We start from the raw sequence: 114364 nt of genomic DNA, 5'->3' as shown, positions 1-114364 counted from the left end.
GCTGGACGCCTGCCCGTCGAACCAACCGCCATTCCCGTCGTTCGGGTAGACGTACAGGTTGGGGCTGCCGGATTGATGGGCGAAGAGGTCGTCGACCGTCTTGCGGCCGAGGCTGCCGCGGTGACTGATCTGAATGCCGTTCCAGTTGCCGGAATTTCCGACCGCGGTGACCATCTTGGCGCGCGGCGCGCCGTACGGGTCTTCACCGCCGCCGATCTTGCGCAGGTCGCCCGCCGTGTCGGGCAGCAGGATGTCGGGCTTGTTGTCGCCGGTGATGTCACCGAAGACGGCCGTACCCGCGTCCGGGTTGGAGGGGGCGTAGTAGCTGTAGACGAAGGGCTGGGACATGTTGCCCGCGTTGTCCTGGGTCTGCAGGTACACGAAGTTGGTGCCCCAGTGCGGCGCCTGGATGCTGACGTTGGCCTTGCCGCCGGTCAGCTTGACGATGCCCGGCCCGGAGTCGGTGCACTTCCAGCCGGTGGCGGCGGCCTTGACGGGGTCGGTGGTCCACCGGGCGCAGGCGAGGCCGGAGCTGCGGCCGCCGCCCACGGGGGCGGGGTCGGCACCTGTGAGGGTGAAGGTGCCTAGTTCGCCGGCGTACTTGGGGTGGGCCCCGAGGGTGCCGGAGGCGGGGAAGTCGGTGGAGGTGACGGTGGCGGTCGGCGGGGTGCGGTCGACGCGGAAGAAGCACATCTCGGTGGGGCTGCTGGTGAGCGTGCCGTCGGTGGCGCGGGCCTGCCAGCCGTACTGGTGGCCGTCGGTGAGGCCGCCGATGTCGACGGTGACGGCGCCGTAGCTGCTGTTCCAGCCGGCGTCGGCGTACATGGTCTTGCCGCCGTCGTCATCGTCCCAGTACTGGAACCCCGTGTAGAGCTGCTGGCCGGTGGCCGAGTAGGTGGAGGTGGTGAGGGTGATGTTGTTGTTGGCGCCGACCCAGCCGGGGTTGTCCCAGGGGTTGGCGGTGCCGGGGGTGCGGCATTCGGCGTAGGAGGCCGTGTCGGCGAAGCCGGGGGTGGGGCTGGTGCGGGGCCACCAGACGGTGGGGGTGATGTCGTACTCGACGACGATGTGCGGGGTGTTGTTGAAGCGCTGGCGGTAGAGCTTCTCGTACTCGTTGTCCGGGGCCAGGCCGAGGGTGATGGTGGGCCACTTGTTGGCGACCGCGGTCTTCACCAGGTTCTTGACGTCGAACTGGATGTCGCCGGATCCGGACATGTTGGTGCCGGCGACCTTGCTGCAGCTGGCGCCCATGTGTGCGTTGTTGGCACAGGGCTGCTGGCGCCAGCTGGTCGGGTTGCCGATGTAGCCGGTGGAGTACAGGCCCATCGGGGTGACGGTGCTCGGGCTGGAGGACGAGACGACGGTCGCGTGAAACGTCGCGTTGATGACCTCGGCCTCGTGGAGCCGGGAGTCGAGGCCGATCTGGAAGTAGGCGCGGGTACGGCCGACGCCTTCGCAGGGCGGATTGCCGAACTTGTATCCGCAGTAGCCGGTGGCCGGCTTGTCCTGCCCGTACTGCGTTCCGTTGTACCCGTTGGTGTCCTCGTAGGCCTCCTGGACCTGGGCCCAGGCCTGGTTGGCGTTGTCGATGGTCGGGTTCCAGCCCGGATCGATGTACCAAGGTCCTGTGCCCTGCCCCAGCAGAGCGGCGTCGGGGACGATCTGGATGCCCTGGGCGTCGACGGTTGTGCCGATCTTCTTCACCACGGCGTCGCTGCCGGGGCCGTCGGTGCTCGAGGGGATGGAGATGTCCGTGGCCTCAGCCGACTGCTTGGCGAGGGCGCCTGCGAACTTCGAGGGGGCGGGGGGCGTAGCAGTGCCCGAGTCCCACATGAGTGGGGTCGGGGCGGAGAAGCGGGTCTTGCCCTGGCCGTCGGCGGCCTTGAGGTTGCCGGCGCTGTCTGCGCTGACGGTGAGTCCGTCGGTCTCGACGGTGAGTTGGAGCTTCTTGAGAGCGGGGTTGGCCGCGGCTTCGGCTGTTCGCACGATGAGCACCTGGCGCCAGCCGCCGAGCGTGTTGGCGCTGAGCTCGAGGTCCACGCCGGGCAGGACGGAGGAGTACAGGGCGCTGTCGCCGTTGAGCGCGGGCTTGGGGAGCGGGAAGGGCGCTTTGAGAGCCAGCTTCTTGCCGTCGGCGGTGGTCATGGTGGCCATCGGGCCGGTACCGCCGCCGGAGAGGGTGAGCTTCGAGGGGACCGCCGCCGGGCTCACGGTGCCGTCGGCGTTGGTGCGGAGCGCCGCATCGACCGCCTGCCAGGTTCCGGAGGAGTTCTTGACCCGCTCCGGCACCGGGGTGCTGTCCGTGGAGAGCGTGCCGCGCGGAGTGGCGAAGGTCTGCGAGGTGGCGGTCGTCAGGTGGTTGATGACGACCGGCTTGCCGCTGCTCTTGGCATGGGCCTTCGCAGTGTCGATCGCGGCGGACTCAGGAGAGGGCGGCCGGGGAGTGGGGGCCGGCCAGGTGTTGTTGGCCGGGCCGTGGCCGCGGGAGTCCTCGGCGGAGGCGGGCGGCGCGACGATCAGGCCGGCACCGAGCGAGAGAGCAGCCGCACCGGCGATCGGGAGCAGAGCGATGCCCGATGACCGAGGCCTGCGGCCACTCGATCTCGGTTTCCGCGCGGGAAGGAAAGGCAGTCTCACGTTAGGTGTCCCCCCTGAGCTGCGAGACGGACAGAAGTCAGCCGCACAATTCCTTCACGCCTGCAATCCTGTCAACAGTTTGTTGGGCGTCGACGCCCGTTTTGAAGGGTGATCACCCAACCCGCACCGTAGGTGATGTGAGTCACTGGAGCGGAATCTGAGGCTCCGATGAAAAATCGAACGAACTGTACGTAGGGTGCGCTTGACCTGGGCCGTCTTCGCCTGGTCTTCGTGTGTACGTGTCCTGTGGGGGGATCCGGTTGTCTCGTCGAAGTCGCGTTTTCGTGCGCTCGCGCACTGTGCGTTCGCGTGTCGCGATCGTCTCGGTGCTTGCGGTGCTCTTCTCCGGACTGGGGGTACCCCTGGTCACGGCGGCCGATAAACCGCCCAAGGTGTGGGCGCCACCCAATACTTCGCTTCCGGGCGCCAAGGCGGTCAAGGGCTCGGATGCCAAGCCCGCGAAGGGCCAGGCATCGAAGGGCGACAAGTGGACTCCCGAATCGAACGGGAAGCTCCCCTCGGGCGCGGCGAACGTTGCAGTGGGTGATGCGAGCGCGGCGCGAACTGACACTGGCGCAGCGTCAGTTCAGGCCGGTGCGCTGCCTGTCTGGATCGCGCCTGCGAATGGCGCAAAGTCGTCGGTCGCGGGTGTCGAGCCCGGCAGCCTCAAGGTCGAGGTGAAGGACAAGGCCAAGACCCAGGCCGCCGGGGTGAACGGTGCACTCATCGCTCTCACCGGAGCAGCGGGGGCTGCGGCTGCCGGCAAGGTCCAGGTCGGTCTCGACGTTTCGGCATGGGCCAAGAACGGCAGCGCGAACTGGGCGGCCCGCGCCCGGCTGGTACAGCTGCCCACGTGCGCCCTGACCACTCCGGGCGCGCCCGGCTGCACCAGCCGCACACCGGTCGCCTCACACCGCGATGCCTCCGGCCGCCTGGTGGCAGAGGTAGAGGTGTCGAAGAAGGCAGCAGCCGCGGCTTCCGTACTGATGCCGAAGCCCGACGCGCAGACCGCTGCCGAGCAGACCCCGCAGGTGCTGGCCGCGGACGGCATCGCACTGGGAGTGGAGCCGGGCCCGTCCAGCAACCTGGGCGACTACTCCGCCACGCCCCTGCTGCCATCCGCCTCCTGGCAGGCCGGGGCGAACGCGGCGAACTTCACGTACGGCTACACGGCCGAGGTGCCCTCGGCCATCGCCGGGGCGGCGCCGAGCGTCGTACTCGGCTACGACTCCGCCTCCATCGACGGCCGTACCGCGTCCACGAACGCCCAGTCCGGACTCATTGGCGAAGGATGGGACTGGCATCCGGGCTCGATCTCCCGCTCGTACAAGGGCTGCAAGGACGCGGGTATCGCGGAGTCGGGTGACGAGTGCTGGGCGGGGGACATCCTGTCCCTGTCCCTGGCCGGCCACGCCGGGCAGATCGTCCGCGACGACGCCACCTGCGTGTACCGCCTGCAGGGCGATGACGGTACGAAGATCGAGCGCCTGACCGGCCAGCGGAACGCGGCCTGGAAGGGCGAGGGGTTCAAGGTCACCACGACCGACGGTACGCAGTACTACTTCGGCTCCAACCGCCTGCCCGGCGGCGACGGCACCGACCCCGAGGCCAAGTCCGTCTCCACCGTCCCGGTGTACTTCAACAGCGGCCAGGACAAGTGCCTGGGCGCGGACACCCCCGCCAACGGCACCTGGCAGCAGCTGGGCTGGCAGTGGAACCTCGACTACGTCGTCGACCCGCACCAGAACCTGATCTCCTACCGCTACGAGCAGGAGGACAACTACTACGGGCGCGGAGGCGGCCAGAACAACGGCAACGGCTCCCCGACGCTCTACCAGCGCGCCTCCTACCCGACCTGGATCGGCTACGGCCAGCGCCTGCCCGACCAGATCACCGCCAAGGGCAAGGCCAACACCGCCGCCCAGATCTGGCTGCGCACGGCCGACCGCTGCTTCGAGACGGGCGCGTCCTGTGACGCGACCAAGCGCAAGTCCAACCCCACCGCCTGGGGCGACACCCCGGTCGACCAGGAGTGCGCGGCCACCGGGCAGTGCCTGAACCTGTCGCCCACCTACTTCTCCACCAAGCGCATGACGGCCATCGACACCGAGGTCCTGGGCACCGGCGGCTACCGCAACATCGACTCCTACGCGCTCAAGCAGCGTTTCGAGCCCTCGGGTGACGGCACCGCGCCGACCATGTGGCTCGAGTCCATCCAGCGCACCGCACTCAACGCCCGGACCAAGCAGACCGTCCCGGCGGTCTCCTTCACGCCCCTGCAGATCCCCAACCGGGTCGACGGCGTGGTCAAGCGTCCCAACGGCACCGACGCGGGAGCGTCGCGGTTCAACCGGCCGCGCATCCAGACGATCAACACCGAGACCGGTGGCCAGATCAACGTCGTCTACAAGGCGCCTGAGTGCTCGCGTGTCAAGGGCACCATGCCCGCGGCCGCGGACAGCAACACGATGGCCTGCATGCCGGTCAAGTGGTACCTGCCGGGCCAGTCCTTCCCGGACCCGGTCGACGACTGGTTCCACAAGATCGTCGTCCAGTCCGTCACCCAGCAGGACAAGGTCGGCGGCCAGGTCAGCGTCGTCACGGACTACGAGTACGGCGGCGGCATCGCCTGGCACCGCAACGACTCCGAGTTCACCGACCCCAAGACCCGCACCTGGGACCAGTTCCGCGGCTACGCCACCGTCACCACCCGCACCGGAAACGGCAACAGCGCCGAAGCCCCGCGCACCAAATCGGTCACCACTTTCCTCCGCGGCATGGACGGCGACGTCCTCGCCAACGGCAGCAAGCGCACCGTGAACGTCCCCGACGCGCACGGCGGCACCATCAAGGACCAGGAACAGTTCTCCGGTTTCGTCCGCCAGACCCAGACCTTCGACCGAGACGGCGGCACCGTCATCGCCGACGAGGTCTCCAACCCCCTCCTCGGCGAGAAGGCCACTGCCACCCGCGCCCAGTCCGGCGGCATGCCCGCCATCACCGCCTGGGTGATGAACACGGACAAGGTCACCAGCCGCGCCAAGCTCGCCGACGGCACCTGGCGCACCAGCGAGCGCACCTCCACCTACGACAAGACCCCCTTCTCCCGGCCGCTCCAGGTCGACGACAAGAGTGAACTGTCCCGTCCCGACCAGCGTCTGTGCACCACCTTCACCTACGCCGACGGCCCCGGCGGAGCGCTCACCCAGCTGGCCTCCCGCACCCTGGTCCTCAAGGGAACGGGGGGCTGCGCCCAGACGCCGAACGCGGCGAACACGGTCGGCGACACCCGCGCCTACTTCGACGGCAAGCCCCTGGGCCAGGCCGGCACCACCGCGGACCAGACCGGCACCGAGGTCCTGGAGAAGTACGACGGAGCGGGCAACCCGGTCTACCGCCTCAACGTCACCTCCACCTACGACGTCCACGGCCGCGTCAGCACCACCACCAACAAGGTCCGCAAGGACGCCGCCCACCCGGACGGCGCGGTCACCAAGACCGAGTACAAGGCCCTGCCCAACGCCCTGCCCTACGAGGTCATCCACACCAACCCGCTGGGCTGGAAGACCACCACCATCCTCGACACCGGCCGCGCGATGCCGCTGAAGACGGTCGACGAGAACGGCCACGTCGCCGAACAGACCTACGACGCCCTCGGCCGCGTCACCGCCGTCTGGCAGCCCGGCCAGAACAAGGCCGCCAACGACCTGCCGGTCCGCAAGTTCTCGTACAGCATGAACGGCGCCAACGCGCCGACGACCGTTCTGAGCCAGACGCTGATGAACGACGACTCGTACATCTCCAGCTACACCATCTACGACGGCCTGGGCCGTATCCGCCAGACGCAGGCCCACACGCCGTCCGGCGCCTACGGCCGCATGGTCACCGACGCGCTCTTCGACTCGCACGGCTGGCAGGTCAAGACCAGCGCCCCGTACTACAACGACCAGGCCGCCCCCGGCGGCGCCCTGTTCCTGCCCAACGGCGGAGTCACCCCCGACAACCACATCCCCGCGCAGACCGTCTCGGTCTTCGACGGCCTCGGCCGCCCCACCGCCTCCGTCTTCCAGTCCTTCGGCATCGAGCAGTGGCGTTCCAAGACCGAATACCCGGGCGCCGACGAGGTCCGCACCACCCCGCCGGCCGGCGGCTACGCCACGGCCACCGTCACCAACGGCACCACCTCCCTCCTGCGCCAGTACAAGACCAACACCCCCACCGGCACCGACTACGACGAGACGACGTACGAGTCGAACACGCAGGGCCAGGAGCTGCGCCGCAAGGACTCCGCGGGCAACGAGTGGACCTTCGCCTACGACCTCCTCGGCCGCACGGTCAAGACCACCGACCCGGACTCGGGCACCGCCACGACGGTCTACGACGACAGCAAGAACCTCGTCACCGCCACCGACGCCCGAGGCAAGAGCGCCACCACCGTCACCGACCTCCTCGGCCGCACCACCGGCACCTACGAGGGCACGGCCGTCGACCCGGCCAAGCAGGTCGGAGCCTTCACCTACGACACCAAGCCCGGTGCCCTCGGCAAGCCGGCCACCACCACCCGCTTCACCGGCGGCGCCTCCGGCAACGCCTACGTCTCCGAGATCACCGGCTACGACAACGGCTACCGCCCCCTGGGCACCAAGGTCACCATCCCCGCCTCCGAGAAGCAGCTCGCCGGCACCTACGAAACCAAGAACACCTACGACAAGTACGGCCAGCTGAAGACCACCGAGCTGCCGGCCATCACGGCCGCCGGACTCGCCGCGGAGACGCTCACCTACGGCAGCAACATCGCCGGCAGCTTCACCTCCCTCGACAGCACCATCAACTCGCAGATCACCCCGTACGTCGTCGACATGCGCTACGACCCGTACGGCCGGGCCATCCGCACCACCATCGGCGACACCGGCAAGCAGATCGTCTCCACGGTCGACTACGACCTGGCGACCGGCCGGCCCGTCCGTTCCACCCTGGACAAGCAGACCGCGACGCGGGCCAGCGTCGATGTCGTCGACTACACCTACAACCGTGCCGGCCAGCTGACCTCGATCAGCAACACGCAGGACGGCACCGCCCGCGACCTGCAGTGCTTCACCAGTGACTACCTGGGCCGCCTCACCCAGGCCTGGACCGACACCGGCGCCACCACCACGGCCGCGCAGCCCAGCGTCCGGGGCATCGGCGGCTGCGCCAACGCCACCGGCCCCGCGGTCGACGGCACCGGCAAGCCGAGCGTGGGCGGGTCGGCCCCGTACTGGCAGCAGTACGAGTACGACAAGATCGGCAACCGCACCAAGCTGGTCAAGAAGGACGTCACCGGCAACACCGCCAAGGACACGACGGTCACCCAGACCTTCGCCGCCGGCCCCAACACCGGCACCGGAACGGGCGGCCCGCACGCCCTGATGAAGTCCACCGAAACCACCGGTGGCACCAGCCCCAAGGTGACCTCGTACACCTACGACGCCACCGGCAACACCACCTCCATCACCAGCACCCCCGGCACCAAGACCCTCACCTGGAACGACCAGGGCAAGCTCGACAAGGTGATCGGCACCGGCGAGAGCGCCGGCACCAGCTACCTCTACGGCACCGGCGGCAACCAGCTCATCCGCCGCGACCCCGGCAAGACCACGCTGAACCTCGGCACCGACCAGATCACCCTGGACGCCGCCACCGGCAAGGTCTCCAACGTCCGCACCTACGGCGCCCCCGGCGGCCTGTCCATCACCCGCACCACCACCGCCGGCGCCTCCAACCTCGCCTACCAGTCCTCGGACCACCACGGCACCAACGGCGTCCAGTTCAACGCCACCGACCTGGCCCAGGTCCGCCGCCCCGCCGACCCGTTCGGCAACGAACGCGGCACCCAGCCCGCACCGGGCACCTGGGCCGGTGACAAGGGCTTCGTCGGCGGCACCAAGGAACAAGCCACGGGCTTCACCCTCCTCGGCGCCCGCGAATACGACCCCACCACGGGCCGCTTCATCAGCCCCGACCCCATCATCGACGCGGGCGACCCGCAGCAGTGGAACGCGTACGCCTACTCCAACAACGACCCGTTCAACAAGTCGGACCCCAGCGGGCTGGCGTACAAGTGCGAGCAGGGCGAATGCGGCGGCTCTTCCTACGTCAAGACCCAGACCATGCCGAGCCACAAGGAGACCAGCACCCCGTCTCCCGGGGATGAGCTGAACAGCGCCAACAACGAGGTCACCAAGCTCAAGAAGAAGCGCGACGAGCTGAAGCACGCGGTTGTCGACCTGGTCATGGACCTGATCGGCTACAACGACGCCCGTGACTGCTTCACCAAGGGCGACGTGATGGCCTGCATCAACACGGCCCTCAACTCCGTCCCCTGGGGCAAGCTCTTCAAGGCCATCAAGATCGGCATCAAGGCCTTCAAGATCTACAAAGAGATCAACAAGACTACGACGCCCTCAACGCCGCCGAACGCAGAGCCTCCCAGGCGATGGAGGCCTTCACCAAGGCCAAGAAGGCAGACTCCGAAGCAGCCGAAGCGGCATCGAAGGCGTCCAAGTCAGGCGACGCGAAAGCGTCAAAGGAGTCAGCCAGCGACAGCGCCGGCACAGAGTCCAAAGCAGGCAAGGGCGACGCCGACGCGGAAGCGAAGGGCAGCGGCTCCGACTCCAGGAGCAGCAGCTCCGGAAGCTGCGACGTAAAGACCAACAGCTTCCCCACGGGCACCAAGGTCCAGATGGCCGACGGCAGCACCAAGGCCATCGAGGACGTCCAGGGCGGCGACACCGTGATGGCCACCGACCCACAGACCGGCGATACCCGCCCGAAGCAGGTCACCGCCACCATCACCACCCCCGACGACAAGGAATTCACCGACCTCACCCTCACCGACGACGCGAGCCCCCGCGGCCCGCCCGTAGCGATCACCTCCACCTCCCACCACCCCTACTGGAGCGAGACCCGCCACCAGTGGATCGACGCCGGCGACCTCACGATCGGCGAACAACTCCGCCAGCCGAACGGCACCACCCTCACCGTCCAGACCACGCGCAACTACCCGTACGCGGTCACCACGCACAACCTCACCGTCGACGACTTCCACACGTACTATGTGCTGGCGGGGGCCACCCCAGTACTCGTTCACAATTGCAACGAATCTATGGACTTCGTGCATGGGACGAGCTCAACTCATGCCGATAACATCGAGGCCAATGGATTGAGCGGCGATGCGGCCCGTGGGAATTCCCGCGGTGGGGGTGTGGGGCAGCCCGGCAACCTGTTCACTTATCGGGTGAGCCCTGGCGACTCGGATACCCTGAGCGCCGCTGCCACGTTTGGCGGTAGCCGTACGGCTACCGGTGATCGCCCGGCGATTCTCATCTTCCGTATGTGTAAATGCACGTACGATCGATTGACCGCAGAGGGGCATATAACGACCCGGGTCACCGATGAGGTGAGCGGGAGGCTTGAGCACATCTTCGGCCCAGAAGCGATGTCACACTTGCAGCAGGTCTATCGCAGGAACCTATAGTCGTAGTGGATGGCCGCGAGAATGATTGGCGGTGACGTGCGAGTGGTGGACCCCGCAGAGTACGACAAGGACATTCCGATCGTTCAAGAGCACTTGAAGAAATTTGAACGCGCTGTTGCGAATGTCCGTCGGACCCATGGTGGACGCTCGATGGAAGAGATTCGGAAGGCACTCTTGGAGGAATTTGATTCCATGGGCTTGGTGGTGTGGAGTGAAGTCGCGGATGACACGGCTCGTCGCATTGCTGACGGGTTGATGGGCGACGCGTAGGGCTGACACCTAGCGGCTCCACTTGGTTATGACAGCAAATCTGAAGCCCCATCGGTGTGACTGATGGGGCTTCAGTGGTGTCTGACGGCAGTAGTTGACGGCAACGGCGGCGAACACCATTGGGTGTTCGCCGTCGTTGCCGTGCCGTGTGTCAGGGGTGGTCGAGGGCGCGGCCGAGGAGGTCGATTGCATCGTGCTGGAGGCGGAGCCGGACGTGGGCGTAGACGGTGGCGGTGACGCCGATGTGGGCGTGGCCGAGGAGTTCCTTGATCACGATGAGTTCGACCCCCTGCTCCAGGAGCAGAGTGGCGGTCGAATGGCGGAGGTCGTGGAAGCGGATGCGGCGGAGGCCGGCCTTGCGGAGGAGCGTGGTGAAGGTGCGGGTGAGGTTGGTGGGGTCGATCGTTCTGCCTTGCGCGGTGGTGAATACGTGCCCGTTGTGCTGCCACGTGGTGCCTGCTACCTCGCGCTCGCGCTGCTGCTGTTCGTGGTGGAGTTTCAGCGACTGGACGCAGCGGGCGGGAAGGGCGATTCGGCGCTCGGAGGCCCGCGTCTTGGTGGGTAGCGTGGTGAGCCCGCCTGCGTTGGTGCGTTGCAAGGTTCGGCGGATTGCGGCGGTGCCCGCGTCGAGGTCGAGGTCTTCCCAGCGAAGTCCGAGGAGTTCGCCCTTGCGGAGTCCGGTGTGGAGGGCGAGCTCGAACAGGGTGTGCAGCCGGTGCCCCTGTGCGGCGGTGAGGAGCTGGCGGGCTTCGGTGGCGGTGAGGGGTTCGAAGCGTCGGGGTCAGGGTGCGCCGGTGCGGACGTTGCGGGCGACGTTGCGCGGGATCTCCTCCTCTCGCACGGCGTGCTCCAGGGCGGACTTGAGGACGGAGTGGATGTAGGTCAGCGTCAGCGGAGACAGCCGCTTGGAGCAGCACGCTCGGACGGCGCAGCATCGGGCCTCATCACGGCCCGCATCGATGCCGCGCGTGCAGCACTGGCAGGTAGTGCGGAGCTGGTTGAGCCAGGTGCGGACGTCCTTGGCAGACAGCTTGGCGAGCTTCTTCTTGCCCAGGCCGGGAACAAGGTACTGGTCGACGCAGGCGGTGTAGCGGGTGTGGGTGTTCTCGCGCAGGTGGTGGACGGCGACGTTCTCCAGCCAGTACGTCAGGTACGCAGCCAGACTGTCCTGAGCAGAGGGCACGGGGAGGCCGCGGTTGCTGGCGGCGATCTTCTCGGTGAGCTTGGTGAGGGCTTCCTTGCGGGTGGTGCCGTAGACACGGATGCGCTTGCGGGTGTTGCCGGGGGCGAGGACGTAGCCGGCGGCTTCCCAGCGTCCGTCTTTGCGCTGGTAGACGGTGCCGTCGCCGTTGGCGCGGATGCGGCGGGAGGGGCTGGGGTCGCGGGGCGTGGTCATCAGGCGGCTTCCTGGTCGAGGCGGGTGCGGATGAAGTCGGTGAGCGCGCGGGTGGGGATGCGGCGGGCGCGGCCGAGTGTGATCGAGGCGAGCTGCCGTGTCCGGAGCAGGTCGTAGACGGCGGAACGTCCGAGCTGGAGACGCGCCATGACCTGGGGGACCGTCAGCAGCTCCTGCGACGTAATCGGCCCCTGATGGGACGCGGAGGGCTGGTACGACGTCATCAACAGCCCCCTTCCGCTACGAACTGCCATTCCAGTTGCCTGCGGTGCCAGACAGTGGCAGCGAGGAGTCCGGCGCCGGGGCTGTAGCCCGAGCCCTGGTAGGCCCAGTGGCCGACGACGAGGGTTGTCCCCGGGTCAGGCTCGGGCAGCCCGGCTTGGGCGCGGGCCTGGTCGGTGCGCCAGGCGCGGCGGGCGTCGCGCAGCGCGCCGAGGGTGACGGAGTAGCAGCGGGACTTGGTGGAGAAGTGGCCGCGGAAGCCGAGCATGTGCGCCCACTTCCAGAGCTTCAGGTGTGCGAACTCCGCCAGCTTGCCCAGCTCCCAACACGTGCGGATCATCTGCCGTACGTGACGGGCGACCGCGAGCCGGGGCATGGGCCGGGCCTGTCCGGTGCCGCCGCAGGCAGTGCATGGGAGCGGGGTCCCGTGGGGCAGGAGGGTTGCGCCGCGTCCCTGGCAGGGGCGGCAGAACAGGGCGCGGTCGAGAGTGCCAGAGGCGTCGGCGGACTTGGTGGCGTACTTGGCCACGTAGGCAGCCACGGCCTGGTCGGTGAATTCGGCGTCGGTGCCGAAGGCTGCGATCTCGCGTACGTCGAGCTGTTCGCCCCAGACGAGTTCACGTTCCCCGACCGCGTCCGACTCGATCGTGACCCGGGCCCGTGAGGCGGCGGCCCGGATGGCGTCGGCGAGCACGGCGACGGTGGCGTACGAGGGTGGGGGCTGGGTATTGCCGTCGGGGCCGTCGGGGCCGTCGAGCCGGATGACGGCGTGGAAGTGGACCAGGCCGCGCTTCTGGTACTCGGCGACCTTGGCGAAGGAGACGCGCAGGACGGCGCGGGCGGCTTTCTGGGTCATGCCGAGTCGGGCGGCGATCTCACGGCGCAGGTAGGTGGTGAAGCGGGCCCACAGTGCGGAGGCGTGGGCGTTGAACAGGACCGCGCCCGCGTAGTCGTACGTCACCGGGTTCAGCGGCGTTCCCAGGAGGGTGTCCGTGGGTTCGTGGAACTTGCGGCAGCGGCAGGGCCGGACATCGCCGCCCGGGGTGGTGGGGCGGTTGTGGACGGGGCCGAAGGAGGGGGCTGTGAGGGTGGCGAAGACGCGGGGGTGGGTGCGGACGGTGTCGGGGACGGTCTTGCCGCCGGTCAGGCCGGCGCGGATGAGGTGGTAGGTGTCGGCGGCATAGATGCGGGAGCAGGCCGGGCAGCGCGAGGAGCGCCGGTTGCCACACGCGGTGTGCATGCTGCCCGTCGGCTCGTCGGTCGTGGTGTAGGAGCGCAGCACCTCACCAGTCGTGGTGTCGACGGAGGTGGTGTTACCGGTCAGGCGTACGGGTTCGGTGCAGCCGCCGAGGCGTTCGATCTGCTGGTGTGCGCGCTCGAAGTCGGGGTGGTTGACGAGGTGGAGCAGGTCCCGCACGGCGGGGCTTGCCACGTGGCGATCCCCACCCCGCAAGAGAACCCCGGCTCCTGACGGCAGTAGCGACGGCAACGACCACGGATCCAGGCGCACAACCACGGACTCCGGCGGACCGCCAAACCCGTTCCCACATGCATAAACGCAGCTAGAGGAGGGGCTGCCAGCACACGTACTATGTGCTGGCGGGGGCCACGCCGGTCCTGGTTCACAACTGTGGCGGCGCCAGGTTCGAAGTGGATTCCAGCGGGGTTGCGAGTGACCTAGAGAACCCGGTCACGGCCACAGCGCCCTACAGTCGCGCTACGCACTATGGCGGCTCTCAGACAAATGGCCCTGGCGGACGTGCGGCGCGAGCGGCGGGTGAGGGGCAACCGACGCCCCAGTTCCCGAGCACGACCCGCCGCTGGTTCTTCACTACTACTACCGTGGTGGAGGGTCAGAAATGACGAACGCGGAGCGAAGAGCCTACGCAAAGAATGACGGCATCAACGGGGCTGTATGTGAGGTTTGCCAGCGATCGCAGGGGGCCGAAATGGCGAAGGTCTCCAAGGCAATCAAAAGGAATCTGGGGCTATGGCCGAAGAAGGCGAACGATTGTCGGCTCTTGAGCGGCACGTTCGGAGATTCTGGGATGGCCATATTGTGGAATCCGCCCCCTGGGATCGCGGGCCGATCCTGGAGCGAGTTCCGCATTTCGCCACCTACCGGGTCTACCCCCAGCGTGATGGTGAGGCCTGGGTTTATGTGACAGTGGGGTCCTCTGTACACGGATCCGCAGGCAGTGGAATTGAGTTCTTCGTCATGTCCCCCGTGGCCGCTGGCATTCACTCAGAAACGCTGGCGATGGTGAGTCACTATCACTCGTTTGAGGCTCATCGGCTGGATGTGGGATCGGTGATCAATATTGGCCGCCCCTGGATGCCAGATTCGCGCACGGATCATCTCTTGGTGAGCCTGCCCTACCCCTACGGTCCTGAACTTGAATGGGCTCCGAAAGAGGCGGGGGATGCGCGATTCTTGTGGCTGCTTCCGATCCACAAGAGTGAGGCCGATTTCGTCAAGCGTGAGACCCTTGACGAATTTGAATCCATGCTGGATGCGGAAAGCGTGAACGTGCTGGACCCCAACAGAAATCCGATTGCCTGAGAAAGGATTTGTCGCTTTACGGCTCGCATTGAGAGCCGTAAAGCGATGGGTTCCTCCCGGACTGCCGCTAACCGAATACCGCGCGCTGCTGAAAACAGGTGTAGGGCCCCACCAGACGATGTTCTGGTGGGGCCCTACACCGGTCTGCGGAGGCGGGGCTCGGAGGCCAGGTGTCAGGGGAGTTGCGGGCCTGATAATTTCGTCTCGGGTGTTCGGTATGATCCTGCTGGCTCTTGGATGTGGGGGGGGAAAGTGAGGGCGTCCATTATCGAGCTGGAGCGTCACGACTGGGCTTCACTTGGGTGCGGCTGTGGAAATTCGGGCGCTTAATCCCTAAGGGTTGTCCCGTAAATGATCTCCAGATCGCCCTGGGCAGGGCTGGCCGCCGTATGAGCCGCTGATCTATCCGGCGAGGGCGAGGTTGTGCATCCGGGCGATGCCGAGGATGGCGTGGTGGACGCCGTCGCCTTTCAGGCGGCAGTCGCGGAGGATCTTCCAGGTCTTCATCCGGGCGAAGACGTGCTCGACGCGGGCGCGGACCTGCTTGTGAGACTTGTTGTGTTCCTCTTTCCAGTCCGGGAGCTCGGTCTGGCCGCGCTCCCGGCGGTGCGGGATGACGAGGCCGGTGCCCGGGTAGCCGCCGTCGGCGATCGTGAGGGTCTTGCCGACGGCGGCCTTGGCTCCGGACTCCTCCCATGCCTTGCAGTCGTTGCGGTTGCCGGCGAGCGGTCGGCCGACCACGACGACGAGTCGGGTGTCGGCGTCGATGACGACCTGGTGGTTGGTTGAGTAGCGGTAGTTCTTCGACTTCTCGGCGACGGAGTGGTCGCGGGTGGGGACCAGGGTGCCGTCCACGATGAGCACGGTGTCCTTGGTGAACCGCTTGCGCGGCTGAAGCGCGAGCATTGGTCCGAGGTGGTCGATGATGCGGTCCGCCGCCGACTTGGACACCCCGAACAGCGGAGCGAGCTGTCGCATCGTCAGGTTCGTGCGCCAGTACGCTGCCACCAGCAGCGCCCGGTCTTCCAGCGGAAGGCTCCACGGTCGGCCCTTGCGGACCGCGTCCGCGCCCTCGCGCCGTAGGACGGTCACGAGCTTGCCGAAGTTGCGCGGGTTCAGCCCGGCGAACGGAAGTATCCAGGACGGCTCCGACGCCGTGATCACACCAGCCACAGACGGATCATCTCAGTTGCAGACGTCGCTGGTGCCGACCGATCCTTTGCCTATTCGACGATCCGAGGGAGGGAGAACGACGTGGGGCTCACCCTGTTCCCAGGAGACGGAGACACCAGCAGTCCCGACGTCGGCTGGTCCTACAGCGGCTTCGCTGCGTTCCGGCGGCAGCTGGCGCGAGCCGAAGGGTTCGATCTCGACGGGATGTGGGGCTTCGGCGGGGAACGCCCCTGGAGTGATGTCTCCACCTCGCTCGAACCCCTCCTCGATCGCCCCGACGACGGTGGAGGCGAGCTCTCGCCCGCTGAATGTGCTGCGCTCCTGCCCCGGCTTGAGGCGATCGTCGACCAGTGGCGAAATGAGGTCGGCGTCCCTCGGACACACATCGACGCGGCCCAACAGCTGACGGTTGTTCTGCGGCTCTGCGTCGCGAAAGACGTCGAGCTTCTCTTCCTCTGATGTCCGCGAAGCCGGGCTGGCCCTCACGCTCCCGCAGTTACGGGACAGCCCTTAGTCCGAGGATCTGGTCCAGCCGGTGGCTTCGAGACGGGCGGCGTCTGCGGGGCGGTCCTCGGTGAAGAGGAGGCGGGCCGGTTCCGCGACCCGGACGAGGTCCACGTAGACCCCGCGCCCCACGTACCGCCCGGTCGCGGTGTGACGGAAGCGGAGCCGGACCTCGCGGCCGGCCCAGGCTGCCGTGAGGGGGGCCTCCAGCCGGTGCCAGATCCGCCCGGACCAGCCGCCCACCGAGCCCCGGGGCCGGTTTTCGGGGGTGCCGCCGGTGGACCGCAGGGTGCTGAACGGCAGCGGCTCCCAGTGCTCCCCGTCGGGCGAGGCCTCCAGGTGCAAGGCGCCCTCGCCGGGCACGGTGTCCCACCAGACGGCGCAGCGCAGCCGGGCGTTGGCCGTCGCCGGGGTGAGCGGCGGCAGGGTCAGGGTGCCCGATGCGCCGGGAGTGGTCCCGGAGAACCAGGCCGGGCCGCCGTGCCTGGTGCGGACCGGGACGGCGCGGGCGAAGCGGTTGCCGACGGCGACCCGGGGCGCACTCCCGGCCCGCCAGGTGCGGACGGGGTGCACCGAGTTGCCGAGCAGGATCAGGAAGGAGTCGGTGGAGGGGTCGAGGACGAGGGAGGTGCCGGTGAAACCGGTGTGGCCGGCCGAGTGCGGTGTCGCCATCGCCCCCATGTACCAGTGCTGGTAGAGCTCGAAGCCCAGACCGTGGTCGTCGCCGGGGAAGGAGGTGTTGTAGTCGGTGAAGAGCAGTTCGACGGAGGCGGCGCGCAGGATCCGCCGGCCCGCGTACACCCCGCCGTCGAGGAGGGCCCGGGCGAGCACGGCCAGGTCGAAGGCCGTGCCGAAGACCCCCGCGTGACCCGCGACCCCGCCCAGCGCGTGCGCGTTCTCGTCGTGCACCTCGCCCCACACCAGCCCGCGGTCCAGCCCGGACCAGGGCGGGCGCTGCACCTCGGTGGCGGCCGTGACCCGGCGCCAGGAGCGCGGCGGGTTGTACCGGGTGCGCTGCATCCCGAGCGGAGCGGTGATCTCGTCGTGGAGCAGCACGTCCAGAGAGCGGCCGGTGATCCGTTCCAGGAGCAGCTGGAGGGTGATCAGGTTGAGGTCGGAGTACCGGTAGACGGTCCCCGGGGTCTCCTGCGGCTGCACCGACCACAGCAGCCGCAGCCGTCCCTCGTGCGTGGACTCCCGGTAGAAGGGCGCCCACGAGCGCAGCCCCGAGGTGTGCGTGAGCAGCTGGCGGACCGTGATCGCCTCCTTGCCGCCCCCGGTGAAGAGCGGCAGGTACCGGCGCACCGGAGCCTCAAGCTCCAGCCGTCCCCGCTCCATCTGCTGCACGGCCAGGATGGAGGTGAACAGCTTCGTGAGGGAGGCCAGGTCGAAGACGGTGTCCTCGGCCATCGCGATCCGCTCGGCCGCCGGGAACTCGCGCACCCGGTCGGTGCGCCCGTCGTAGTCCGCGTACCGCACGGCGTCGCCCATGGCGCGGTGCAGGGCGATGGTCCGGCCCCGGCCCGCCAGGACCACCGCTCCGGCGTAGTAGGGATGTTCGGGGGAGGGGCCCAGGAACCGGCGCGCCTCGTCCGCCACCCCTTCCAGGTGCCGGTCCAGCAGCCCGGCCTGGCGCGCGGAGCCGTACCGCAGGCGCAGGCCCTGGAGCGCGCGGCGCTCGGCCGGACCGCCGGCCGCCGAGCCCGCGCTGCCGGGCAGCGCCGCGTGCAGGACGAGCACCCCGCCGAGCGCGAGCAGCCGCGCGCCGAGCCGCCGCCGGCTCAGGCCGGGCGCCGCCCCGGACGAGTGACCCCGCCCGCCCGTGGTCCGCTCCGCTTCGTCCGTCGCCCGGTCGGCCCCCGTACCTGCCGCCATGCCCGGCCCTCCTGTCCGCTGTTCGAGTCCGCCTGCCGCGCCGCTCCGCGGGGATCCGCCCCGGACACCCGCGCCCCGGACACCCGCGCCCCGGACACCCGCGCCCCGGACACCCGCGCCCGAACTCCCGGGCCGCCACCGGGAGGCGGGCGTCGCTCCCGCCGCGCCGCACGTTAGTGGGTATCTGCCCGCCCGGTGGCCACCCTCCGCACCGACCGGCCCGTAAAGAATCTGACACTGCATCAGAAAATCTCTTCCCTCGACTGCCGGGCTGCGGCATCCTGCGGCCCATGGAGACGGAGCTGAGCAAGAAACTGGGAGTCGAGCACGCCATCTTCGGCTTCACGCCCTTCCCGGCGGTCGCCGCCGCCATCACCCGGGCGGGCGGGTTCGGCGTACTCGGCGCGGTCCGCTACACCGCGCCCGACGACCTCAAACGCGACCTCGACTGGATGCAGGCGCACACCGACGGCAAGCCCTACGGCCTCGACGTCGTCATGCCCGCCAAGAAGGCCGTCGACGGCGTCAGCGAAGCCGACATCGAGGCGATGATCCCGGCCGGACACCGCCAGTTCGTCCGCGACACCCTCGCCAAGCACCACGTGCCCGAGCTCGCCGAGGGCGAGGCCTCCGGCTGGCGGATCACCGGCTGGATGGAGCAGGTCGCCCGCAACCAGCTCGACGTCGCCTTCGACTACCCCATCAAACTCCTGGCGAACGCCCTGGGTTCCCCGCCCGCCGACGTCATCGCGCGCGCCCACGACCACGGCGTGCTCGTCGCCGCCCTCGCCGGCAGCGCCAAACACGCCCGCCGCCACGCCGAAGCCGGCATCGACATCGTGGTCGCCCAGGGCTACGAGGCCGGCGGCCACACCGGGGACATCGCCACCATGGTCCTGGTCCCCGAGATCGCCGAGGCCGTCGCCCCGCTCCCGGTCCTCGCCGCGGGCGGCATCGGCAGCGGAGAGCAGATCGCCGCCGGGCTCGCGCTCGGCGCCCAGGGCGCCTGGCTCGGCTCCCTCTGGCTCACCACCACCGAGGCCGACCTCCACTCCCGCGCCCTCACCGAGAAGCTGCTCGCCGCGGGCTCCGGCGACACCGTCCGCTCCCGCGCCCTCACCGGCAAACCCGCCCGCCAGCTGCGCACCGAGTGGACCGACGCCTGGGACGACCCGGAGGGCCCTGGCGCGCTCCCCATGCCCCTGCAGGGCCTGCTCGTCGCCGAGGCCGTCTCCCGGATCCAGAAGTACGAGGTCCAGCCGCTGCTCGGCACCCCCGTCGGCCAGATCGTCGGCCGGATGAACGAAGAGCGCAGCGTCCAGGCCGTCTTCGACGACCTGACGGCGGGCTTCGAGCGAGCCATCGACCGTGTCAACCGCATCGCCGGCCGAGTCCGAGAGGCGTGATCAGTGTGACCGACCAGCCCCCCAACGGCTTCTGGGCGCAGGCCGCCGCCGACCCGGAGCGGACCGTCCTCGTCACCCCCGAAGGCGAGGAATGGACCGCCGGCCGGCTGCACGCCGACGTCAACCGGCTCGTCCACGGCCTGCGCGCCGCCGGCCTGGAGAAGGGGGACGTCTTCGCCGTCGTCCTCCCCAACGGCGTCGAGTTCCTCACCGCCTACCTGGCCGCCTCCCAGGCCGGGTTCTACCTCGTCCCCGTCAACCACCACCTAGTCGGCCCCGAGATCGCCTGGATCGTCTCCGACTCGGGCGCCAAGGTCCTCATCGCCCACGAGCGCTTCGCCGACGCCGCCACCGACGCGGCCGACGAGGCCGCCCTGCCCGCGAGCCACCGCTACGCCGTCGGCACGGTCCCCGGCTTCCGCCCGTACGGGGAACTCCTGGACGGACGGCCCGGGACGGTGCCCGGGGAGCGCACCCTCGGCTGGGTCATGAACTACACCTCCGGCACCACCGGCCGCCCACGCGGGATCCGCCGCCCGCTGCCGGGCAAGCTGCCGGAGGAGACGTACCTCGGAGGCTTCCTCGGCATCTTCGGCATCCGGCCCTTCGACGGCAACGTCCACCTGGTCTGCTCGCCGCTCTACCACACGGCCGTCCTGCAGTTCGCGGGCGCGGCCCTGCACATCGGGCACCCGCTGGTGCTCATGGACAAGTGGACCCCGCGGGAGATGCTGCGCCTGATCGACCGGCACGCCTGCACCCACACCCACATGGTCCCGACCCAGTTCCACCGGCTGCTCGCCCTCCCGCAGGAGACCAAGGACGCGTACGACGTCTCCTCCATGCGGCACGCCATCCACGGCGCCGCCCCCTGCCCCGACCACGTCAAGCGGGCGATGATCGACTGGTGGGGCCGGTGCGTGGAGGAGTACTACGCGGCGAGCGAGGGCGGCGGCGCCTTCGCGACCGCCGAGGACTGGCTGAAGAAGCCGGGAACCGTCGGCAAGGCCTGGCCGATCAGCGAGCTCGCCGTCTTCGACGACGACGGCAACCGGCTGCCCCCCGGTGAACTCGGCACCGTCTACATCAAGATGAACACCGGCGGCTTCAGCTACCACAAGGACGAGGGCAAGACGAAGAAGAACCGCATCGGCGACTTCTTCACCGTCGGCGACCTGGGGCTGCTGGACGAGGAGGGCTACCTCTTCCTCCGCGACCGCAAGATCGACATGATCATCTCGGGCGGGGTGAACATCTACCCGGCCGAGATCGAGTCGGCCCTGCTCACCCACCCGGCGGTCGCCGACGCCGCCGCCTTCGGCATCCCGCACGCGGACTGGGGCGAGGAGGTCAAGGCGGTCATCGAACCGGCCGAGGGGTTCGTGGCGGGCGACGCCCTGGCCGCCGAGATCCTGCACCACTGCGAACGGCAGCTCGCCGGGTACAAGCGGCCCAAGACGGTCGACTTCATCGAGACGATGCCGCGCGACCCGAACGGCAAGCTGTACAAGCGCCGGCTGCGCGACCCGTACTGGGAGGGCCACGAGCGCGCGATGTGACGGGACGGATCGGATCCGGGCCCGGGCGTACGGCACCGCCCGGGCCGTGCCGTACGTCCGGCCCGCACCGGGTCAGCCCGTGAAGATCCAGCCCAGCTGGCCTCCGGAGGCCTGGCCCTCGCAGTTCGTGGTGTTCGACTCGAAGAACTCGCGGTGCTTGCCGACCATGCAGCGCATCAGCGGCAGCGTCCCCACGTCCGCGGGCTGGCCCGGGTGGAACCAGCCGAGCCGGGAGACGTAGGTCTGGCCCTCGCAGTTGACGTCGCCCGAGAGGAAGTTGTCCTTGCGGACGACGCAGTGGTACAGCGGGACCGTGCCCTCGCGCGGGCTCGTGTAGAGCTGGCCGAGGCTGCCCTCGACCGTGTAGCCCGGCGGCACGTTCCAGACGGTGCTGATGTGCTCGCCGTTCGGGCCGATCAAGCGGTTGAGGCTGCGCGTCGGCGCGCTCACCGCGGGCTCGCCGCTACAGGTGGCCTTGATCATGGCCTGCCAGTAGACCGCCGTGACCTGCTGGTAGACGGGGCCGTTGGTGACCCGGCACTGCGAGCCGGAGAAGCCGAACTCGGCGGCCTGCCGGCTCAGCGAGTCGTAGGCGGCGGCGGCCGCGATGTTCTGCGGGCCACCGCCGATACCGGTCAGGTGGACGTTCACCGGTCCGACGGCGGCCGCCGCGGCGGGGGCGGCGCCAGGGGCGGCCGAACCGGTGGCGGGCACGGCTCCGGCCGGTGCGGCGGCGGTCGCGGCCGCGGCCAGCGCGGCGGTCAGGGCGAGGAGGGCGGTGCGTAAGCGGGATGTGCGGCGCAAAGCGGATCTCCTGGTCGTCGGCCCCGGCATCGGTGGACGCCGAGGGGTGAGGCGACAGCGCATACCGCCCGATCGGCGGCATCGACGGCATTCCATCTGCTACCGGTCCTCAGGGGCCAGCCGCTCTTCGGCCGATCTCAGGTCGGACCTCGGCCGCCGCCGTCCGCCGACGGGGTCTCCGGGCCGCCGCCGGTCCCGGAGAGCTCGTGAGAAAGGCCACGTCAGAGCCTGCGGGGCGCGCGTTACGACGCACTGAAGGGATAGATCTGGCAAGTTGGCTGATATGAGTACGGCAACGCGCAGATCACCCCTGACCGACTGGACCGTCGTGGTCCCCGTGGTGGCGCTCGTCGCGCTCGTCTTCAGCTGGGGACGCGACCTGCCCGGATTCGCGGTCGTCCTGGTCTCCCTCTGCCTCGCGGGGGCGGTGCTGGCGGCCGTGCACCACGCCGAGGTCGTCGCCCACCGCGTCGGCGAACCCTTCGGCTCCCTCGTCCTCGCCGTGGCCGTCACCGTCATCGAAGTGGCGCTCATCGTCACCCTGATGGCCGATGGCGGCGACAAGACCTCCTCGCTGGCCCGGGACACGGTCTTCGCCGCCGTCATGATCACCTGCAACGGCATCGTGGGCCTGTCCCTGTTCGTCGGCGCCCTGCGCAACCGCGTCGCCGTCTTCAACGCCGAGGGCTCCGGGGCCGCGCTGGCCACCGTCGCGACCCTGGCCGTCCTCAGCCTGGTCCTGCCGACCTTCACCACCAGCAAGCCCGGTCCCGAGTTCTCCACCGCCCAGCTGACCTTCGCGGCCGTCGCCTCGCTCGCGCTCTACGGGCTGTTCGTCGCCGTCCAGACGGTCCGGCACCGGGACTACTTCCTGCCCGTGGACACCGCGCACGGCCGGGGCGGCCACCACGCCCACGGCCACCACGCCCACGGCCACCACGCCCACGACCACCATGCCGACGGCGTCGCCGGGCCGGCGGTGCCCCCGGGGGAGGCGGCGCCGGCCGCGTCCCCGGGGGAGGCCGCGCCGGCCGGATCGGTCGCGTCCGCCACGCCCTCGGAGGACGCCGAGCACGCCGAACCGCCCACCGCCCGCGCTGCCCTGATCAGCCTCGGCCTGCTGCTCGTCGCGCTCATCGCCGTCGTCGGCGACGCCAAGGCCGTCTCCCCGACCATCGAGCAGGGCGTCGCGAAGGCCGGTCTGCCGAACGCCGTCGTCGGTGTGATCATCGCGCTGCTCGTCCTGGCGCCCGAGACGCTGGCCGCCGTCCGCGCGGCACGCCGCGACCGCGTCCAGACCAGCCTCAACCTGGGCTACGGCTCCGCCATCGCCAGCATCGGCCTGACCATCCCGGCCATCGCGCTGGCCTCGGTCTGGCTCTCCGGCCCGCTCATGCTGGGCCTCGGCCCCATCCACATGGTGCTCCTCGCCCTGACCGTCGTGGTCAGCGCCCTCACCATCGCGCCCGGCCGCGCGACCCTGCTCCAGGGCGGGGTCCACCTGGTCCTGCTGGCCGCGTACCTCTTCCTGGCCGTCAGCCCGTGAGGGCCGCGGCCAGGAAGGGGCCGTCCGGGCTCACCTCCGCTCGCGCGGCCACACCACCTTCAGCTTCGGCGAGGTGAGGATGTCCCGCTCGCAGAACCGGGAGGTCACCCAGCGCTCCTGCGAGAACATCCGGGTCTGGTCGGCGTAGTACGGCGAGTTCGGGTTCGCCGACTGGCTGTACGTCAGCAGGGTGCGCGCCACCGGGCAGTGGCCGCCGTTCCAGCCGACCGCCTGGACGTGGCTGGAGCCGTGCAGCACCTCCGGATAGCCGCCGGCCGCCGCGTTCCATGGCGCCTCGATCTTGTTCCAGACGCCGAGCGCCTCCGTGCCTCCCCCCACCGGCAGCCTCGTGCCGCCGCGGACCACGAACTGGTGCTCGCCCAGCGGAGCGTCCAGCGCGCTCCCCGCCGCCTTCAGATCCGCCACGGCGTCCGCGAGCGCCCGCCCGATGCCGGGAGCCGCCTGGTTGAGCGTACGGGGGGTGCGGACCGGATCGGTCGCCGAGAACGGCACCAGCCACAGGTCCTTGGCCGGGGTCGTCGCCGTCAGCCTGCGCCAGAACCGGTCGAAGAGCAGCGCGCCGCGGCTGCCGCTGTCCGCCGTACGGTCCCAGCCCGCCAGCACCGCGCAGGCCGCGGACACGTCCACGGTCGCGCCGTCGCTCGCCGTCGCCTTACCGCCGGGCAGCGCGGCGCAGGCCTTCGCGGCGTCGGCCGCCGCCAGGTCACCGGCCGGCGCCCGGTTGGCGAACTGCTGCTTCTGCAGGTCGGCCACGGTCAGCCGGCCCTTCGCCGCCATCCCCGCGACGTCCTCGATCGCGCCGCGGGTGCGCAGCGAGCGCGGAGTGGCCACGTTGCCCCAGATCCGCTCGTAGCCGGTCAGCGGGCGCTCGGCGTTGGCCAGCCAGGCGCTGTCGTTGGAGTTCTCGGCGTACGGGGCGTCGCGCAGCGTCGGCGCCTTCCCCGGCCCGAACACCCCGGGCTGTACGGCGTCCGGGTCCGAGCCGAGCGCGCAGTCGCCGCGCGCCCCGTCGAGGACCGCCAGCCCGGAGGCCGGGTAGGTGGCCCGGCCCAGCGGGGTGGAGCAGCGGGCCGCGAGCTCGTCGGTGATCCGGGGGAGGACCTGGGACTGGGTGAACAGGGTGCCGCCCGCCGAGTCGGCCGCGACGGTGTTGACCCAGGGCAGGCCCTGGGTGCGCCGCAGGGCGTCCTGGATCCCGCCCACCGAGCGGGCCTTGCCCATGGCGAGCGCGGTGTCGGAGCCCCGCAGGTTCGCCGCGTTGGGGTCGTTCAGCGCGTACGCCGTACCGGCCGTCCAGGGCAGCGGCAGGCCCGGGCCGAGGTTCGAGACGACCGGTCCGTAGCGGGTCCACCACTGGGTGCGGGTCACCGGATCGCCGCCCGCCACCGGGACGGTGACGGTCCGCCCGGTCATCTTCTCCGGCACCCCGTCCACCAGGTAGGCGGTCGGGTCGACCGGGTCGAGGGTGAGCTGGTGCAGGCTGACGGGTGTGCCGGTGGCCACGGTGTGGCTCCAGGCCACCTTCTCGTTGAAGCCGATGTTGACCACGGCAGTGCCGAGCAGGGAGCCGCCCGAGACGTTCAGCTCCCCCGGGATGGTCTGCTGCGACTGCCAGAAGCGGCGCCCGCCCTGCCAGGGGTAGTGCGGGTTGCCCAGCAGCAGGCCGCTGCCGTTCGCCGTGGTGGAACCGGCGAAGGCGACCGCGTTGGAACCCATGTCGTAGCGGGTGGTGTCGAAGAACTCCCGCGCCGCCTCGGCCGCGGCCGCCGGATCGGTCTCCTGCGGCGCCGCCGTACGGGCCTCCGCGCCGGCCGGGCCGGCCGCGGGCGGCTGGGCGGCCGTGATGCCGTCGATCCCGCGGCCCTGGCCGCCGAGGACCGAGACCGCGAACCCGCGGGCGGCCACGTCGGTGGCGGTGACCGGGCGGACCCAGCCCGCGCCCTTGCAGGCGGGGTCGGTGATCTTGTTCTGGGCCAGCCACGCGTTGTATCCGGCGGCCCAGCCGCGCATCAGCTCCCGCAGGTCCTTGCCGGGGCCGGCCGGGGCGGGGGTGGCCAGCAGCTTCTCGACCGTGCCGGCCTCTCGTACGCCCTTGAAGTACAGGTCGCTGGTGAGGTTGCGGGTGGCGGAGGACAGGGAGCCGTCGGGCGCGGCCTCGGGGCCGAACCAGCGCGAGCGCTCTCCGGCGACGGTGACGAACCCGTCGGCGAGTACGCACACCTGGTCGGCGGCCTGGGCCCAGCCGGTGCCGAAGCCGAGGTGCGCGTAGTCGCGGGCGAGTATGTGCGGGATGCCGTTCTCCGTGTAGCGGATCACGGCGGACAGACCTCCGCCGGACGGACCTGTGTCCCCGGCGGCCGCGGCGGCCTGCGGTATCGCGGCCGTCGTGGCGAGCAGCGCGGCGCCGGTGAGGGCGACGCGGCGGAGTAGCGGGCGGGTGCGGAGCAACTTACCTCCCAAGTAGCCTGCGGATGAGCGAGGTTGCCCGTGTGGCGGGCGGTGCGTCCGTGCCCCCACACTCATGCAGGCTGCATGAAGGTCTGTCAACATCCCGTTTGGTATCCGAGCCGGCCCCGGCTCCGCCGGCTCCGCCGCGTCAGCTCCCTGCCGGGTCCCGGGGGGCGGGCGGAGGGGGGTCTTCCGCGGGGAGGTGGCCACGCCGCTCGAGGCGGCGGAGCGTGAGGTGCTCGTGGGCGAGGCGGCCGACGAGGGCGCCGCCGTAGACCACGAACCCGACGCCGACCAGCCAGGACTGAACGACCAGCAGGGTGCCGAACGGGCCGTAGGTCACCGCGTTGGAGGCGATCAGCGGGGAGAACACCAGCTGCGAGAAGACGCGCAGCCCCAGCAGCCCGATGCTCGTGGCCACCGCCCCGGGCACCAGCGCCCGCCAGCGGACCCGGCCGCCGAGCAGCAGCCGCTGGGAGGCGATGAAGAACAGGCAGGTGCCGAGCAGGTCGCCCGCCGTGCCCAGGATCGTGCCCACGACGTCGTTCGACGGGGCCGGGATCCCGACGAGCAGCGCCAGATAGCAGACCAGCAGGGCGAGCCAGACGACGTGCCGCCACATGGTGTGCCAGCGGGCGGTCGGCACGTCCCAGACCTTCTCGTAGCCGGTCTGCACGGCGGAGCCGAAGGTCAGGCCGAAGACGGCCAGGGCCGCCAGACCGAAGGCCGTGGTCCGTTCCAGCGCCAGGTCCGCCGCGCCGAACAGCATCTCGACGCGTGAGCGCGAGGACTCCGTCACCCCGAGGGCCTGGCCGAGCCACCGGCCGAAGCCGGAGCCGCTGCCGGGGGCGGCGGCCGCCACGACCACCAGCAGCGGCACCAGCGTGAGGAACCCGAGGGCCGCGAAACCCATTGCCCGGTGCATCAGCTCCATTTCCCGGCCGCGGCTCCAGGCCAGCCCCGCGAGGGAGCCCTGGAGCCGGTCGTAGAGCTGCCGCAAGAACGAGTTCACGCCGTATGCACTACCCGGGCGGCTCCGACGGCTCCCGGGCGCCGCCCCGAATTGGGCCCGAAGGGGTGGTTTCAGCCGTTGCGGCCCTCCTGTGGCGTGTTCCGGAGGTCCACCAGTCGCTTGATCTTGCCCACCGAGCGCTCCAGGGTCTCCGGCTCGACCACCTCGACCCGGACGGAGACCCCGATGCCCTCCTTGACGGCCCGGACCACGGCGGCGGCCGCGGCCTCCCGCCGGGCGCCGTCCGCTCCCCGCCGCGCCTCCACCCGCACGGTCAGGGCGTCCATCCGGCCCTCCTTCGTCAGCCGCAGCTGGAAGTGCGGAGCCAGACCGTCCGTCCGCAGCAGGATCTCCTCGATCTGGGTGGGGTACATGTTCACCCCGCGCAGGATGATCATGTCGTCGCTGCGGCCCGTGATCTTCTCCATCCGGCGGAAGGCCGGCCGGGCCGTGCCGGGCAGCAGCCGCGTCAGATCCCGGGTGCGGTAGCGGATCACGGGCATGGCCTCCTTGGTGAGGGAGGTGAACACCAGCTCGCCCGGCTCGCCGTCCGGCAGCACCTCGCCCGTCAGCGGATCGACCACTTCCGGGTAGAAGTGGTCCTCCCAGATGTGGAGCCCGTCCTTGCCCGACGCGAACTCCTGCGCCACGCCCGGCCCCATCACCTCGGACAGGCCGTAGATGTCCACCGCGTCGATCCCGAGCCGGTCCTCGATCTCCCGGCGCATCTCCTCGGTCCACGGCTCGGCGCCGAAGATGCCCGTACGCAGCGAGGTCGAGCGGGGATCGATCCCCTGACGCTCCATCTCGTCCAGCAGGGTCAGCATGTACGAGGGGGTCACCATGATGACCTCGGGCCGGAAGTCCTGGATCAGGCGCACCTGGCGGTCGGTCATCCCGCCCGAGGCGGGCACGACCGTACAGCCCAGGCGCTCGGCCCCGTAGTGCGCGCCGAGGCCGCCCGTGAACAGTCCGTACCCATAGGCGATGTGGACGACCTGCCCCGGTCTGCCGCCGGCGGCGCGTATGGACCGGGCCACGACGTCCGCCCACGTCGACAGATCCCGCTCGGTGTACCCGACGACCGTGGGGCGCCCGGTGGTGCCGCTGGACGCGTGGATCCGGCGCACCTCGGAGCGCGGCACGGCGAACATGCCGAAGGGGTACTGGTCGCGGAGGTCGGTCTTGGTGGTGAAGGGGAACCGGGCGAGGTCCGCGAGGGTGCGGCAGTCGTCGGGGTGCACTCCGGCCTTGTCGAAGGCCTGCCGGTAGAAGGGCACCCGGTCGTAGACGCGGTGCAGGGTCGCGCGCAGCCGCGACAGCTGGAGGGCTGCCAGCTCGTCGCCGCGGAGGCGCTCGCCTTCGTCCGCGCCGTGGAGGTCCCGGTCCTCGTTCGCCGCCATTGTCGCCACCCCGTCCTGAGTCACCCGACCGATCATTCGGTAGATTGCCAGCACCTCGCAGGGTAAGGCAATGACTCGAACGAGTGATCGTCTGATGTGACGGCCCCGCCGGTCCCTCCCGGCGGGGCTGGGTCGGGGCGGGGGCTACGGGGTGGTGTCGGCCGCCGTGGCCACGGATTTGGCCCAGCGGTAGTCCGCCTTGCCGCTGGGGGAGCGCTGGATGGCGGGGGCGATGACCAGCTGGCGGGGGATCTTGTAGCCCGCCAGCCGGGTGCGGCAGTGGGTCTGGATGTCGTCCAGCGTCGGCTCCGGTGCGCCCGGGCGGATCTGGACCACCGCCGCCACGTGGCTGCCCCACGTCGGGTCCGGGACGCCCGCGACCAGGGCGTCGTACACGTCCGGGTGGGACTTCAGCGCCTGCTCGACCTCCTCCGGATAGACCTTCTCGCCGCCCGTGTTGATGCACTGCGAGCCGCGCCCGAGCACGGTGACGATGCCCTGCTCGTCGACCGTGGCCATGTCCCCGAGCAGCACCCAGCGCTCCGCGCCCTTCTGGAAGAAGGTCTCGGCGGTCTTGGCCGGGTCGTTGTAGTAGCCGAGCGGGACGTGCCCGCGCTGGGCGAGGCGTCCCGGTTCGCCCACGGCGACCGGTTCGTGCGTCACCGGGTCCACCACCTGCGTACGGTCGTTGACCTCGAGGCGGAAGCCCTTCTCCGGGCCGGAGTCGTCGGTCGCCCGCCCGTTGGAACCCGACTCCGAGGAGCCGAAGTTGTTCAGCAGCAGCACGTTCGGCACGAGCCGCTGGAATTCGGCGCGCACCGTCTCCGACATGATCGCGCCGGATGAGGAGACGCTGAAGAGGGAGGACAGATCGGTGCCCTTCAGGGGGCCGTTCAGGGCGTCGATCAGGGGCCGCAGCATGGCGTCGCCCACCAGCGACACGCTGGAGACCTTCTCCTTCTCGATCGTCCGGAGCACCTCCTCCGGCGCGTACTTGCGGTGGATGACCACCCTCTGCCCGTAGTTGAAGGCGATGAACGACGTGAGCGTGGACGTGCCGTGCATCAGGGGAGGGGCCGGGAAGAAGGTCAGGCCGGCGCCGCGCGCGGCGACCCGCTCGGCCAGTTCCTCGGGCCGCTTCACCGGTTCGCCCGTCGGCTCGCCGCCGAACAGCCCGGCGAAGAAGAGGTCCTCGGCGCGCCACATGACGCCCTTGGGCATACCGGTCGTGCCGCCGGTGTAGATGATGAACAGGTCGTCGGGGCTGCGGGGCGGGAAACCGCGCTCGGGTGACCCGGCCGCCTCGGCGTCCGGGTACGCCACCGGCGCGATCGCGGGCTCGGGGGCTCCTTCGGGGGCCGTGCCGACGCGGATCAGGTGGCGGAGCCTCGTCGTCTGCGGCAGCGCGGCCGCGACCCGCTCGGTGAACTCGCCCTCGTAGACCAGCGCGGCGAGGTCGGCGTCGTTGTAGAGGTAGACCAGCTCCTCCTCGACGTACCGGTAGTTCACGTTCACCGGAACCAGCCGGGCCTTGAGGCAGGCCAGTACGGTCTGCAGGTACTCGATCCCGTTGTAGAGGTGCAGGCCCAGGTGTTCGCCGGGCTTCAGCCCGCTGTCCAGCAGGTGGTGCGCGATCCGGTTCGCCGCCGAGTCCAGCTCCGCGTACGTGAGGCGGCGCTCGGCGCCGGTCCCGGGGTGGTCCACGTACACGAGGGCCTCGCGGTCCGGGACCACGTCCACGACCGACTCGAACAGGTCGGCAAGGTTGTACTCCACCGTTCCTCCTGACCCTGGAATGTCCATGGCTGGTCTGCTCCGGCGGTCATTAGAGCCCCGCCGACCGCAAGTGGGAAGGGAGTCGTCCAAGAAAACTGACTGTGTGTCAGAAAACTATTGAACTGCACCCCCACCTACTGCAACCTGTTCTAGGTCTTGAGACGGGAGGACGGCAATGGGTGGGACGGAACACCTGACCGTGGAACGCCACGGCGCCACGCTGGTGCTCACCATGAACAGGCCCGAGGCGAAGAACGCGCTCTCGCTGCCGCTGCTGGTGGGGCTGTACGACGGATGGCTGGAGGCGGACGCCGACGACACGATCCGCTCCGTGGTGCTGACCGGCGCGGGCGGTGACTTCTGCGCCGGCATGGATCTCAAGGCACTGGCCGGCAAGGGCATGGCGGGCGACCAGTACCGGGACCGGCTCAAGGCCGACCCGGACCTGCACTGGAAGGCGATGCTCCGCCACCACCGGCCGCGCAAGCCGGTCATCGCCGCGGTGGAGGGGTACTGCGTGGCCGGCGGCACCGAGATCCTCCAGGGCACGGACATCAGGGTCGCCGGTGCGGGGGCGACTTTCGGGCTGTTCGAGGTCAGGCGGGGGCTGTTCCCGATCGGCGGCTCGACGGTGCGGCTGCCGCGGCAGATCCCGCGGACGCACGCCCTGGAGATGCTGCTGACCGGGCGGCCGTACTCCGCCGAAGAGGCGGCGCGGATCGGGCTGGTGGGAAGCGTGGTGCCGGAGGGTACGGCGCTGGCCGCCGCGCTGGAGATCGCGGAGCGGATCAACGAGTGCGGGCCGTTGGCCGTGGAGGCCGTGAAGGCCTCGGTCTACGAGACCGCCGGGCTGACGGAGTCGGAGGGCCTGGCATCCGAGTTGCTGCGGGGGTGGCCGATCTTCGATACCGCCGATGCGAAGGAGGGGGCGCGGGCCTTCGCGGAGAAGCGGCCCGCGGTGTACCGCCGGGAGTAGCTTCCCCGGCCCCGGGGCCGGGCCCCGGGGGATCGCCCTGTGCGGCGTCGGCTTCGCGGGTGTGTCCGGTGCGGCGCCGCTGCCGGGGGCGCCGCACTGGACCCCGCGCCTCAAACTCCCCCGGCCACCGCTGGGAGGTACCCCCAGGCGGGGCTGGAGTTCGGACCGGCCGGGGCCGGTTCTTGGTTCGTGAGTCGGTGGGCCGGAAACGGACCCGCCCCTAGGTCAATTGGAGTCTGTCGTGACAGCCCCCGCGTCCCCGCCCGAGGTGCTTCGGGCTCCGCTCGTCGTCGAGTTCCCCTTCACGCGGTCCCTCGGACCCGTGCAGTCCGCGTTCCTCACCGGACTGCGCGAAGGGGTCCTGCTCGGGGTGAAGACCTCCGACGGGACGGTGATGGTGCCGCCCGTCGAGTACGACCCCCGCACCGCCGAGGAGATCCGCGAACTCGTCGAGGTCGGCGCCACCGGCACCGTCACCACCTGGGCCTGGAACGACCGGCCCCGGCCGAACCAGCCCCTGGACACCCCCTTCGCCTGGGTGCTCGTCAAGCTCGACGGCGCCGACACCGCCCTGCTCCACGCCCTCGACGCCCCCGGCCCCGACGCCGTGCGCACCGGCATGCGGGTGCGCGTGCGGTGGGCGGCCGAGCGGTCCGGGGCGATCACCGACATCGCCTGCTTCGAGCCCCATGCCGACGCCGACGCCGACGCCGACGCCGACGCCGACGCCGACGCGGGCACCGGCGCAGGCACCGGTACCGGCACAGGCCGCGCCGCCCCGCACGACGGGGTGTTCGCGGAGCCCGTCACCGGCATCGTCGCCGAAGCCCGCCTGGACTACACGTACAGCCCGGGCCGCGCCCAGACCGCCTACATCGACGGCCTCTCCCAGCGCAAGACCGTCGGCGAGCGCTGCCCCTCCTGCCACAAGGTGTACGTCCCGCCGCGCGGCGCCTGCCCCACCTGCGGGGTCGCCACCACCGACCGGGTCGAGGTCGGTCCGGCCGGCACCGTCACCACCTACTGCATCGTCAACATCAAGGCGCGGAACCTCGACATCGAGGTCCCCTACGTCTACGCCCACATCGCCCTCGACGGCGCCGGCCTCGCGCTCCACGGCCGGATCGGCGGGATCCCGTACGACGAGGTCCGCATGGGCCTGCGCGTCGAACCCGTGTGGACCGAAGGCGGCCGCTACCCCGACCACTACCGCCCCACCGGCGAGCCGGACGCCGACTACGACGCGTACAAGGAGCTCATCTGATGCCCAGGACGAGCAGGCACGCACGCGACGTGGCCGTCGTCGCCTTCGCGCAGAGCGACCACCTGCGCCGTACCGACGAACTCAGCGAAGTCGAGATGGTCATGCCGGTCCTGCACCAGGTCCTGGCGCAGACCGGACTGAAGGCCGGCGAGATCGGCTTCACCTGCTCCGGCTCCAGCGACTACCTGGCCGGGCGGGCCTTCTCCTTCACCATGACCCTCGACGGGGTCGGGGCCTGGCCGCCGATCTCCGAATCGCACGTCGAGATGGACGGAGCCTGGGCCCTGTACGAGGCCTGGGTCAAGATCCAGACCGGCGAGGCCGACACCGCGCTCGTCTACTCGTACGGGAAGTCCTCGCCCGGTCCGCTGCGCGAGGTGCTCACGCGCCAGCTCGACCCCTACTACCTCGCCCCGCTCTGGCCCGACTCGGTCGCACTCGCCGCCCTCCAGGCCCAGGCCCTGATCGACGCGGGCGAGACGGACGAGGCCGCGCTGGCCGCGATCGGCGCCCGGAGCCGCGCGTCCGCCGAGGCCAACCCGCACGCCCAACTCAGCGGCGCCGTGCCCCAGGGCGACTACCAGGTCAGGCCGCTGCGCACCGGGGACTGCCCGCCCATCGGCGACGGCGCGGCGGCCGTGATCCTCGCGGCCGGGGACACCGCCCGCAGGCTGTGCGAGCGCCCCGCCTGGATCACCGGCATCGACCACCGCATCGAGGCCCACTCCCTGGGCCTGCGCGACCTCACCGACTCCCCGTCCACCCGGCTCGCGGCCGAGCGCGCCGGCGTGTTCGACGCGCCGGTGGACACGGCGGAACTGCACGCGCCGTTCTCCTCGCAGGAGGTCGTGCTCCGCAAGGCCCTCGGGATCGGCCCCGGCGACGGCGACAGCCCCGGCGACGGCGGCGGCCCGGGCGACGCCGTCGCCGTGAACCCGTCCGGCGGAGCGCTCGCCGCGAACCCGGTCATGGCCGCCGGCCTCATCCGGATCGGCGAGGCCGCCGCCCGGATCCACCGCGGCGAGTCCGACCGGGCCGTCGCCCACGCCACCTCCGGCCCCTGCCTCCAGCAGAACCTGGTCGCCGTCCTGGAAGGGGACCCCGTATGAGCACCTCGGGCAAGGAGCCGGTCGCCGTCGTCGGGATCGGCCAGACCAAGCACGTCGCCGCCCGGCACGACGTCTCCATCGCCGGGCTGGTCCGCGAGGCCGCGGCGCGCGCCCTCGCGGACGCCGAACTGACCTGGGCGGACATCGACGCGGTCGTCATCGGCAAGGCCCCCGACTTCTTCGAGGGCGTGATGATGCCGGAGCTGTACCTGGCGGACGCGCTCGGCGCGGTCGGCAAGCCGATGCTGCGCGTGCACACGGCCGGTTCGGTCGGCGGGTCCACCGCGCTCGTCGCCGCCAACCTGGTCGCGGCGCGCGTCCACCGCACCGTCCTCACCCTCGCCTTCGAGAAGCAGTCGGAGTCGAACGCCATGTGGGGGCTCTCGCTGCCGGTTCCCTTCCAGCAGCCGCTGCTGGCGGGCGCGGGCGGCTTCTTCGCCCCGCACGTACGCGCCTACATGCGGCGCACCGGCGCCCCGGACACGGTGGGTTCGCTGGTCGCGTACAAGGACCGGCGCAACGCGCTGAAGAACCCGTACGCGCACCTGCACGAGCACGACATCACCCTGGAGAAGGTCCAGGCCTCGCCCATGCTGTGGGACCCGATCCGGTACTCCGAGACCTGCCCCTCCTCGGACGGCGCCTGCGCGATGGTCCTCACCGACCGGGCGGGAGCGGCCCGCGCCCCGCACCCCGCGGCCTGGGTGCACGGCGGGGCCATGCGCAGCGAGCCCACCCTGTTCGCGGGCAAGGACTTCGTCTCCCCGCAGGCCGGCAAGGACTGCGCGGCCGACGTCTACCGGCAGGCCGGGATCACCGACCCGCGCCGGGAGGTCGACGCGGTGGAGATGTACGTGCCGTTCTCCTGGTACGAGCCGATGTGGCTGGAGAACCTCGGATTCGCGGACGAGGGCGAGGGCTGGAAGCTCACCGAGGCCGGGGTCACCGAACTCGACGGGGACCTTCCGGTCAATCCCTCGGGCGGGGTCCTGTCCACGAACCCGATCGGCGCCTCCGGCATGATCCGCTTCGCGGAGGCGGCCCTCCAGGTCCGCGGCCGGGCCGGGGAACACCAGGTCCCGGGAGCCCGCCGGGCCGTGGGGCACGCGTACGGCGGCGGGGCGCAGTTCTTCGCGATGTGGCTCGTGGGGGCCGAACCGCCGGCCTCCTGAACGCAACGGACCGCGCGCGGAGTGCCGGACCGGTCACGGGTGACTCACCGTGGCCTGTGCGGCACCCGCTGCGGTGGTTAACCTTGCCCCCGGACGACGTACCGGGAGGAGCACGCACGTGGCCGAGAGCATGACTTCACAGCCGCTGGCCGGCTGGGACAAGCCGGACCTCGATCTCACCGAGGCGCAGTGGCGCTCGAGCAGCCGGGGAGCGGGTGACGTTCAGATCGCCTTCGTCGAGGGCTTCGTCGCCATGCGCAACAGCGAGCGCCCCGAAAGCCCCTCGCTGATCTTCGCGCCGGACGAGTGGAACAAGTTCGTGCTGAACGCGCGGGGCGGGGAGTTCGACCTGACGTAGCGGGCCGCGCACCACCGGGGCCGCGAGCCGCCGCCCCGGTGGCAGGCGGCCCGTGGGTAGGCTGGCCGCATGAGCGGAGAGAGCGACCTGCGGAAGCTGCTGAGCGGCCTGCGGCCCGAACTGAACGAGGGCCGGTACGTGTTCTGCACCGTCCCGGGCCCCGCGGTCCCGCCGGGCACCGCACCGGTCGCCACCGTGCTGGAACCCGAGGGCCTCACCCTGGTCCTGCGCCAGGAGGACGCCGACGCGGCCGGCCTCGCCTACGACTACACGGCCGGCTGGATCACCCTGCGGATCCACTCCGCCCTCGACGCCGTAGGCCTCACCGCGGCCTTCGCCACCGAGCTCGGCGCACACGGACTGAGCTGCAACGTCATCGCCGGATACCACCACGACCACCTCTTCGTGGCGGCGGACCGGGCCGCCGAGGCCGTCGCCGTCCTGGAGGAGCTCGCGGCGCGTTCGGCGCAGGGCTGAATCTTTCCCGCGTGAGGCCCCCTCCCGGTGTGCGCGGGCGTACGCTGATCTTAGGAACAGGCCTGGGGGGTACCAGCCATGACGGACCGTCCGTCCCGTCTGAACCACAGACGGCGCACCATGATCGAACGCGAGGCCGAGCTCTCCCTCGTCGACGAAGCCCTGGAACAGCTCACCGGCCCCCCGCCGGACGCGGGCGGCGCACTGCTCGCCTTCTCCGGCGCCGCCGGCCTCGGCAAGACCACTCTCCTCGCCGAACTGCGCCGCCGGGCGCACGCCCGCTCCTGCACCGTCCTCGCCGCCCGCGGCGGAGAACAGGAGCAGAGCCAGCCCTTCCACGTCGCCCGCCAGCTCATCCAGCCCCACCTGGCCGGGACCTCAGAAGGGGACCTGCGCTCCGCCCTCGGCAGCTGGTACTCCATCGTAGGACCGGCCCTCGGCCTCTGCGCACCCGAACAGGGCGCCCCGCCCGACCCGCAGGGCCTGCGCGACGGACTCGACTGGGTCCTCACCCACCTCGTCGTCCAGCGCGCACCCGTCACCCTGGTCCTCGACGACGCCCACTGGGCCGACCCCGAGTCGCTCGGCTGGCTCGCGGCCTACGCCCCGCGCGCCGAGCACCTCCCGCTGCTCCTCGTCGTCGCCTACCGGCCCGACGAACTGCCCGCCCACGCCGACGCCTTCCGCACCCTGCCCGGCCGCGCCGGACAGCGCCCGCTGCACCTGGCGCCGCTCACCGCACCCGCCGTCGCCGCCCTGATCCGCGACGCGGTCGGCGACCACGCGGACGACGCCTTCTGCCGGGAGGCGTGGACCGTCACCACCGGCAACCCCTTCGAGGCCGTCGAACTCACCGCCAAGGTCCGGGACAAGCGCCTGCCGCCGGTCGAGGCCAACGCGCCGCTGCTGCGCGACCTCGCCGCCGCCCAGCGCGGCAGCGGGCTCGCCACCCGCCTCGAACGCCTCGGCCCGTCCACCGTCCGCTTCGCGTGGGCCTGCGCCGTGCTCGGCACCGACATCCCCAGGGAGCTCGCCGCCCGGGTCGCGGCCCTCGGCGCCGAGGAGGCCGTGGACGCCACCGCGCGGCTGCGCGACGCCCGCATCCTGTCGGCCGCCGTGACGGAAGACGCCGACGCCGGGCTGGAGTTCGTCCACCCGCTCATCGCCACCGCCATCTACCGCGCCATCCCCGACGCCCTGCGCGTGGCCCTCCACGGCAAGGCCGCCGCGGCCGTCGTCGACGCCGGACTCGGCTCCTCCGCCGCCGCCCGCCACCTCCTGGAGACCCACCCCGAGAACGACCCGTGGGTGGTACGGACCCTGCGGGAGGCCGCCGGCGAGAACCTCCGGGCCGGCGCCCCCGAGGCCGCCCGCCGCCAGCTCGCCCGCGCCCTGCGCGAACCCCCGGACTTCGACGAGCGCGCGGCCGTCCTCTACGAACTCGGCTGCGCCTCCCTGCTCACCGAGCCCGCCAACACCGTCAACCACCTCCGCGCCGCCCTCGCCGAGCCCGTCGACGATCCCGCGCTGCGCCAGGGCATCGTGATACGGCTCGCCCAGGTGCTGGCGCACAGCGACCGCCTCGCCGAGGCCTCCCAGGCCCTCGCGCGGGAGATCCCGTACACCCAGGACGTCCGCGCCCGGCTGCGCCTGCAGTCGGAGCAGTTCATGTGGGACGCCTTCAACGCCGCCGAACCCGATTCCCCCGCCCGGTCCCGCAGACTGACGCGGCTCGCGGACCGGCTGACCGGGCGCGACCTCACCGAGCGGTACGTCATCGGGCTGCGCGCCTGGGACGCCTGCCTGCGCGGGGAGCCGGTGGACGTGGTCCTGCACCACGCGGGGCGGGTGCTGGAGCAGGACTTCAGCTGGGCCCACGAGGACCGCGGCTTCGAGGTCCCCGTGCTCGTGGCCATGGTCCACATGTACGCCGACCGGCCCTGGCGGGCGGAGGAGCTGTTCGAGGCCGGCACCGCCGAGTTCGAGCGGCAGGGCTGGCGCGGGGCGCACCTCTCCTTCGCGTACGGCCTGCGCGCCTACATCCGCTACCGGCGCGGACGGCTCGCCGAGGCCGAGGAGCTCGCCCGGGCAGGCCTCCGGCTCGCCGAGCGCGTGGGCCGAGGCACGCCCGTGCACTGGTACAACATCGCCATCCTCATCACGACGCTGCTCGCCCGCGGCCGGACCGACGAGGCCTGGGAGCTCGGCCGGGAGCACGAGTTCGGCAAGCCCTTCCCGGCGGCGGTGGTCTTCCCCGACTCCCAGACCGTGTACGCCGAACTGCTGCTGGCCCGGGGAGACACCAAGGGGGCGGCCGCGGAACTGGAGGAGGTGGACCGGCGGCTGACCCCGCGCGGCATCCAGAACCCGGCGTGGTGCCCGTGGCGGCTGCACCTGGCCCGCGCGGTGGCCGCGGACGACCCTGACCGGGCGCGGGCCCTGGCCGCCGAAGCCGTCCGGCGGGCCCGGGCCTTCGGCGCCCCCTCGGGCATCGGCCAGGCCCTGCGCGTGGCGGCGGAGGTCGCCGCGCCGCACGACCGGCCCGCGCTGCTGCGCGAGGCCGTGGCCCTGCTCGCCGCCTCCCCGGCGGGATACGAACTGGCCTGCGCACTGGCCGCGCTGGGCACGGAGCTCGGCGATCCCGGACTGCTGGCCCGGGCGGTGCTGACGGCGCGGGAATGCGGGGCCGACGGCCTGGAGGAGCGGACCTCCCGGACCCTGCTGGGCCTCGGCGGTGCGCTGCCCGGCGGGGCCTTCGGGGCGGACGGGCTCACGGAGCAGGAGCTGGGGGCCGCGCGGGCAGCAGCCCGCGGCACCGCGCCGACCGCCGAGGGCCCGGAGCCCGACTGGGCGCTGTCGGCGGCCTGCCGCACCCTCGGCACCGACGTCTCTGGTCTGGGCGCCGCCGTGGAGGCGCGCGGACGGTGAGGGCGCCGTGCCGTGACCGGGTGTGCTCCGGACCGGGGCGGCCCCGGTCCGGAGGAAGGGCGCCGGGTCAGTTCACCGCGTACACGCCGAACAGGTCGACGACCAGGTCGGCGGACTCCCAGCCCCGGTTCCAGAAGTCGACGATGTCGTTCTTGCCGGTGCTCGCCTGGACCAGGTTGGAGACGGTGTCGCCCTTCGTCCAGTTCAGGTTGGAGGAGTTCGGGGGAGTCGGCCGGACGGCCGTGCTGTTGCCGTACTGGGCGCTGGTGTTCGGGTCCGGTGCGACCGTGAGGTGTCCGCTGCCCTGCGTGTTGGTCACCGTCGCGTTCATCACCGCGCCTGCGAGCCTGACGTCGGGCTTGAACACCGAGACGTACCGGTAGTCCTGCCCGTCGACCTCCCAGAAGTACTTCCGGGTGTCGAGCAGGCGCTCCGGCTCGACCGGCAGGTAGGCGGCCTTGCCGTCCGCGCTGTAGTAGCCGGTCACGTCGACGATCACGTCGGTCGGGCCCCAGGAGCCGTTGCGGACGTCGATCCTGCCGTCCGCGCCCACCGGCACGACGACCGAGTTGGCGACGGTCTGGCCGGCGGTGAAGTTCACGTTCGAGGTGATCGGCGCCTGCTGCCCGCTGGGGAAGGCGGTCAGGTGGCCGGCGTTCTTGGGCCCGGTCGTCGTGACCGTGAGCGCGACGGCGGTGATGCCCTGGGCCGGCAGTCCGCCCCTGCCCGCGATCTGGATGCCGACGGTGCTCTGCCCGGCGACCTGGCCCCTGGCCGCGCCCAGCCCGTCCCGGGTGTCGACGAGGCGGACCGGTTCCAGCGGGGTGAAGCCGCTCGCGGCGGTCTTCGCGAAGTAGCCCGTGACGTCCGCGACCAGGCTCACCGTGCCCGCGCTGCGGTTGGCCAGTTCGACGTAGCCGTCCGCGCCGACCGGGACGATCGCCAGGTTCGGCACCGACCGCCCCGCCGCGAAGTTGACGTTCGACGTGGTCGGCTGCTGGCTGCCGGACGCGTAGGCGATGACGTGCCCGTCGGCCGCGGCGTCGGTCACGGTGAGGTTCAGGGCCACGGCCGTCACACCGGCCGGGATCCCGCTGCTGCCGCCGACCTTCACCCGGGTCGTCCCGTAGGGCGCGACGGGCTGGGCCGAGGAGGTTCCGGTGCCGTCCCGGGTGTCCAGCAGCCGGGTGGGCGTGTGCGGGGTGAACTCGGACCCCGCGACGAGGACGTCCTCGGACTTGGTCACGGACTCCTTGGTGCGCAGATCGGTCGCCGTGACCGTGACCTTGTAGGTGCCGACCTTGGCATACCTGTGCGAGAAGTCCAGGAACTCGTCCGTGACGGACGTTCCGGGCGCGGAGACCTGCCCGTCGCCCCAGTCGACGACGACGTCGAACACGTCGATGCCGTCACTCGACACCCAGGTGGACAGGTCCATGGTGTGCGCGCCCTTGGTGCGCTTGACCATGCCCACCCAGGCATCGGAAGCCGCGGCCCGCGAGGATCCGGCCGGCGCGGGATCGGCCGCGTGGGCCACTCCGGGTGCGACGAGACCGACGGTTGCCGCGACGGCGGCGGCGGAGAACATGACGCGGCGACGGTGCACCGGCCCCCCAGTGTGTTGAACTTGTTCATAAAGGTCGTGATCAGATTACCCTGCGGTCACAGCGGCCCCCTGCGGCCCCCACTCGTGCGCCGGCGCAGGTTGGGCGGCCGCGCCGGCGGGGCAGGGTGACCCCATGGAACACGCCCAGCGGATCTCCCTCTTCCGGAGCGAGGCGGCCGCATTCGCGCAGGCCGTCCGCCGAGCCCTGGACCCCGGCGGGCCCCCGCCGCTGGTCCCCTCGTGCCCCGACTGGTCGGTGTCCGACCTCATCGGGCACCTCGGGGGAGTCCAGCGCTACGTCGACCACGTCCTGTGCGAGCGCCTCCAGGAGCGGCCGGACCCGAGCGACCTCTCCCTGTACGGGCTCCCGGCCGACCCGGCGGCGCTGGCCGCCTGGCCGCGGCCCGAGCGGGCGCCGAACCGGGAGCCGGTCCCGGACGCGCTGACGGCCTGGTACGCGGAGGGCGCCGAGCAGCTGGCGACGACGTTCGGCGAGGTCGGGCCGGACCTGCCGGTGTGGACCTGGGGGCCCGAGCGGACCTCCGGATTCTGGCTGCGGATGCAGGTCATCGAGCTGGCCGTGCACCGCTGGGACGCGGAGTCCGCGACCGGCACCCAGGCGCCCCTCGATCCGGCCCTCGCGACGGACGCCGTGAGCCAGAGCTTCGAGGTGATGGCGCCGGCCCGCCGCTCCTGGTGGTCGTCCCCCGCCGGAAAGGGGGAGCGCTACCGCTTCCGGAGCACCGACGGCCCGGAATCCTGGACGGTCGTCTTCGCGGGGGACGAGATCCTCCTGGAGCCCGGATCCACCGCCCCCGTGGACGTCGAGGCCGAGGGTTCCGCCTCCGACCTCGCACTCTTCCTCTGGGGCCGGGTCACCGCCCCCGCCCTGAAGGTCACCGGCGACGACGCGCTCCTCGCACACTGGTTCACCCTGGTCCCGTCGGTGTGACGGGCCCGGCGGGGAGGCGGCCCGGCAGGGCGGGGGGAGGGAGGCCCCGATGCGGGGCCCCGGGCCGGAAAACTTCGCCCGGCCACGTACCATGGCGGCATGTCCTTCCTCCGCCGCCACCGCGCCGCCACACCCGCCGGCCCGGACTTCGACGTCCTGGCCATGGACCCGGGGGACTGGCCGGGCAATCTCGGGGCCGGGCTGCTGCCCGCGCCCGACGGCAGCTGCCAGGGTGTCTTCCTCCGCTACGACCTGTTCGGCGGACGCGGCCCCGCGATGATCATCGGAAACCTGCCCGAGGGGTCCCCCGCCCGGGACCTCTCCGACGGCCAGGTCCCCTTCGAGGTCGCCCAGCTGCTCGACGCCCTGGAGAACGACGAGGACGTCGAGGTCACCGGCATCGAGGACTGCCCCGTCATGCAGGGCGACAACCTCCTCATCGTCCGGAAGATCAAGCTGTCGGAGTCCCGCATCTCCTGCGTCCAGTTCGACCGCAGCGACAACGTGCTGGTCACCATCGCCAGCTGGGACCGCCCGATCACCGATGACCTCTACGCCCTCCTGAAGCCGCTCCCCGCCGAGCTCTTCCAGCAGGGCTAACGGCACACCGAAGACCTCACGCGTCCGCGATGTCGTTCGCCGCCACGTAGCCGAACGTCATCGCGGGTCCGATCGTCGACCCGGCCCCGGCGTAGCTGTGGCCCATCACCGCGGCGCTCGCGTTGCCCGCCGCGTACAGCCCCCGGATCACCGAGCCGTCCGCCCGCAGTGCGCGGGCCCGTGCGTCCGTCACGATGCCGCCCTTCGTCCCGAGGTCCCCGGGGACGATCTTGAACGCGTAGAACGGCGGGGCCCAGATCGGCGCCAGACACGAGTTCGGGTGCACGTTCGGGTCCGTGTAGTAGTGGTCGTACGCGGTGGCGCCGCGCTGGAAGTCGGTGTCGTTCCCGGTCCACGCCTGCGCGTTGAACCGGTTGAGCGTGGCCCGGAGCGCAGCCGCCGGCACCCCGATCTGGCCGGCCAGCGCGTCCCACGTCCACGCCTTCTTCGCCGCCCCCGCCTCGTACCAGGAGTCCGGGAACACGATCGTCGGCAGCACGTCCTTGAACAGGTACTTGTTGCGGTAGTTCTGATCCACGATCAGCCACGCGGGGATGTGCGAGCCGGCCGCCCCCCGGTCCTTCTCGTACATCACGTGCACCACATCGCTGTACGGCGCGGCCTCGTTGACGAACCGCGCACCGTTCCCGTTCACGATCAGCCCGCCCGGCAGGGTCCGTTCGGCGAGGCAGAAGTACGGCTCCCCGGGCAGCGGGATCGACGGGCCCCACCAGGCGTCGTCCATCAGCGCCAGCGCCGCGCCCGCCCGCTGGCCCGCCCGGATCCCGTCACCCGTGTTCTCCTTCGCGCCCACCGACCACTGCGTGCCGATCGGCTGCTGCTGGTACTGCGCCCGCATCTGCGCGTTGTGCTCGAAGCCGCCCGAGCCGACGACCACCCCGCGCCGGGCCCGCACCGTGCCCCGTACGCCCTCCTTCTCCACCACCACCCCGGTGACCGCACCGCCCTCCTGGACCAGGTCCACCAGCGGACTGTTCAGCCAGACCGGTACGCCCGCCCGCTGGAGCCCGGCGCGCAGCCCCGCGGCCAGGGCCTGGCCCATCGTCAGCGGCTTCTGCCCGAGCAGCGCCGCCTTGGCGCCGCGCGCCAGGCACTCCGTGGACACGGCCAGGCCCTTGGCGTTGACCGCCGCCAGGTTGAGCCACTTGTAGTCCGCGCTGAAGACCACCATCCCGGCGGGCACCGGCATGTACGCCGGGTTCAGCCGGGCCAGCTCGGCGCCCAGGATGTTCCCGTCGATCTGGTCCGGCTCGATGGACCGGCCGTTCGGCAGCCCGCCCGGCAGGTTGGGGTAGTAGTCGCTGTACCCCTCCATGAAGCGGAACCTGAGCGGGCTGTTGGCCATCACGAAGTCCAGCATCCGCGGACCGTTGGCCAGGAAGGCGGCCTGCCGGTCGGCCGGCACCTCGGGTCCGACCACGGCCGCCAGGTACGTCGCGGCCTTCTGCGGGGTGTCCGGCACGCCGGCGCCCAGGATCACCGAGTTGTTGGGCAGCCAGATCCCGGCCCCGGAGCGGGCGGCGGACCCGCCGAAGGTGGGCGCCTTCTCGACCACCAGCACGCTCAACCCGCGCCGGGCGGCGGTGAGCGCGGCGGTCATCCCGGCGGCCCCGGACCCGACCACGACGACGTCGTACTCGCCGAGCGGAGGCCCGGCTTCGGCGCCGTCGGCCCGCGCGGCGGCGGCCGGCAGCACGGTGGCGGCGAGCACCCCGGCGCCGGTCCCCGCCAGGACGCTGCGGCGGGACGGGAGGGCTCCGGGGGACGTGCGTGAAGCGCTTGCGGACATGTGCAGGCTCCAGCGGAGTGGGGAGGAGTGGAGGGACTCAGCATGTCTGATGCTGAGTCAGAAAAGGTGTTCGGGGGATCATGTGATGTCAAGGCATCCGGCGCCACCGCCGCCTCCGGAGCGACGGCCCCGTCCGCGAGGGTCCGCGCCGCCTGTGCCCCCGCACACGAGCGAAGTCCCGCGGCGGTGGGGGCCACGGGACTTCGCGATGGTGGGACGGACCGGCGGGTCAGCGGGTGCCGACCGCCGCACGGACCGCTCTGCGCGCCATGCCGGCGTCGTCGTGCAGGCGGCGCAGCAGCAGCCGCTGCTCCTCGCCCGAGGACAGGGCCCCGGCCGGCAGGGGCTGGGCCGGGGCGGTCGCCAGCATCGAGCGCTGTACGGCCGTCTCCGACATCCGGATCTCCCGGGTCAGCACCAGCATCAGGTTGACCAGGAACGCGTCCCGCACCGCCGGACCGGCCGACTGGGCGAGCCGGCTGATCTGGCTGCGCGCGGCCGGGGCGTCACCCAGTACCGTCCACAGGGTGGCCAGGTCGTAGCCCGGCAGGTACCAGCCCGCGTGCTCCCAGTCGAGCAGCACCGGCCCGGCCGGGGACAGCAGCAGGTTCGACAGCAGGGCGTCGCCGTGGTTGAACTGCAGGGCCGTGCCCGACAGCTTCACCCCGTGCAGCAGCTTCTGCAGGTCGCCGAGGTCCCGGTCGGTCAGCAGGCCCAGCTCGTAGTCCCGGGCGATCCGCCGCGCGTAGTTCAGCGGGGTCCCGAACAGGTCGCCCGGCGGACGCCACTGGTTGACCCGGCACACCGCGCCCAGGGCAGCCCGTACGTCGACCCGCGGCGGAGCCTCCACGGGGTGCCGCTGGAGCGCCGCGACCCGGCCCGCCATCCGCTCGACGATCAGTACGCAGTCCTCCGGGTCGGCGGCGATCAGCCGCGGCACCCGGACCGGCGGGCGGTGCCGGACGAACGCCCGGTATGACCCTATTTCATGCCGGTACCGCTCGCGCCATTCAGGCGAGTGGTCCAGTAAAACCTTCGCGACGGCGGTCATCCGCCCGGTCGTGCCCACGAGGAGGACCGACCGGCCACTGCGCCGCAGCACCTGGACGGGCGCGAACTCCGGACAGATCCGCTGCACCGAGGCGAGCGCGGTGCGCAGTTGCGCCCCCTGCGGCCCGGAGAGGTCGATTCTTCCGCTGAGCGGCTGCGATCCCGCCCCCGGCATCCGCCGCGCCCGTACGGCGCCCTGCGCCGGAGCCGCGGGGCGGCCGGGTTCGAGGTAGGGGCCGCCGCTCGCGGGGAGCGTGCGGTGCGGCCGGACCGGGGCGGACACGGAGGACGTTGCTGCGTACATGGCGTTACGGATCCCTTCGTGCGCCGACGAGTTGCGTACGCCGCCCCGCCGGATCCCGTGCATCACCCTGGGGAGTTCCGCCGGTGACCGGGTCGGGGAGGCGCATTCCTACCTGACACCCGGCCGCGGGTGGCGGACCATCAGGCGTGCCCTGGCGAAGCCTGGCGAATAGTCGCTGGGCATCTGACGGCGGGTTACTGTCAACTCAGCCGAGAACCTGGGGGCTTGACGTGAGCAAAGGTCCAAACACCCGCTTGAACGACCTGTTCGGCCTGGCCGGCTGGTCCAAGGGCGAACTGGCGAGGATGGTCAACCGGCAGGCGGCGGCCATGGGGCACCCCCAGCTGGCCACCGACACCTCGCGGGTGCGGCGCTGGATCGACATGGGGGAGACCCCGCGCGAACCGGTGCCCACGGTACTGGCAGCACTGTTCACCGAGCGGCTCGGTCGTGTCGTGACCATCGAGGACCTCGGGTTCGTACGGCAGCGGCGCACCAGCAGACGGCAGCCGGGCGGGGCGCAGGAGAACCCCGACGGGATGCCCTGGGCGCCCGAACGCACAGCCGCGGTCCTCACCGAATTCACGGGAATGGACCTCATGCTCAACCGTCGCGGTCTGATGGGCGCGGGCGCCGTGCTCACCGCCGGCTCCGCCCTCACCAACGCCATGTACGACTGGCTCCACACCGACCCCGCGCTCGCCAAGGAGGCGCAGCGCTTCGGGGAGTCCTTCCAGGCCGACCCAGCGGGCTACGACCGCTACGAGGCCGCCCCGATCGGCTCGCAGGAGATCGAGGCGCTGGAGCGCTCCGTCGAGGTGTTCCGCGCCTGGGACGCCTCGAGAGGCGGAGGACTCCAGCGCAAGGCGGTCGTCGGCCAGCTCAACGAAGTGGGCGGCATGCTCGCCTACCACCACCCCGACCACCTCCAGCGGCGCCTGTGGGGGGTCGCGGCCAACCTCGCCGTGCTCGCGGGCTGGATGTCCCACGACGTGGGCCTGGAGCCCACGGCGCAGAAGTACTTCGTCATCGCGGCGCACGCCGCCCGCGAGGGCGGTGACCGGCCGCGCGCCGGCGAGGCGCTCTCCCGCGCCGCCCGCCAGATGGTCCACCTCGGCAAGCCGAACGAGGCCCTGGACCTGATGAAGCTCGCCCAGTCCGGCTCCGGCGAGCAGACCCTGCCCCGCACCCGCGCCATGCTGCACACCATCGAGGCCTGGGCACAGGCCGCCATGGGCAAGGGCCAGGCCATGCGCCGCACCCTGGGCGAGGCGGAGGAGCTGTTCGTCTCCGACAAGGGCGACGTACCGCCGCCGAGCTGGATGCAGCACTTCGACGAGGCGGACCTGCACGGCATGCAGGCACTGGCCTACCGCACCCTCGCCGACCACGACGCGACGGCGGCGCCCATCGCCGCCCGCCACGCGAAGGAGGCCCTGCGGCTGCGCGGTGAGGGGTACCAGCGCTCGCAGATCTTCGACTACATCTCGATGGCCTCGGCCTGCTTCATCGCCGACGACCCCGAACAGGCCGACCGCTACGCCCGGCTCGCCCTGGTGTCGATGAACGAGACCTCCTCGCACCGGACCTGGGACCGGCTGCGCGAGATGTACCGGCTCACGGGCCAGTACGCCGGGTACGCGCGCATCGAGGACCTGCGCGAGGAGATCGAGCTGGCCCTCCCCGACATCCCGGCGGCGCGCAGCCCGCGCGGTTCGGGCGTGTAGTGCGGGAAGGGGTACGGAGACGAGAAAGGCCGCGCCTTCCGGCGCGGCCCACAAGTCCCTGACCCCCACGGACCAGGGGGTTCCTACCGCCAGGCTACGGACCGACCCGTGCGACCAGCACGCACGCGTCGTCCTCGCGCTCGCTCTCGCCGAACTCCTCGATCACCATGCGCACGCAGTCCTGAGCCGACCGCGCCGCCGAGAAGCGCGGTGCGAGCGCCAGCAGCCGTTCCGTTCCGTCGGCCCGGCTGAACTCGATGCTGCGCGGCGTCAGTCCGTCCGTGTGCAGGACGAGTACGTCGCCCTCCTCGAGCCGCTCCTCGGCCTGCCCGTACGAGGCCCCGGAGGTCGCGCCGAGCAGGACGCCCTCGGGCGGCAGCAGGGAGCGGCCGGAGCCGCGCCGGAACAGCAGCGGGGCCGGGTGGCCGGCCTGCGCCCAGGACAGGACGCGGCGCTCGGGATCGTAGCGGCAGCACACGGCCGAACCGAGGGCCGGCTGCACGGAGGTCTCCAGGAGCTGGTTCAGCCACCCCATCAACGGGCCGGGCTCGATGCCCGCCATCGCCATGCCGCGCAGGGCGCCGAGCATCATCGCCATGCCGGAGGTGGCGGTCACCCCGTGGCCGGTCAGGTCACCGACCGTCAGCAGCGAGCGTCCGTCGGGGAGTTCAAGGGCGTCGTACCAGTCGCCGCCGATCAGGGCGCTGGTCGCGGACGGCAGATAGTGCGCGGCCACGTCGAGCGTGCCCGTGTTGCGGTGCGGGAACCGCAGGGAGCCGCGCCACGGGGGGAGCACGGCTTCCTGCAGCTCGACCGCAAGCCGGTGCTCGGTCTGCGCGATCTCCCGCTGGCGCTGCAGCGAGTCCCGTGACTCGCGCACCGCCCGCTGGCTCCGGCGCAGTTCACTCACGTCCCGCAGCACGGCCCACATGGAGGCCGTGCAGCCGTCGGAGTCGAGTACCGGCTCGCCCCTCATGTGCAACGTCCGGACCCGGCCGTCGGCCCGGACGATGCGGAACTCGCCGTCGATCGCCTTGCCGTCCACCAGACACGCCGTGACCCAGGCGGTGAGCAGCGGCTGGTCCTCGGAGAACAGGGTGGAGCCCATTTCGTCGAGCGGGAGCGCACCCGCCTCGGGGGACCGCCCGAAGATCTGGAACAGCTCGTCGGACCAGCTGACCTCGTCGGTCAGCAGGTTCCACTCGGCGCTGCCGACCCGTGTCTGTGCCTCGGGGCCGGCTTCGGGCGCGGCCTGCGGGAGCACGACGGTCTCCGGCGCGGGCGGCAGGCCCTCCTTGAGCTGGCCCAGGTGCTCGCGCAGGTCGTCGAGGTGGTGCACGGCGAGGTCGCACAGTGCGCGCTGCCAGCGGCCCTGGGCGTCGTCGTCGTCCACGACGGTGTCGCGGCGGACCGCGTCCACGTCACCCCGGAGGCGCCGGGTCTGTGAGATCAGTGCGTCCACCGACCCCGGCTCGGGCGGCTGCGCGGGACGGTCCGCGAACAGGTGGGACGGCATGAGAACTCCGATACAGGCGCGGCACGGCCAAGTCTGAAGGAAGGACCGGTTACGACTGTTGCACAGGCGGCGACGGCGTGTAAGGCGTTTGGCAACATCCGCAACGGTCTTGCTCCTGGCATATACCTGAGGCCTTGCGGCGTGTCCCTCCCGTACGAACGAATCCGGTCAGCCGAGGTCAGGGCCCCATGATCGGCCCTGGCGCGCCCATCTCCCCGGTCCCGGGGCGGAGGCCTCCGGCGACCCGGAACGGGGGTGGAAGCAACGGCCGGAAACAGGCCCCACGGGCGCGGCGGATCGAGCGTACGGCCGAGGCGTACGAGCCCCGCGCCTCCGTTCGGGTCGGGAACACCACCCCTACCGCGGTACCCCCGAACGAATGACCCCCTCGGTTCCGCGCCGCCCCGCGCTGCCCCGTGCCGCCCCGCCCCGGTTTCCCGGGCGCGCTTCCCGGGGCTTCCCAGCGCACCCCTTGATCGTTACCCTACGTGTCGGTAACGAACCGGGGGTGGCCCGCGCGGCACGGCACGGGCCCGCGCAGGGTGGGGACGACACGCATGACCGGGCAGAACCACCCGGCGGGGCAGAGCCGCCGCTCCTTCCTCACCTGTCTGGTCGCGGCGCCGACGCTCGCGCTCGTCACCCGTGCCGGAGCCGACGCGCTGGCCCCGCAGCCCGCGCACGCCGTGGTGCCCAGCCTGCCCGCGATCGCCGACGTGATCGACCTCGGCGACCTGTTCATCCTGGCCGGCGCACCCACCTCGGCCCTGCTCGCGCTCGCCGTCGAGGCGGACGGGACGGTCCGCTTCCGGCTGCCGCGCGAGGAGGTCGGCCAGGGCCTCACCACCGCCGTGGCCATGCTGGTCGCCGAGGAGATGGACGCGCCGCTCGGCGCCGTACGCGTCGAACTGGACGACGCCCGGCCCGAACTGCTCTTCAACCAGCTCACCGGCTCCTCCAACTCCATACGCTCCCTCTACGGGCCGGTCCGCCAGTGCGCCGCCACCGCCCGGGCCCGGCTCGTGGCCGCCGCCGCGCGCCGCTGGAGCCTCTCCCCGTCCACGCTGACCACCGCGGACGGTGCCGTCCGGGCCCCGGACGGGCGCACCGCCGACTACGGCTCCCTCGCGGCGGCCGCCGCCGACCCGGGCCTGGCCGTCCTCGGTGCCACCCCCAAGAAGACGGCGAAGCACACCCTGGTCGGCAAGCCGACCGGCCGCATCGACGCCCGGGCCATGGTCACCGGAGCCCAGCGGTACACCCTCGACCTCGACGTGCCCGGGGCGAAGCCCTGCGTGGTGCGCCGGCCGCCGACCCTCGGGGGAGGGGTCCGCGCCGTGGCCAACCTCGCCGCCGTCAAGGCCATGCCCGGCGTCCTGCACGTGGTGACCGTGCCGACCGGGGTCGCCGTCGTCGCCGAGACCTTCGGGCAGGCCCTCACCGCCAAGGCCGCCCTCCAGGTCACCTGGGGGCCGGGCCCCGCCGACGCGCTCTCCGACGCGCAGATCCGTACGAAGCTGCGCGCCGCCACCCCGCCGCTGCTGGTGCCCCCGCTGCTCACCCCGTACGTGGACGCCGAGTTCGACTTCGCCTTCGTCAGCCACGCGCCGATGGAGACCAACTCCGCCGTCGCAGACGTACGGGACGACCGGGCCGAGATCTGGTCGGGCCTCAAGTCCCCCATCGTGGCCCGCCAGACCATCGCCGCCGACCTCGGCCTGCCTCTGGACAAGGTCACGGTGCACGTCGTCCAGGCCGGCGGCTCCTTCGGGCGGCGGCTCTTCTTCGACGCGGCCCTGGAGGCCGCCCGGATCTCCAAGGCCTGCCGCCGCCCCGTCCGGCTGATGTGGACCCGCGTGGACGACACCCGGCACGGCCGGATGCGCCCCGCCACCCACCACCGGATCCGGGCCACGCACCTGCTGGGCGAGATCCTCAGCTTCGAGCACCGCGTCGCCGCGGCCGAGACCGACTTCCGGCACGGGCTCGGCGAGATCATCACCGCCACCGCGGCCAGTCTGCCCCTCGGCATCGGCAACGCGACGCTGGCCCAGACCCTGTTCCTGACCACCGTCAAGTCCCCGTACCACTTCGGGCTCACCACCCAGGCCCTCACCGAGGTGCCGACCGGTATCCCCACCGGCTCCTGGCGCTCGGTGTACTCGGCCAACACCCGCGGCGCCGAGGAGATCGTGGTCGACGAGCTGGCCGCGGCGACCGGCCGGGACCCGTACGCCTTCCGCCGCACCTTCCTGAAGACCGCCGCCCAGCGGGCCGTGCTCGACAAGGCCGCGACGGAAGGGCAGTGGGGGCGGCCGATGCCGGCGGGCTGCGCGCAGGGCATCGCCTTCCACGAGGAGTACAAGTCCCGCACGGCCTGCCTCGTCGAGATCGACACCCGCGATCCGGAGCGCGTGCGCGTGACCAAGGCCGTCATCGCCGTGGACGTGGGCCTGCCCGTCAACCCGCGCGGGCTCGAGGCCCAGATGGCCGGCGGCCTCACCGATGCCATCTCCACCACCCTGCGCGCCGGACTGCACCTGGACAAGGGCCTCCCACTGGAGGGCAGTTACAGCCAGTTCCACTGGGCCCGGCAGCGCGACACCCCGCGTGACGTACGGGTCCACGTGCTGCCCGCCACCGGTGACGAGCCGGGCGGGGCGGGCGAGCTCGGCGTCCCCGCCGCGGTCGGCGCCATCGCCAACGCCTGGGCCCGCGCCACCGGTTCCAAGCCGCGCAGCTTCCCCCTCGACTTCGACGTCGACTTCACCCCCTACCCGCGATAGCCCGCAGCCAGGAGTACGGCCGTGCCCTCCCACACCTTCACCGTCAACGGGCAGAGCGTCACCGTGGACGCACCCGACGACCTGCCCCTGCTCTGGGTCCTGCGCGACATGCTGGGCGTCACCGGCCCCAAGTACGGCTGCGGCGTGGACGTCTGCAAGGCCTGCACCAGCCACCTCGACGGCACCGACGTCCGGCCGTGCGTGGTGCCCGTCTCCGCGTGCGCGGGCAAGGCCGTGACCACCATCGAGGGGCTGGCCGACAGGGACGAGCTGCACCCCGTGCAGGAGGCCTGGCTCGAACAGGACGTCGCCCAGTGCGGCTTCTGCCAGCCCGGCCAGATCATGGCGGCCGTGGCCCTGCTGCGGCGCACCCCCGACCCCACGGACGAGGACATCGACGCCATCGCCAACATCTGCCGCTGCGGGACCTACTTCCGCATCCGCGAGGCCATCCGCAGCGCGGCCGCCCGGATGTGAGCGGCGGCGGACCCCGGCGTTTCCCCCGCGGATGCCGGGATCCGGCCGCTCGTGGCCAAACCTATGCCGGTCAGGGACCGTTCGCAGGGTTCGCTCCGCCCAGTGACGCCGCGAGACGGGTATCACTGCGCACAGTGTGCGGCGGGTGGTTCAATGCCGCGGTGTCCCGGTCAGACGACGTCCTCAAGGTCCACCGGCTCGCCCACACCGGAGGGTCGGCCGCGCTGCTGGAATGGCTCGCCGCCCGCCTGGGCGGGTGGGCGGGGGTGGTCGACGCCGAGCAGGGGCGCGGGCCGGAGCCCGTGCTGCGTGCCGCCGCCGAGATGAACGTCCGGGGCGTCCGGTCGGCCGTCCTGCACGGAGCCCGGGCCGCCACGCTGCTGTTCGCGCTGGACGGCGGGCGCGCGCTGGCCGCCGTACTGGACCGGCCGCACGATCCGCAGGCGCCCGCGCTGCTGGCGGACGCCGCCGTACCGCTGGCCCTGGTCCTGCGCGCCGAGGAGGCCGAGCGGCGGGAGGCGCGGGCCGCCCTCGCCGAGGAGCGGGCCCGCGAGGCGGTGCTGCACCTGCTGATGAACGGCCGGCTCTCCAGCGCCCACCAGGTGGCCGAGGCGCTGGGGCCTTCGCTGCCCGAGCCGATGCGCATGTACGTCGTGGAGTGCCGGACCGGCCGGCGCGGCGAAGTGGCCCGGCGGTGCGCGGAGCTGACGGGCGGCCGGGCCTGGATCGTGCGCTGCCCGGTCTACGTGCGCCACCTCATCGTGCTCGTCCCTGCGGCCCTGGCCTCCGCCCGGGACGACCACGACCCGCTGGCCGGGGCGCTGGCGGAGGTGGCCCCGGACTGCGTGGTCGGGGTCAGCGGGGAGGCCGGCCTGCGCGGGGCCCCGGCCGCCTACACCCAGGCCTTCCACGCCCTGGCCGTCGCCCGCGGCCGGGCCGGGCGGCACGCCCGCTTCGGGCCGGGTCCCGAGCTGGCGCTGGCCGCCCACGGGGCCGGGGCCGGCTGGGCCGAGGCCCTGCTGGCGCCCCTGCACGGGTACGAGCCCCGCCGTCCGCAGGACCCCGGCGGGCAGGAACTGCGGGCCACCGCCCACGCCTGGCTGAACTTCTCCTCGCACGCGACCCGGCTGCTGAAGATCCACCGCAACACCCTGGCCGCCCGGCTCCGCCTGGTCGAGACCCTGCTCGGCCTGGACCTCGCCCGCCTCGGGGACCAGGCGGCGCTCTCGCTGGCCCTGCGGCTGACCCCGGGCGGGCGGACCGGGGAGAGCGCGGCCGAGGCGGTGCGGGCGGCCCCCGATCTCGACGGGCTGCTGGGCGATCCCCGCCTGACCGCATGGGCCCGGGCCCACCTCGGCCCGCTGACCGGGCCCGACGCCCCGTCGGGCGCCCGCGCCACCGTGCGCACCTGGCTGGCGCACGACGCCCGGCTCGTCCCGGCGGCCGCCGCGCTGGGCGTCTCCGTCCCCGGCGCCCGCAAGCGGCTGACCCGCATCGAGGCACTGCTGGAGCGCTCGCTGCTCCAGTCCCCCAGTGCCCGGTACGACCTGTGGCTGGCGCACCGGGCGGAGGAGCTCGCCGGGTGACACCGCCATCAAAAGGGATGAATCAGGCGAATAATGCACGATCATGCCCCAATGAGGCGTATCAATGTGAAACGCGTGCTGGTCGGTGAACCCCTCGACACCGCCAGGATGGGCGAGACCCTGCTCCCCAAACGGCTCGCCCTGCCCATCTTCTGCAGCGACCCTCTCTCCTCCGTGGCCTACGCCACCGAGGAGATCCTGCTGATCCTCGCCCTCGGGGGCGTCGCGCTGCTCCACCTCACCTGGTACGCGGCCGCCGCCATCGTCTTTCTGCTCGTGGTCGTCGTCGCCTCCTACCGGCAGACCTGCCACGCCTACCCGGGCGGCGGCGGCGCCTACATCGTCAGCTCCGAGAACCTCGGACAGACCGCCGCCCTGACCGCGGCGAGCGCCCTGCTCGTCGACTACGTGATGACCGTCGCCGTCTCCGTGGTCTCCGGTGTCGCCGCGATCACCTCGGCCATCCCCGCCCTCAACGACCACGAGGTCGGCCTGTCGGTGGCATTCGTGGTGCTGCTGACCCTGATGAACCTGCGCGGCGTACGCGAGTCGGGGCGCGTCTTCGCCATCCCCACCTACGGCTTCGTCCTCGTCATCTACATCATGTTCGCCTGCGCCGCCGTACGGCTGGCGACCGGCGACACCATCCGCGCCGAGTCCGCGGACCTGCCCATCACCGAGGTCGGCACCTACACCGGCCTGGCCGTGGTGCTCCTCGCGATGCGCGCCTTCGCCTCCGGATGTACCGCCCTCACCGGTGTCGAGGCCATCAGCAACGGCGTCCCCGCCTTCCAGAAGCCCAAGGCCAAGAACGCGGCCACCACCCTCGCCGTGATGGGCGTGCTCTCGGTGACCATGTTCATGGGCATCACCGCGCTCGCCATGACCTACCAGGTCCACGTCGCCGCCGACCCCACCGAGCTGGGTCTGCCGCCCGGCACCGCCACCTCCACCGCCCTCGCCCAGATCGGCCGCGCCACCTTCGGGAGCTGGCACTTCCTCTTCTACCTGCTCCAGGCCGTCACCGCGGGCGTGCTGATCCTCGCCGCGAACACCGCCTTCAACGGCTTCCCGATGCTCGCCTCGATCCTGGCCAAGGACCGGTACGCGCCCCGCCAGCTCTTCAACCGCGGCGACCGGCTCGTCTACTCCAACGGCGTCGTTCTCCTCGCGCTCGCCGCCATCGCCCTGATCGTCGCGTTCGACGCCCAGCTGACCCGGCTCATCCAGCTCTACATCATCGGCGTCTTCGTCTCCTTCACCCTCTCCCAGTCGGGCATGGTCCGGCACTGGAAGCGGGAGCTCGCCTCACCCGCCACCCCGCGCGAGGAACGGGTGCACATCCACCGGCGGCTCGCCATCAACGCGGTCGGCGCCACCCTGACCGCCCTGGTCCTGGTCATCGTCCTGATCACCAAGTTCACGCACGGCGCCTGGCTCGTCGTCATCGCCATGCCGCTGCTCTTCCTCGGCATGAAGGGCGTCCGCCGCCACTACGACCAGGTCGCCCGGCAGGTCGCCGTCGCCCCCGACGCGAAGCCGCGCAAACCCGCCCGCCACCACGTCCTGGTCCTCGTCGCCTCCCTGCACGCCCCCACCCTGAAGGCACTCGGCTACGCCCAGGCCCTGCGCCCCGACACCCTGACCGCGGTCACCGTCGCCGCGGACGAGGCGGAAGCGGCCCGGCTGCGCGAGGCGTGGGCCGCGCACGACCCGGGCCTCCCGCTGAAGATCCTGCACTCGCCGTACCGCGAGGTGGTCGGCCCGGTCCTGGCCCACGTCGAGGAACTCGCGGCCGACAGCTCGACGGACGTGCTCTCGGTGGTGATCCCGGAGTACGTGGTCGGCCGCTGGTGGGAGCAGCCCCTGCACAACCAGAACGCGCTGCGGCTCAAGGCCCGGCTGCTGTTCACCCCGGGGGTCGCGGTGATCGACGTGCCGTACCTGCTGGAGTCCGCGAAGTCCCCGCCCGCCCCGTAGCGGACGCGGCCCGCTGGGCCACCGCCGCGTGCGCCAGCGCCAGTTCCACCACGTGCCGGGGATCCGCCAGAGAACGGCCGGTGAGCTGCTCGAGACGGCGCAGCCGGTTCGAGACGGTGTTGCGGTGGCAGTACAGCCGCTGCGCGGCGTACGTCGTCGAGCCCTGGCAGGCCAGCCAGGTGCCCAGCGTGGTCAGCAGCAGGCGGCGGTCCTCCGCCGGCAGCGCCAGCACCGGCCCCAGCACCACCGTCCGCAGCCGTCCGGCGAGTTCGGCCTGGGCCGCGACCAGCGCCGCCGGCAGCCCCTCGTCCAGCAGGGCCGTGTGCGGGCCGCCGGACTCGGGCGCGCTGCGCAGCGCGAGCGCGGCCAGCCGGTGCGCCCCGGCCAGCTCGGCGGGCGCCTCCACGACCGGGCTGACCCCGGCACGGACCCCGAGCGGCGCCAGCATGTCCCGTACCGCCTCCAGCGGATGGTGGCCCAGCTCCACCAGGCCGGTCTCTCCGCCGGCGCGGATCCGCCACAGCACGCGGGGCGCTCCGGCGGCGACGGGCCGGTCCGCGGCCGCCTCCGCCGCGCCGGGTGAGCCGTCCGCCGCCACCACGAACACGGCGAAGCGGCCGCGCTCGGGCAGCCCCAGCTGCGTCGCGGCTTCCGAGGCCGCGGGCCCGCCGGGGGCGGGCGCGCCGTCCAGCAGCACGTCCAGCAGGGCCGCCCGGCGCTCCCGGTCGCGGTCCGTGCGGGCGGCCTCCGTGCGCCGGTAGGACTCGGACACGGCGTCCGTCATCTGGTCCAGCACGTCCCACAGGGCGCTCGCACCGGGCAGCAGCCGGGGCAGCGCCGCACGGTCGTGCGCGGCCACGGCCTCGGTGAGGGCCGCCCACAGCAGCCGTCCGCCGCTGCGGTAGGCGCGCAGCAACGAGGAGAGCGGCAGACCCTGTTCGGCCCGCAGCGTGCCGGTGGCCCGGGCGTCGGCGAGATCCACCGGCAGGCCGCGGGAGCTGCGGACCAGGCCTTCGACGGCCTGGCGGAGGTTGTGGTGGATCCGCTCGCGCAGCTCGGCCCGGCCGAGCAGGGCGGCGTACGCGGGGTCCTCGGCCAGCGTCCGGTCCGTGAGCCGGTCCGCCGCCACGGCCAGCCGGCGGGCCAGGTCCTCGCGTATCTCCTCGATGATCCGCTCCATGACGGGCCAGCCTGGCACGGGGGAGGGGGCGGTGGGGAGGGCCCGGACCGGTCGATCCGCTACCTTGTGCGAAGCACTGCGCGTGCAGTGCTCACATGACGTGCCGCACCCGACCAGGGACTGCCCATGCGCCAGAACCCGCAGCGCCGCGCCGCGCTGCTCGACGCAGCCATCGAAGTCCTCGCGCGTGAGGGCTCGCGCGGCCTGACGCTGCGCGCGGTGGACGCGGAGGCGGGCGTGCCCACCGGCACCACCTCCAACTACTTCGCCAACCGGGCCCAGTTGCTCGTGCAGATCCTGCACCGCACGCGCGAGCGGCTGGTCCCGGACCCGGCGGACCTGGCCGGCCCGCTGGACGCCAAGGTGCTGCTCGGCGAACTGCTGGACCGGATGCGCCGCGAGCGCAGCGTCCACATCGCCATGCTCGAGCTGCGCCTGGAGGCCACCCGCCGCCCCGAACTCCAGTCGGAGCTCGCCGGGTTCCTGGGATCGGAGCTGGAGGAGAACGTCGCCTGGCACCTGGAGTCGGGACTCCCCGGCGACCGCCGGGGAGTGGTGCTGCTCTACCTCGCGATGCTGGGCCTGATGGTGGACGACCTGACCGCCCCGACCCTGCTGGACGCCCACCCGGTGCAGGGCCTCATCGAGACGATGGCCGAACGCCTCCTCCAGAGCCCGCCGCCAGACAGGCCCTAGCCCCCGCGCCGGCGGCGCCCCGCCGACGATCTGCGTCCCTGCCCGCCGCGGCCCCCCGGATCCGCGGCCGGAGCACCACAGACGGCGGCCGTCCCGTGCTCGTACCCGGGCTGAACTGCGCGGAGAGGGTTTTGCCCGGGCGGCCGGGGGTTTGTGACACTGGCGGGGTGAATGCCACCGACCTGTTCCACCAGATGCTCCGCCGGAAGATCGCGCCCGCCCTGCGCGACGCCGGATTCACCGGCACCGGGCTCGAGTACCGGCTGCGGGAGGCTGCGCCCGATCACGCCCTGGTCGGTTTCCAGCGCAGCGCCGGCGACGGTGACGGGGCGGAGCGGTGCCGGTTCACGGTCAACCTGAGGGCCGTCCCGTACGAGGCGCACGAGGCGCTGCGGCGGCGGCGCCCGGCCGTCGGCAGCAGGATTTCGGCCAATCGCGTCGGGCCCCTCGGCTGGCACTCGCGGATCGGGCGGCTGCTCGGCCATCCGCACGACCACTGGTGGACCATCACCGACGCGCGCAGCGCCGACCGGGCCGCCGAGGACGTCCTCGCCGTGGTGCTGCGCCACGCGGTGCCCGCCCTGTGGGCCGGGCTCACCGACCTGGCCCCCGAGTACGGCCCGGCCGTCGAACCGGTGCCCGACTGCCTGGACCCGTACTGCTTCGGGAGCGGCCCCGGGCCGCGCCCGGCAGCGGGCGCCCCCGCGGCCGAGGAGCTCGAGGAGGCCGTCGTCGTCGAGGTCGGCGAACGCCGGTCCAGCTACGTCATCACCTTCCTCGACGAGGCGTGGGACCGGGAGACCAGGCTGCACGTCGACGCCCCCTGGCGCCTCGAACAGCCGGACTTCGGCTGGGTGCGGGTCGGCTACGGCGTCGAGGGCGACGTACGGACCGTCCCCTCCGCGGGCAGCACCCTGCCCGCCCACCCCCTGGCCCTGCTCGGCGAACTCACCCTGTGCACCGTCGACTCGGCGCGGACCACACCCGAAGGGTCCCTGGTCCTCGCCTTCGAACAGGGCACCCCGCGCGAGAGCGGACTCTTCATCTCCGGAACCCCGCACCCCCTCGCGGTGGACACGCCCTGGCACTTCGAGGACTGGGCCGAGGTCCGGTGATCTTATGCTCAGGTTTACGCGAGTCAGCCTGGTCTTGCGGCTGGTGAGCGACTTTGATGGGTTCGCCAGGCCTCGCACCGGAGCAGGGGGACCACCCATGGGCGCCGACCACAGCCAGCAGCAGGACCGGAACCACGACCGCGGGCACGACCGGGACCACGGCCGGAAGGACAGCGCACCCACCCTGATCGGTTCCGTCCAGCGCGCGCTGCGCCTCCTGGAGGCGATGTACGCGGAGGGCGGGGTGACGGCCAAGCGGCTCGCCCGGCTCACCGGGATCCCCCTGCCCACCGTCTACCACCTGCTGCGCACCCTCAGCCACGAGGGCTACGTCCTGCGCGAGGGCGGGGCGTTCCGCCTCTCGGACGACCTCCCGCTCGCTTCGTGATCAAAAGTCGACGGGTTCCGGCCAAGCTGTCGCGCGCTTGAGCGCATGTTCCAGCGGAAAATGCCAGAACCCCCTTCCGCACTGTGGAACTTGAGTAAGTTCCCTCCTGTCGCGCCGTACGACCGTGCAATCCGCACGTCCGGCCGGGAGGGGAGCCCGCGTGCCCGGGATCGACGAATGCCTGCTCGAAGCCATGGCCCTGCCTGGTGCGCGGGGGGCCGCGCTGGTCGACTGGAGCAGCGGACTGGCTCTCGGCACAGCGGGGGACTCACCCGTGGGGGACCACGAGACCACCGCCGCCGAGACCGCCGAGCTGGCCCGGGCCGCCGCGGAGTACGAGTCCTTCGCCCCGGCGGACGCCGCGCCCGGCGAGGCGGTCCCCGCCGACGCCACCGGGCAGCCCGTCGAGGACCTGATCGTCACCACCCGCACCGGCTACCACGTGCTGCGCTTCGTCGAGACGAGCTTCGACAGCAGCGTCTTCCTGCACCTGTGGCTGGACCGGGCCGACGGCAACCTCGCCCTCGCGCGCCTCAGACTCCGCTCCCTGGCGGAGGGGCTGGTGCTCAGATGACCGTCCAGGCCCCGACCGCGGCCGCGGCCGCCGCCGTCTCCCCGCTCCTCACCCGGCTCGCCGCCGAGCGCGCCACCGGCGCCCTCTTACGCGACCGGGGCACCCTCTTCCTGGAGAACGGCAACGTCGTCCACGCCGAGAGCCCGGCCACCCCGGGCCTGGACGTGCTGCTCACCACCGGCGGCGGCCTCGCCCCCGAGCGCTGGCGCGAGGCCGTGGACCGGGCCGGCGCCCGCCGCCAGGTGGCCCGCTTCCTCGTCGACAGCGGCGGCCTCGCCGGCGGCGAGCTGGAGATCTGCCACATAGCCGCGATCTTCGACGCCGCCTTCTTCGCCCTCTCCCCGGGCAGCGGGCCCTCCCGCTTCCGCCGCGGGGCCACCCACTGGATCGGCTCCGTCCGCTCGGTCCCGGCCGCCGCCGTGGAACGCGAGACCCGGCGCCGCAGGGAACTCCTCGACGCGGTCTGGCCCTACCCGCTGCTGGACACGGCCCCGGTGGTACCGCGGGCCGCCGCACCCGGCCAGACCGTCACCGCCCGCCAGCGGCTCCTGCTGGGCCAGGCCGACGGCGTGCGCACCCCGGCCGACCTGGCCTGGGTCCTGGGCCGGCCCGCCTTCCACACGCTGCTCGACGTACGGCGCCTCGCGGCGGCCGGACTCGTCGAGACCCCCCACACCCCGCCCCCACCGCCGGTCGCGGAACCCCTGCCCGACTGGATGACCCAGGCCCAATCCCCGGACGTGGCGCTGCTCCGCCGGTTACGCGACGCACTGGAGGCAAGCCTGTGAGGCTCCCGCTGCGACCGGCCCTGCGAGCCGACCGCTCCGAGCGGAGGCAGCCCGAAAGGAGAAAGGCCGACATGAGCACGGTTCCGCCCGAGGCGGAGGCCGAGATAGTCGCCGAGCTCCGCAGGCTGCGGGCCCGGGTGCCCCAGCTCACCGGCGCCCTCGCCGCCAGCGCCGACGGCCTCGTCCTCGCCCAGGACAGCGCCGCGGCGGAGGGCGAGACCGTCGCGGCCCTGACCGCGGCCGCCCTCGGCGTTGCCCAGCGGCTGAGCGACAGCACCGGGCAGGGCGGATTCCGCGAACTGCTCGTGCGCGGAGAGCACGGCTACGTCGCCACCTACGCGGCGGGCGAGGCGGCCGTCCTCACCCTGACCGCGGAGACGCGCGTCAACGTCGGGCGCCTCCACCTCGAAGCCCGGCGCTCCAGCCTGCGGATAGCCGAGCTCATCGACCTCACGCTCGGGCGGCGGGGGGCCGGGGCCGGCCCGGGTGCCCCGGCCGGGCCGGGCGGCAGCCTCCCCGCGCCGCCCCTCCCGCCCCTGCCGCCCGCCCCGCCCGTCCTCCCCGCCTGACCCCGTACCGCCTGACCCCGTACCGCCCGACACCAGACCCCATCGGATCCCGTAACGCCCGGCAAGGAACGAGAAAGAGGAACCAGACATGGCAGACGTCGAGACCACACTCAAGGAAGCCACCACCATCATCGACGGCGCGATCGGCGCCGCCCTGGTCGACTACGGCAGCGGAATGGCCCTCGGCACCGTCGGCGGCGGCAAGGACCTCGACCTCGGGGTCGCCGCCGCGGGCAACACGGACGTGGTCCGCGCCAAGGTCCGCACGATGGAGATGCTGGGCCTCAACGACGAGATCGAGGACATTCTCATCACTTTGGGGAACCAGTACCACCTGATCCGCCTCTTGAAGGGCAGGGGCTCCTCGGGCTTCTTCCTCTACCTCGCTCTCGACCGGGGGCGGGCCAACCTCGCGATGGCCCGCCACCAGCTGAAGAAGATCGAGGCAGGGCTGGAGATCTGACCGGGAGGCCTCCTCCGGGCCGCGCCCCGCCAGGCGGCGCGGCTGCGCATCGTTGAGGTGGCGGGCGGCTGAATTCTTGCCGTCCGCCCCGGCGATCAGCCGTGGTATACCCGGTATCGGCGGAGTTCATGATTCTGCCAGCTAGTAAGATGCTGTGAGTAGCTGATCATCAATAGAGCACAAAATGCTGGAGAACCTGCCACCCATGCCCCCGCGCCTGAGCATCGTCGTCCCCGTCTACAACGTCGAGCTCTACCTCGACGAGTGCCTGGAATCCATCGCAGCTCAGACCTTCGAGGACTTCGAGGTCATCCTCGTGGATGACGGGTCCACGGACACCAGCGCCGTCATCGCCAAGGCCTTCGCCGCACGGGACAAGCGCTTCCGGGTCGTCATGCAGGAGAACGCCGGTCTCGGCGCCGCCCGCAACGCGGGCGCCCGGCACGTCCACCCGGACAGCGAGTACCTGGCCTTCGTCGACAGCGACGACACCATGCCGGACTACGCCTACCAGCGGATGATCGAAGCCCTCGACGAGACGGGCTCGGACTTCGCCGGCGGCAACGTGAAGCGCTTCCGCTCCGTCGGCATGCAGCAGTCGTGGGGGCACCGGGCGGCCTTCGCCAAGACGCAGCTGAAGACCCACATCTCCAAGTTCCCGGCGCTGGTCACCGACCGCACCGCGTGGAACAAGGTCTACCGGCGCACCTTCTGGGACGAGCACGGCTTCCAGTACCCCGAGGGCATCCTCTACGAGGACGCCCCCGTCAGCATCCCCGCGCACTACTTCGCGTCCAGCGTCGACATCATCAGCGACTGCGTGTACCACTGGCGCGTCCGCGAGACCGGCGAGCGCTCCATCACCCAGCGCTCCACCGACCCGGTCTCGCTCATCGACCGCGTGAAGTCCGTCCGCCTGGTCCGCGAGTCCCTCAAGGCCAAGCAGGGCGCCAAGTACGTCCGCTACCTCCGCGACTACGACTACAACGTGCTGAGCGAGGAGCTCCCGCTCATCTACAAGTACGTCGGTGAAGGCGGCGCCGACTTCCGCGCCGCGTTCGTCAAGGAGGTCGGCGGTCTCGTCCGCGAGATCGGCACCGCCCCCTGGTCCGACCTGACCGTCGCCGACCGCCTGAAGGCCTTCCTGGCCAGCGAAGGGCGCGTCGAGGACTTCATCGCACTGCAGGACCACCAGCGCGACTACCACTACAGCGTGCCGGTCAAGGGGATCGCCCGCCCGCAGGCGGACTACCCGTTCCTGCAGGGCCGCCCGCCGGTCCCCGCCAGGATCCTCACCCTCGGCCCCCGCGAGCGCCGCGTCGTCAGCCGCCTGGAGCAGGCCGCCTGGGCCGACGGCAAGCTGCTCCTGCGCGGCTACGCCCTGCCCGGCCACCTCGGCGCGGAGAGCCGCCTCGGCTCCCGCAAGATGCTGATCTTCCGCGAGGGCGGCAAGCGCCGCCGCTCCGTGGTCAGCACCCGTACGGTCGCCTCCCCGATGGCCACCGTGAAGGCCCCGCACCTCGCGCTGCGGCACGCCGACTGGGCCGGTTTCACCGCCGTCGTCGACCCCTCGATCTTCCAGTCGGGCGGCAAGTGGCACGACGGAATATGGACCACCTCCGTCGCCGTCACCGGAGCCGGCGGCCTGCACCGCGCCCGCCTCAGGGGCGGTGAGCACGACACCGGCCACAACCCGCCCGCGCACTGGGTGGCCCCCGACGTCCGGGTCGTCCCGGCGGTCACCAGCTCCCTGACCATCCAGGTCGAGATCGTCCGCGCCCGTGCCCTGGACGTGCGCCCCGACGGCGACGACGCCGTCGAGATCATCGGCGAGCTCGCGGCCGCGGTCGGCGCCGGCGCCACCCTGCGCGCCGTCCACGTCTCCACCGAGACCGCCCTCACCTTCCCGGTCGAGACCGGCGCGCCCGTGTCCGGCCGCACCCCCTTCACCGCCCGCGTGCCGCTGGCCGACCTGGCCGCCGTACCGGACGCCCCGTGCGAGCCGGGCGAATGGACCCCGGAGCCCTGGAGCCTGTCCGTGGTCGGCGCCGACGGCACCGAGCACCGCCTGGCCCACGACGAGCGCGGCGGCTTCGCCGGACTGGTCCTGCCCCTGCCCGGCGGCAGCGCGGACCGCGCCCTGTTCGCGAAGCGCGGCAACACCGGACACCTCACCCTCTCCGTGCAGCCCTCGCCGCCGCTGATCGACGCCGTCGAGGCCAAGGACGGCGCCGTGAGCCTGCGCGGCCGGTTCGTCGCGCCCACGGACGAGCCGTACGAGTTGGTCCTGCACAACGCACACGGCGTGGAGTTCAGCTACCCCGTCACGCGCGACGGCGACACCTTCCGGACCTCCTTCGAGCCCGTGCTCCCCGAGGCCTACGCGGGCCGCACCACGCTGCCCGAGGGCCGCTGGTGGCCCACCCTGCGCCCGGCCGCCCAGGGCGGCACGACCGCGGGCCTGCTCGGCGTCGACCGCGGCGCCCCCGTGCAGATGAGCCCCGGCCTGCTCTTCGCCGGACCGCACCCGCTCACCGTGCAGGGCCGCCGGATGCGGGTCGAGACCCGCTTCCACGACCGGACGGTGCTGGTCGCCGACCCGCTGCTCAGCCCGCACGACCGCTCCCGGTACGCCCAGCGCGCCGCCCGCTTCGAGACCTACCCGGCGCAGCGCGCCCTGCCCGTCAAGGACGTCGTCGTCTACGACACCTTCCAGGGCAACGGCGCCGGCGACTCCCCCCGCGCGATCCACGAGGAGCTGGTGCGCCGCGGCGAGAAGCTGGAGCACGTCTGGCTGGTCCGCGACGGCCGTGCCGAGGTCCCGCAGACCGCCCGCGCCGTGCAGTACGGCAGCGTGGAGTCCTGGGAACTGCTGGCCCGCGCCCGCTACTACGTGACCAACGACAACGTGCCGCAGCACTTCGAGCGCCGCGCCGGACAGGTCGTCGTCCAGACCTGGCACGGTACGCCGATCAAGCAGATCGGCCACGACTTCGTGCACGACTACTACACGAGCCCGGAGATCCTGGAAGGGCTGGCGCACGACAGCGCCCAGTGGTCCCTGCTGGCTTCCCCCGGCTCGTACGCGACGCCCCTCCTCAAGCGCGCCCTCGGCTACGACGGCGAGGTCATCGAGGCCGGCAGCCCGCGTACGGACGCACTGGTGCGGCCCGACGCCGAGCGCGTCGCCGAGGTCCGGCGGCGGCTCGGCCTGCCCGAGGGCAAGAAGGTCGTCCTCTACATGCCGACCTGGCGGGAGAACTGCGAGGGCTGGTCCGGCGGCTACAAGCTCGACATGCGGATCGACCTGGAGCAGGCCCGCCGCGAGCTGGGCGAGGACCACGTCCTGCTGGTCCGCGGCCACCACCACGTGGGGGAGCAGGTCCGCGAGGGCGTCCGCGACGGGTTCGTCGTCGACGTGTCCCGCTGGCCCGACGCCACCGACCTGCTGCTGGTCGCCGACGTGCTGATCTCGGACTACTCCTCCGCGATCTTCGACTTCGCGCTCACCGGCCGGCCGATCCTGCTCTTCACGTACGACCTGGCGCACTACAAGAGCACCCTGCGCGGCTTCAACTTCGACCTCGAGGCGAAGGCCCCGGGCCCGCTGCTGGCGGACTCGGCGAGCCTCATCGAGGCCGTGCGGAACGCGGACGCCCTCGGGGAGCAGTACGCGCAGGCGCGGGCGGCGTTCCGCGACGAGTTCTGCGACCTCGACGACGGCCACGCCACCGAGCGCGTCGTCGACCGCATGCTCGCGAAGGGCGCCGAGCCCGCCCGGTAGGCCGTACGGGCGAATTGGCCGCCCGATCACGGACCGCCCCGGGCCCACCGATGAATTTCGGGCCCGGGGCCGGTCTGTATGTGAGGACGTACGCACACCGCACGCACTCACACGGAGACAGCCATGAGCAGCAACGGATTCACCACGTGCCTGTGGTTCGACGGCAACGCGGAGGACGCCGCCGACTACTACCTGTCCGTCTTCAAGGACGGCAGGATGGGCCGGACCGGCCGGTACACGGAGGCGGGCCCCGGCCGTCCCGGGGCGGTGATGGTCGTCGAGTTCGAGATCAACGGGCAGAAGTTCATCGGCCTCAACGGCGGCCCCGAGTTCACCTTCTCGGAGGCGATCTCCTTCCAGATCCACTGCGCCGACGAGGCGGAGGCGGACTACTACTACGCCGAGCTGACCAAGGACGGCGGCCAGGAGGCCGACTGCGGCTGGGTCAAGGACAGGTTCGGGCTGTCCTGGCAGGTCATCCCGCCGGGCGCGATCGACCTGATCAGCGACCACGACCCGGAGCGGGCGGCCCGGGCCACCGGCGCCATGATGAAGATGAAGAAGCTGGACGTGGCGGAGATGCGCCGGGCGGCCGACGGGTTCTCCGGCTAGCCGGCCTGGGCCGCGATACGGGTCAGCAGGCGGGGCAGGGCGGTGCCGATCGGTTCGCGCACGATCTCGTCGGCGAGGGAGTCGTACGGGGTCTCCTCGGCGTTCACGATGATCAGTCGGGCCCCGGCCTCCGCCGCCATCCCGGCCAGCGCGGCCGCGGGCTGCACCTGGAGGGTGGAGCCGACGGCGACGAAGACCTGGCAGCCATTGGCCACGGCCATCGCCTGCCCCAGCACCTCCGGGTCGAGCCGCTCGCCGAACATCACGGTCGCCGCCTTGAGGATCCCGCCGCACGCCCGGCACGCGGGATCCGGTTCCCCGGCGGCGACCCGGGCCAGGGCCTCGTCCATCCCGGACCGGGCGCGGCAGGCCGTGCACACCACCGACCGGGCCGTGCCGTGCAGCTCGAACACCTTGCGGGCGGGCATCCCGGCGAGCTGGTGCAGCCCGTCCACGTTCTGCGTGACGACCCGTACGGGCGTTCCGCCGCGCTCCAGCCCGGCCACGGCCAGGTGCGCGGCGTTGGGCCGCGCACCGAGCGCGGCGAGTTCGGCGCGCATCAGCCACGAGCGGCGCCGGATCTCCGGATCGGCCATGTAGTACTCGTACGTCACGAGCTTCTCGGCTTCGGGCTCGCGCCTCCACAGCCCTTGCGGTCCCCGGTAGTCCGGAATCCCGGAATCGGTGGACATCCCGGCCCCACTGAACACTGCGACGAGCGGCTTCCCCATGATCCGACCCTACGTACCGGCCCCGGCCGTCCGCGACCCGATTCCGCGCCACCCGTTCGGCCGTCTGCGGTGAATCAGGGCCTCCACAGGGGTGAGATCCGGGCCGCGTCCCTGCCCTCGGCCGCGACGGGCGGGTACAAACCCGACATGAAGCTCAAGCCGTACAGCCTTGGCGCCCTGCTGCTGATCCTGCTGGCGCCGGCGACCGTGTCGTCCGTTCCCGCCTTCGCCTCGGCGGTGGTGGTTTCCCCGGTGCCGGAGCGGCACTCCGCCGATGTGATCGGCCGCTTCCTCGCCGGCTTCTACGGCGAGCACGGCCCGACCCTCCACGACCGCGAGACGCGGATCTCGCCGGTGCTCAAGGACAAGCAGACGGCGAACCCGGACGCCGACGTCCTGCTCTGCGCCCAGAACGAGCCGCGGGACATCGTCATCGGGCCGGTCACCGTGGCCCAGTCGGCCGGCGTCGGCTGGGCCACGGTCACCACCCACTGGGACGCCGGACTCACGGACACCTTCACGGCGTACGTGCGCCTCGACTCCCAGCCCATCCGGGTCGACGACGTGATCTGCGCGGGCTGACACCCGTTCGGCGAACCGGTGCGTGCCGGTCTTCCGTGCCTGCTACAACGTGTTGCATGACTGCATTCGAGATCACCGGCGCGAGCGCCGTGGACATGGAGATGATCCGGGGCTGGGCCGATGAGGAGGGCTGGAATCCGGGGGACTCGGACCGTTTCGCCTTCGCGGTCGCCGACCCGGAGGGCTTCCTCGTCGGCCGGCTCGACGGCGAGCCCGTGGCCTGCGTCTCCGCGGTGCGGTACGGCGCGGGTTTCGGCTTCATCGGCTTCTACATCGCCCGCCCCGCCTTCCGCGGGCAGGGCTACGGAATCCGGGTCTGGGACGCGGCGATGAAACGGCTCGACGGGCGGCTCATCGGCCTGGACGGGGTCGTCGAGCAGCAGGAGAACTACCGCAAGTCCGGCTTCCGCCACGCCTGGAACAACGTGCGCCACGAAGGCGCCCCGCAGGGCGGGGCGTCGGGCGCCGAAGGTGTGCAGGTGGTGGACGCCGCCTCGCTGCCCTTCGGTCAACTCGCCGCCTATGACCGCCGGTTCTTCCCCGAGGCCCGCGACGCCTTCCTCGCCGCCTGGACCGGGCTGCCCGGCCGGACGGCCCTGGCGGCCGTCCGCGAGGGCCGGATCGAGGGAGTGGGCGTGGTCCGCCCGTCCAGCGGGGCCTCCCGGGTCGGCCCGCTCTACGCGGCCGGCCCCGAGGTGGCGGCCGCCCTGCTTCGGGGGCTCGCGGAGCACGCGCCCGGCGGGCTGGTGTCCGTGGACGTACCGGACTCCAACCCGCTGGCCGCCCCCGTCTTCGCCGGCCTCGGGCTGGTCCCCGTGTTCGAGACCGCCCGCATGTACACGGGCCCGGCGCCCGCCCTCGAACTGGCCGGGATCTACGGGGTCACCAGCCTCGAACTGGGCTGACCGGCCCGGGGGTTGTCCGGCCGGGCGGCTGTCGACGGACCGCCCGGCCGGTACCCGTGCCCGGTGGCCGTCAGAAGTCGAACAGGGTGCCGCTGGTGTTGCGCATGCCGCAGGGGTTGGCGAACGTGTACTCGTAGTTCAGCCGGCGGCCCTGCCAGACCCCGTCGGCCGTCACCGTCATGGGATTCCACTCCCTGGTACAGGCGGTGCCGGGCTCGGGCGCCGCGAGGGCGTCCAGGGAGGGCGCGTTCGACTGTAACTCCGCACAGGCGGCGGCCGGGTCCGGGTGCGTCCCGCCCGGCGTCGGTGCGCACACCAGGGTCACCGCGCGCAGCACGGTGCCGGTCGCGGTGTCGTCCCCGGTGGTCACCCCGAGGATGAGCGCGGACGGGGCGTAGAGGCTTTCCGTGCCGGAAGGGGCGGCTCCGGCCGACCCCGGCCAGGCAAGCGCGGTGAGCGCGGTGAGCGCCATGGCGGCGGAACCGAGCCCGAGACCCCTGGTGATGGACCGCATTTCGAACACTCCCTTGGGTTGGCGTTTCGGATAGCGGACAGAGTCTTGCCCACCGGGGCCGTGAACGCCCGTTCGCACCGCCGTTTTCCGTCACCGACCGTGTGTGGATGAGTGCAGTACGCAGCGGTGCGGCAGGGGCTGACCTGTGGGGGAGCGGTCCCCCGAATCGGCCGAACACCGACCGGACACACCCCCGAAACGTCTCCGAAACGCCCGCGGGGAGGTCAGCTCGCCGAGGCGCGCGGGGCGTACATGTCGAGCAGGCGGGTGCGGGTCTGCTGCAGCCGCAGTGCCAGGACCCGCCCGACCCAGTGGCCGATCGCGGACCCGAAGGCGGGATCGGCGTCCATGAGCATCCGCACCCGCGCCCCGTCGAACTCGTACGCGCGCACCGGCGTCATCGCCTCGGCGCTCAGCTGCCACGTGTACGGCGGGAACAGCCAGGACCAGCCCACGAGCTCACCGGGACCGAGGTTCTCCACCGGCGCGGGCGTACGGCGGCCGGTCACGGGGATCTGCAGGGTCACGGTGCCGGAGCGCACGATCCAGAAGGACTCCGCCCGGGTGCCTTCGTCGAAGATCCGCGCACCCTCGGGAAAATTGACCTCGCGGGCCTGGGACATCAGCAGGCCACGATGCTCGGCGGACAGCACGGCGGCCATCCGGACGGGGGAAGGTGTGCTCACGACGGCCTCCGATCACGACCCCCCACAGCGCACTGCTAAACCCAGTGTCGCCGACGCGCGCCCGATCCAGACCGGATCGGGCGGCGCTTCTTCCGGAGGGGCCGGGGGACGCACCGCGCACGGCCGCCCCCGCCCTGTCCCGCCCCGTACCGTGCCCGCCGGCGCGGGCGGGCACCGTACGCGTGCTAGTCCTCGGCGTTCGCCTCCAGGCAGGCCACTTCCATGGTGTCCAGCACCGCTTCGTGGCTGCGCCCGCTCAGCTCCGCGACGTTCTCGATCTGCGCCGTCGCCCAGGCCGCCAGCGTCATGGCCAGCACCCGCAGGCCGTCGGTGCCGTACTCGGCCAGGATCTCGTCCGTGACGGTCATGGCGTCCTCGGGCACCTGCTCCGGCGGCTCCAGGCCCGCGAGGCCGCGCAGCATCGCGAGGGTGCGGCGCGAGATCTCCGGGGTCAGCCTCGCCAGCCGCATGTCCTCTTCTTCGTCCATCCGCCCCACCCCTCCACACTCCGGTGCCGTGCCCATCACCTCAGGGCACCGTAGAGGGACGCGGCGCCGCGCGGGGCCGTTTCGTCAGGGTGACTTCCCCCGGGGCGCGACCGGCCGGTAACTTGACCGGCGGCAGCCGTCCGGATCCGGACGGCCGGACCCCGGCAGGAGCGAGATGAAGAGTCTCTTACGCACGGTTCTCGGCGCCCTCCTCCTGCTGGCCGGCACCCTGCCGGCGCTGCCGGTCACGACCGCCGCGGCGACGGCCGTGAGCGCCTCGGACGCCCCGCACACCACGGACGCCACGGAGGGCTGGACCCCGCCGCTGTCCACCCGGGGCCGGTACATCGTGGACGCGCGGGGCGACCGCTTCCGGCTGCGCTCCGGCAACTGGGACGGAGCCCAGGGGTCCTGGAACGGCTCCGGCGACCGCGACGACCCCGCCACGCACCACAGCGGCCAGAACTCCCACGGCATCCCGCTCGGCCTGGACCGCGTCCCGCTGCCCGCCCTGCTCGCCGACTTCCGGGCCCTGGGGCTCAACAGCATCCGGCTGCCCTTCTCCAACGAGATGCTGCGCGAGGGCGCGCCCGTCCCGGACGCGGCCGTCGCCGCCAACCCGGCGCTGCGCGGCCGCACTCCGCTCCAGGTCTTCGACGCCGTCGTCGCCGCCCTCACCGACGCCGGTTTCGCCGTCATCCTCAACAACCACACCGTCACCACCCGCTGGTGCTGCGGACTGGACGGCAACGAGCGCTGGAACAGCGGCCGCACCACCGCCCAGTGGGCCGACGACTGGGTCTTCCTCGCCCGCCGCTACCGCGACAACCCGCGCGTGGTCGGCGCCGACCTGTACAACGAGGTCCGCCGCGACGTCTTCGACGACCCCAACTGGGGCCTCGGCGACCACCACGACTGGCACGCGGCCGCCCAGGAGGCCGCCGACCGGATCCTCACCGAGGCGAACCCGAACCTGCTGGTCGTGGTCGAGGGCATCAACTGGTTCGGGCTGCCCGTGGACGGCTTCCCGCACGGCCGCCCCACCCTCACCCCCGTACGCACGCTGTCCCACACCCTGGTCGTCTCGAACAAGCTGGTCTACTCGGCGCACTTCTACGGGTACACCGGTCCGCGGCACAGCGGCGCGACCGGCGTGGGCGAGACCAGCGACCTCCGCTACCAGGACATGACCGCGGCCCAGCTCGAACAGACCCTCTACGACCAGGCCTTCTTCGTCTCCGCCGAAACCGGCGCGCACTTCACGGCACCCGTGTGGGTCAGCGAGTTCGGCATCGGGGCCGACGAGACGGGAGCGGCCCCGCGCACCTGGTTCGAACGGCTCGGCGGCCGGCTCACCCGCTCCGACGCCGACTTCGCGTACTGGCCCCTCGTCGGCTGGAGCACCGGCTCCCAGGGCGCCCCGGGCGGCGACACCTGGGCCCTGCTGCGCTACGACGCCGCCGGCCACCGCTCCGGCGTCCTGGACGCGGGGGACTGGCGCACCGCGCACTGGTCCGCGCTCACCGGCACCCCCGGCCGTACCGGGCCCGTCGCCGCCACGCCCGGTTGGCACCAGCTGACCACGGACCACCGCGACCACAACGCCTCACTGCTGACCCGGGCCGGCGGGGACTGGGACGGCGGCGCCCGCAAGGCGGTCTGCCCCGACGGCGCCCTCCTCACCGGGCTCGGCCACACCGGCGGCCGCGGCCTGTGCGCCGACTCCGGCCTGCGGGCCGCAACGGGCGGGCACACCGTGGTCCGCGACGAGAGGCACGTCCCGCCGGGCGGCGACTGGGCCACCGGCTACACCAAACTCCAGTGCCCCGGTGGCCAGTTCCTTATCGGCTACAGCCTGCGCGGCGAGCGGGTCTCGGCCGCCCTGTGCGCACCGGCCCGCTCGGCCCTCCCCGCGGGCGGCCGCACCCTCTGGTTCGACCGCGGCGACAACCGTCCGCCGGGCGGCCCCGGCGGCGACTTCGCCACCGGGCACTACAAGGGCCAGTGCCTGACCGGCGAATACGCGGCCGGCATCGCCTTCACCACCCGCGCCGCCACCCGCCCCTCCCCGGCCGCCCTCCTCTGCCGCCCCCTCCCGGCAGCCTGACCCTCGGACCCCCGTCCGCGGGTACGGGCGCCGCGGCGCGACGGCGCGATTGCGCATCCGATACGTCAAGTGGGGTGAACGGGAGGCCGATTCGTCCTAGGGTGCGCCCGTACGCATGAGCGCGGGCCGCCGTTCGGCGGTTTCCGGCCATGCCACGGCGGCCGGGCACGGCACGGCCGCGCACCACACCGAACTGGGGGGTTCATGCGTAGATCCAGTGGATGCAGACGACTGGCGGCCGCTCTCGCCCTGTCCCTGGCCGCAACCGGCGCCGGACTGGCCCTCGGCCTCGTCCCGCAGGCAGCGGCCATCACCCCGCCCGTGGCGTTCACCGCCGACGCCCTGGCGACCTGGCAGCCCAACGGCGTGGTCTGGGCCCTCGCCGAGGCGGGCGGCAAGGTCTTCGCCGGCGGCACGTTCTCCACCGTACGCCCGCCCGCCGGCGCCGCCGGCAGCGAACAGCCGGCCGTGAACTTCGCGGCGCTCGACGCCGCCACCGGCGCCCCGACCTCCTGCGCGCTCTCCTTCACCGTCGGCTCGGGCACCGCCACCGTCCGCGCCCTCACCCTCTCGCCCGACAAGCAGACCCTGTACGCGGGCGGCTACTTCGGCGCCGTCAACGGCACCCCGGTCTCCAGCCTCGCCGCCATCGACGTGGCCACCTGCACCGTCAAGCCCGGCTTCCGGCCCGCCTTCGCGGCCACCGTACGGGCCCTCGCCGTCACCGGCGACACCGTCTACGCGGGCGGCGACTTCCTCACCGTCGCCGGCCAGCAGCGCGAACGCTTCGCCGCGGTCGACGCGACCGACGGATCCCTGCGCCCCTTCACCGCCGACGCCGACGAACCCGGCCGCGCCGTCGAGGTCACCCCCGACGGCACCGCCGTGCTGCTCGGCGGCGACTTCTTCACCGTCAACGGGACGAACACCCACGCCCTGGCCGTCGTGAACGCCACGACCGGCGCGCTCACCAAGTCCTACCCCGGCTTCATCGAGACCAACTCGGTCGTCAAGGACATCGCCACCGACGCGACCGGGTTCTACACCGCCAACGAGGGCACCGGCGGCGGCGTCTTCGACGGGCGGATCGCACTCGACCTCGCCGGCTTCGGCCAGCGCTGGCGCGATACCTGCCTCGGCGCGACCCAGGCCGTGCTCCCGTACCAGAACGTGCTCTACAGCGCCTCGCACGCCCACGACTGCTCCAGCGTCGGCGAGTTCCCCGACGGCCAGCGCCACCACCTGCTCGCCCAGCCCACCGGCGGAACCGGCAAACTCGGCTGGGCCCCCGACACCAACGACGGCATCGGCGAGGGCATCGGCCCCCGCGTGATGACGGTCGGCTCCAAGGGCGGCGTCCAGTACCTGTGGGTCGGCGGCGAGTTCACCACCGTCAACGGCGCCGCGCAGCAGAGCCTGACGCGCTTCGCCTCCACCGGGGACACCGGCGCGCCCAGCGTGCCCGTGGCCAGCGCCGTCAGCTTCAAACCCGGTGAGGCCCAGGTCCGCTGGCGCACCGCCCTCGACCTCGACGACAGCGCGCTGACCTACCGGATCCACCGCAACGGCGCGGCCACCCCGATCGCCACGGTCACCGCCGACTCGCTGTTCTTCCGCCGCCCCCAGGCCTCCTGGACCGACACCACCGTGACCCCGGGCCAGACGTACACCTACCGGGTGTCGGCGACCGACGCCGCCGGGAACACCAGCGCCCTGTCGGGCACCGCGAGCGTCACCGTCCCGACATCGGTGGACGGCTACCCGAACCAGGTGCGCGCCGACGGCGCCCAGCAGTACTGGCGCTACGACGAGTCCGCCCTGCCCTTCGCCGCCGACTCCTCGGACGGCGGCAACCAGAGCGGCGTGCACCTGAACGCCCCCGCCCTGCGCCAGTCGCCCGGCGCGGTCTCCGGCGCGAGCACCGCGATCGGCTTCAACGGCACGGACACCCAGGTGTACGGGGACAAGCGCCAGACCGTGGGCAGCACCTACACCATCGAGACCTGGTTCAGGACCAACACCACCCGCGGCGGCAAGCTCTTCGGCTTCGGGAACAACCAGGCGCGCGGCAGCAACCAGTACGACAAGCACCTCTACATGACCAACGACGGCCGGCTCGTCTTCGGTGTGTACACCGGCGCCACCCGCACCGTCACCACCAGCGCCGCCTACAACGACGACCAGTGGCACCACGCCGTCGCCACCCAGGGGCCCGGCGGCATGACGCTCTACGTGGACGGAGTCCAGAAGGGCACGCTGGGCGTCACCACGCACGAGAACTTCTCGGGCTACTGGCACGCCGGCGGCGACAGCCTCGGCGGCTGGCCGGACCGCCCGACGAGCGAGTACTGGGCGGGCCGGCTCGACGAGACGGCCGTCTACCCGACCGTGCTGAGCGCGGCGCAGGTGCAGAACCACTACGCCCTCGCCACCGCCCCGGCCGACTCGGTGGTGCGGGTGACCGCCTCGGAGGACACCTACGCCAACGCGGGCGCACCCGAGGGCAACTACGGGACCTCGAGTTCGCTCGCCGTACGGGGCTCCTCGTTCTACGCGAGCTACCTGCGCTTCAGCCTGCCCGCCGCGCCCGCGGGCACCGTGCTGAAGTCGGCCGTCCTCAGCGTCAAGACGAGCACCATGAGCGGCGCCGGCACGGCGGACACCGTCTCGGTCGTCCCGGTCACCGGGCCGTGGACCGAGGGCGGCACCACCTACAACAACCGGCCCTCGCTGGGCGGTCCGGCGCTCGGTGCCTTCGCGGGGATCCCGGACGGCTCGGCGGTGCACACCACGGGGCTGGACACCCAGACCGTCGCCGCGGCCCTCGGCGGCGGCTACGCCCTGGCCCTGAGCAGCGCCGGAACGGACGCCCTGTGGCTGTGGTCCTCGGAGGCCCAGGCCAACGAGGGCACCCCGCAGCTGACGCTGACCTTCGGCGCGCCGTGACCTAGCGGGTCGGAGAACGGCGGAGGGGGGTGGACTCCCAGCGGATCTCGCCGTCCTGGCGGTCGGGGGTCGGGCGCAGCCCGCAGGCCGTCGCGACGGCCGCCGAGGCGGCGTGGTCCGGATGGACGTGCGCGACCAGCAGACCGACGGGCAGCAGCCTGAGCCAGTCGGCGAGGGCGCGGGAGGCCTCCGTCGCGAACCCCCGGCCCTGCCAGGGGGTGCCGACGGTCCAGGCCAGCTCGGCCCGGTCGAGGGCCGGGGTGATGGTGGCCTGGACGGCGCCGACCAGGCACCCCGGCCCGCGCAGCCGCAGCACCCAGTTGGCCCAGACGACCGCGGGGTCGGGGGAGCCGGCGGCGAGCCGCTCGTAGCGGGCGCGCAGCGCGGCGGGCGGCAGCGGCGCCCCGCCGATGAAGGAGTGGAGGGCGGGATCGGCCAGGACGAGGGCCATCTCGTCGGCGTGCGAGGGGTGCAGGGGGACCAGGTCGAGTCGCCGGGCGGCGATCACGGGCGGCCGGACGACGGACCGGCGGACCTTGCCGGCCGAGCCCGGGCGGGGTGCGCCGTCTACGGCCAGGCAGATCCCGAACACCCGGTCGTGCCCGGTCCAGCCGTTCACCCGGCCCCGGTTGTTGCTGATCTGCACGCGCCGGCGGGCGGCGTCCACGGCCGACACCAGATGCAGGTACACCGAGCCCGAGACCCGCGCCAGCACGATGTCGCCGACTTCCAGCAGCGCGGGATCGGCCGGCGCGACCCGTACGAGCCCGCGGCTGGGGACGAGCGGCACCATGGTTCCGCCGGTCGGCCGGAACTCCACGGTCTCGCCCCGGCTGATGCGGTCCGCCAGTGCGTCGAGCATGCCCATCCGACGAGTGTCGGGGTACGGGGCTGTGCGGGCCACCGGATTTCGTCCGGCGGGGGCCCGGGCCGGGGCGGAGGTCAGCGCGGGGGTTCCACCTCGAGGAAGCGCCGCCCGCGGGGTCCCCGGTACAGGAGGCAGACCCAGCCCAGCCCTTCCAGTACGCCCGCGCACGCCGTCAGCCGCTCCTGCTCCTCCGCGGCCGCGCCCCCGCCCTTCGGTCCGGTCCAGGTCACCTCGACCCGCCCGGGCTCCGGCCCGGCGGCCACGCGGTAGCCCGTCCTCGTGGGCCGGCCCTCCCCGTCCGCCGCCGACGGAGTGATCCCCGAGGCCTCCAGGGCGAGGGCCACCGCGCGCGACGGCTGCCGAAGCTCCCACGGAGCGGGAACCGCCTCGCCCGCGGGACCGTTGACCAGACGGCGGATCTGCAGCAGCCCCTCCCAGGCCGTACGCAGCTCCGCCGCCCGCCCGGCGTCCGGCGCGGCCGGACCGGCACCGGTTGCGGGCTCGAAGCCCTGCCCGGCTGCCGCCATCACCCACCACCGCCCGCCTGGTCCGTCTGGTCCGTCTGAGTACGTCGTGCCCAACGGCCTGAGTACCCGCCCCGATTCCCCGCCGCTCCGCCGCTGGTCGAATGGGGCCATGATCTCCGAGGCCTCCACCAGCGCGCCGGCCCGCCCGCGCATGCAGCACGTCACCACCGCCGGTTCGGCCTTGGCCGTCGCCCTGGTGCCGCTCGTCGTCGGCGTACTGCTCGCCAAGGCGATGGCCGCCGACCCGATGACCCCGGTCAACGCTCTCATCGCGGGCGGTGGCCAGCGCGCCGCGCTGCCCCGCGGCGAATGGCGCCGCCGGGGCCGCACCACCGTGCACCGGCTGCGCGCCGCCCGCCGTGACACGGTCCGCCGGTGCGCTTCGGCGTGCGGCCGCCGACCCTGACGTCAGCGGCCGTACTGGCGCAGGCACAGGTCCACGATCGAGGGCGGGACGGCGCCCTCGGCTGCCGCGCACACCTCGTCCAGGCCCGGCGCCGGGGCAGGCCGCCGCACCGGGTGGGGCAGCGCCGGCTTGGCCGGGCGCGGGCGGCGGGGAGGGGCCGCCGGTTTCGCCGGGCGGGGAGCGGGCGGCCGGGCGGCGCGGGCCGGGGGCCGCGCCTGCGAAGGCTCCGGGCCCGGGGTGTCCGCCGCGGCCGCCGGCAGCTCACCCAGCGGCAGCGGCAGCGGCGAGGGCGGGGGAGGCGGGGCGTCGGGCGCGCCGACGTGCGGTACGGAACCGCCCGACGGGACCGGAGCCGGATCCTGCGGGCCGACGGAGACGCAGCCGGCGCTCGCGAGCAGCGCGAGGAGGGAGAGGGGCACGGCCCGGCGTAACTGCATCCGACCACCTTGCCGTACGGTCCGGCCGGGCAGGGCCCCGTCTCACGCGTCCGGGTGACGGCGGGCTCCGGACGACGAACACGGCGCGCGGGAATGACCGGGGTGCGTACGGGAATGACCGGGGGGTTGCGGGAAGGGGAACGGCAGTGCGGGTGACGGGGGAGGCGCGACCCCCGGTGCCCGGCGCCGCCCAGCCCTGCCGCCGGGCCCAGCCCTGCCGCCGGGCCCAGCCCTGCCGCCGGGCCCAGCCCTGCCGCCGGGCCCAGCCCTGCCGCCGGGCCCAGCCCTGCCGCCGGGCCCAGCCCTGCCGCCGGGCCCAGCCCTGCCGCCGGGCCCAGCCCTGCCGCCGGGCCCTGCCCGCCCAGTCCCGCCCGCCGACCAGCCCGTACGGAGCCCGATCCATGACCTCAGCCGCCGCGCCCGGCACCCCCGCGTCCGATCCCGGGCCGAGGAAGCGCAACGCGCCCGGTCCCGCCCACCCCGAGACCGGTCCGTCCGCCGAGGTCCCGGAACCCGACGGCGGGCCCGCCTGGAAGGGCTGGGCGGCCGTCGCGCTGATCGCCGTCCTCCCCGGAGCGGCCGCCGGGACCGTCCTGCTGCTCGCCTGGGGGCTCGCGTACGGCGGGGTCTCGGTCAGCCTCCAGCGGTGGATGCTCTGCGCGGCTCCGGCCTCGGCCGAGGCCGCCACCTCGCTCATGGTCGCGGTGTTCAACCTGGCCATAGCCGCGGGCGCGTTGCTCGGCGGCCTCGCCGTCGACGGCGTCTCGGCCCCCGCCGCCCCGCTCGCCGGAGCAGCTCTGATGCTGCTGGCCGCGGGCACCGTCTGGGCCACGTCGATCCGCCGGTAATCCGGCAGAACGGATGGAGACGGGCAGACCGGACACCCGGCTTGACCTGGGGCGTCGTGGAAGGCGAGAGTGCGCCGGTCGAGAACCACCGCTCGAGCACCACTTCGGAGAGGCCGCCGATGTCCCAGCCGGGCAGACCCCGTGCCCACGACTCTGACGAGAGCGCGGGCATCCCCGACGACCACCATCCGCTCGTCCGACCGTACTTCGCCTCCACGGGCGGCCCGTCCCGGCCGACGGAGCCGCCCTCCTGGATGCAGACCGGGCCGCTGTCCTTCCCGGGCCCGGCGCCGTCCCGCGCCGCCGCTCCCGCCCCGGCGCCCGAGCCCGCTCCCGAGCCCGCCGCGGAGCCCGCTTCCCCCACTGCGGGCGGGCGTCGCGGCGGCGGGCGGGCCGTGGCCGCAGGAGTCCTGTTCGCGCTGGCGCTGGCCGGCGCCATGGTCCTCCTGCCGGGAGACCCCGGTCCGGTGACGCCGCCCCGCTCCGAGCGGGCGCCCGAGCTGTCCGTACCGGTGCTCCCGGCGCGCAGTCCGGGTGCGGACGGCGAGCCCGGGCCCGAAGCCGGCGCAACCGCGACCGCACCCACCGGCGCGCCCTCGGCCAGGGCCGGGGGATCCGCCTCCCCGGGCGCGTCCGCCCAGACCGCCGCGCCCGGCCCCGAGGCCACACCCGCGCCGAGCGCGCCGCAGGCCGCGGGGTCGTCGGGCCCGCCCGGGACGCTGCGCATGGGCGACCGCGGTCCGGAGGTGCGCGCCCTGCAGGAGCTGCTCTTCGGGCAGGGGTTCACGTACGTCTCGATCACGGGCGTGTACGACGGCCAGACCCGGCGCGGTGTCAGCCAGCTCCAGCGCGACCGGGACATCAAGGGCGACCCGCAGGGCGTCTACGGCCCGGCCACCCGGGCGGCGCTCGCCTGACGGCCGCCGGGGCTCCCGCCGGGGTCGCCCGCCCGAGGATCCGCCCTCAGCGGCCGCCGGAGACCTTCAGGACCGCTCCGGTCGTGTACGAGGCCTCCGGCGACAGCAGCCACGCGATCGCCCCGGCGATCTCCTCGGGCTGTCCGGGCCGGCCGAGCGGGATCCCGGCCGCGGCGCGGGCCGGGCGGTCGGGATCGCCCATCGCCGCGTGCATGTCGGTCTCGATGACGCCCGGCGCCACGGCGTTGACCCGGATGCCGTCCCGTCCCAGCTCCTTGGAGAGCCCGACGGTCAGCGTGTCGACGGCCGCCTTGGTCGCGGCGTAGTGCACGTACTCGCCCGGGCTGCCGAGGGTGGCGGCCGTCGAGGAGACGTTCACGATCGCCCCGCCGCCGGACTCCGCCATGTCCCGCGCCGCCCGGCGGCAGCACAGCAGATATCCGAGGAGGTTGACCTCGACCACCCGGCGCAGATCCTCGGTGCGGGTATCGGCGAGCCGGCCCAGGGGGCCGGTCACCGCGGCGTTGTTGACCAGCCCCGTCACGATGCCGAGTTCGGCCCCGGCGACGTCGAAGAGGCGCTCGACACCGGACTCCTCGGAGATGTCCCCGCGCACGGTCACGCAGCGGGCACCGGCGTCCCGCACCCGCTCGGCGACGGCCTCCGCGGCCGCCACGTCGTGCGCGTACCCCAGCACCACGTCGTGCCCGCCCGCGGCCAGCCGCAGGCAGGTCGCGGCGCCGATGCCTCTGCTGCCGCCGGTGACGACGGTGACCGGACGAGATGACATGGCGGGCTCCTGGAGGCCGAAGGCGGGTTCGGGGCCGAGGATACGCGAGGCCCCCGGAGACCCCCCTAGCACTCCGAAAAGCGCTGGACCAGCGAAAATGGCGGCGCGGAGAGTAGGCCCGGGCACGCCGTCCGCACATCCGCACCAGATCCGAGGGGGAGCTGCCATGTCGACTCTGAGAGTCACCGCCGAAGAGCTGACCGTCCACGAGCACCCGAACGCCGACGCGTTGGAGCTGGCCCAGGTGGGCCTGTACCGGGCCGTCGTCGCCAAGGGGGCCTACCGCACGGGCGAGTTCGCCGTGTACATACCCGAGCAGGCGGTCCTGCCGGCCGGGCTGATCGAGGAGCTGGGACTGACGGGACGGCTCGCCGGCAGCTCCGCAGACCGGGTCAAGGCGGTCCGGCTGCGCGGCGAGCTCTCGCAGGGGCTGGTCTGCCGGCCGCGAGCGCTCGCCGACGTCGACCTGGCGCAGGCGGCCAAGGAGGGCGCGGACTTCGCGGAGCTGCTCGGGATCACCAAGTGGTCGCCGCCCGTACCGACCACGATGAGCGGCGACGTGGAGTCGGCCCCGGACCTGATGCCGTGGGTGGACATCGAGAACCTCCAGCGCTACCCGCACATCTTCGAGCCGGGCGAGCCCGTCGTCCTGACCGAGAAACTGCACGGCACAGCGAGCCTGTTCACGTACGTGGCCGAGGGCGGGCGGGTGCTGGTCTCCTCGAAGGGCTTCGGCGCGAAGGGCCTCGCGCTGAAGGAGGACGAGCGCAACGTGTACTGGCGGGCCGTACGGGGCCACGGCGTACCGGCGGTGGCGGCCGCGCTGGCCGAGCGGCTCGGCGCGTCGCGGGTCGGGATCTTCGGGGAGGTGTACGGGGCGGGCGTCCAGGACCTCGGGTACGGGACGGTCGTGCGCACCGCCGACACGCCGCCGGGGTACGCCGTCTTCGACGTGTCCGCGGAGATCGACGGGCAGCTGCGGTGGCTGGATCCGCAGGTGGTGCTGGCGGACGGCGAACTGCCGTTGGTGCCGCGGCTGTACGAGGGTCCGTACGGGCTGGACAAGGTGCTGGAGGTGGCCAGCGGCCGCGAGACCGTGTCCGGGCGGGGCCTGCACCTGCGCGAGGGGGTCGTCATCCGCCCGGCGGCGGAGCGCTACAGCCCGGTCGTGGGCGGCCGCGCCATCGCCAAGGCGGTCAGCCCGGCGTACCTGACCCGCAAGGGCGGCACGGAGTACGAGTGACGGGGCGGGGACCGGGGCCGTGCCCCTGACCCCGCACCTGGCAAGCGGCGTCAGCGGAGCCCAGCCCCGCCGGCGTTTGAGGCGCGGGCGCGGAGCGCCGTACGGGGTCCGGGGGGAGCCCCGGTTCGGGAAGGGGCGGGGGAGCGGCCCCGTCCCGTTCCGGCAACTCCCGGCCTCGGCACCACCGTTGACGCGGATCCCGGTGGCCGGGATGATCCCGGGAGAGCGCTCTCCCGCAACGCGCCCCGGCGAAAGGCACCGGCATGGACGGCGGCGGTCCCGCCCCCCGGCTCGATCTCCGCGCGGCCGTCCGGCTGCTCACCGGCGCCGACACCTGGCGGACCCACGCCGAACCGGCCGTCGGGCTGCGGGAGATGGTGTTCGCCGACGGCCCCGCCGGTGTCCGCGGGCCCGGCTGGGACGAGGCGCGGACCTCCGCGCTGCTGCCCTCCGCCAGCGCCCTCGGCGCGCTCTGGGACGAGGACCGGGTGTGCCGGCTCGGCGCGCTCCTCGGGGAGGAGGCCCGCCGCAAGGGCGTGCACGTCCTCCTCGCTCCCACCCTCAACCTGCACCGCGGCCCGCTCGCCGGCCGGCACTTCGAGTGCTTCTCCGAGGACCCGCTGCTCGCGGCCCGCACCGGTGCGGCCCTCGTCCGCGGCATCCAGTCCCGCGGGGTGGCGGCCACCGCGAAGCACTACGTCGCCAACGACTCCGAGACCGACCGGCTGACCCTCGACGTCCGGGTCGGGGAACGAGCGCTGCGCGAGGTGTACCTCGCGCCCTTCGAGGCCGCCGTGCACGCCGGGGTCTGGGTGGTGATGTCGGCGTACAACCGGGTCAACGGAGCGACCATGACCGAGAGCCCGCTCCTCGCGGAGCCCCTGAAGGGGGAGTGGGGATTCGACGGGGTGGTGGTCTCCGACTGGGGCGCCGGCCGGTCGACGACGGCCTCCGGCGTCGCGGCGCAGGACCTGCTGATGCCGGGCCCCGGCGGGCCCTGGGGGGAGGCGCTGCTGGACGCGGTGCAGCGCGGGCGGGTCCCGGCCGCGGCCGTCCGGGACAAGGCGCGCCGGCTCCTGCGGCTCGCCGGACGGGTCGGCGCGCTCGGCCCCCTGGCCGCCGACGGGGAGCCGGCCGGGGAGCCGGCCGGGGAGCCCGACGCCCGGACGCTGCTGCGCGCGGCCGCCGCCGCGAGCTTCGTCCTCCTCGAGAACAGGGGCGTACTGCCCCTGGACCCCGGGGCCCGGGCTCCGGCCACCGTCGCCGTCATCGGAACGCACGCCGACGACCCGCGCGTCCAGGGCGGCGGCAGCTCCGAGGTGTTCCCGCACGCCGTGGTCACCCCGCTGGCCGGGCTGAAGGCCGCGCTGCCCCCGCCGGTGCGCCTCGTCCACGAGCCGGGACCGCCCCCGGCCGACGGCGGTGGTCCGGCGCCGCTCGGCGCGCGGTACGCCCGGGACCCGGAGACCGGCGCACCCGGCGTACGGCTGCGCGTGCTCGACGCCGCCGGCGCCGTACTGCACCGCGCGCACCAGCCCTCGGGCCGGGTGCTGGAGCCCGAACTGCCCCCGGGCGCCCACACGGTCGAACTGGCCGCCGTACTCCGGCCGGACGCGACCGGAAGCTGGACCCTCGGGCTCGCCGGCTTCGGCACGCTCGGCCTCACGGTGGACGGACAGCCCGTGCTGGCGGGGGAGTTCCCGCCCGGGACGGACGATCCGGCCGTGGTGCACGTCCGCCCGCCCCAGCAGACCGTCCGCGTCCACCTCACCGCCGGCCGCCCGGTCGAGGTCCGCGCACACCGACGGCTGGCTCCCGGCACCGGCCGGGCCACCGTCCTGACGGCCGCTGCACCCGCGCCCGACCCCGCCGGATCGCTCGCCGCCGCCGTGGCCGCCGCCCGCGACGCCGACGTGGCGGTCGTCTGCGTCGGCACCACCGACGGCGCGGAGTCCGAGGGCCGGGACCGCACCTCGCTGCGACTGCCCGAGCCGCAGGACGAGTTGGTGCGGCAGGTCATCCGCGTCCAGCCCCGTACCGTCGTGGTCGTGAACGCGGGCGGCCCCGTCGAACTCCCCTGGCGCGCAGAGGCCGGCGCCGTGCTCCTCACCTGGTTCCCGGGGCAGGAGGCCGGCCACGCCCTCGCCGACGTCCTCCTCGGCCGCGGCGAACCCGGCGGCCGGCTCCCCACCACCTGGCCGGCGGCCCTCACCGACGCCGCCGTCCGCACCACCCGCCCCACCGCCGGGATCCTCCCGTACGAGGAGGGGCTCCACGTCGGCCACCGGGCCTGGCTGCGCGCGGGCCGGACCCCCGCCTACTGGTTCGGCCACGGTCTCGGCTACACCACGTGGCGGTACGAGGCCCTCGGCGCGCCGAGGCCGCGGGCGGACGGCGGCTACCGGATCCCCGTCGTCCTCCGCAACACCGGCGACCGCCCCGGCCGCGAGGTCGTCCAGGTCCACCTCTCCCGGCCCGGCTCGGCGGTCGAGCGGCCGGTGCGCTGGCTCGCCGGGTGGACCGCGGTGCGGGCCGGGCCGGGGGAGCGGGTGACGGCGTACGTACGGATCCCCGCCCGCGCCCTGAGGCACTGGTGCCCGGCGGCCCGCGCCTGGGTGACGGAGCCGGGCCGGTTCACCGTACGGGCGGGCCCCACCGCGGGCGAACTCCCGCTGCGGGCGGAGCTGGACACCTCCGGGTAGGGCCGCGCCGGACCGTCCCCGGCCCTCCCGCAGGGTCCGCCCGCGCCCTCGGAGAACCGAACCTCCCCCAACTGCGTGCCAGCGGGCGCCACTTCGGCATGCGCGCGAAGACGGGGGAACACGGATGGGACCGATTTCGGGAACGAGGAGGGCGGCACTCGCCGCCGCACTGGCCCGGCCTGCTGGTCACGGCGACGCTGTCGGCCGGCGCCGAGCTCCTACGCGGCGAGGGCCGCTCGGGGACCGGCTTCTCGGTGCGGCGCGCGGCCGAGCACACCTACGTCATCCCGCAGGACGCCCTGCGAGGCGTTCGAGGTGCCCAAGGGCGGGCCGCGGCCCTGTGGTCGGCGGTCACCGGCCGTACGGACGCCCGCCCGGCGGGGGCGAAGGGCCTGATCAGCGCCACACCGATGAGCGGGGACGGATTCTCCGCGGGAGTGCAGCCCGAGTCCGAACGCAGTCTGCCGCTGGCCGCCACCCAGTACCTCAGCGCCACCGGGGTGCGCTGGGCCTGGACCGCCTCGCAGCTGGGCGCCGAAGGCGAGGAGCGCATGATCTGCACGAAGGGTCCGGTGGCCTACAAGCCGGCCACGCGGCACGCGCTGACCTTCAACACGGGCGTGGTCGGCCCCGATCCGGAGGCCTCCGACGACCAGGGCGCGACCCGGTACGGCGACTACATCGACTCCAGGGTCCAGCTGTTCAACGACGGCAGCGGCCACTCGGGCTCCTCCGTCGTCACCGGCGGGTTCGCGCGGCTGGAGTCGGGCGGCCGGGTCATCGCCGAGGGTCCGGCCACCGGCTGTCTGAGCGCCGAGGTCCCGGCCGGCTCCGCGGCGTACCGCCTGAGCATGGCGGCGAGCCGCTCCGCCGAGGACACGTCCATCAGTACGAAGGTGGCCGTGGCCTGGACCTTCACCTCGGCCCGCCCGCCCGGCGAGGAGCCGGCCCGGCCGCCGCTGTCGACGGTGCGGCTCTCGCCGGAGCTGAGCCTGGGCGGGACGGCAGCCGCGGCCGGCCGGCCGGCTCGCCGAGCTGACCGTCGGCGTCTCCTACGACGGGGGAGCGACCTGGAAGCCGCTCACCGTGACCACCGGCTCCAAGGGGGCCCGCTCGAGGGTGAAGCACCCGGCGGCGGCCACGGCCGTGTCCTTCCGGGTGGACCTCAAGGACAAGAGCGGCAACACGATGCGCGTGACCATCACGAACGCCTACCGGCTCGCGCGGTGAGGTGAGGCCGCTACAGTGCCGCCATGGAAACGGGGCGGGGTACGGCAAAGCGCCTGGCGGGAGCGGGAGTCGGGGCGGGCGGGGCGCCGACCCTGGAGGACGTGGCCCGCGCGGCGGGGGTCTCGCGGGCCACGGTGTCCCGGGTGGTCAACGGCGTCCGGAACGTGGACCCGGCCATCCGGCAGGCGGTGCAGCGGGCCGTCGCCGCGACCGGGTACGTGCCGAACCGGGCCGCCCGCTCCCTCGTGACCCGCCGGTCCGGAACCGTCGCCCTGGTCGTCTCCGGCGCGGGCGCGGCGCCGGACGGGGCGTCGGCCGGGGCCCGGGACGGGGCGCGGGACGGGTTCGCGGCCCGGGTGTTCGAGGACCCCTTCTTCGGGCGCGTGGTCGGCGGGGTGGCCGGCGCGCTGCGGCCGGCCGGTGTGCACCCGGTGCTGATGTTCGCCGACACCGGGGAGGACCGCGCGCAGGTGCTCGCGTACCTGGCGCAGGGCAGCGCGGACGGGGCCCTGCTGGTCACCACCCATCCCCGGGACCCGCTGCCCGGGATGCTCGCGGCGGCCGGGCTGCCCGCGGTGCTGTTCGCGCGCCCGGCGGCGGGGGTGCCGCTCGACCACGTGGACCTGGCCCACCGCGAGGGCGGTGCGCTGGCGGCCCGGCACCTGCTCGGGCTCGGGCGCGGGAGGCTCGCGGCGATCGGTGGCCCGGCGGACGTGTCGGCGAGCCGGGAGCGGATGGCGGGATTCCGCGAGGCGGCGGGCTTCCGCGAGGCGGCGGACGGCCGGGACGGCGGGGCCGACGGGGCCGGCGGGGTCGGCCACGACAGCCGCCCGGGGGTGCTCCGCGTCGCCGAAGGGGACTTCACGCTCGACGGAGGCGAGCGGGCGATGCGCCGCCTGCTCGCCGAACAGCCGGACCTGGACGGGGTGTTCGCTGCGAACGACCTGATGGCGCAGGGGGCCTGCCTGGTACTGCGCGAGCACGGCCGCCGGATCCCGGACGACGTGGCGGTCGTCGGCTTCGACGACTCCGGCGCGGCGTCGGCCTGCCGGCCGCGGCTGACGACCGTGCGCCAGCCGGTGGAGGAGATGGCGGCGGAGATGGTCCGCCTGCTCCTGGACCGCGTCGCGGGCACCGCGCCCCCGGAACCGGCCTCGGTGCTGTTCGCCCCCGCCCTGGTGGTCCGCGACTCCGCCTGACGGGCGCCGCGGGCCGCGGCCGCCGCAGGCCGCGGGCACGCCTGCGCCCTACAGGCCCGCGCCGCGCACCTCCAGGGCCGTCCGCCAGCCCGGGGGTTCGGTCTGCGGGTCCGGGGCCGCGCGCCGGCCGCCGGTCGCGAAGAACGCGGAGAGCGGGAGGGTCGCCGCGCCGACGGTGACCGCGTCGGGGCCCAGGGAGCCCATGCCGACGGTGACCCGGTCGGCCGGATGGCGCAGCGCGTACCGGGTCGCGTGCCCCCGTACCGACGGGAGGATGTGCGGGCCGAGCATCAGGCCCGCCCAGCCGCCGATCAGGATGCGCTCCGGCTGGAACAGGTTGATCAGGTCCGACAGCCCCGCGCCCAGGTACTCCGCGGTCTCCTCCAGGACCTCCCGCGCCACCGGGTCCCCGGCACCGGCCGCGGCCAGCAGGCCGGAGAGGGCCTCCTCCTCGTCCACGGAGTCCACCGGGCGCCCGCCGGCCGCTCCGCCCCGCTCCGCCCAGCGCGCCAGCAGGGCCTCGGCGCCCGTGTAGGCCTCCAGGCAGCCCAGCGCCCCGCACCGGCAGCGCCGCCCGCGCACGGAGACCGTCAGGTGGCCCCACTCCAGCGGTGTGCCCTCGGTCGTCCCGCCGTCCGGTGAGCCGTCGGTGATCAGGCTGGCGCCGACGCCGGAGCCGAAGAGCACGACGACCGCCTCCCGGGCCCCGCGGCCCGCCCCGAACCACATCTCCGCCTGGCCGAGGGTCCGTGCGCCGTTGTCGATGATGTACGGGACCTCCTGCGGCAGGGCCCCGGTGGCGCGCAGCAGCTGCTCCAGCGGCACCGCGTCCCAGCCGATGGTCTGGCCGTGCACCACGGTCCCGCCCGGAGCGTCGCGGTCCACGATGCCGGGCACCCCGACGCCCACGCCCAGCAGCCGCTCGGTGCCGACCCCGGCTTCGGCGAGCACGGTCTCGATCCCGTGCCGGATGTGGTCGACGATGGGCCCGACGTCGTAGCAGCCCCGCGGCAGCAACGGCATCTCGGTGCGCGCCAGTTCGGTGAGGGTCAGGTCGAACAGCTCGACACGGACCCGGGTTTCGCCGACATCGACGCCGATCATGTGCGCGCTGCCGGCCGACACGCGCAGCAGGGTGCGGGGCCGGCCGCCGTCGGAGTCGACGATCCCGGCCTCCTCCAGCAGTCCGTCGGCCACCAGCTCGCCCACGACGTTGCTGACGGATCCCGAGCTCAGTCCGGTGGCGGGCCCCAGCTCCTGGCGGCTCATCGGCCCTCCGAAGTACAGCCGTTGGAGGACGGCGCTCCGGTTTCCCCGCCGCAGGTCCCGCACCGTTCGCCCGCTACGCCCCGTGGTCATCCGGCCCCTTCCGCAGTGACATCGCTCGCAACATACCCTTGCGCGACCCCTTGACGCGACCCTTTCACGAGGCTTAACTCACGTCCTAAATTAAGGCCTGGACGGAGCACTCCACGTCGGCCTTTCCCCGACCTTCGCCGAAAGGGACCGAGCTGCCATGCGCAGAACCAGAGCCGCTGCCGCCGCCGCTGTCACAGTCTCCCTCCTCGCCACCGCCGCCACCGCCTGCGGCGGCGGATCCGCCGACACCGGCGGCGGCAGCAACACGGCGCCCAAGGAGCTCACTTACTGGGCCTCCAACCAGGGGGCCGACATCGCGGCGGACCAGGCCACGCTCGGCCCCGAGCTGAAGAAGTTCGAGCAGCAGACCGGCATCAAGGTCAAGCTCGAGGTGGTCCCCTGGTCCGACCTGCTCAACCGGATCCTCGCCGCCACCGCCTCCGGACAGGGCCCGGACGTCCTCAACATCGGCAACACCTGGTCCTCCTCCCTCCAGGCCACCGGAGCCCTGCTCCCCTGGGACGCGAAGAACTTCGAGGCGATCGGCGGCAAGGACCGCTTCGTCGAGTCCGCCATCGGCTCGGCCGGCGCCGCCGGGAAGGACCCGGCCGCCGTACCGCTCTACTCGATGTCCTACGCGCTCTACTACAACAAGAAGATGTTCCGGGAGGCGGGCATCGAGAAGCCCCCGGCCACCTGGGACGAGCTGGTGACCACCGGCCAGAAGCTGTCCAGGGACGGCAAGTGGGCGCTGGGCGCGGAGGGTTCCAACCTCTCCAACAACATCCACCAGGCCTTCGTCCTCTCCCAGCAGCACGGGGCCGAGTTCTTCGACGCCGCCGGAAAGCCCACCTTCGACACCCCCGCCAACGTCGAGGCCGTCAAGCAGTACGTCGACCTGATGGCCAAGGACAAGGTCATCTCGCCCGGCAACGCCGAGTACGACAAGAACCAGTCCCTCCAGGACTTCGCCAACGGCAAGACCGCCATGGTCCTGTGGCAGAGCGCGGCCAGCAGTTTCAAGGCGCACGGGATGAAGGAGGGCGACTGGGGCGTCGCCCCCGTCCCCGTCCCGGCCGGGGGCACGCCCGGCGCCGGCCGCAACACCAACTCCATGGTCGCCGGCATCAACATGGCCGTCTTCAAGAACACCGACAACATCGACGGCGCCCTGAAGTTCGTGAAGTTCATGACCAGCGACGAGGAGCAGAAGCTCCTCAACAAGACCTACGGGTCGATCCCGCCGGTCAAGGCCGCCCAGACCGACCCGGCCTTCGCCACCGAGGACCTCACCGTGCTCCGCACCACCCTCGCCACCAGCGCCGCCCCCCTCCCGCAGGTCCCCGAGGAGTCCCAGTTCGAGACCGCCGTCGGCACCGCCGTCAAGGAGCTCTTCGCCGACGCCGCCGCCGGCCGCCCCGTGACCACCGACTCGGTCAGGGCGAGGCTCACCAAGGCCCAGCAGCAGATGTCGAACTGAGCCGCGCCCGATGACCTCCGCACCCGCCACGCTCCCACCCGGCACCCCGACGGGACCGCGGCAGCGCGGCACGGCGCCCCGCGCACGCCGCCCCGGCCGCCCGCCGCGCCCCGGCCGCCTGCGCCGCGGCGCCCTGCCCTACCTCCTGCTGCTGCCCGCCCTGCTCCTCGAACTGCTCATCCACCTCGTCCCGATGGCGATGGGCATCCTCATGAGCTTCCGCGGGCTCACCCAGTTCTTCATCCGGGACTGGTCCCGCGCCCCCTGGACGGGCTTCGACAACTACGAACTCGCCGTCGACGTCAACCGGCCCGTCGGCGAGGCCCTCCTCGGCTCCTTCCTCACCACCTGCCTGTTCACCCTGCTTTCCGTCGGCCTGTGCTGGCTGCTCGGCACCGCGGCCGCGGTGTTCATGCAGGAGGGCTTCCGCGGCCGCGGCCTCCTGCGCGCCCTGTTCCTCGTCCCGTACGCCCTGCCCGTCTACGCGGCCGTCATCACCTGGGCGTTCATGTTCCAGCGCGACAACGGCCTGGTGAACCACGTCCTGCACGACCAGCTCGGTCTCGGCGGCGCCGAGCACACCTTCTGGCTGCTGGGCGACAACAGCTTCTGGGCGCTGCTGACCGTGTCCGTGTGGAAGGGCTGGCCGTTCGCCTTCCTCATCGTGATGGCCGCGCTCCAGAACATCCCCAAGGACCTGTACGAGGCGGCCGCGCTGGACGGGGCCGGCATCTGGCAGCAGATCCGCCGGATCACCCTGCCCTCGGTCGGAGCGGTCAACCAGGTGCTGATCCTGGTGCTGTTCCTGTGGACCTTCAACGACTTCAACACGCCGTTCGTCCTGTTCGGGAAGTCCGCCCCCGAGGCCGCCGACCTGATCTCCATCCACATCTACCAGTCGAGCTTCGTCACCTGGAACTTCGGCACCGGATCGGCCATGTCCGTCCTCCTGCTGCTGTTCCTCCTGCTGGTCACCGCCGGCTACCTGCTCCTCACCACCCGCGGCCGGAGGGACGCCGATGCCCGCTAGCCCCCGGACCCGCAGCCCGCTCGACCCGCCCCGCTCCTTCCGGGCGATCCGGGCCGTCTTCCTGACCCTGCTCGCCGGCTTCGTCCTGCTGCCCGTCTACGTGATGGTCACGAGCTCGCTCAAGCCCCTCGAGGACGTGGCGGGCCAGTTCCGCTGGATCCCCACCGGGCTCACCATCCGGCCCTACATCGACATCTGGCACACCGTGCCGCTCGCCAAGTACTTCGTGAACTCCCTCATCGTGGCCGGCGCCGCCACCGTCTGCTCCGTGGTCATCGCCGTGTTCGCCGCGTACGCCGTCAGCCGCTACCGGTTCCGCGGCAAGCGCCTCTTCACGGTGACCGTGCTCTCCACCCAGATGTTCCCCGGCATCCTCTTCCTCCTCCCGCTGTTCCTGATCTTCGTGAACATCGGCAACAGCACCGGCGTCGCGCTCTACGGGTCCCGCGGCGGGCTCATCCTCACCTACCTCACCTTCTCCCTCCCCTTCTCCATCTGGATGCTCATCGGGTACTTCGACTCGGTGCCCCGCGACCTCGACGAAGCGGCCACCGTCGACGGCTGCGGCCCGCTCGGCGCACTGTTCCGGGTCGTGATCCCGGCAGCCGTCCCCGGCATCGTCGCCGTCGCCGTGTACGCCTTCATGACCGCCTGGGGCGAGGTGCTCTTCGCCTCCGTCATGACGAACGACACCACCCGCACCCTCGCCATCGGACTGCAGGGCTACTCCACGCAGAACGACGTGTACTGGAACCAGATCATGGCCGCCTCGCTCGTCGTCAGCATCCCCGTCGTCGCCGGATTCCTGCTGCTGCAGAAGTACCTGGTGGCCGGACTCACGGCAGGAGCCGTCAAATGACCCTTTCCGAAAGCCTTCCCGTGACCGGGCCGCAGGCCGCCGACCGCGCGGTCGACCTCGACGCGCTGCCCGCCGACTTCGCCTGGGGCACCGCCACCTCCGCCTACCAGATCGAGGGCGCGGCCGCGGAGGACGGCCGCGCCCCCTCCATCTGGGACACCTTCAGCCGCGTCCCCGGAGCCGTCGACGGCGGTCACACCGGCGACACGGCCTGCGACCACTACCACCGCTGGCGCGGCGACATCGCCCTGATGCGGCAGCTCGGCACCAACGCCTACCGGCTGTCCGTCGCCTGGCCGCGCGTCGTGCCCGGCGGCTACGGACCCGTCAACGCCAAGGGGCTGGACTTCTACGACCGGCTGACCGACGGTCTGCTCGAGGCCGGCATCGAGCCCAACGTCACCCTCTACCACTGGGACCTGCCCCAGGCCCTCCAGGACCGCGGCGGCTGGCCCGAGCGCGCCACCGCCGAGCACTTCGCCGCGTACGCCGGCCTCGTGGCCGAACGCCTCGGCGACCGCGTCACCCAGTGGGCCACCCTCAACGAGCCGCTCTGCTCGGCCTGGATCGGCCACCTGGAGGGCCGGATGGCCCCCGGCTGGACCGACCTCACCGCCGCCGTCCGCGCCTCCTACCACCTGCTGCTCGGCCACGGCCTCGCCGCCCGGGCCGTCCGCGCCGCCGCCCCCGCCGCACGCGTGGGCATCGTCAACAACCTCTCCACCGTCGAGCCCGCCACCGGCAGCGACGCGGACCGGGCCGCCGCCCGCCGCATGGACGGCCACGTCAACCGCTGGTGGCTCGACCCCGTCCACGGCCGCGGCTTCCCCGCCGACATGCGCGAGGTCTACGGCGTCGACCTCCCCGAACGCCCCGGCGACCTCGCCACGATCGCCGCCCCCCTCGACTGGATCGGCCTCAACTACTACTTCCCGCAGGTCGTCACCGCCGACCCGGCCGGCCCCGCACCCTTCGCCCGCCAGATCGACCGGCCCGGCGTCCCGCGCACCGGCATGGACTGGGAGGTCGACGCCGACGGCCTGGAGACGCTGATCATGCGCCTGCACGAGGAGTACGGGGACCGGCGCATCCACATCACCGAGAACGGCTCCTCGTACCCCGACACCGTGGACCCGGACGGCCGCGTCCACGACCCCGAACGGGCCTCCTACCTGACCGCCCACCTGGCCGCCTGCGCCCGCGCGTCCCGCCGCGGCGCACCGGTGGCCGGCTACTACGCCTGGTCGCTGCTGGACAACTTCGAATGGGCCTACGGCTACGACAAGCGCTTCGGCCTGGTCCACGTGGACTACGCCACCCAGCGCCGCACGGTGAAGACCAGCGGCCGCCGCTACGCGGAGCTCATCGCCGCGCACCGGGCCGCCCGCTGACACCCCGTCCGCCGACGCGCCCCGCGCCCGCGCCCGCCCCGCTTCTCGGGCCGGGCGCGGTGCGCGTGGTGGGATGGGCCCCGGGGCGGGTCCAGCAGCTCACGGAGAGGTCGGGTACATGCCGCAGGACAACACCATGCGAGGGATGGCGTACGAGACGTACGGCGGAACGGAGGTGCTGAGGGACACCAGGCTCCCCGTCCCCAAGCTCGGCCCGGGCGAGGTCCTCGTCCGCGTGAAGTGCACCGCGGTCAATCCGGTCGACTGGAAGATCATGGGCGGCGGCCTCGACGCCCTGATGGACGTCGTGTACCCCGTCGTTCCGGGCTGGGACGTCGCCGGCACCGTCGAGCGGGTCGGCATCGACACCCCCGAGTTCGCCGAGGGCGACGAGGTCATGGCCTACGCCCGCAAGGACTACGTGCACGGCGGGACCTGTGCCGAGTTCGTCACCGTGCCCGTACGGGCCCTCGCGCACAAGCCCGCCGCGCTCGGCTGGGCCGAGGCGGCCGCCCTCCCGCTCGCCGGACTCACCGCCTACCAGGTCCTGACCCGGCTGCGCACCGGCAAGGACGACACCGTCCTCATCCACGGCGCCGCGGGCGGCGTCGGCTCCTTCGGCGTGCAGATCGCCCGCGCCCTGGGAGCCCGGGTCATCGGCACCGCCTCCCCGCGCAACCACGACCGCGTGCGCGAACTCGGCGCCGAGCCCGTCGCCTACGGGGACGGGCTCGCCGAGCGGGTCCTCGCCCTGGTCCCCGACGGCGCCACCGTCGTCGCGGACTTCGTCGGCGGCGTCCTCGACGTCACCCGCAGGGTGCTCCACGACGACGGCCGGCACGCCTCCATCGCCGACCCCACCGTGACCGGCTCGGGCGGCGAGTGGATGTGGGTGCGCCCGGTCGGCGGCGACCTGGCCGAGCTGGGCCGGCTCGCCGAGGCCGGACAGCTCACCGTGACCGTCGCACGGACCTTCCCGCTGGCCGAGCTGGCGGCCGCCTACGAGCTCAGCCAGGGCGGACACACGGCGGGCAAGATCGTCATCGAGGTCTGAGCCCGTGCCCGTGAGGGCATGCGGAACCGCGCGCCGCCCGGCGGGGAGAGGGGCGACGCGCGGGGTCCGCGCGGGGACGCGGGGCGGCCGCCGGGCCGCCCCGCGTCTGCCGGGGGTCAGGGGTGGATCAGGGGAACGAGACGACGGTCGAGGGGATGGTCGAGGTGCCCGAAGTGGGGCCACCGACGGAGTTGATGACGTGCTCGTACTGGCCGTTGCCGCCCAGCGAGACCACGAGCAGGTCGTGGAACCGCACACCCGGCTTCACCGGTGCCTGGAAGCCGTGGTCCTGACGGATGGTCGGATCCACGTTGTAGTAGCAGTAGCTGCCCAGGCCCCACCCCTCGTGGGTGTCGACGGAGTCGGCCACCTTGTAGGCCGCGTAGCCCTTGACCGGCCCGTTCTGGATGGCGGCCTGGTTGGGCGCGTCGTAGGCCTTCTCGTTCTGGAAGAAGATCGTGCGGCCGCGCTCGCCGTTCCACTCCACGTCGTACTTGTTGAAGTGCTCGACGAACAGCCCGGTGGCCAGGACGTCGTCCCCGTTCACCCGGAACCCGTAGTCGGAGCGGTTGGTCTCCCAGCCCACCCCGTCGCCGTGGTCGGCCCGCCAGATCCAGGTGTGGTCGACGATCGTGTCGTGGTTGTTGATCACCATGCCGACCGTGGCCTTGCCCGCCCCCGCACCGCCGACCCGGACGAACACGTCCTGCACGGTGGTGGGGTTCGCCGCGTGGTCCGTACCGGCGCCGGCCGGACCGACCTCCAGCAGGGTGGGCGAGTTGACGGTGCCCGCGTCGATCAGGAATCCGGCCAGCCGCACGCCGTCCACGTCGGCGACCTTCATCGCGGTCACCCCGTTGTCCGGGACGATCGTGGCCAGACCGAGTCCCAGCACGACCGTGTCCGCACGGTTGACCTGGATGGTCCGGTCCACGTGGTAGACGCCCGGGGTGAACAGCAGGTGCAGGCCCTGGGCCAGCGCCGCGTTGATCGTCGCCGCGCTCGCGCCGGGCCTGGCCACGTAGAACCGGCTCAGCGGGACCGAGCTCCCCTGCGGTGCGCCGTTGCCCCAGGAGGTGCCGCGGGCGTTGGTGCGCTTCGCCGGGACGAAGACCTTGTACTCGCTGCCGTCCAGGTACAGGAAGGGCTTCTCCCGGGAGACGGGGGTGGTGTCCAGGGTGGTGTAGGGCGGGTTCGGGTACGACTGCGCCGGCGCGCCCTGGGTCCCGGAGAACACCTGGTTCCACACCGCGTTGGACCAGCCGCCGATCGAGCTGTCGCGGGTGTACCACTGTTGCTGCGAGTAGTTGCCGATCTGGCCGTCGATCCTGGAGTCGGCGATGTAGCCGCCCGAGGCCCAGCCGTAGCCGTCGGGAGCCAGGTTGAGCCCGCCCTTGACGTGCATCCGGCGGAACGGCGCGGCCTGCGAGACGGCCCAGCGGTTGGTGCCGCTGACCGGGTTCAGCGCGAGGTTCTCGGCCGAACGCCAGAAGTTCTGGGTGGCGTTGCCGCCGAACCATCCCGCGTCGACGGTGATGTCGCCGTTGATGGTGGTGTCGTCGGGGCTGAGGCCGAGGCCGGAGACCGAGGTGTAGAAGCCGAGCTGGGCGTTGAGCCCGTTGTAGGTGCCCGGCTTGAACAGGAACTGGTAGCGGCCGGAGCCGAACTGGGCCGACTCCTGCTGCCGGAAGACCTCGTCCAGCCGGCCCTGGATGTCCGGGGTGGACGGGTCGAAGACGATCACGTTCGGGCCGAGGTCGCCGCCGCCGGGGATGACCGGGTCGGTCCCGGCGGTCCCGAGGACCTGGAACTCCCAGAGCGAGTAGCCCCAGGCGGTCGCCCGCTGGGTGCCGTGCACCCGGACGTAGCGGGCGGTGCCGGAGATGTCGTGGGTCTGGACGCCGCCGGTGCTCGCGGCCGTCTCGTAGGCGGTGGACCACTGCCGGCCGTCGGCGGACAGCTCGACCCGGTACGCCTTCGCGTACGCCGTCTCCCAGCGCAGCACCACCTGGCTGAGCTGGGCGGGGGCGCCGAGGTCGACCTGTACCCACTGCGGGTCGGCGAACTGGCTCGACCAGCGGGTGCCGTTGTCGCCGTCGACGGCCGCGCCGGCGGGCGTCCCGGCGCCCTCCACGCTCGAGGCGGTGGCGGGCTTGCCCTGGGAGAGCAGCACGGGGGCCGCCTGGGCGGCGGTGCCCGGCAGCAGGACGAGGAGGGCCGCGACCAGTGCGGCGGCGAGCGCCGCGACGGTGAGCCGCGGCGGGCGATCGGAGAGGAGGGGCATGCGGGTGCTCCTGACGTCATGGATCCGGGGGATCGAAGCGTGAGTGAACTGCCCGCCGACAGGGCCGTCAAGGGTTTCGGCGTTCATGAACTGAAGACCAAACGGCATGTCAGTTGCCCATCAGGCCTGTGAACTTGGAGTTTTTTCAATCCTTGTGAAAAGTGTTGACGAAAAAACCTCGCAGGGCTGTACTGATGCTCTTACCGCTCCGTCCCGCCGTGCCCGCTGTGCGCGGGACGGAGCCCGGTCCGCTCCGGCCGGCTCCGGCCGGACCTCGGCCCGCCTTCGGGAAGTGTCCGCTGGGGAAGGGTGATTGCTGCCCCGTGTTCGTTACTCGTCGACGGCCCGGCACAGATCCGGCACCTCGCCGCAGGCCGCCCAGGCCACCTCCACGCCCGGCAGGCCCCTCGCCCACGGCCCGGCCACGGCGGTGAGACGCGCCGCGTCGGGCGGAGCCGAGCCGAGCCCGATCGCGTACCGGGCCAGGCCCGGGCCCGTCGCGAAGGGGTGCGGCCAGGCGTGCGCGTCCACGACGCCCGCCTCCTCCAGCGCACCGAGCAGGGCCCGCACCCGGCCGCGCATCCGCCCCAGCGCCGCGTCGAACTCCCGCGCCACGGGCGTCCGTACGGTCACCACGGCCCACGCGGCGTGCCGCCGGTGCAGCGGCGGCGCGGCCAGGACCGCGCCGAATGCATCCGGGTCGGCGTCCAGCAGCTCCCAGGCCCGGTACAGCTCCCGCCCCAGCAGATCGCGCAGCCCGGGGCCCACCTGGGCCGTGCAGCTGCGGACGGGTGCGGAGGGGGTGAGGACGGTGACGGGGGCCGGCTCCGGCTCCCGCCACGGCTCCCGCCACGGCGCGGGCGGCCCGGCCGGCGTGGGCGGCCCGGCCGGCTCGGGCCGGGCCGGGGCCAGGCCGACCGGGTCCCGCCAGTCCCAGGCCGCCCAGGTCCCGAAGAACCCGAGCAGCAGGGCTGCCGGGGACCGGTCCGCGGCAGCCCGGACCGTCCGCGCCGCCAGGACCGCCCAGGCCAGCCCCGGCAGCCCGCCGAACGGCGCCGAGTCCAGGCCCCGGGCCCGGGCCCAGGCCTTGACCTCCCGCGCCAGCCGGGCGAAGGCGGCGTGCTCGGCCCCCACGAAGGCCCGTACCGCATCGGCGTCGCTCACCGCGCTCAGCGCGACCGCGGCAGGCGCGCCGAGCTCCGCCCGGCGCGCCTGCGCCCGCGCGGGGTCCAGCGCGCCCGTGGGGACGACCACCAGGTCCACGTCCAGTCCGGCAGCGCTCAGCCGCAGCCCCGGCACCCGGGCGCCCGTCACCTCGCGCATCCGCACCGCCTCCGGCAGCGCGGCCGCGACCCGCTCCCGTACCGCGGAGATGTCGGCCGCGCCCGGAACGGCCGCGACCAGGTCGAGATCGGCGCCCGGCAGCGCGCAGCCCATACGGCGCGAGCCGGCCTCCCACACCGTCCCGTCGCCCAGCCCCGCCGCGATCCGCGCGGTGACCGAGGCGGCCCGCCCCCGCGGTTCGGCCCCGTGCCGCGGTTCGGCCCCGTGCCGCCCGGGCGTCTCCGGGAACGCGGGCCCGGTCAGCCACCGGACGCGGCCCGTGCCCAGCTCCACGACCGCCCGTGTGCGCATCGGCCCGTCCCCGCGCCGCGAGAGCACGGCCAGCTCCCCGACCCGCCCGGACGCTCCGGCGCCGAGCCGGGCGGCGTACTCCGCGACCGCCCGCTGCGGATCGCGGCTGCGTCCCAGCGTCAGGTGCGGGGTGTAGCCCTCGGCGCGCCCCCGGCATCCCGGGAACCGCCGTACGAGTTCCCTCCAGAGCTCCTGCCACGGCGCTTCACCGGCCGCCGCCGGGTCCAGCCAGACGGTCGCGTCCTCCCGGTGGCCGAAGCTGTGCACCCCCTCCAGCCGGGCCGTGAACGCCGGTGTGCGGGCGGCCACTTCGGACAGCAGCGGCACGGCCTCCTCGAACGAGGACTCGGGGACGAAGCCGAAGAGCAGGTTGACGTGCGCGGGCCAGCGCTCTGCCTGCGGGTCGTGCTCCCGCCGCAGCGCGTGCGCCGCGTCCGGGAGCCGGGGCGGCAGCCAGGCCACGGCCGTACGAGCCGTCGCCGGAGTGTCGAGCCGCGAGGTAGCCGCGTCGCCCCCGAACTCCAACGTCGCCTCCACCCCGTAGTGGTCCGAGACGAACAGCCCTTCCGGGCCGGGCACGTCGCCCCGCAGCGCCGCCCGGGTCACCCGCACCGGCCCGGCGGCCCGCAGCAGGATCCGGTCCAGCCGCCCCGCCCGCCCCGACAGCGAGCCGACGGCGGCCAGCGGGTTGGCCACCGGGTCGAAGGTGGGCGTGCCGTCCGCCGCGCCGTGCACCTCGCACCACGCGTCCCGCATGCCCAGCGCGGCGGCCGGCCCCTCGGGCCCGCAGGCACCGTCGTTGAAGTCGCCGAGCAGCGCCACGGGGACCTCCACCGGGCTCAGCCCCTCGGCGAGCCGGGCCAGTTCTGCCCGTCGGCGTCCCTCTCCGTTGTCGGTGTGATCGCTGGTCAAATGGGTCGCGGCCACCACGAGGGGGCCGGCGGCGGTGTCCACCGTCACGGCGGTGACCGCCTTGTGCGGCCCGAGCGCGTGCAGCCCCGCCTCCCGCACCGGCAGCCGGCTCAGCACCAGCAGACCGCACTCGGTGACGTCCCGGCCACCCGGATCCGTGCCGAGCGTGTAGCCGGCCCGTACCCAGTCCGCCGCCAGCAGCATCCGGAGCAGCTCGGGTTCGGCCTCCTGGAGCGCGATGACATCGGCATCGGCGGCCGCCAGGTCGGCCAGCAGCAGCGGCCTGCGCCGCGCGGTGGCGATCCGCGGGCCGTCGTACCGGTCCCACAGGGTGTTCCAGGTCAGCAGCCGCACCGTCGCGGGGGACCCCGACGCGCTGCCGCCCGCTGCGGGCGCGGGGGCCGGACGCCAGGCGCCCGCTCCCGCCGGATCCCAGGCGTGCGGGGTACGGGCGGTGAAGAACGGCGCCCGCAGCAGGCGCGGATCGTGCACCCGCCCGGCCCCGGTGGCGTCGATCCGGTCCATTCCCGTGGCCCGGTCCCACACCAGCTCGCCGTCCGCCTCGACGAACAGCACACGGTGCCAGGGGATGTCGCCGCCGGGCACGAAGGACGGCAGCGGCACGCGCTTCGGGGCGGCTCCGCGCTGCAGCAGCCCGAGGACGAACCGGGCGGGGTCGAACCGCGGGTCCCAGCGGACCTGGTGGTAGAGCTGCTCACTGGTGCGCATCACAGCTCCCCGTCCGGCGCGGCCAGGGCGCCCGCCGTGTCCTCGACGGTCCCGCCCGCGCCGATGTACCAGGTCCGGTGTGCCTGACCGGGGTACGGCGGGCTGAACCGGCGCAGCTGCGACTCCAGCACCTGCGGCGGAACCGGATGCGGGCGCACGGTGTTGCGCCTGCGCAGCTCCTCCTCCTCGACCAGCGCGACGGCATGCGTGACCAGCGCGTCGTGACGGCGGGCGACCGAGCCCGCCAGTCCGCGCTGCCGGCCGGTGAGCGAGGTGGCGTCCCAGACGACGGTGCCCCCGCGCGACAGAGCGGCATCGAGCCGGTCGAGGCCCTCGCTCAGCACCTCCGCGTTCGCCCGCTGGTCCGTGCGGGAACCCCGGGCCGTCCGCAGGTCGTCGAGACTGATGTACGCGTCCACGCCGGGCAGGGCGTGGCCGAAGGTGCTCTTGCCGCTGCCCGAGGGCCCGCACAGCTGCACCAGCCGGGGAAACGTTCCCTCACGCCAGCGCCAGGTCGCCGCCACCGCCTCCTCGGCCGTGCCGATCCGCCCCTGCGCGAAGGCCCGCCGCGCCTCGGCCCAGCAGCGGTCGCCCGCGTCCGGGCCGAGCTCCGCCAGCCGCCCGCGCAGCTCCGCGCGCAGCGCGCCGAGCGGGTCGGGGCCGAGCAGCCCCGCCTCCTCGGCGCACAGAGCGGACCACTCCACGCACTCGCGGGCCCGGTCGTCCCCGGCCGTCACGGCGGCCAGCGCGTGCAGCATCCCCGGATCGGCCGCGACGGCCATCCGCACCAGCCCGGCCCGCCGGTCGACGTCGGGGAACGGCCGCTGGAGGTACGGATACAGCCCGACCAGGTCCGACACCCGCCGCGCGAGCCCCGTCCCGAGCGGCCCCGCCGCGAGCCGGGCCGCGATCCGGGCGCGCGGCGCGCCGTGCAGTACGGCGGCCAGCACTCCGGCCAGCCGGTCCTCGCCGGTCCGCCCCAACGCGTCGATCCGGGCCGTGACATCGGCGCACACCTCCGCCCCGGACGCCCGGCCGGCCACGCCGCCGTCGGCCCGGCTCTCGTCACCCGTCACCCCGGCGGCCGCCAGCAGCTCCGCCGCATCCGCCCCGGCCCCCGACCGGACCGCCCACAACGGGGCCGCCGGACCGAGCCCGTTCGGCACCACCGGAGCGAACATCCAGTGCGTGCCGGTCCGTACGTGCCCGCCGCGCACCCATTTGGCCACGCACCGGCCGAAGTCCTCGTACGCGAAACCGTCCACGGTCCGCACGACGTACCCCTCCTGCCGTGCGGTGTCGAGCCTCAGCCTGCGCAGTGCGCGCTCGTCGAAGGTGCCCCGCCACAGCACGCGCGGGGTGGGCACGCCGAGCCCCCGCAGGTACCGGACGGTCCCGTCCCAGTCCAGGCAGTGCTCCCCGTCCCACACCGAGAACCCGTAGAACCAGCTGTCGAGGTCCTCGTAGCCGAGCGAGTGCCGGGCGTACAGGTTCTCCCCGCACACCCGCCGCCCGGCCGGGATCCGCGCGGCGATCCGGCCCTGGAGGCCCTTGACCCACGCCCGCGACGGATGGTGCGCGGAGTCGAGCGACCGGGCGTGCAGGCCGTCCGCGTACAGGGTGGTGTTCTCCCCGTCGAGCTTCTCGGTCACCACGACCTCGCGTCCGGCCAGCCCCGCGAACGCCCCCGGCCCGGCCACCCGGACATCGTCCGCCGCGGCCCCGGGCGACCAGGGCAGGTGGGGCGTACGGGGGTAGTGGGTGCGCATGACCGGCTCCTGCTCGACGACGTGGTGCCCCGTCACTGTAGGTATCCGGGGCGGCCTGCTCCATCGAATAAGAGGGGCCGGGCCCGGCGGGGGACCCGGGCGATCGGGCGGGCGACGGCGCTACCGGCACAGGGCCACGATGGAGGGTGACACCGTCCCGCGGGCCGCCTCGCACAGCGCCGCCATGTCGTACGTGCGCTGCGGAGCCGCGGGCCGGGCGGCGGGTTTGGCCGTTTTCGCCGCCGGCCGCTTGCGGGGTTTGGCCGGTGCGGCGGGGCGTGCCGGGCCCGCAGGGCGCACCGGACGTACGGGACGCGCGGGCTTGGCCGCCCGGGGCTGTCGCGCGGACCGCTCCTGCCGGGCCGCGGCCGCCGGTGCGGCGTCCGGCGCCGGGGCCTGTGCGGCCGGCGTCGGTGCGGGCGGGCGCAGCGGCTCCGGGGTGACCGGCAGATGACCCAACGGCCAGGCTGCCCGGTCCGGTTGCCGGGATTCCGGACGGACCTCGGCCGGCCCCGGGCGCGGAGCGTCCGGCGGAGCGGCAGGACGTACGGTCACGCATCCGGTGGTCACGGCGAGCGAGGCGAGGATCAGGGTCAGAGCCCGGCACAACTGCATCCGCCCACCCTGCCGCAACACCCCCGCCGAAGCCGCCCCCGTCACCCGTACGGGTGCGCCCCGCGAAGCCCCCCGGGGGGCTCGCCTCAGCGGGCCGCCGCGCCGCGGCCGCGGGGCCGGGTGGCCAGGCGGAGGGCGTGTTCCAGGGGGCCGCGGCGGAGCGGGGTGTCGGCGTAGGTGCGTTGCCACGCCCAGGTCAGGGCCAGGGCGGCGGTGCTGAAGCCCAGCCAGGCGGACCAGGAGGCCGCACCGTGGGCGGGGCCGGCCAGGACCAGGGCGTGGATCACGTACGCGCTCAGTGCCATGGCGCCGAGCACCGTGAAGGGCCGCAGCAGCCGGGCGCCCAGCCGGTGCCGGGCGGCGAGGGCGCACAGGCCGATGAGCGCGCAGCCCACGCCCGCGTTGCCGAGCGTCTCCGGCGGGGTCTGGCTGTACGGGTCGGCGACCAGGAGCCAGTCCCAGGAGGTGCTGGGCACGGCCCCGTACTGCCGGCGCAGCACCTCGCGCACCGGGTCGGCGGCGGTCAGGGCGTCCGGGTGATGGACGGCGATCGACGCGAGGAGCCGCTCCCGGGCGCCGAACACGTGCGTGGCGAGCCAGGCGGAGCCGTAGCCCGCGACGGCCGCGGCCGTGCCCCACACCGCCATGCGCAGCGCCGTCGACCGTTCCCGGATGTCGCACACGCGGGCGAGCGCCATCCCCGCCAGGATGTACGGGAAGTAGGTCGCCAGCGGATACGCGCCGGTGAGCAGCAGCTCGCACAGCACCGTGCCCAGTCCGGACCAGCTGGTCAGATCGGCGGCCTCCGGTACCAGGCCGCGCCCGGACGCCTCGTACCCGAACACCGGGCCCAGCAGGAAGGACAGCAGCGGACCCGCGACCACCGAGACCCCCGCGACGGCCGTGAGCACCGGGGTGGAGAGCCGGGTGAACGGTTCGGCGGCGAGGAAGTACACGGCGAAGAAGGCCAGGATGACCAGGATGCCGGGCCACAGCGAGGCCAGGAACACCCCGAGCACGGCCATGACGGCGCAGCGGATGAGCAGCGGACGGTACCGCGCGGTCCAGCCTGCGGGCCGGGCCGCCGGGTCGAGCCCGCGCTGGGCGAGGACCAGGGAGAAGCCGGCGAGGAGGGTGAAGAGCGCCGGGGCGCGGCCGTCGGCCGCGACGAGCACGTAACCGGCGCCCTCGGGCTGCGGGCTGGGGCCGACGTGCACGGCGAACATGCCGAGCACGGCGAGACCCCGGACGGCATCGACTCCGGCCAGCCGCCCCGAACCGGCCGCCTCCGGGGCCGCGTTCGCCGAACCGGCCGCCGCCCCCTGGTCCGCGTTCCCCGAACGGACCTTCTGCGGCTCCGGGTTCCCCGCAGCCGCCTCCCCCCGGGCGCTCACGCGCCGCACGTCACGGTGTCGCGGGGTGTGTACCGGGTCTTCATCGTCTCCCGTTTGACTTCCTTGCCGCCCTGCACGAACACCCGGTCCACGGCCACGTCGAAGCCCTCCAGCGGGGACTGCGGCTCGCACTTGGGGCCGCTGCCCTTGCGGGTGGCGGGCTGCTGGACATTGGTCCGCGGGCCCTGCACCGCGCGCACCTCCTCGTACTTCTTCGTGCCCAGGAAGGTGATGGTGACCGAGGTGTCGGTGGCCTCGGCCTGGATGTACAGGGCCTTGCCGGAGTCGTTGGCGAAGCGCAGGTCGAGGCTGCCCCACGCCACGGTGGCCTCCCGGCCCTCGGGGTAGCGCTCGATGTAGAACGAATGGGCCCCGTACTCGACGGGCTTGACCCCCGCGAAGAACATCGCGTTGAACACGGTGGTGGCCACCGCCGAGACCCCGCCGCCCGAAGCCTTCTCGTACTGGCCGTTGTTGATGATCAGGCCGTCGACGAAGCCGTTCTCCTTCGTGCGCTCGCCGACCGTCCGGTTGAAGCTCCACGTCTCGTCGGGCAGCACCAGCGAGCCGTTGATCAGTTCGGCGGCCCGTCCGATGTTGGTCGTGCGGTAGGCCGCCGGTTCGAACTTCACGGTGAACGAGGAGACCTTCTCCGTGATCCCGAGCTGCCGGACCGTGTCCTTGGACAGCTTGGGCCGGACCTCCTCGGTCGCGACCTGTCCGGTACGGGCGGCCGCGTCGGCCCCGGTCAGCAGCGGCAGCACGGCCGCGCCGAGGGCCTGCTCGGTGACCTGGCGGCCGGCCTTGCCCTCCTCGGCGACGGAGACCCGGCCCGCCCCGTCGAGCCGCAGCCGCGCCTCCACCGGACCCGGCCCGGCCTGCCGGAGCGGACCGGCGAGGGCCGGGTCCGCCAGCAGCGCCTTGGCGTCGAGGGCCGGGCTCAGCCGGCCCTGGCCGTCGTCCTTCAGGCTGAGGTGCTTGGAGAGCACGGCGGGGCCGACGGGTATGCGCCTGCCGCCGACGGTGAGGGTGACGGGCGCGGACATCGCCGGCTCCGCAAACTCCTTCAGGGCCCGTTCGGTCTCCTGCCCGCCGACCCGCGGCTCCGTCCGCTGGACGGGGAGGTCGACGGGACCGTTCGCGGCGCCGCGGTCCGCGCCCCGCAGGAAACCCTCGTGCAGCGGGTCGAGGGAGCGGTCGACGTCGAGGGAGACGCCGGTGACCGGGGCCACCGCCGTGGCCTTGCCCTTCGCGAAGCCCACGGAGCCCTCCTTGGCCTCCTGTGCGGTCTTCTTGCCGATGCCCTCCAGGGCGGCGCGCGCCGTCTTCCCGTCGAGGCGGACGACCGGGGCACATCGGGATCGCCCGAGGAGAACAGGCGGCCGATCACGGTGAGCGGACCGGACCCGGCCCGCGCGGCGCGCTCGGCGGTCGCGGCGCTGTCGAGGGAGAGGCCGAGCGCCCGCGGTCCGGCCTGCTCCGTGCGCTCGCCGACCCGGAGCCGGACGGGGGCCGCGGCGGCCGGGCCGAGCTCCCGGTCCAGGGTCCGGGCGGCCTCCGCCTTGGTCAGCCCGCCTATGTCGACCCCGCGCACCTTCGTGCCCGGGGCGACCTCCTCGCCGGCCAGGAGCAGACCCGCGGCGTACAGCCCGCCGAAGCCGAGGACCGCGGCGCCGCCCGCCACGCCGACGACCCCCGGCACGGTCCACCGCCTCCCGGTGTCCGTCCGGTTGCCCGTACGGCTGGCGCGTCGCATGAAGGGGTCTCCTCGGTCCGGTCCGGTGACGTGGTCGGACCGGCGGCTTTCATGCCGCCAGTCCGCCCCCGGAAGGTAGCAAGGACCACATAACCAGGTAATAAGGAGGTATAGGGGCGGCAAAGCAGAGGTGCTCATCCGCAGGTCCGGGGCGGCCGCGACGCCGTAACCAGGAGGCCGCGACCGCTGTTGCAGTGTCGGCGGGTCCACCCACGGTGAACGGAGTTCCGATGCCGCAGCTGACCGACGAGGCCGCGCCCGACAGGTCCGCGCCCGACGGGTCCGCGCCCGACAGGTCCGCACCCGAGACGTCCCTGCCCGAGCCGTCGCTGCCCGGCCAGGACCGGGCCGCCGGGACCTGGATGACCCCGGAGGCGTACGGGGCCTCGCGCGCCGGGCTCTGGACCGCAGCCGTGGTCCTCGTCACCGACCCGGACGGCCGGGTCCTCGTCCAGAGCGTCGACTACCGCTCCGACCGGCTCCTGCCCGGCGGGGCCGTCGACGCGGGCGAGGCGCCGTCGGCCGCGGCGGCCCGCGAGGTGCGCGAGGAGCTGGGAGTCGACGGCCGCTACCCGCGCGGACTCGCCGTGGACTGGATCCCGGCCGACACGCCCGGCTTTCCGCCCGGCATGCGGTTCCCCGGCGAGATCCTGCACGTTTACGACGGCGGCACCTGGACGCCCGAGCGGATCGCGTCCGTCCGCCTTCCCGCCCAGGAGATCACCGGCATCCACTTCGCCGAACCGGCCGACCTGCCCGCCCTGATGGACCCCGGCGACGCCCGCCGCGCCCTGTCCGCCCTGCGGGCCCGCATCAACGGCTCCGGGACCGCCCTGCTGGAGGACGGCCGCCCCACCGTGCCCACCGCCCTCGACCGGCTGGGGGTGCTCCGCACCCGCCGTACCGCGCAGCGCGGCGCGTGGCACCCCGGCCCGGTCCCCGCGCAGCTGTCCGTACGGGACCACCGGGGCTGGCTGTTCGCCCCCGACGGGCGGGTCCTGCTGCTGATCGCCCGCGCCACCGGCGCGGCCCACCTGCCGTCCCCGGCCGCCGCGCCGACGGCCGGCGCCTTCCCGCTCGGCTACCTGTACGACGAGGACCGCCGTCCGGACGGCCCCCAGGACGTGCACGCCCGCACCGCGGCCCGCCTCACCGGCCTCGCCCCGGCCGCGGACCCGGCGTACGCCCGGCTGCTGGCCACCCCCGAGCAGGTCCGCGAACTGAGCGACTGGGGTCAGGCCGGAGTCCGCGAACTGGAGGCGGTCCACGCGGCCCGCACCCGTCTCTCCCTGCCCGCCCCCACCCGCACCCCGCCCACCGAACTCCCGGAGTCGGCGACCCGCTGGTGACCCGGCCCGCCCTGCCGCGGCCGTCGCCATGATCGGGAAATCCGCCGTCCGGCGTCCGCGGTCCCGCAGCATGGGGCCATGAGCGACAGCGCGATCACCTACACCCTGTACATCCAGGCCGATCCCGACCGGGTCTGGCAGGCCCTCACCGAGCCCGCCTTCACCCGCCGGTACTGGGGCCTGAGCTTCGAGACCGACTGGGCCGTGGGCTCGCCGATGGACTGGGTCGAGCGCGGGGCCCGCACCAGCGACCCCGGGCAGGTGGTCCTGGACTGCGTCCCGGACCGCCGGCTGTCCTACACCTGGCACAGCTTCACCCCGCAGTGGGCGGCCTCGGCCGGCATCGACGAGGAGCTGCGGGCCCGCCTCGCCGAGGAGCGGCGCACGAAGGTGACCTACGAGATCGAGCCGGTCGGGGACGCGCTCGCACGGCTGACCATCCGGCACGAGGACTTCGAACCCGGCGGCACCCTGATCGGCATGTGCCGGCAGGCCTGGCCGATGCTCGCCTCCAGCCTCAAGACCCTCCTGGAGACCGGTGCCCCGCTGCCCGAGCCGGAGACGGAGCCCCACGAGCTCGACGGCGCCTGACCCACCGGCCCGGACGCCCGCGCGTACGGCGCGCTCCGGGCCGGCGCGACGACGTACGGGTCCGGCCGGATTCCGGCCCGTCGGTGCCGAGGCCCCGCTGCTGCCGTCCCCGCGTACCGTCGGCGCCCCGAGCGGACCCTGAGCGTCGGACGCCCGGGCGGGTCGTGTGGAATGGGTGCCATGGGGAGAGGGAAGCAGAACCAGCACGCCCACGAGGGCGCCGAGCCGCCCGAGCACTGGCGTTACGAACGGCACCTCGGGTCGCTGGCCGCCGCGTCCGGGAAGCCCGCCGAGGCCGAGGTGGTGGCCGCCGTGCTGCGCGACCCGGATCCGGTGATGGCCGAGAGCGCGGTGGTCACCCATCTGAACCGGCGGGCGGCGCGGCTGCTGGAGGACGACGGGTTCCCCGGCTGGGCCCGGGCGATGGCCGAGGCGCTCGCCGGCCGGGCCTTCCCCGAGCGGCGGCTGCGCGAGTGGACCCTGCTCAAGGCCATCACCCGGGGCGAAGCCTGGGCCGCGGCGGAGCTCACCGCGGCCTCCGACTGGTGCCAGCGCACCGCCGCCCACACCCTGACCTCGTCCGAGGCCCTGGGCCTGCTGGCCGGCTCCGCCCGCACCCGCCGGGTCCGCAACGCCGCCGCCGAACGCCTGCGCCGCCGCACCCTGGCCTAGGCCATCGGATTCCCCGGCTCCGGCCGTCAGATGCCCTTGCGGACCCGGGCGGCGCGGCGGGCCTCGGCGGCCTGCCGGGCCTCCATGGTCTTGCGGGACTCCTTGCCCTTGCCCGTCCGGCCCGGCCGGGTGCCGATCCCGCGGAAGCCGAGCTCCGAGCCCGAGGGCCTGCCCTTGGCGTCCGTGGGCGCGGATCCGGCCAGCGGCACCCCGGAGGGGGCCTTCGCGCCGGTGATCCGGCTCAGCGCCGCCTCGCCCGACCGCACCTGGGTGATGGTCGGCCGGATCCGGGCGTCCGACATCAGCCGGACCATGTCCCGGCGCTGGTTCGGGGCGACGAGGGTGACGACCCGGCCGGACTCGCCGGCGCGGGCGGTGCGGCCGCCCCGGTGCAGGTAGTCCTTGTGGTCGGCGGGCGGGTCCACGTTGACCACGAGGTCGAGGTCGTCGATGTGGATGCCGCGCGCGGCGACGTTGGTGGCGACCAGGACGGTCACGGCCCCGTTCTTGAACTGGGCCAGGGTCCGGGTGCGCTGCGGCTGCGACTTGCCGCTGTGCAGCCCCTCCGCCCGTACGCCCATCGCGCGCAGGTGCTTCACGAACTGGTCGACCCCGTGCTTGGTGTCGAGGAACATCAGCACGCGGTTGTCGCGCGCCGCGATCTCGGTGGCCGCCGAGATCTTGTCGGCCGCGTGGACGTGCAGCACGTGGTGGTCCATCGTGGTCACCGCGCCCGCCTGCGGGTCGACGGAGTGCGAGACCGGGTCCTTCAGGTACGCACGCACCAGCTGGTCCACATTGCGGTCCAGGGTCGCCGAGAACAGCATCCGCTGCCCCGCGTGGTGCACCTGGTCGAGGATCTCGGTGACCTGCGGCATGAAGCCCATGTCGCACATCTGGTCGGCCTCGTCGAGCACGGTGATCTTCACGCGCTCCAGGTGGACGTCGCGCCGTCCGATCAGGTCGCTCAGCCGCCCGGGGGTGGCCACCACGACCTCCGCGCCGGTGCGCAGCGCGCTCACCTGCCGCCCGATGGACAGCCCGCCGACCACGGTGGCCATCCGCAGCTCCAGGGCTTCGGCGTACGGGGTGAGGGCTTCGGTCACCTGCTGCGCCAGCTCGCGGGTCGGTACGAGGACCAGGGCCAGCGGGCGCTTCGGGTCCGCCTTCTGGCCCGCCGTACGGGCCAGCAGCGCCAGGCCGAAGGCGAGGGTCTTGCCGGAGCCCGTCCGCCCGCGGCCCAGGACGTCCCGGCCGGCCAGCGCGTTCGGGAGCGTCGCGGCCTGGATGGGGAAGGGCTCCTTCACCTCCAGCCGGGCCATGGTCGTCGTCAGCTCGGCGGGCAGGTCCAGCTCGGAGAACGAGGCCACCGGCGGCAGCGCCGGCACCTTCGGCTCGTGCATCGTGAACTCACCCTGCGGCCCGGTGCTCCGGGGGGCCTTGGCGCCGGACTTGCCGCCGGGCTTGGCACCGCCCTTCACGCCGAATCGGCCATGAGCTGACGGGTTCCTCATGCAGGACCTTTCGAAGGACGGGTGCTCCGCGCGAAACAGGGCGGGTGGCGAGGCGGGCAACAAGATGGTCAACCGCCCATGGTACCAGCGGGGGCGCGGGCCACTCCTTACGCCGGCCCGGCGCCGAGCTCCCCGGACCGCAGCTGCGCCAGGTGGGCGCGGACCTCGCCCGCGGCCCGGCCGAACCAGTCGGCGATCACGGCGGTCTCGTCGGGCGTGTAGTCGGCGAACAGGGCGCCGAGGCGGTCGTAGAAGGGCTGGTACACGGCGAAGATCCGCGCGCTCGCCGCCGGGTCGGCCACCACCCGGACGCGGCGGCGGTCGGCCGGGTCGGCCTGGCGTCGCGCGTACCCGGCCCGCTCGAGGCGGTTGAGCACCCCGGTGACGGCGCCCGTGGTGAGGTTGGCCAGCTGGGCGAGGTCGCCGGCGGCGAGGGGGGTTTCCCCGGCGCCCAGGACGTGGCCCAGGCAGGTCAGGTCGGTGACGTTGAGCCCGAGCATCTGCGCCACCTCCTGCTGGGCGATGACGCCGAGGGCGACGTACTGGTCCATGCGCGAAAGCGCCTCCCCGGCCGTGGCCGCGGGGCGGGACTTGCCCTGCACGCGATTACTCCTTAGTGTCTAAGGTACTTAGCTCGTGAGATAAAAGATCCTTCTCCGAGCCTACTGCTGCCCGTCCGACGAGGGAGAATCCATGAGCGCGCACGGCCACGTCGACCTCGGCCACACGGTGGCCGGCTGGACCGGAACCGGCATCGCCCTGGTGGGCTCGACCGGGGCGGGCCTCGCCGTGTGCGCCGGCTGGATCCCCGGGGTCTGGACCGGGCTCGGTGTCGTCGCCGCGGCCGGGGTCGTCACCTGGCTGCTGCACCTCGCCGGGTGGGGCAAGCCCAGCGGCCCCCGCCCCGAGGCCGACTGGGACTGGCGTACCCGGGACACCGCCGCCCACGCCGGGCACGCGGACTGCCTGGGCTGCCGGGTCAGCGGACCGCGCCGAGCCGCAGCAGCCGCCCCTCGGCCTCGATCCGCCGTGTCGTTGCCCGCCGCGGATAGCAGCGCATGAACATGCGGGTGAAGTGCTCCCCGTAGTGGATCGCGGTGTCGTCGGCCGGATCCGGGCGCAGTCGACAGCAGGGTCCCGCCCGTCAGGAACTGCAGGACGTCCCCCGGGAACACGGTGAGCACCACGGGCGCCGGAGGCACGTACCGCCAGCCGGGGGAGTCCTCGGTGAAGCCCGCCGTGCTCTCACCGGGGAGCCAGGCCGGGATCCGGCCAGGGCACCGGCCCGTGGCAGGGCAGACCGGCCCCGGATTCCGGGTCCGGGGTGATGGTGAAGATCTCCGACGCGTCCCGCTCGCCTGCCGTGACCTCCTCGCCCGAGGCGGTGTACCCGCTGTACGCGGTGTCGTTGACGTACGCCGCCTTATGGTCCGGGGGCCGGGCGAAGAACCTGCGGCTCGCCGCCGTCGCCGCCCGCGTGCGCTCCCGCTGCCCGGCGTCGGCGGCGACCTGGAAGATCCCCTCGCGCCACCACGCGGCGGTCATCGCCCGGCCGAGCGCCTCGTCCGCAGCCGTCCCGTTCGCTCGTTCCGGTACCTGGAATGTTGCGAAACCGTCCATGTCCCGACCCTTCTCGCAGGCGCCCTTTCCCCCGTTTCGCGGACGAGGCGGCCAGAAGTTCGAATGCGCGGCACGCCACGGTTGGCCGCGTTCAGCGTGTGCTGTACGGGACCGTTGGGCAGGATCGAGACGGCCGCGCGTGCGGCCCGCAGTGGAACGTTGAGAAGGATCAGCCAGATGGCAACAGGCACCGTGAAGTGGTTCAACTCGGAGAAGGGGTTCGGCTTCATTCAGCAGGACGACGGCGGGCCGGACGTGTTCGTGCACTTCTCCGCCATCGCGACCACCGGCTTCAAGTCGCTGGAAGAGAACCAGAAGGTCGAGTACGACGTCACCCAGGGCCCCAAGGGTCCCCAGGCCGAGCAGGTGGTCCCCCTCTCGTAGCACCGCTTCCCGGGCCCGGCCCGTGAGGTGAGCCCCGCCGGTCCGCCCGGCGGGGCTTTTTCGCGCGCTCGCCCTCCGGCGCCCGCTACACGGCCCGGTGCAGGGCCAGCAGGAGCCGCCACAGATGCTCCGCCAGGTCGGCCGGACCGGCCGGGACGGTGTCGTGGAGCCAGTCCGCGAGGACGCCGGTGAAGGAGGCGGCGACCGCCGAGGCGACGAGGTCGGGGTGCGGGGCGCCGGCGGCCGCGCGTTCGGCCCGGGCCCGCTCGCGCAGCTCCCGGTGGAGGCGGTCGCCCAGCGGGCCCCCGCCGCCGGGCAGGAGCAGCGTGCGGTAGAGCGGCGCGCGCTCGGCCGCCCCCGCCAGGAAGCCGGCCAGGGCCGCGGGCGGCCGCGCCGGGGGGAGCGCCGCCGGGCCGGTCTGCCAGGCGTGCAGGGCGTCGACCGCGGCGTGCACCACGTCGGCGCAGGCGTCCACGGCGAGCGCGGTGAGGTCCTCGTAGTGCAGGTAGAACGTGGCCCGGCCGACCTTCGCCCGCCGGACCACCGCCGAGACGCTGACCTCGGCCAGCGGGTGGCCGGCGCATTCCGCGAGCAGGCTCTCGCGCAGCCGCGCCCTCGTCCTGGCGGTACGCGGGTCCGGGGCCCGCGCGTCGTCCTGCGGGCTCACGCGGCCAGCAGCGCCGCGCCGAGGGCCAGCGCGCCGGGCAGGGCCTGGGCGAGGAGGATCCGGCGGTTGGCGGTCGCGGCCCCGTAGACCCCGGCGACGATCACGCAGACCAGGAAGAAGACCTGCGCGGCGAGCGAATCGATGATCAGGGCCCACACCAGGCCCGCGGCGAGGAACCCGTTGTAGAGCCCCTGGTTGGCGGCGAGCGGCGCGGTGAGGCGGGCGGTGTCCGCGTCGAACCCGGACAGGGCCCGCCCCGGTGGGCGCTGCCACAGGAACATCTCCAGCACCAGGAAGTACAGGTGCAGGGCGGCCACCAGGCCGATCAGGATCTGAGCGACCGTGTGCACGGGCCGCCTCCACTTCGCGGTTTCTCGGGGACGATATTTCCTGGACAACTGTACAGGAAATATCGCCCCCGGCCACGGCTCAGTCCTCCCGTACGGAGATGGCCGAGACCGGACAGGCCCGGGCGGCCTCCCGGACCAGCGGGCTCCCGGCGCCGTCCTCGCGGCCGGGGAGCAGTTCGCCGAAGCCGTCGTCGTCCTGGGTGAACACCCCGGGGGCGGTCAGCGCGCACTGGCCCGCGCCGATGCAGACGCCCGTGTCGATGTCGATGTGCAGACGCGCGTGCGACACCGCCCTCACCACGCCACGGGCAGCTCGACCATGCCCTGGATGGTGTCGCCGGGCTTGAAGGGGATCCCGTCCGGGTCGGCGGCCAGCCGCAGCCCGGGCAGCCGCTCGAACAGCGTGCCCAGCGCGATCTCCATCTCCGCGCGGGCCAGGTTCTGCCCGAGGCACTGGTGGATGCCGAAACCGAAGGCCACGTGGTGCCGGGAGGGCCGGTGCCAGTCCAGTGCGTCCGGGTCCTCGAAGACGGAGTCGTCACGGTTGATCACCGAGGTGGAGAAGACCACCCCGTCCTCCGCGCGCACCGTGACCCCGCCGATCTCGATGTCCTCGGTCGCGACCCGCAGCATGCCGTCCGCGATCGACAGGAACCGCATCAGCTCCTCCACGGCCGAGGACATCAGCGTCGGGTCCGCGCGCAGCTCGGCCAGCTGCCCGGGGTGGCGCAGCAGGGTGAAGGTGCCCAGCGAGATCATGTTGGCGGTGGTCTCGTGCCCCGCGATCAGCAGGATCGCGGCGAGGTCGGCCAGTTCCCCGACGCCGATCTCGCCGGGCTCCAGGCGCTGCGCGATCAGCTCGTCGAGCAGCCCGTCCCCGGGCTCCCGGCGCTTGCGCCCGATCAGGCCGACGAGGTACTCGTCGAGCCGGCGGCGGGCGTCCTCCACATCGGCCGGCTCAGGGCCGCGCAGCAGCCGCCGGGACTCGCCCTCGAAGAACTCGTGGTCCTCGTACGGGACTCCGAGCAGGGCGCAGATCACCATCGAGGGCACGGGCAGGGCGAACGCGGAGACCAGCTCCGCCCGCGGGCCCGCCGCGACCATGTCGTCGATCAGCCGGTCCACCGTCTGCTGGATGCGCGGCCGCAGGGCCGCGGTCCGCTTCAGGGTGAAGGAGGGGATCAGCATCCGGCGCTGGGTGTTGTGCTCGGGATCGTCGAACCCGAGCAGTGCGGCGCGCCGGTTCTGGAGGCCCTTGAACCGCCGGCTGGGCGTGGGGAAACCCGCGTTGCGGCGGTCGGTGGAGAGCCGGCCGTCGGCCAGCAGGGTGCGGGCCTCGGCGAGCCCGGTGACCACCCATACGGAGCGGCCGTCGAAGAGGGTGGCGCGGGAGAGCGGCCGGCTCTCCCGCAGGGGTTCATAGGCGGTCGGCGGGTGGTAGGGGCAGGTTCGGTCCTGGGGGAAGGCAACGGTCTCTGACGTGAAGGACATGAGCACCTCGCGAGCGATGGTTCCGTTGTGCCGGATCCATTACATGCCTGAGGCACCTATCCCACCTATGCCACTTTCGGCCAGATCACCCGAGTTCGCCCACAGGGCCCATTCGGCGGCCCGGACAGCTCAGAGATGGGCGTCCAGGAAGACCCGGAACTCCTCGCGGGTCATGGGCCCGGCCTGGCTCGCCACCGCCTCGCCGTCCTTGACGAGCACGGCGGTCGGCGCGCCGGTCACACCGAAACGCCTGGTCGGCCCCGGGCAGCGGGTGATGTCCGTACGGACGGCGGTGAGCCGCGCCCCGTACTCCTCGGCCAGCTCGCCGACGACCGCGTCCATCGCGCGGCACGCCTCCAGGGCCTTCGGCCAGGTCCCGCAGAAATAGGCGAGAACCGGCCCCTGCGCCATGGACAGGATGAAGTCGAACTCCTCGTCCTCCCGTGGCTGGTGTACCCGACGTGCCATGCCTGCCGCTCCTCGCTCCCGGGCCGCCCTGACCAGGGCCGCGGCCCCCATCATCGCCGCTGCGCGCGGCGGCCGATTGTCAGTGGTGCCTGTGAAGCTGTACGGCATGGACGACAGGATGCTCCGGCGCCGGGTCTACGGCGCCGACCACGAAGACCCGGACCCCGGCCCGCGCCCCGGGCACGTCTACGGCGAGCTCGTGGGCGGCCCCCTCGACGGGCTGCTGCTCGACGTCACCGGCTGGAGCGTCCGGCAGCTCGCCGAAGAGGCCCGGCTGCCCACGGAGATAGGGCGGTACGGGGCGGGCGGCCGCGCGCACTACCGCCGCCGGGCCGCGGACCCCGGGCACTGGGACTGGGTGGGGGACAGCCGCTGACCGGCCGGGCCGCCCACCACCGGCCACCGGCCGCCGGAGTCGGCGATCATGGACCTTGGCGGCAGCCCGGCGCGGTCCGGGGGCCCGCCGACACGGCTCCGGTGGCCGGTCCCGAAGATTCTTTGAAGAATTCTCCGGAGAGCTGTCGATCCGGGCGTCTCCCGTTCGACGCAGGGGTGAGAGGCAGGGAAAGCCCCCGCCCTCCCGACCGAGGAGTCACCATGCCGCGCTTCCTGACGATGATCCGCATCAACGAGCAGAACCTGCCCCCCGAGGAGTTCCCGGCCGACTTCCAGCAGCGGATGGGCGCCCTGTACGAGGAGATCACCAAGGCCGGGGTCATGCTCGACACCGCCGGCCTGCTCCCCACCTCCGAAGGCACCCGCCTCACCTGGTCCGGCGGGAAGATCAGCTACACCGACGGTCCCTTCACGGAGACCAAGGAGGTAGTCGGCGGCTACTCCCTGTCCCAGTGCAAGGACAAGGCCGAGGCCATCGAGTGGACCAAGCGGTTCCTGGAGATCCACCCGGCCGAGTGGAACGTCAGCGCCGAGGTCCGGGAGATCCAGGAGATGTGACCCGCGCCGCGTTTGCCCTGCCTCGTCACGGCTGCTCTGATGGGTGGCCGTGACGGCAGTGAGTGCGGCCCAGGCGGTCGAAACGGTGTTCAGGATCGAGTCGGCGCGGATCATCGCCGGCGTCGCCCGTATCGTCCGGGACGTCGGCATCGCCGAGGAACTCGCCCAGGACGCCCTCGTCGCCGCGCTCGAACAGTGGCCCGCGTCAGGCGTCCCGGACCGGCCGGGCGCCTGGCTCATGGCCACCGCCAAACACCGCGCGATCGACCTCGTCCGCCGCAAGGAGACGTACGCGCGCAAACTCGCGGAGGTCGGCCGGACCCTGGAGGACACGGCGCCGCCCGCCGAACCGGCCGAACTCGCCGACCCCGAGCGCATCGACGACGACCTGCTGCGGCTGATCTTCACCGCCTGCCACCCGGTCCTCGCGACCGAGGCCCGGATCGCCCTCACCCTGCGCCTGATGGGCGGCCTGACGACCCAGGAGATCGCCCGCGCCTTCCTCGCGTCCGAGTCCGCCGTGGCCCAGCGCATCGTCCGGGCGAAGCGGACCCTGGCCACCGCGGGGGTGCCCTTCGAAGTCCCGTACGGAGCCGACCGCGAGGCACGGCTGGCGTCGGTCCTCGAGGTCATCTACCTCGTGTTCAACGAGGGTTACTCGGCCACCGCGGGCGAGGACCTGGTCCGCCCCGCCCTCTGCGAGGACGCGCTGCGACTGGCCCGCGTCCTGGCGGGCCTGATGCCCAAGGAGCCCGAAGTGCACGGCCTCGCCGCGCTGCTGGAGTTCCAGGCGTCCCGGACGGCCACCCGTACCGGACCCGACGGGGAACCGGTCCTGCTCGCCGACCAGGACCGGTCCCGGTGGAACCGCCTGCTCATCCTCCGGGGCATCGAGGCCATGCGGCACGCCGGCAGCGGCCCCTACTCCGTCCA

Annotated in this window: 93 protein-coding genes and 1 pseudogene (2 of these 94 cut by a window edge); 55 read left to right on the top strand and 39 right to left on the bottom strand. The window is 73.1% G+C overall.

Features of this window, described 5'->3' with window-relative positions:
- Window positions 1-2637 carry the 5' portion of a LamG-like jellyroll fold domain-containing protein gene (locus ACTVZO_RS04390; protein ID WP_443297082.1) on the bottom strand. The gene continues 1737 nt to the left of window position 1, outside the view, so only the first 2637 of its 4374 coding nucleotides appear in the window; its start codon is at window positions 2635-2637; the stop codon falls past the left edge of the window.
- Between the two features lie 677 nt (window positions 2638-3314).
- Here ACTVZO_RS04390 and ACTVZO_RS04385 point away from each other — a divergent pair.
- The 3 genes from ACTVZO_RS04385 to ACTVZO_RS04375 are packed head-to-tail and all read left to right on the top strand — an operon-like array spanning window position 3315 to window position 10423.
- Window positions 3315-9323, top strand: a complete 6009-nt coding sequence (locus ACTVZO_RS04385; RefSeq protein ID WP_443297081.1) for an RHS repeat domain-containing protein — start codon at window positions 3315-3317, stop codon at window positions 9321-9323.
- Between the two features lie 35 nt (window positions 9324-9358).
- Entirely contained in the window at window positions 9359-10153 is a 795-nt protein-coding gene (locus ACTVZO_RS04380) for a polymorphic toxin-type HINT domain-containing protein (protein ID WP_443297080.1), read from the top strand.
- 9 nt (window positions 10154-10162) lie between these two features.
- Window positions 10163-10423, top strand: a complete 261-nt coding sequence (locus tag ACTVZO_RS04375; RefSeq protein WP_443297079.1) for a hypothetical protein — start codon at window positions 10163-10165, stop codon at window positions 10421-10423.
- A 151-nt stretch (window positions 10424-10574) separates the two neighbouring features.
- Here ACTVZO_RS04375 and ACTVZO_RS04370 read toward each other — a convergent pair.
- The 3 genes and pseudogenes from ACTVZO_RS04370 to ACTVZO_RS04360 all read right to left on the bottom strand — a co-directional run bounded on the left by ACTVZO_RS04370 (window position 10575) and on the right by ACTVZO_RS04360 (window position 13473).
- A pseudogene (locus ACTVZO_RS04370) lies at window positions 10575-11819 on the bottom strand (tyrosine-type recombinase/integrase).
- Window positions 11819-12043: a helix-turn-helix domain-containing protein gene (locus ACTVZO_RS04365; RefSeq protein WP_443297078.1), complete on the bottom strand. Its 225-nt coding sequence runs from the start codon at window positions 12041-12043 to the stop codon at window positions 11819-11821. The pseudogene ACTVZO_RS04370 and the gene ACTVZO_RS04365 overlap by 1 nt, the downstream one beginning before the upstream one ends.
- Window positions 12043-13473, bottom strand: coding sequence for a replication initiator (locus ACTVZO_RS04360; RefSeq protein WP_443297077.1), 1431 nt, complete (start codon window positions 13471-13473; stop codon window positions 12043-12045). Before ACTVZO_RS04360 ends, ACTVZO_RS04365 begins: the two co-directional genes overlap by 1 nt.
- Before the next feature lie 558 nt (window positions 13474-14031).
- On the opposite strand from ACTVZO_RS04360, the gene ACTVZO_RS04355 reads away from it, so the two are divergent.
- Window positions 14032-14604, top strand: a complete 573-nt coding sequence (locus ACTVZO_RS04355) for a suppressor of fused domain protein (protein WP_443297076.1) — start codon at window positions 14032-14034, stop codon at window positions 14602-14604.
- 402 nt (window positions 14605-15006) lie between these two features.
- Here ACTVZO_RS04355 and ACTVZO_RS04350 read toward each other — a convergent pair whose 3' ends face one another.
- Entirely contained in the window at window positions 15007-15777 is a 771-nt protein-coding gene (locus tag ACTVZO_RS04350; RefSeq protein ID WP_443297075.1) for a transposase, read from the bottom strand.
- A gap of 81 nt (window positions 15778-15858) precedes the next feature.
- On the opposite strand from ACTVZO_RS04350, the gene ACTVZO_RS04345 reads away from it, so the two are divergent.
- Window positions 15859-16236: a hypothetical protein gene (locus tag ACTVZO_RS04345; protein WP_443297074.1), complete on the top strand. Its 378-nt coding sequence runs from the start codon at window positions 15859-15861 to the stop codon at window positions 16234-16236.
- Between the two features lie 51 nt (window positions 16237-16287).
- On the opposite strand, the gene ACTVZO_RS04340 is transcribed toward ACTVZO_RS04345, so the two are convergent.
- Window positions 16288-18156 (bottom strand): serine hydrolase, encoded by a 1869-nt coding sequence (locus ACTVZO_RS04340; RefSeq protein ID WP_443297073.1) that lies wholly within the window; start codon window positions 18154-18156, stop codon window positions 16288-16290.
- Between the two features lie 290 nt (window positions 18157-18446).
- On the opposite strand from ACTVZO_RS04340, the gene ACTVZO_RS04335 reads away from it, so the two are divergent.
- Complete coding sequence (locus ACTVZO_RS04335) at window positions 18447-19562, top strand: NAD(P)H-dependent flavin oxidoreductase (RefSeq protein ID WP_443297072.1); 1116 nt, start codon at window positions 18447-18449, stop codon at window positions 19560-19562.
- Between the two features lie 5 nt (window positions 19563-19567).
- On the top strand, window positions 19568-21121 hold the full coding sequence (locus tag ACTVZO_RS04330; RefSeq protein ID WP_443297071.1) for an acyl-CoA synthetase: 1554 nt from the start codon (window positions 19568-19570) through the stop codon (window positions 21119-21121).
- Between the two features lie 72 nt (window positions 21122-21193).
- Here the strand turns inward: ACTVZO_RS04330 and ACTVZO_RS04325 are convergent, their stop codons facing one another.
- A complete protein-coding gene (locus ACTVZO_RS04325) occupies window positions 21194-21925 on the bottom strand; it encodes a hypothetical protein (protein ID WP_443297070.1) in 732 nt (243 codons plus the stop codon).
- A gap of 283 nt (window positions 21926-22208) precedes the next feature.
- On the opposite strand from ACTVZO_RS04325, the gene ACTVZO_RS04320 reads away from it, so the two are divergent.
- On the top strand, window positions 22209-23471 hold the full coding sequence (locus ACTVZO_RS04320; protein WP_443297069.1) for a calcium:proton antiporter: 1263 nt from the start codon (window positions 22209-22211) through the stop codon (window positions 23469-23471).
- A gap of 30 nt (window positions 23472-23501) precedes the next feature.
- Here ACTVZO_RS04320 and ACTVZO_RS04315 read toward each other — a convergent pair whose 3' ends face one another.
- The 4 genes from ACTVZO_RS04315 to ACTVZO_RS04300 form a co-directional block, all read right to left on the bottom strand.
- Window positions 23502-25940, bottom strand: coding sequence for a penicillin acylase family protein (locus tag ACTVZO_RS04315; RefSeq protein ID WP_443297068.1), 2439 nt, complete (start codon window positions 25938-25940; stop codon window positions 23502-23504).
- 148 nt (window positions 25941-26088) lie between these two features.
- On the bottom strand, window positions 26089-26874 hold the full coding sequence (locus ACTVZO_RS04310) for a YhjD/YihY/BrkB family envelope integrity protein (RefSeq protein ID WP_443303042.1): 786 nt from the start codon (window positions 26872-26874) through the stop codon (window positions 26089-26091).
- A 149-nt stretch (window positions 26875-27023) separates the two neighbouring features.
- Complete coding sequence (gene paaK / locus ACTVZO_RS04305; RefSeq protein WP_443297067.1) at window positions 27024-28355, bottom strand: phenylacetate--CoA ligase PaaK; 1332 nt, start codon at window positions 28353-28355, stop codon at window positions 27024-27026.
- Between the two features lie 144 nt (window positions 28356-28499).
- Window positions 28500-30131, bottom strand: a complete 1632-nt coding sequence (locus tag ACTVZO_RS04300; RefSeq protein WP_443297066.1) for an acyl-CoA synthetase — start codon at window positions 30129-30131, stop codon at window positions 28500-28502.
- Window positions 30132-30306: 175 nt separating this feature from the next.
- Between ACTVZO_RS04300 and ACTVZO_RS04295 the strand changes: the two genes are divergently transcribed.
- The 7 genes from ACTVZO_RS04295 to ACTVZO_RS04265 all read left to right on the top strand — a co-directional run bounded on the left by ACTVZO_RS04295 (window position 30307) and on the right by ACTVZO_RS04265 (window position 38415).
- Window positions 30307-31107 carry a crotonase/enoyl-CoA hydratase family protein gene (locus ACTVZO_RS04295; RefSeq protein WP_443297065.1) on the top strand — a complete coding sequence of 267 codons (801 nt, stop codon included), beginning with the start codon at window positions 30307-30309 and terminating at the stop codon, window positions 31105-31107.
- 241 nt (window positions 31108-31348) lie between these two features.
- Window positions 31349-32371, top strand: a complete 1023-nt coding sequence (locus tag ACTVZO_RS04290) for a Zn-ribbon domain-containing OB-fold protein (protein WP_443297064.1) — start codon at window positions 31349-31351, stop codon at window positions 32369-32371.
- Window positions 32371-33480 carry a thiolase domain-containing protein gene (locus ACTVZO_RS04285; RefSeq protein WP_443297063.1) on the top strand — a complete coding sequence of 370 codons (1110 nt, stop codon included), beginning with the start codon at window positions 32371-32373 and terminating at the stop codon, window positions 33478-33480. Before ACTVZO_RS04290 ends, ACTVZO_RS04285 begins: the two co-directional genes overlap by 1 nt.
- Complete coding sequence (locus tag ACTVZO_RS04280; RefSeq protein WP_443297062.1) at window positions 33477-34652, top strand: thiolase domain-containing protein; 1176 nt, start codon at window positions 33477-33479, stop codon at window positions 34650-34652. Before ACTVZO_RS04285 ends, ACTVZO_RS04280 begins: the two co-directional genes overlap by 4 nt.
- Window positions 34653-34782: 130 nt before the next feature.
- Complete coding sequence (locus ACTVZO_RS04275; protein WP_406368685.1) at window positions 34783-35010, top strand: DUF397 domain-containing protein; 228 nt, start codon at window positions 34783-34785, stop codon at window positions 35008-35010.
- 69 nt (window positions 35011-35079) lie between these two features.
- Window positions 35080-35487, top strand: a complete 408-nt coding sequence (locus ACTVZO_RS04270) for an ACT domain-containing protein (RefSeq protein ID WP_443297061.1) — start codon at window positions 35080-35082, stop codon at window positions 35485-35487.
- A gap of 120 nt (window positions 35488-35607) precedes the next feature.
- Window positions 35608-38415, top strand: a complete 2808-nt coding sequence (locus tag ACTVZO_RS04265) for an ATP-binding protein (protein ID WP_443297060.1) — start codon at window positions 35608-35610, stop codon at window positions 38413-38415.
- A 67-nt stretch (window positions 38416-38482) separates the two neighbouring features.
- Here ACTVZO_RS04265 and ACTVZO_RS04260 read toward each other — a convergent pair whose 3' ends face one another.
- Entirely contained in the window at window positions 38483-40021 is a 1539-nt protein-coding gene (locus ACTVZO_RS04260) for a hypothetical protein (protein ID WP_443297059.1), read from the bottom strand.
- A 133-nt stretch (window positions 40022-40154) separates the two neighbouring features.
- On the opposite strand from ACTVZO_RS04260, the gene ACTVZO_RS04255 reads away from it, so the two are divergent.
- Both ACTVZO_RS04255 and ACTVZO_RS04250 read left to right on the top strand, forming a co-directional pair.
- Window positions 40155-40973, top strand: coding sequence for a maleylpyruvate isomerase family mycothiol-dependent enzyme (locus ACTVZO_RS04255; protein WP_443297058.1), 819 nt, complete (start codon window positions 40155-40157; stop codon window positions 40971-40973).
- Between the two features lie 99 nt (window positions 40974-41072).
- On the top strand, window positions 41073-41573 hold the full coding sequence (locus ACTVZO_RS04250) for a hypothetical protein (RefSeq protein ID WP_384221716.1): 501 nt from the start codon (window positions 41073-41075) through the stop codon (window positions 41571-41573).
- 16 nt (window positions 41574-41589) lie between these two features.
- Here the strand turns inward: ACTVZO_RS04250 and kstD are convergent, their stop codons facing one another.
- Window positions 41590-43383 (bottom strand): 3-oxosteroid 1-dehydrogenase, encoded by a 1794-nt coding sequence (gene kstD, locus ACTVZO_RS04245; RefSeq protein ID WP_443297057.1) that lies wholly within the window; start codon window positions 43381-43383, stop codon window positions 41590-41592.
- Window positions 43384-43612: 229 nt separating this feature from the next.
- Window positions 43613-44737, bottom strand: a complete 1125-nt coding sequence (locus ACTVZO_RS04240; protein WP_443297056.1) for an aminoglycoside phosphotransferase family protein — start codon at window positions 44735-44737, stop codon at window positions 43613-43615.
- A 230-nt stretch (window positions 44738-44967) separates the two neighbouring features.
- Between ACTVZO_RS04240 and ACTVZO_RS04235 the strand changes: the two genes are divergently transcribed.
- Entirely contained in the window at window positions 44968-46464 is a 1497-nt protein-coding gene (locus ACTVZO_RS04235) for a DNA-binding protein NsdB (protein WP_443297055.1), read from the top strand.
- Window positions 46465-46558: 94 nt separating this feature from the next.
- On the opposite strand, the gene ACTVZO_RS04230 is transcribed toward ACTVZO_RS04235, so the two are convergent.
- Entirely contained in the window at window positions 46559-47980 is a 1422-nt protein-coding gene (locus ACTVZO_RS04230) for a PP2C family protein-serine/threonine phosphatase (protein WP_443297054.1), read from the bottom strand.
- A 557-nt stretch (window positions 47981-48537) separates the two neighbouring features.
- On the opposite strand from ACTVZO_RS04230, the gene ACTVZO_RS04225 reads away from it, so the two are divergent.
- The 4 genes from ACTVZO_RS04225 to ACTVZO_RS04210 all read left to right on the top strand — a co-directional run bounded on the left by ACTVZO_RS04225 (window position 48538) and on the right by ACTVZO_RS04210 (window position 54809).
- Complete coding sequence (locus ACTVZO_RS04225; RefSeq protein ID WP_443297053.1) at window positions 48538-50766, top strand: molybdopterin cofactor-binding domain-containing protein; 2229 nt, start codon at window positions 48538-48540, stop codon at window positions 50764-50766.
- A gap of 21 nt (window positions 50767-50787) precedes the next feature.
- Window positions 50788-51243 carry a (2Fe-2S)-binding protein gene (locus tag ACTVZO_RS04220; protein ID WP_443297052.1) on the top strand — a complete coding sequence of 152 codons (456 nt, stop codon included), beginning with the start codon at window positions 50788-50790 and terminating at the stop codon, window positions 51241-51243.
- A 161-nt stretch (window positions 51244-51404) separates the two neighbouring features.
- A complete protein-coding gene (locus ACTVZO_RS04215; RefSeq protein ID WP_443297051.1) occupies window positions 51405-52829 on the top strand; it encodes a helix-turn-helix domain-containing protein in 1425 nt (474 codons plus the stop codon).
- Window positions 52830-52880: 51 nt separating this feature from the next.
- Window positions 52881-54809: an APC family permease gene (locus ACTVZO_RS04210; protein ID WP_443297050.1), complete on the top strand. Its 1929-nt coding sequence runs from the start codon at window positions 52881-52883 to the stop codon at window positions 54807-54809.
- On the opposite strand, the gene ACTVZO_RS04205 is transcribed toward ACTVZO_RS04210, so the two are convergent.
- Window positions 54739-55989: a helix-turn-helix domain-containing protein gene (locus ACTVZO_RS04205; protein WP_443297049.1), complete on the bottom strand. Its 1251-nt coding sequence runs from the start codon at window positions 55987-55989 to the stop codon at window positions 54739-54741. The genes ACTVZO_RS04210 and ACTVZO_RS04205 overlap by 71 nt on opposite strands.
- Before the next feature lie 126 nt (window positions 55990-56115).
- On the opposite strand from ACTVZO_RS04205, the gene ACTVZO_RS04200 reads away from it, so the two are divergent.
- The 9 genes from ACTVZO_RS04200 (at window position 56116) to ACTVZO_RS04160 (ending at window position 64978) form a co-directional block, all read left to right on the top strand.
- A complete protein-coding gene (locus ACTVZO_RS04200) occupies window positions 56116-56685 on the top strand; it encodes a TetR/AcrR family transcriptional regulator (protein WP_443297048.1) in 570 nt (189 codons plus the stop codon).
- 167 nt (window positions 56686-56852) lie between these two features.
- Complete coding sequence (locus ACTVZO_RS04195) at window positions 56853-57800, top strand: DUF4304 domain-containing protein (RefSeq protein WP_443297047.1); 948 nt, start codon at window positions 56853-56855, stop codon at window positions 57798-57800.
- Between the two features lie 97 nt (window positions 57801-57897).
- A complete protein-coding gene (locus ACTVZO_RS04190) occupies window positions 57898-58188 on the top strand; it encodes a helix-turn-helix domain-containing protein (RefSeq protein ID WP_443297046.1) in 291 nt (96 codons plus the stop codon).
- Between the two features lie 160 nt (window positions 58189-58348).
- Entirely contained in the window at window positions 58349-58762 is a 414-nt protein-coding gene (locus tag ACTVZO_RS04185; RefSeq protein ID WP_443297045.1) for a hypothetical protein, read from the top strand.
- Complete coding sequence (locus ACTVZO_RS04180; protein ID WP_443297044.1) at window positions 58759-59550, top strand: transcriptional regulator; 792 nt, start codon at window positions 58759-58761, stop codon at window positions 59548-59550. Before ACTVZO_RS04185 ends, ACTVZO_RS04180 begins: the two co-directional genes overlap by 4 nt.
- A 71-nt stretch (window positions 59551-59621) precedes the next feature.
- Complete coding sequence (locus tag ACTVZO_RS04175) at window positions 59622-60119, top strand: roadblock/LC7 domain-containing protein (RefSeq protein ID WP_443297043.1); 498 nt, start codon at window positions 59622-59624, stop codon at window positions 60117-60119.
- A gap of 88 nt (window positions 60120-60207) precedes the next feature.
- Window positions 60208-60582: a hypothetical protein gene (locus ACTVZO_RS04170; protein ID WP_443297042.1), complete on the top strand. Its 375-nt coding sequence runs from the start codon at window positions 60208-60210 to the stop codon at window positions 60580-60582.
- 184 nt (window positions 60583-60766) lie between these two features.
- Window positions 60767-64366, top strand: coding sequence for a bifunctional glycosyltransferase/CDP-glycerol:glycerophosphate glycerophosphotransferase (locus ACTVZO_RS04165; protein ID WP_443297041.1), 3600 nt, complete (start codon window positions 60767-60769; stop codon window positions 64364-64366).
- 123 nt (window positions 64367-64489) lie between these two features.
- Window positions 64490-64978, top strand: coding sequence for a VOC family protein (locus ACTVZO_RS04160; protein WP_443297040.1), 489 nt, complete (start codon window positions 64490-64492; stop codon window positions 64976-64978).
- Here ACTVZO_RS04160 and ACTVZO_RS04155 read toward each other — a convergent pair.
- Window positions 64975-65709: an SIR2 family NAD-dependent protein deacylase gene (locus ACTVZO_RS04155; RefSeq protein ID WP_443297039.1), complete on the bottom strand. Its 735-nt coding sequence runs from the start codon at window positions 65707-65709 to the stop codon at window positions 64975-64977. The two genes, ACTVZO_RS04160 and ACTVZO_RS04155, sit on opposite strands and share 4 nt — an antisense overlap.
- 147 nt (window positions 65710-65856) lie before the next feature.
- Here ACTVZO_RS04155 and ACTVZO_RS04150 point away from each other — a divergent pair, with 147 nt between their 5' ends.
- Complete coding sequence (locus tag ACTVZO_RS04150) at window positions 65857-66291, top strand: hypothetical protein (RefSeq protein WP_443297038.1); 435 nt, start codon at window positions 65857-65859, stop codon at window positions 66289-66291.
- A gap of 56 nt (window positions 66292-66347) precedes the next feature.
- Window positions 66348-67196: a GNAT family N-acetyltransferase gene (locus tag ACTVZO_RS04145; protein WP_443297037.1), complete on the top strand. Its 849-nt coding sequence runs from the start codon at window positions 66348-66350 to the stop codon at window positions 67194-67196.
- A gap of 70 nt (window positions 67197-67266) precedes the next feature.
- Here the strand turns inward: ACTVZO_RS04145 and ACTVZO_RS04140 are convergent, their stop codons facing one another.
- The 3 genes from ACTVZO_RS04140 to ACTVZO_RS04130 all read right to left on the bottom strand — a co-directional run bounded on the left by ACTVZO_RS04140 (window position 67267) and on the right by ACTVZO_RS04130 (window position 68884).
- Complete coding sequence (locus tag ACTVZO_RS04140) at window positions 67267-67710, bottom strand: SSI family serine proteinase inhibitor (protein ID WP_443297036.1); 444 nt, start codon at window positions 67708-67710, stop codon at window positions 67267-67269.
- Between the two features lie 224 nt (window positions 67711-67934).
- Window positions 67935-68396 carry a Crp/Fnr family transcriptional regulator gene (locus ACTVZO_RS04135; protein ID WP_443297035.1) on the bottom strand — a complete coding sequence of 154 codons (462 nt, stop codon included), beginning with the start codon at window positions 68394-68396 and terminating at the stop codon, window positions 67935-67937.
- Window positions 68397-68581: 185 nt separating this feature from the next.
- Window positions 68582-68884, bottom strand: coding sequence for a hypothetical protein (locus ACTVZO_RS04130; RefSeq protein ID WP_443297034.1), 303 nt, complete (start codon window positions 68882-68884; stop codon window positions 68582-68584).
- Window positions 68885-69059: 175 nt separating this feature from the next.
- Between ACTVZO_RS04130 and ACTVZO_RS04125 the strand changes: the two genes are divergently transcribed.
- Both ACTVZO_RS04125 and ACTVZO_RS04120 read left to right on the top strand, forming a co-directional pair.
- Entirely contained in the window at window positions 69060-70991 is a 1932-nt protein-coding gene (locus ACTVZO_RS04125) for a glycoside hydrolase family 5 protein (protein ID WP_443297033.1), read from the top strand.
- Between the two features lie 204 nt (window positions 70992-71195).
- On the top strand, window positions 71196-73937 hold the full coding sequence (locus ACTVZO_RS04120) for a DNRLRE domain-containing protein (protein ID WP_443297032.1): 2742 nt from the start codon (window positions 71196-71198) through the stop codon (window positions 73935-73937).
- 1 nt (window position 73938) lies between these two features.
- Here the strand turns inward: ACTVZO_RS04120 and ACTVZO_RS04115 are convergent, their stop codons facing one another.
- Both ACTVZO_RS04115 and ACTVZO_RS04110 read right to left on the bottom strand, forming a co-directional pair.
- Window positions 73939-74445 carry a GNAT family N-acetyltransferase gene (locus ACTVZO_RS04115; protein ID WP_443303041.1) on the bottom strand — a complete coding sequence of 169 codons (507 nt, stop codon included), beginning with the start codon at window positions 74443-74445 and terminating at the stop codon, window positions 73939-73941.
- Window positions 74446-74879: 434 nt separating this feature from the next.
- Window positions 74880-75332: a hypothetical protein gene (locus tag ACTVZO_RS04110; RefSeq protein WP_443297031.1), complete on the bottom strand. Its 453-nt coding sequence runs from the start codon at window positions 75330-75332 to the stop codon at window positions 74880-74882.
- Window positions 75333-75441: 109 nt separating this feature from the next.
- On the opposite strand from ACTVZO_RS04110, the gene ACTVZO_RS04105 reads away from it, so the two are divergent.
- Window positions 75442-75738: a hypothetical protein gene (locus tag ACTVZO_RS04105; protein WP_443297030.1), complete on the top strand. Its 297-nt coding sequence runs from the start codon at window positions 75442-75444 to the stop codon at window positions 75736-75738.
- 2 nt (window positions 75739-75740) lie between these two features.
- Here ACTVZO_RS04105 and ACTVZO_RS04100 read toward each other — a convergent pair whose 3' ends face one another.
- On the bottom strand, window positions 75741-76175 hold the full coding sequence (locus tag ACTVZO_RS04100) for a hypothetical protein (protein ID WP_443297029.1): 435 nt from the start codon (window positions 76173-76175) through the stop codon (window positions 75741-75743).
- 401 nt (window positions 76176-76576) lie between these two features.
- Between ACTVZO_RS04100 and ACTVZO_RS04095 the strand changes: the two genes are divergently transcribed.
- Both ACTVZO_RS04095 and ACTVZO_RS04090 read left to right on the top strand, forming a co-directional pair.
- Entirely contained in the window at window positions 76577-77023 is a 447-nt protein-coding gene (locus tag ACTVZO_RS04095) for a hypothetical protein (protein WP_443297028.1), read from the top strand.
- A gap of 119 nt (window positions 77024-77142) precedes the next feature.
- Window positions 77143-77940 (top strand): peptidoglycan-binding protein, encoded by a 798-nt coding sequence (locus tag ACTVZO_RS04090; protein WP_443297027.1) that lies wholly within the window; start codon window positions 77143-77145, stop codon window positions 77938-77940.
- A 46-nt stretch (window positions 77941-77986) separates the two neighbouring features.
- On the opposite strand, the gene ACTVZO_RS04085 is transcribed toward ACTVZO_RS04090, so the two are convergent.
- Window positions 77987-78730, bottom strand: coding sequence for an SDR family oxidoreductase (locus ACTVZO_RS04085; protein WP_443297026.1), 744 nt, complete (start codon window positions 78728-78730; stop codon window positions 77987-77989).
- Between the two features lie 166 nt (window positions 78731-78896).
- Between ACTVZO_RS04085 and ACTVZO_RS04080 the strand changes: the two genes are divergently transcribed.
- From ACTVZO_RS04080 to ACTVZO_RS04065, 4 genes are all read left to right on the top strand, one after another.
- A complete protein-coding gene (locus tag ACTVZO_RS04080) occupies window positions 78897-79973 on the top strand; it encodes an RNA ligase (ATP) (protein WP_443297025.1) in 1077 nt (358 codons plus the stop codon).
- A gap of 263 nt (window positions 79974-80236) precedes the next feature.
- Entirely contained in the window at window positions 80237-82675 is a 2439-nt protein-coding gene (locus ACTVZO_RS04075; protein WP_443297024.1) for a glycoside hydrolase family 3 C-terminal domain-containing protein, read from the top strand.
- Between the two features lie 98 nt (window positions 82676-82773).
- Window positions 82774-83910, top strand: a complete 1137-nt coding sequence (locus ACTVZO_RS04070) for a hypothetical protein (protein WP_443297023.1) — start codon at window positions 82774-82776, stop codon at window positions 83908-83910.
- 18 nt (window positions 83911-83928) lie between these two features.
- A complete protein-coding gene (locus ACTVZO_RS04065; RefSeq protein ID WP_443297022.1) occupies window positions 83929-85104 on the top strand; it encodes a LacI family DNA-binding transcriptional regulator in 1176 nt (391 codons plus the stop codon).
- A 48-nt stretch (window positions 85105-85152) separates the two neighbouring features.
- Here the strand turns inward: ACTVZO_RS04065 and ACTVZO_RS04060 are convergent, their stop codons facing one another.
- Complete coding sequence (locus tag ACTVZO_RS04060; protein ID WP_443297021.1) at window positions 85153-86463, bottom strand: ROK family transcriptional regulator; 1311 nt, start codon at window positions 86461-86463, stop codon at window positions 85153-85155.
- A gap of 157 nt (window positions 86464-86620) precedes the next feature.
- Here ACTVZO_RS04060 and ACTVZO_RS04055 point away from each other — a divergent pair, with 157 nt between their 5' ends.
- The 5 genes from ACTVZO_RS04055 (at window position 86621) to ACTVZO_RS04035 (ending at window position 92277) form a co-directional block, all read left to right on the top strand.
- Entirely contained in the window at window positions 86621-87943 is a 1323-nt protein-coding gene (locus ACTVZO_RS04055; protein ID WP_443297020.1) for an ABC transporter substrate-binding protein, read from the top strand.
- 10 nt (window positions 87944-87953) lie between these two features.
- Entirely contained in the window at window positions 87954-88973 is a 1020-nt protein-coding gene (locus tag ACTVZO_RS04050) for a carbohydrate ABC transporter permease (RefSeq protein WP_443297019.1), read from the top strand.
- The gene (locus tag ACTVZO_RS04045) at window positions 88963-89832 is read left to right on the top strand and encodes a carbohydrate ABC transporter permease (RefSeq protein WP_443297018.1); all 870 of its coding nucleotides are present in this window, start codon (window positions 88963-88965) and stop codon (window positions 89830-89832) included. Before ACTVZO_RS04050 ends, ACTVZO_RS04045 begins: the two co-directional genes overlap by 11 nt.
- Entirely contained in the window at window positions 89829-91223 is a 1395-nt protein-coding gene (locus ACTVZO_RS04040; RefSeq protein ID WP_443297017.1) for a GH1 family beta-glucosidase, read from the top strand. The genes ACTVZO_RS04045 and ACTVZO_RS04040 overlap by 4 nt, the downstream gene beginning before the upstream one ends.
- Before the next feature lie 136 nt (window positions 91224-91359).
- Window positions 91360-92277, top strand: coding sequence for an NADP-dependent oxidoreductase (locus ACTVZO_RS04035; RefSeq protein ID WP_443303040.1), 918 nt, complete (start codon window positions 91360-91362; stop codon window positions 92275-92277).
- A gap of 127 nt (window positions 92278-92404) precedes the next feature.
- Here the strand turns inward: ACTVZO_RS04035 and ACTVZO_RS04030 are convergent, their stop codons facing one another.
- The 6 genes from ACTVZO_RS04030 to ACTVZO_RS04005 all read right to left on the bottom strand — a co-directional run bounded on the left by ACTVZO_RS04030 (window position 92405) and on the right by ACTVZO_RS04005 (window position 102877).
- On the bottom strand, window positions 92405-94561 hold the full coding sequence (locus tag ACTVZO_RS04030) for a discoidin domain-containing protein (RefSeq protein WP_443297016.1): 2157 nt from the start codon (window positions 94559-94561) through the stop codon (window positions 92405-92407).
- A gap of 330 nt (window positions 94562-94891) precedes the next feature.
- Entirely contained in the window at window positions 94892-97837 is a 2946-nt protein-coding gene (locus ACTVZO_RS04025) for a poly(A) polymerase (protein ID WP_443297015.1), read from the bottom strand.
- On the bottom strand, window positions 97837-99606 hold the full coding sequence (locus ACTVZO_RS04020; RefSeq protein ID WP_443297014.1) for an RNA ligase family protein: 1770 nt from the start codon (window positions 99604-99606) through the stop codon (window positions 97837-97839). The genes ACTVZO_RS04025 and ACTVZO_RS04020 overlap by 1 nt, the downstream gene beginning before the upstream one ends.
- Window positions 99607-99726: 120 nt before the next feature.
- On the bottom strand, window positions 99727-100221 hold the full coding sequence (locus tag ACTVZO_RS04015; RefSeq protein WP_443297013.1) for a hypothetical protein: 495 nt from the start codon (window positions 100219-100221) through the stop codon (window positions 99727-99729).
- A gap of 86 nt (window positions 100222-100307) precedes the next feature.
- A complete protein-coding gene (locus tag ACTVZO_RS04010; RefSeq protein ID WP_443297012.1) occupies window positions 100308-101615 on the bottom strand; it encodes a DUF418 domain-containing protein in 1308 nt (435 codons plus the stop codon).
- A complete protein-coding gene (locus ACTVZO_RS04005; protein ID WP_443297011.1) occupies window positions 101612-102877 on the bottom strand; it encodes a VanW family protein in 1266 nt (421 codons plus the stop codon). Before ACTVZO_RS04005 ends, ACTVZO_RS04010 begins: the two co-directional genes overlap by 4 nt.
- A gap of 724 nt (window positions 102878-103601) precedes the next feature.
- Here ACTVZO_RS04005 and ACTVZO_RS04000 point away from each other — a divergent pair.
- The 3 genes from ACTVZO_RS04000 (at window position 103602) to ACTVZO_RS03990 (ending at window position 105983) form a co-directional block, all read left to right on the top strand.
- The gene (locus ACTVZO_RS04000; RefSeq protein ID WP_443297010.1) at window positions 103602-104720 is read left to right on the top strand and encodes an NUDIX domain-containing protein; all 1119 of its coding nucleotides are present in this window, start codon (window positions 103602-103604) and stop codon (window positions 104718-104720) included.
- 78 nt (window positions 104721-104798) lie between these two features.
- A complete protein-coding gene (locus tag ACTVZO_RS03995) occupies window positions 104799-105311 on the top strand; it encodes an SRPBCC family protein (protein WP_443297009.1) in 513 nt (170 codons plus the stop codon).
- A 180-nt stretch (window positions 105312-105491) separates the two neighbouring features.
- Window positions 105492-105983, top strand: coding sequence for a hypothetical protein (locus ACTVZO_RS03990; protein ID WP_443297008.1), 492 nt, complete (start codon window positions 105492-105494; stop codon window positions 105981-105983).
- A gap of 26 nt (window positions 105984-106009) precedes the next feature.
- On the opposite strand, the gene ACTVZO_RS03985 is transcribed toward ACTVZO_RS03990, so the two are convergent.
- Together ACTVZO_RS03985 and ACTVZO_RS03980 are read right to left on the bottom strand one after the other, a co-directional pair.
- On the bottom strand, window positions 106010-107497 hold the full coding sequence (locus tag ACTVZO_RS03985; protein WP_443297007.1) for a DEAD/DEAH box helicase: 1488 nt from the start codon (window positions 107495-107497) through the stop codon (window positions 106010-106012).
- Window positions 107498-107604: 107 nt separating this feature from the next.
- On the bottom strand, window positions 107605-108099 hold the full coding sequence (locus tag ACTVZO_RS03980; RefSeq protein WP_443297006.1) for a MarR family transcriptional regulator: 495 nt from the start codon (window positions 108097-108099) through the stop codon (window positions 107605-107607).
- Window positions 108100-108190: 91 nt separating this feature from the next.
- Between ACTVZO_RS03980 and ACTVZO_RS03975 the strand changes: the two genes are divergently transcribed.
- Window positions 108191-108559 (top strand): HGxxPAAW family protein, encoded by a 369-nt coding sequence (locus ACTVZO_RS03975; protein ID WP_443297005.1) that lies wholly within the window; start codon window positions 108191-108193, stop codon window positions 108557-108559.
- Between the two features lie 183 nt (window positions 108560-108742).
- Here the strand turns inward: ACTVZO_RS03975 and ACTVZO_RS03970 are convergent, their stop codons facing one another.
- Complete coding sequence (locus ACTVZO_RS03970) at window positions 108743-109117, bottom strand: 2-oxoglutarate and iron-dependent oxygenase domain-containing protein (RefSeq protein WP_443297004.1); 375 nt, start codon at window positions 109115-109117, stop codon at window positions 108743-108745.
- 177 nt (window positions 109118-109294) lie between these two features.
- Between ACTVZO_RS03970 and ACTVZO_RS03965 the strand changes: the two genes are divergently transcribed.
- Complete coding sequence (locus ACTVZO_RS03965) at window positions 109295-109501, top strand: cold-shock protein (RefSeq protein ID WP_361759201.1); 207 nt, start codon at window positions 109295-109297, stop codon at window positions 109499-109501.
- 85 nt (window positions 109502-109586) lie between these two features.
- Here ACTVZO_RS03965 and ACTVZO_RS03960 read toward each other — a convergent pair whose 3' ends face one another.
- The 5 genes from ACTVZO_RS03960 to ACTVZO_RS03940 all read right to left on the bottom strand — a co-directional run bounded on the left by ACTVZO_RS03960 (window position 109587) and on the right by ACTVZO_RS03940 (window position 112477).
- On the bottom strand, window positions 109587-110168 hold the full coding sequence (locus ACTVZO_RS03960; protein ID WP_443297003.1) for a TetR/AcrR family transcriptional regulator: 582 nt from the start codon (window positions 110166-110168) through the stop codon (window positions 109587-109589).
- Complete coding sequence (locus tag ACTVZO_RS03955; protein ID WP_443297002.1) at window positions 110165-110518, bottom strand: DUF1304 domain-containing protein; 354 nt, start codon at window positions 110516-110518, stop codon at window positions 110165-110167. The genes ACTVZO_RS03960 and ACTVZO_RS03955 overlap by 4 nt, the downstream gene beginning before the upstream one ends.
- Before the next feature lie 79 nt (window positions 110519-110597).
- The gene (locus tag ACTVZO_RS03950) at window positions 110598-110792 is read right to left on the bottom strand and encodes a ferredoxin (protein WP_384227527.1); all 195 of its coding nucleotides are present in this window, start codon (window positions 110790-110792) and stop codon (window positions 110598-110600) included.
- Window positions 110793-110812: 20 nt separating this feature from the next.
- Window positions 110813-112009, bottom strand: a complete 1197-nt coding sequence (locus ACTVZO_RS03945; RefSeq protein ID WP_443297001.1) for a cytochrome P450 — start codon at window positions 112007-112009, stop codon at window positions 110813-110815.
- Window positions 112010-112138: 129 nt separating this feature from the next.
- Complete coding sequence (locus ACTVZO_RS03940) at window positions 112139-112477, bottom strand: thioredoxin family protein (RefSeq protein WP_443297000.1); 339 nt, start codon at window positions 112475-112477, stop codon at window positions 112139-112141.
- A gap of 106 nt (window positions 112478-112583) precedes the next feature.
- On the opposite strand from ACTVZO_RS03940, the gene ACTVZO_RS03935 reads away from it, so the two are divergent.
- The 3 genes from ACTVZO_RS03935 to ACTVZO_RS03925 form a co-directional block, all read left to right on the top strand.
- Window positions 112584-112853 carry a hypothetical protein gene (locus ACTVZO_RS03935; RefSeq protein WP_443296999.1) on the top strand — a complete coding sequence of 90 codons (270 nt, stop codon included), beginning with the start codon at window positions 112584-112586 and terminating at the stop codon, window positions 112851-112853.
- A 221-nt stretch (window positions 112854-113074) separates the two neighbouring features.
- Complete coding sequence (locus ACTVZO_RS03930) at window positions 113075-113431, top strand: YciI family protein (RefSeq protein WP_443296998.1); 357 nt, start codon at window positions 113075-113077, stop codon at window positions 113429-113431.
- A 58-nt stretch (window positions 113432-113489) separates the two neighbouring features.
- Window positions 113490-114364 carry the 5' portion of an RNA polymerase sigma factor gene (locus ACTVZO_RS03925; RefSeq protein WP_443303039.1) on the top strand. Its footprint extends 355 nt past the window's final position, so only the first 875 of its 1230 coding nucleotides appear in the window; it begins with the start codon at window positions 113490-113492; its stop codon lies beyond the right edge, outside the window.

The organism is Streptomyces sp. IBSNAI002 (genome assembly GCF_052244475.1).
Taxonomy (GTDB): domain Bacteria; phylum Actinomycetota; class Actinomycetes; order Streptomycetales; family Streptomycetaceae; genus Streptomyces.
Note: the sequence above shows the minus strand (reverse complement) of the source record. Positions and strands in the feature narration are given on the sequence as shown.

What these genes read in the sequence shown, in the direction of transcription:
- ACTVZO_RS04380 (WP_443297080.1), top strand. Translation starts at nt 9,359, where the DNA reads ATGGCCGACGGCAGCACCAAGGCCATCGAGGACGTCCAGGGCGGCGAC.
- ACTVZO_RS04375 (WP_443297079.1), top strand. Translation starts at nt 10,163, where the DNA reads ATGGCCGCGAGAATGATTGGCGGTGACGTGCGAGTGGTGGACCCCGCA.
- ACTVZO_RS04365 (WP_443297078.1), bottom strand. Translation starts at nt 12,043, where the DNA reads ATGACGTCGTACCAGCCCTCCGCGTCCCATCAGGGGCCGATTACGTCG.
- ACTVZO_RS04355 (WP_443297076.1), top strand. Translation starts at nt 14,032, where the DNA reads ATGGCCGAAGAAGGCGAACGATTGTCGGCTCTTGAGCGGCACGTTCGG.
- ACTVZO_RS04340 (WP_443297073.1), bottom strand. Translation starts at nt 18,156, where the DNA reads ATGGCGGCAGGTACGGGGGCCGACCGGGCGACGGACGAAGCGGAGCGG.
- ACTVZO_RS04335 (WP_443297072.1), top strand. Translation starts at nt 18,447, where the DNA reads ATGGAGACGGAGCTGAGCAAGAAACTGGGAGTCGAGCACGCCATCTTC.
- ACTVZO_RS04320 (WP_443297069.1), top strand. Translation starts at nt 22,209, where the DNA reads ATGAGTACGGCAACGCGCAGATCACCCCTGACCGACTGGACCGTCGTG.
- ACTVZO_RS04310 (WP_443303042.1), bottom strand. Translation starts at nt 26,874, where the DNA reads ATGGAGCTGATGCACCGGGCAATGGGTTTCGCGGCCCTCGGGTTCCTC.
- paaK (WP_443297067.1), bottom strand. Translation starts at nt 28,355, where the DNA reads ATGGCGGCGAACGAGGACCGGGACCTCCACGGCGCGGACGAAGGCGAG.
- ACTVZO_RS04295 (WP_443297065.1), top strand. Translation starts at nt 30,307, where the DNA reads ATGGGTGGGACGGAACACCTGACCGTGGAACGCCACGGCGCCACGCTG.
- ACTVZO_RS04285 (WP_443297063.1), top strand. Translation starts at nt 32,371, where the DNA reads ATGCCCAGGACGAGCAGGCACGCACGCGACGTGGCCGTCGTCGCCTTC.
- ACTVZO_RS04280 (WP_443297062.1), top strand. Translation starts at nt 33,477, where the DNA reads ATGAGCACCTCGGGCAAGGAGCCGGTCGCCGTCGTCGGGATCGGCCAG.
- ACTVZO_RS04275 (WP_406368685.1), top strand. Translation starts at nt 34,783, where the DNA reads ATGACTTCACAGCCGCTGGCCGGCTGGGACAAGCCGGACCTCGATCTC.
- ACTVZO_RS04270 (WP_443297061.1), top strand. Translation starts at nt 35,080, where the DNA reads ATGAGCGGAGAGAGCGACCTGCGGAAGCTGCTGAGCGGCCTGCGGCCC.
- ACTVZO_RS04265 (WP_443297060.1), top strand. Translation starts at nt 35,608, where the DNA reads ATGATCGAACGCGAGGCCGAGCTCTCCCTCGTCGACGAAGCCCTGGAA.
- ACTVZO_RS04255 (WP_443297058.1), top strand. Translation starts at nt 40,155, where the DNA reads ATGGAACACGCCCAGCGGATCTCCCTCTTCCGGAGCGAGGCGGCCGCA.
- ACTVZO_RS04250 (WP_384221716.1), top strand. Translation starts at nt 41,073, where the DNA reads ATGTCCTTCCTCCGCCGCCACCGCGCCGCCACACCCGCCGGCCCGGAC.
- kstD (WP_443297057.1), bottom strand. Translation starts at nt 43,383, where the DNA reads ATGTCCGCAAGCGCTTCACGCACGTCCCCCGGAGCCCTCCCGTCCCGC.
- ACTVZO_RS04240 (WP_443297056.1), bottom strand. Translation starts at nt 44,737, where the DNA reads ATGTACGCAGCAACGTCCTCCGTGTCCGCCCCGGTCCGGCCGCACCGC.
- ACTVZO_RS04230 (WP_443297054.1), bottom strand. Translation starts at nt 47,980, where the DNA reads ATGCCGTCCCACCTGTTCGCGGACCGTCCCGCGCAGCCGCCCGAGCCG.
- ACTVZO_RS04225 (WP_443297053.1), top strand. Translation starts at nt 48,538, where the DNA reads ATGACCGGGCAGAACCACCCGGCGGGGCAGAGCCGCCGCTCCTTCCTC.
- ACTVZO_RS04210 (WP_443297050.1), top strand. Translation starts at nt 52,881, where the DNA reads ATGAGGCGTATCAATGTGAAACGCGTGCTGGTCGGTGAACCCCTCGAC.
- ACTVZO_RS04205 (WP_443297049.1), bottom strand. Translation starts at nt 55,989, where the DNA reads ATGGAGCGGATCATCGAGGAGATACGCGAGGACCTGGCCCGCCGGCTG.
- ACTVZO_RS04200 (WP_443297048.1), top strand. Translation starts at nt 56,116, where the DNA reads ATGCGCCAGAACCCGCAGCGCCGCGCCGCGCTGCTCGACGCAGCCATC.
- ACTVZO_RS04190 (WP_443297046.1), top strand. Translation starts at nt 57,898, where the DNA reads ATGGGCGCCGACCACAGCCAGCAGCAGGACCGGAACCACGACCGCGGG.
- ACTVZO_RS04180 (WP_443297044.1), top strand. Translation starts at nt 58,759, where the DNA reads ATGACCGTCCAGGCCCCGACCGCGGCCGCGGCCGCCGCCGTCTCCCCG.
- ACTVZO_RS04175 (WP_443297043.1), top strand. Translation starts at nt 59,622, where the DNA reads ATGAGCACGGTTCCGCCCGAGGCGGAGGCCGAGATAGTCGCCGAGCTC.
- ACTVZO_RS04170 (WP_443297042.1), top strand. Translation starts at nt 60,208, where the DNA reads ATGGCAGACGTCGAGACCACACTCAAGGAAGCCACCACCATCATCGAC.
- ACTVZO_RS04165 (WP_443297041.1), top strand. Translation starts at nt 60,767, where the DNA reads ATGCTGGAGAACCTGCCACCCATGCCCCCGCGCCTGAGCATCGTCGTC.
- ACTVZO_RS04160 (WP_443297040.1), top strand. Translation starts at nt 64,490, where the DNA reads ATGAGCAGCAACGGATTCACCACGTGCCTGTGGTTCGACGGCAACGCG.
- ACTVZO_RS04155 (WP_443297039.1), bottom strand. Translation starts at nt 65,709, where the DNA reads ATGGGGAAGCCGCTCGTCGCAGTGTTCAGTGGGGCCGGGATGTCCACC.
- ACTVZO_RS04150 (WP_443297038.1), top strand. Translation starts at nt 65,857, where the DNA reads ATGAAGCTCAAGCCGTACAGCCTTGGCGCCCTGCTGCTGATCCTGCTG.
- ACTVZO_RS04145 (WP_443297037.1), top strand. Translation starts at nt 66,348, where the DNA reads ATGACTGCATTCGAGATCACCGGCGCGAGCGCCGTGGACATGGAGATG.
- ACTVZO_RS04140 (WP_443297036.1), bottom strand. Translation starts at nt 67,710, where the DNA reads ATGCGGTCCATCACCAGGGGTCTCGGGCTCGGTTCCGCCGCCATGGCG.
- ACTVZO_RS04130 (WP_443297034.1), bottom strand. Translation starts at nt 68,884, where the DNA reads ATGGACGAAGAAGAGGACATGCGGCTGGCGAGGCTGACCCCGGAGATC.
- ACTVZO_RS04125 (WP_443297033.1), top strand. Translation starts at nt 69,060, where the DNA reads ATGAAGAGTCTCTTACGCACGGTTCTCGGCGCCCTCCTCCTGCTGGCC.
- ACTVZO_RS04120 (WP_443297032.1), top strand. Translation starts at nt 71,196, where the DNA reads ATGCGTAGATCCAGTGGATGCAGACGACTGGCGGCCGCTCTCGCCCTG.
- ACTVZO_RS04110 (WP_443297031.1), bottom strand. Translation starts at nt 75,332, where the DNA reads ATGGCGGCAGCCGGGCAGGGCTTCGAGCCCGCAACCGGTGCCGGTCCG.
- ACTVZO_RS04105 (WP_443297030.1), top strand. Translation starts at nt 75,442, where the DNA reads ATGATCTCCGAGGCCTCCACCAGCGCGCCGGCCCGCCCGCGCATGCAG.
- ACTVZO_RS04100 (WP_443297029.1), bottom strand. Translation starts at nt 76,175, where the DNA reads ATGCAGTTACGCCGGGCCGTGCCCCTCTCCCTCCTCGCGCTGCTCGCG.
- ACTVZO_RS04095 (WP_443297028.1), top strand. Translation starts at nt 76,577, where the DNA reads ATGACCTCAGCCGCCGCGCCCGGCACCCCCGCGTCCGATCCCGGGCCG.
- ACTVZO_RS04090 (WP_443297027.1), top strand. Translation starts at nt 77,143, where the DNA reads ATGTCCCAGCCGGGCAGACCCCGTGCCCACGACTCTGACGAGAGCGCG.
- ACTVZO_RS04085 (WP_443297026.1), bottom strand. Translation starts at nt 78,730, where the DNA reads ATGTCATCTCGTCCGGTCACCGTCGTCACCGGCGGCAGCAGAGGCATC.
- ACTVZO_RS04080 (WP_443297025.1), top strand. Translation starts at nt 78,897, where the DNA reads ATGTCGACTCTGAGAGTCACCGCCGAAGAGCTGACCGTCCACGAGCAC.
- ACTVZO_RS04075 (WP_443297024.1), top strand. Translation starts at nt 80,237, where the DNA reads ATGGACGGCGGCGGTCCCGCCCCCCGGCTCGATCTCCGCGCGGCCGTC.
- ACTVZO_RS04070 (WP_443297023.1), top strand. Translation starts at nt 82,774, where the DNA reads ATGCGCGCGAAGACGGGGGAACACGGATGGGACCGATTTCGGGAACGA.
- ACTVZO_RS04065 (WP_443297022.1), top strand. Translation starts at nt 83,929, where the DNA reads ATGGAAACGGGGCGGGGTACGGCAAAGCGCCTGGCGGGAGCGGGAGTC.
- ACTVZO_RS04060 (WP_443297021.1), bottom strand. Translation starts at nt 86,463, where the DNA reads ATGACCACGGGGCGTAGCGGGCGAACGGTGCGGGACCTGCGGCGGGGA.
- ACTVZO_RS04055 (WP_443297020.1), top strand. Translation starts at nt 86,621, where the DNA reads ATGCGCAGAACCAGAGCCGCTGCCGCCGCCGCTGTCACAGTCTCCCTC.
- ACTVZO_RS04050 (WP_443297019.1), top strand. Translation starts at nt 87,954, where the DNA reads ATGACCTCCGCACCCGCCACGCTCCCACCCGGCACCCCGACGGGACCG.
- ACTVZO_RS04045 (WP_443297018.1), top strand. Translation starts at nt 88,963, where the DNA reads ATGCCCGCTAGCCCCCGGACCCGCAGCCCGCTCGACCCGCCCCGCTCC.
- ACTVZO_RS04040 (WP_443297017.1), top strand. Translation starts at nt 89,829, where the DNA reads ATGACCCTTTCCGAAAGCCTTCCCGTGACCGGGCCGCAGGCCGCCGAC.
- ACTVZO_RS04035 (WP_443303040.1), top strand. Translation starts at nt 91,360, where the DNA reads ATGCGAGGGATGGCGTACGAGACGTACGGCGGAACGGAGGTGCTGAGG.
- ACTVZO_RS04030 (WP_443297016.1), bottom strand. Translation starts at nt 94,561, where the DNA reads ATGCCCCTCCTCTCCGATCGCCCGCCGCGGCTCACCGTCGCGGCGCTC.
- ACTVZO_RS04025 (WP_443297015.1), bottom strand. Translation starts at nt 97,837, where the DNA reads ATGCGCACCAGTGAGCAGCTCTACCACCAGGTCCGCTGGGACCCGCGG.
- ACTVZO_RS04020 (WP_443297014.1), bottom strand. Translation starts at nt 99,606, where the DNA reads ATGCGCACCCACTACCCCCGTACGCCCCACCTGCCCTGGTCGCCCGGG.
- ACTVZO_RS04015 (WP_443297013.1), bottom strand. Translation starts at nt 100,221, where the DNA reads ATGCAGTTGTGCCGGGCTCTGACCCTGATCCTCGCCTCGCTCGCCGTG.
- ACTVZO_RS04000 (WP_443297010.1), top strand. Translation starts at nt 103,602, where the DNA reads ATGCCGCAGCTGACCGACGAGGCCGCGCCCGACAGGTCCGCGCCCGAC.
- ACTVZO_RS03995 (WP_443297009.1), top strand. Translation starts at nt 104,799, where the DNA reads ATGAGCGACAGCGCGATCACCTACACCCTGTACATCCAGGCCGATCCC.
- ACTVZO_RS03990 (WP_443297008.1), top strand. Translation starts at nt 105,492, where the DNA reads ATGGGGAGAGGGAAGCAGAACCAGCACGCCCACGAGGGCGCCGAGCCG.
- ACTVZO_RS03985 (WP_443297007.1), bottom strand. Translation starts at nt 107,497, where the DNA reads ATGAGGAACCCGTCAGCTCATGGCCGATTCGGCGTGAAGGGCGGTGCC.
- ACTVZO_RS03975 (WP_443297005.1), top strand. Translation starts at nt 108,191, where the DNA reads ATGAGCGCGCACGGCCACGTCGACCTCGGCCACACGGTGGCCGGCTGG.
- ACTVZO_RS03970 (WP_443297004.1), bottom strand. Translation starts at nt 109,117, where the DNA reads ATGGACGGTTTCGCAACATTCCAGGTACCGGAACGAGCGAACGGGACG.
- ACTVZO_RS03965 (WP_361759201.1), top strand. Translation starts at nt 109,295, where the DNA reads ATGGCAACAGGCACCGTGAAGTGGTTCAACTCGGAGAAGGGGTTCGGC.
- ACTVZO_RS03945 (WP_443297001.1), bottom strand. Translation starts at nt 112,009, where the DNA reads ATGTCCTTCACGTCAGAGACCGTTGCCTTCCCCCAGGACCGAACCTGC.
- ACTVZO_RS03940 (WP_443297000.1), bottom strand. Translation starts at nt 112,477, where the DNA reads ATGGCACGTCGGGTACACCAGCCACGGGAGGACGAGGAGTTCGACTTC.
- ACTVZO_RS03935 (WP_443296999.1), top strand. Translation starts at nt 112,584, where the DNA reads ATGGACGACAGGATGCTCCGGCGCCGGGTCTACGGCGCCGACCACGAA.
- ACTVZO_RS03930 (WP_443296998.1), top strand. Translation starts at nt 113,075, where the DNA reads ATGCCGCGCTTCCTGACGATGATCCGCATCAACGAGCAGAACCTGCCC.